Source organism: Algoriphagus aurantiacus, from assembly GCF_035156405.1.
GTDB lineage: Bacteria > Bacteroidota > Bacteroidia > Cytophagales > Cyclobacteriaceae > Algoriphagus > Algoriphagus aurantiacus.
In genome coordinates, this window is sequence record NZ_JAXRUT010000002.1 from 288,357 (window position 1) to 398,082 (window position 109,726).

101 protein-coding genes (1 of these 101 running past the window's edge) are annotated in these 109,726 nt (G+C 40.6%); 28 read left to right on the top strand and 73 right to left on the bottom strand.

The annotated features are described in order from the left end of the window. The 4 genes from SYJ56_RS03145 to SYJ56_RS03160 form a co-directional block, all read right to left on the bottom strand. Nucleotides 1-86 carry the 5' end (the start) of a HipA domain-containing protein gene (locus tag SYJ56_RS03145; protein WP_323832175.1) on the bottom strand. Its footprint begins 853 nt before the window's first position, so 86 of the gene's 939 nt are visible here — the first part of the coding sequence; its start codon is at nucleotides 84-86; the stop codon falls past the left edge of the window. Further along, a complete protein-coding gene (locus SYJ56_RS03150; protein ID WP_323832176.1) occupies nucleotides 76-411 on the bottom strand; it encodes a HipA N-terminal domain-containing protein in 336 nt (111 codons plus the stop codon). Before SYJ56_RS03150 ends, SYJ56_RS03145 begins: the two co-directional genes overlap by 11 nt. Further along, nucleotides 408-620 carry a helix-turn-helix domain-containing protein gene (locus tag SYJ56_RS03155; RefSeq protein WP_323832177.1) on the bottom strand — a complete coding sequence of 71 codons (213 nt, stop codon included), beginning with the start codon at nucleotides 618-620 and terminating at the stop codon, nucleotides 408-410. The genes SYJ56_RS03150 and SYJ56_RS03155 overlap by 4 nt, the downstream gene beginning before the upstream one ends. 706 nt (nucleotides 621-1,326) lie before the next feature. Then, complete coding sequence (locus SYJ56_RS03160; protein WP_323832178.1) at nucleotides 1,327-1,680, bottom strand: nuclear transport factor 2 family protein; 354 nt, start codon at nucleotides 1,678-1,680, stop codon at nucleotides 1,327-1,329. A 324-nt stretch (nucleotides 1,681-2,004) separates the two neighbouring features. Here SYJ56_RS03160 and SYJ56_RS03165 point away from each other — a divergent pair, with 324 nt between their 5' ends. Both SYJ56_RS03165 and SYJ56_RS03170 read left to right on the top strand, forming a co-directional pair. Continuing rightward, a complete protein-coding gene (locus SYJ56_RS03165) occupies nucleotides 2,005-2,580 on the top strand; it encodes a Crp/Fnr family transcriptional regulator (RefSeq protein ID WP_323832179.1) in 576 nt (191 codons plus the stop codon). 259 nt (nucleotides 2,581-2,839) lie between these two features. Further along, complete coding sequence (locus SYJ56_RS03170) at nucleotides 2,840-3,280, top strand: carboxymuconolactone decarboxylase family protein (protein ID WP_323832180.1); 441 nt, start codon at nucleotides 2,840-2,842, stop codon at nucleotides 3,278-3,280. A 269-nt stretch (nucleotides 3,281-3,549) separates the two neighbouring features. Here SYJ56_RS03170 and SYJ56_RS03175 read toward each other — a convergent pair whose 3' ends face one another. Continuing rightward, nucleotides 3,550-4,455, bottom strand: coding sequence for a YihY/virulence factor BrkB family protein (locus SYJ56_RS03175; RefSeq protein ID WP_323832181.1), 906 nt, complete (start codon nucleotides 4,453-4,455; stop codon nucleotides 3,550-3,552). 520 nt (nucleotides 4,456-4,975) lie between these two features. Then, nucleotides 4,976-7,363: an outer membrane beta-barrel family protein gene (locus SYJ56_RS03180; RefSeq protein ID WP_323832182.1), complete on the bottom strand. Its 2,388-nt coding sequence runs from the start codon at nucleotides 7,361-7,363 to the stop codon at nucleotides 4,976-4,978. A 199-nt stretch (nucleotides 7,364-7,562) separates the two neighbouring features. Here SYJ56_RS03180 and SYJ56_RS03185 point away from each other — a divergent pair, with 199 nt between their 5' ends. Both SYJ56_RS03185 and SYJ56_RS03190 read left to right on the top strand, forming a co-directional pair. Next, on the top strand, nucleotides 7,563-8,633 hold the full coding sequence (locus SYJ56_RS03185; protein WP_323832183.1) for a sensor histidine kinase: 1,071 nt from the start codon (nucleotides 7,563-7,565) through the stop codon (nucleotides 8,631-8,633). Then, nucleotides 8,630-9,331, top strand: coding sequence for a LytR/AlgR family response regulator transcription factor (locus SYJ56_RS03190; RefSeq protein ID WP_323832184.1), 702 nt, complete (start codon nucleotides 8,630-8,632; stop codon nucleotides 9,329-9,331). Before SYJ56_RS03185 ends, SYJ56_RS03190 begins: the two co-directional genes overlap by 4 nt. Before the next feature lie 363 nt (nucleotides 9,332-9,694). Here the strand turns inward: SYJ56_RS03190 and SYJ56_RS03195 are convergent, their stop codons facing one another. After that, nucleotides 9,695-9,952: a hypothetical protein gene (locus SYJ56_RS03195; protein WP_323832185.1), complete on the bottom strand. Its 258-nt coding sequence runs from the start codon at nucleotides 9,950-9,952 to the stop codon at nucleotides 9,695-9,697. A gap of 83 nt (nucleotides 9,953-10,035) precedes the next feature. Between SYJ56_RS03195 and SYJ56_RS03200 the strand changes: the two genes are divergently transcribed. The 4 genes from SYJ56_RS03200 (at nucleotide 10,036) to SYJ56_RS03215 (ending at nucleotide 16,300) form a co-directional block, all read left to right on the top strand. After that, the gene (locus SYJ56_RS03200) at nucleotides 10,036-10,281 is read left to right on the top strand and encodes a hypothetical protein (RefSeq protein ID WP_323832186.1); all 246 of its coding nucleotides are present in this window, start codon (nucleotides 10,036-10,038) and stop codon (nucleotides 10,279-10,281) included. 186 nt (nucleotides 10,282-10,467) lie between these two features. After that, nucleotides 10,468-10,809 (top strand): PadR family transcriptional regulator, encoded by a 342-nt coding sequence (locus SYJ56_RS03205; RefSeq protein WP_323832187.1) that lies wholly within the window; start codon nucleotides 10,468-10,470, stop codon nucleotides 10,807-10,809. Nucleotides 10,810-10,813: 4 nt separating this feature from the next. Beyond that, nucleotides 10,814-13,495: an ABC transporter permease gene (locus SYJ56_RS03210; RefSeq protein WP_323832188.1), complete on the top strand. Its 2,682-nt coding sequence runs from the start codon at nucleotides 10,814-10,816 to the stop codon at nucleotides 13,493-13,495. Nucleotides 13,496-13,996: 501 nt separating this feature from the next. Further along, on the top strand, nucleotides 13,997-16,300 hold the full coding sequence (locus SYJ56_RS03215) for a type IA DNA topoisomerase (RefSeq protein ID WP_323832189.1): 2,304 nt from the start codon (nucleotides 13,997-13,999) through the stop codon (nucleotides 16,298-16,300). 93 nt (nucleotides 16,301-16,393) lie between these two features. Here the strand turns inward: SYJ56_RS03215 and SYJ56_RS03220 are convergent, their stop codons facing one another. From SYJ56_RS03220 to SYJ56_RS03230, 3 genes are all read right to left on the bottom strand, one after another. Beyond that, nucleotides 16,394-17,347, bottom strand: coding sequence for an alpha/beta fold hydrolase (locus SYJ56_RS03220; protein ID WP_323832190.1), 954 nt, complete (start codon nucleotides 17,345-17,347; stop codon nucleotides 16,394-16,396). A gap of 969 nt (nucleotides 17,348-18,316) precedes the next feature. After that, nucleotides 18,317-18,622, bottom strand: a complete 306-nt coding sequence (locus SYJ56_RS03225; protein WP_323832191.1) for a hypothetical protein — start codon at nucleotides 18,620-18,622, stop codon at nucleotides 18,317-18,319. 259 nt (nucleotides 18,623-18,881) lie between these two features. Next, nucleotides 18,882-19,217, bottom strand: coding sequence for a hypothetical protein (locus SYJ56_RS03230; RefSeq protein ID WP_323832192.1), 336 nt, complete (start codon nucleotides 19,215-19,217; stop codon nucleotides 18,882-18,884). Between the two features lie 269 nt (nucleotides 19,218-19,486). Between SYJ56_RS03230 and SYJ56_RS03235 the strand changes: the two genes are divergently transcribed. Continuing rightward, a complete protein-coding gene (locus tag SYJ56_RS03235) occupies nucleotides 19,487-19,795 on the top strand; it encodes a hypothetical protein (protein WP_323832193.1) in 309 nt (102 codons plus the stop codon). 515 nt (nucleotides 19,796-20,310) lie between these two features. On the opposite strand, the gene SYJ56_RS03240 is transcribed toward SYJ56_RS03235, so the two are convergent. The 5 genes from SYJ56_RS03240 to SYJ56_RS03260 form a co-directional block, all read right to left on the bottom strand. After that, nucleotides 20,311-21,054 (bottom strand): CPBP family intramembrane glutamic endopeptidase, encoded by a 744-nt coding sequence (locus SYJ56_RS03240; protein ID WP_323832194.1) that lies wholly within the window; start codon nucleotides 21,052-21,054, stop codon nucleotides 20,311-20,313. A 767-nt stretch (nucleotides 21,055-21,821) separates the two neighbouring features. Continuing rightward, entirely contained in the window at nucleotides 21,822-22,952 is a 1,131-nt protein-coding gene (locus SYJ56_RS03245) for an alpha/beta hydrolase family protein (protein ID WP_323832195.1), read from the bottom strand. A 143-nt stretch (nucleotides 22,953-23,095) separates the two neighbouring features. Then, nucleotides 23,096-23,731 carry a hypothetical protein gene (locus SYJ56_RS03250; protein WP_323832196.1) on the bottom strand — a complete coding sequence of 212 codons (636 nt, stop codon included), beginning with the start codon at nucleotides 23,729-23,731 and terminating at the stop codon, nucleotides 23,096-23,098. After that, nucleotides 23,728-24,072: a PadR family transcriptional regulator gene (locus SYJ56_RS03255; protein WP_323832197.1), complete on the bottom strand. Its 345-nt coding sequence runs from the start codon at nucleotides 24,070-24,072 to the stop codon at nucleotides 23,728-23,730. The genes SYJ56_RS03250 and SYJ56_RS03255 overlap by 4 nt, the downstream gene beginning before the upstream one ends. A gap of 239 nt (nucleotides 24,073-24,311) precedes the next feature. After that, complete coding sequence (locus SYJ56_RS03260) at nucleotides 24,312-24,551, bottom strand: JAB domain-containing protein (protein ID WP_323832198.1); 240 nt, start codon at nucleotides 24,549-24,551, stop codon at nucleotides 24,312-24,314. Between the two features lie 702 nt (nucleotides 24,552-25,253). On the opposite strand from SYJ56_RS03260, the gene SYJ56_RS03265 reads away from it, so the two are divergent. Both SYJ56_RS03265 and SYJ56_RS03270 read left to right on the top strand, forming a co-directional pair. After that, on the top strand, nucleotides 25,254-25,844 hold the full coding sequence (locus SYJ56_RS03265) for a DUF6624 domain-containing protein (protein WP_323832199.1): 591 nt from the start codon (nucleotides 25,254-25,256) through the stop codon (nucleotides 25,842-25,844). Between the two features lie 339 nt (nucleotides 25,845-26,183). Then, entirely contained in the window at nucleotides 26,184-26,435 is a 252-nt protein-coding gene (locus SYJ56_RS03270) for a hypothetical protein (protein ID WP_323832200.1), read from the top strand. A gap of 238 nt (nucleotides 26,436-26,673) precedes the next feature. Here SYJ56_RS03270 and SYJ56_RS03275 read toward each other — a convergent pair whose 3' ends face one another. The 7 genes from SYJ56_RS03275 to SYJ56_RS03305 form a co-directional block, all read right to left on the bottom strand. Beyond that, nucleotides 26,674-27,531 (bottom strand): SUMF1/EgtB/PvdO family nonheme iron enzyme, encoded by an 858-nt coding sequence (locus SYJ56_RS03275; RefSeq protein WP_323832201.1) that lies wholly within the window; start codon nucleotides 27,529-27,531, stop codon nucleotides 26,674-26,676. A gap of 107 nt (nucleotides 27,532-27,638) precedes the next feature. Beyond that, nucleotides 27,639-28,211 (bottom strand): hypothetical protein, encoded by a 573-nt coding sequence (locus SYJ56_RS03280; RefSeq protein WP_323832202.1) that lies wholly within the window; start codon nucleotides 28,209-28,211, stop codon nucleotides 27,639-27,641. A gap of 139 nt (nucleotides 28,212-28,350) precedes the next feature. Next, the gene (locus SYJ56_RS03285; protein ID WP_323832203.1) at nucleotides 28,351-29,430 is read right to left on the bottom strand and encodes a ligand-binding sensor domain-containing protein; all 1,080 of its coding nucleotides are present in this window, start codon (nucleotides 29,428-29,430) and stop codon (nucleotides 28,351-28,353) included. A gap of 24 nt (nucleotides 29,431-29,454) precedes the next feature. Beyond that, nucleotides 29,455-31,233, bottom strand: a complete 1,779-nt coding sequence (locus SYJ56_RS03290; RefSeq protein WP_323832204.1) for a serine hydrolase — start codon at nucleotides 31,231-31,233, stop codon at nucleotides 29,455-29,457. Between the two features lie 182 nt (nucleotides 31,234-31,415). Beyond that, on the bottom strand, nucleotides 31,416-31,988 hold the full coding sequence (locus SYJ56_RS03295; protein ID WP_323832205.1) for a hypothetical protein: 573 nt from the start codon (nucleotides 31,986-31,988) through the stop codon (nucleotides 31,416-31,418). A 26-nt stretch (nucleotides 31,989-32,014) separates the two neighbouring features. After that, entirely contained in the window at nucleotides 32,015-32,983 is a 969-nt protein-coding gene (locus tag SYJ56_RS03300; RefSeq protein WP_323832206.1) for a ligand-binding sensor domain-containing protein, read from the bottom strand. Nucleotides 32,984-32,992: 9 nt separating this feature from the next. Next, complete coding sequence (locus SYJ56_RS03305) at nucleotides 32,993-34,066, bottom strand: ligand-binding sensor domain-containing protein (RefSeq protein ID WP_323832207.1); 1,074 nt, start codon at nucleotides 34,064-34,066, stop codon at nucleotides 32,993-32,995. A gap of 118 nt (nucleotides 34,067-34,184) precedes the next feature. Here SYJ56_RS03305 and SYJ56_RS03310 point away from each other — a divergent pair, with 118 nt between their 5' ends. Beyond that, complete coding sequence (locus SYJ56_RS03310; protein WP_323832208.1) at nucleotides 34,185-35,075, top strand: winged helix-turn-helix domain-containing protein; 891 nt, start codon at nucleotides 34,185-34,187, stop codon at nucleotides 35,073-35,075. A gap of 118 nt (nucleotides 35,076-35,193) precedes the next feature. Here SYJ56_RS03310 and SYJ56_RS03315 read toward each other — a convergent pair whose 3' ends face one another. From SYJ56_RS03315 to SYJ56_RS03330, 4 genes are all read right to left on the bottom strand, one after another. Next, entirely contained in the window at nucleotides 35,194-35,574 is a 381-nt protein-coding gene (locus SYJ56_RS03315; protein ID WP_323832209.1) for a Crp/Fnr family transcriptional regulator, read from the bottom strand. A 331-nt stretch (nucleotides 35,575-35,905) separates the two neighbouring features. After that, nucleotides 35,906-36,325 (bottom strand): hypothetical protein, encoded by a 420-nt coding sequence (locus SYJ56_RS03320; RefSeq protein ID WP_323832210.1) that lies wholly within the window; start codon nucleotides 36,323-36,325, stop codon nucleotides 35,906-35,908. Nucleotides 36,326-36,500: 175 nt separating this feature from the next. Further along, a complete protein-coding gene (locus SYJ56_RS03325) occupies nucleotides 36,501-37,487 on the bottom strand; it encodes an MBL fold metallo-hydrolase (protein ID WP_323832211.1) in 987 nt (328 codons plus the stop codon). Between the two features lie 710 nt (nucleotides 37,488-38,197). Continuing rightward, entirely contained in the window at nucleotides 38,198-39,463 is a 1,266-nt protein-coding gene (locus SYJ56_RS03330) for a hypothetical protein (RefSeq protein ID WP_323832212.1), read from the bottom strand. A gap of 130 nt (nucleotides 39,464-39,593) precedes the next feature. Here SYJ56_RS03330 and SYJ56_RS03335 point away from each other — a divergent pair, with 130 nt between their 5' ends. Continuing rightward, nucleotides 39,594-40,202, top strand: a complete 609-nt coding sequence (locus SYJ56_RS03335) for a 3-keto-alpha-glucoside-1,2-lyase-like domain-containing protein (protein ID WP_323832213.1) — start codon at nucleotides 39,594-39,596, stop codon at nucleotides 40,200-40,202. 292 nt (nucleotides 40,203-40,494) lie between these two features. Here SYJ56_RS03335 and SYJ56_RS03340 read toward each other — a convergent pair whose 3' ends face one another. The 14 genes from SYJ56_RS03340 to SYJ56_RS03405 all read right to left on the bottom strand — a co-directional run bounded on the left by SYJ56_RS03340 (nucleotide 40,495) and on the right by SYJ56_RS03405 (nucleotide 49,313). Next, nucleotides 40,495-40,656, bottom strand: a complete 162-nt coding sequence (locus SYJ56_RS03340; protein WP_323832214.1) for a hypothetical protein — start codon at nucleotides 40,654-40,656, stop codon at nucleotides 40,495-40,497. Nucleotides 40,657-40,775: 119 nt separating this feature from the next. Next, on the bottom strand, nucleotides 40,776-41,177 hold the full coding sequence (locus SYJ56_RS03345; RefSeq protein WP_323832215.1) for a hypothetical protein: 402 nt from the start codon (nucleotides 41,175-41,177) through the stop codon (nucleotides 40,776-40,778). A 635-nt stretch (nucleotides 41,178-41,812) separates the two neighbouring features. After that, nucleotides 41,813-42,352 carry a dihydrofolate reductase family protein gene (locus tag SYJ56_RS03350; protein ID WP_323832216.1) on the bottom strand — a complete coding sequence of 180 codons (540 nt, stop codon included), beginning with the start codon at nucleotides 42,350-42,352 and terminating at the stop codon, nucleotides 41,813-41,815. A gap of 170 nt (nucleotides 42,353-42,522) precedes the next feature. Then, on the bottom strand, nucleotides 42,523-42,978 hold the full coding sequence (locus SYJ56_RS03355) for a GNAT family N-acetyltransferase (protein ID WP_323832217.1): 456 nt from the start codon (nucleotides 42,976-42,978) through the stop codon (nucleotides 42,523-42,525). Nucleotides 42,979-43,047: 69 nt separating this feature from the next. Beyond that, nucleotides 43,048-43,476, bottom strand: coding sequence for an SRPBCC family protein (locus SYJ56_RS03360; RefSeq protein ID WP_323832218.1), 429 nt, complete (start codon nucleotides 43,474-43,476; stop codon nucleotides 43,048-43,050). Between the two features lie 341 nt (nucleotides 43,477-43,817). Next, a complete protein-coding gene (locus SYJ56_RS03365; protein ID WP_323832219.1) occupies nucleotides 43,818-44,258 on the bottom strand; it encodes a carboxymuconolactone decarboxylase family protein in 441 nt (146 codons plus the stop codon). After that, nucleotides 44,258-44,695 carry a DoxX family protein gene (locus SYJ56_RS03370; protein WP_323832220.1) on the bottom strand — a complete coding sequence of 146 codons (438 nt, stop codon included), beginning with the start codon at nucleotides 44,693-44,695 and terminating at the stop codon, nucleotides 44,258-44,260. Before SYJ56_RS03370 ends, SYJ56_RS03365 begins: the two co-directional genes overlap by 1 nt. 74 nt (nucleotides 44,696-44,769) lie before the next feature. Beyond that, nucleotides 44,770-45,336 (bottom strand): Crp/Fnr family transcriptional regulator, encoded by a 567-nt coding sequence (locus tag SYJ56_RS03375; RefSeq protein WP_323832221.1) that lies wholly within the window; start codon nucleotides 45,334-45,336, stop codon nucleotides 44,770-44,772. A 422-nt stretch (nucleotides 45,337-45,758) separates the two neighbouring features. Further along, a complete protein-coding gene (locus tag SYJ56_RS03380) occupies nucleotides 45,759-46,145 on the bottom strand; it encodes a VOC family protein (RefSeq protein ID WP_323832222.1) in 387 nt (128 codons plus the stop codon). Between the two features lie 221 nt (nucleotides 46,146-46,366). Further along, on the bottom strand, nucleotides 46,367-47,098 hold the full coding sequence (locus tag SYJ56_RS03385) for a CPBP family intramembrane glutamic endopeptidase (RefSeq protein ID WP_323832223.1): 732 nt from the start codon (nucleotides 47,096-47,098) through the stop codon (nucleotides 46,367-46,369). 157 nt (nucleotides 47,099-47,255) lie between these two features. Further along, nucleotides 47,256-47,915 (bottom strand): ClpP family protease, encoded by a 660-nt coding sequence (locus tag SYJ56_RS03390; RefSeq protein ID WP_323832224.1) that lies wholly within the window; start codon nucleotides 47,913-47,915, stop codon nucleotides 47,256-47,258. Between the two features lie 3 nt (nucleotides 47,916-47,918). Then, a complete protein-coding gene (locus SYJ56_RS03395) occupies nucleotides 47,919-48,185 on the bottom strand; it encodes a hypothetical protein (protein ID WP_323832225.1) in 267 nt (88 codons plus the stop codon). Beyond that, nucleotides 48,169-48,705, bottom strand: coding sequence for an RNA polymerase sigma factor (locus tag SYJ56_RS03400; RefSeq protein ID WP_323832226.1), 537 nt, complete (start codon nucleotides 48,703-48,705; stop codon nucleotides 48,169-48,171). The genes SYJ56_RS03395 and SYJ56_RS03400 overlap by 17 nt, the downstream gene beginning before the upstream one ends. A gap of 425 nt (nucleotides 48,706-49,130) precedes the next feature. Beyond that, the gene (locus SYJ56_RS03405) at nucleotides 49,131-49,313 is read right to left on the bottom strand and encodes a hypothetical protein (protein ID WP_323832227.1); all 183 of its coding nucleotides are present in this window, start codon (nucleotides 49,311-49,313) and stop codon (nucleotides 49,131-49,133) included. A 560-nt stretch (nucleotides 49,314-49,873) separates the two neighbouring features. On the opposite strand from SYJ56_RS03405, the gene SYJ56_RS03410 reads away from it, so the two are divergent. The 4 genes from SYJ56_RS03410 to SYJ56_RS03425 are packed head-to-tail and all read left to right on the top strand — an operon-like array spanning nucleotide 49,874 to nucleotide 55,926. Next, the gene (locus SYJ56_RS03410; RefSeq protein WP_323832228.1) at nucleotides 49,874-51,022 is read left to right on the top strand and encodes a DUF4856 domain-containing protein; all 1,149 of its coding nucleotides are present in this window, start codon (nucleotides 49,874-49,876) and stop codon (nucleotides 51,020-51,022) included. Then, nucleotides 51,012-52,139, top strand: coding sequence for an imelysin family protein (locus tag SYJ56_RS03415; RefSeq protein ID WP_323832229.1), 1,128 nt, complete (start codon nucleotides 51,012-51,014; stop codon nucleotides 52,137-52,139). Before SYJ56_RS03410 ends, SYJ56_RS03415 begins: the two co-directional genes overlap by 11 nt. 7 nt (nucleotides 52,140-52,146) lie before the next feature. After that, nucleotides 52,147-53,496 (top strand): HTTM domain-containing protein, encoded by a 1,350-nt coding sequence (locus tag SYJ56_RS03420; RefSeq protein ID WP_323832230.1) that lies wholly within the window; start codon nucleotides 52,147-52,149, stop codon nucleotides 53,494-53,496. Then, nucleotides 53,497-55,926: a TonB-dependent receptor gene (locus SYJ56_RS03425; protein WP_323832231.1), complete on the top strand. Its 2,430-nt coding sequence runs from the start codon at nucleotides 53,497-53,499 to the stop codon at nucleotides 55,924-55,926. Nucleotides 55,927-56,210: 284 nt separating this feature from the next. Here the strand turns inward: SYJ56_RS03425 and SYJ56_RS03430 are convergent, their stop codons facing one another. The 7 genes from SYJ56_RS03430 to SYJ56_RS03460 form a co-directional block, all read right to left on the bottom strand. Then, entirely contained in the window at nucleotides 56,211-56,375 is a 165-nt protein-coding gene (locus tag SYJ56_RS03430) for an ArsA-related P-loop ATPase (RefSeq protein WP_323832232.1), read from the bottom strand. A gap of 43 nt (nucleotides 56,376-56,418) precedes the next feature. Then, the gene (locus SYJ56_RS03435) at nucleotides 56,419-56,772 is read right to left on the bottom strand and encodes an NAD(P)/FAD-dependent oxidoreductase (protein WP_323832233.1); all 354 of its coding nucleotides are present in this window, start codon (nucleotides 56,770-56,772) and stop codon (nucleotides 56,419-56,421) included. A 308-nt stretch (nucleotides 56,773-57,080) separates the two neighbouring features. Further along, nucleotides 57,081-57,635 (bottom strand): hypothetical protein, encoded by a 555-nt coding sequence (locus SYJ56_RS03440; RefSeq protein ID WP_323832234.1) that lies wholly within the window; start codon nucleotides 57,633-57,635, stop codon nucleotides 57,081-57,083. 96 nt (nucleotides 57,636-57,731) lie between these two features. Then, nucleotides 57,732-58,175: a DUF1569 domain-containing protein gene (locus tag SYJ56_RS03445; protein ID WP_323832235.1), complete on the bottom strand. Its 444-nt coding sequence runs from the start codon at nucleotides 58,173-58,175 to the stop codon at nucleotides 57,732-57,734. 12 nt (nucleotides 58,176-58,187) lie between these two features. Then, the gene (locus SYJ56_RS03450; protein ID WP_323832236.1) at nucleotides 58,188-58,538 is read right to left on the bottom strand and encodes a YciI family protein; all 351 of its coding nucleotides are present in this window, start codon (nucleotides 58,536-58,538) and stop codon (nucleotides 58,188-58,190) included. Between the two features lie 89 nt (nucleotides 58,539-58,627). Beyond that, nucleotides 58,628-59,209: a Crp/Fnr family transcriptional regulator gene (locus SYJ56_RS03455; protein ID WP_323832237.1), complete on the bottom strand. Its 582-nt coding sequence runs from the start codon at nucleotides 59,207-59,209 to the stop codon at nucleotides 58,628-58,630. Nucleotides 59,210-59,588: 379 nt separating this feature from the next. After that, on the bottom strand, nucleotides 59,589-59,858 hold the full coding sequence (locus SYJ56_RS03460; protein WP_323832238.1) for a PI-PLC domain-containing protein: 270 nt from the start codon (nucleotides 59,856-59,858) through the stop codon (nucleotides 59,589-59,591). 313 nt (nucleotides 59,859-60,171) lie between these two features. Here SYJ56_RS03460 and SYJ56_RS03465 point away from each other — a divergent pair, with 313 nt between their 5' ends. After that, nucleotides 60,172-60,846, top strand: coding sequence for a phosphatase PAP2 family protein (locus SYJ56_RS03465; RefSeq protein WP_323832239.1), 675 nt, complete (start codon nucleotides 60,172-60,174; stop codon nucleotides 60,844-60,846). On the opposite strand, the gene SYJ56_RS03470 is transcribed toward SYJ56_RS03465, so the two are convergent. Then, nucleotides 60,847-62,400 (bottom strand): ArnT family glycosyltransferase, encoded by a 1,554-nt coding sequence (locus SYJ56_RS03470; protein WP_323832240.1) that lies wholly within the window; start codon nucleotides 62,398-62,400, stop codon nucleotides 60,847-60,849. A gap of 379 nt (nucleotides 62,401-62,779) precedes the next feature. On the opposite strand from SYJ56_RS03470, the gene SYJ56_RS03475 reads away from it, so the two are divergent. Further along, nucleotides 62,780-63,364 carry a helix-turn-helix domain-containing protein gene (locus tag SYJ56_RS03475; RefSeq protein ID WP_323832241.1) on the top strand — a complete coding sequence of 195 codons (585 nt, stop codon included), beginning with the start codon at nucleotides 62,780-62,782 and terminating at the stop codon, nucleotides 63,362-63,364. On the opposite strand, the gene SYJ56_RS03480 is transcribed toward SYJ56_RS03475, so the two are convergent. Continuing rightward, complete coding sequence (locus tag SYJ56_RS03480; RefSeq protein ID WP_323832242.1) at nucleotides 63,361-64,650, bottom strand: DUF5690 family protein; 1,290 nt, start codon at nucleotides 64,648-64,650, stop codon at nucleotides 63,361-63,363. The genes SYJ56_RS03475 and SYJ56_RS03480 overlap by 4 nt on opposite strands. A gap of 462 nt (nucleotides 64,651-65,112) precedes the next feature. Here SYJ56_RS03480 and SYJ56_RS03485 point away from each other — a divergent pair, with 462 nt between their 5' ends. The 4 genes from SYJ56_RS03485 to SYJ56_RS03500 all read left to right on the top strand — a co-directional run bounded on the left by SYJ56_RS03485 (nucleotide 65,113) and on the right by SYJ56_RS03500 (nucleotide 70,041). Beyond that, nucleotides 65,113-66,198, top strand: coding sequence for a zinc-binding dehydrogenase (locus tag SYJ56_RS03485; RefSeq protein WP_323832243.1), 1,086 nt, complete (start codon nucleotides 65,113-65,115; stop codon nucleotides 66,196-66,198). Nucleotides 66,199-66,224: 26 nt separating this feature from the next. After that, nucleotides 66,225-66,926: an HAD family hydrolase gene (locus tag SYJ56_RS03490; RefSeq protein ID WP_323832244.1), complete on the top strand. Its 702-nt coding sequence runs from the start codon at nucleotides 66,225-66,227 to the stop codon at nucleotides 66,924-66,926. 97 nt (nucleotides 66,927-67,023) lie between these two features. Then, nucleotides 67,024-68,157 carry a TIGR03364 family FAD-dependent oxidoreductase gene (locus SYJ56_RS03495; RefSeq protein ID WP_323832245.1) on the top strand — a complete coding sequence of 378 codons (1,134 nt, stop codon included), beginning with the start codon at nucleotides 67,024-67,026 and terminating at the stop codon, nucleotides 68,155-68,157. A 111-nt stretch (nucleotides 68,158-68,268) separates the two neighbouring features. Continuing rightward, nucleotides 68,269-70,041 (top strand): metallophosphoesterase family protein, encoded by a 1,773-nt coding sequence (locus SYJ56_RS03500; protein ID WP_323832246.1) that lies wholly within the window; start codon nucleotides 68,269-68,271, stop codon nucleotides 70,039-70,041. 39 nt (nucleotides 70,042-70,080) lie between these two features. On the opposite strand, the gene SYJ56_RS03505 is transcribed toward SYJ56_RS03500, so the two are convergent. Continuing rightward, nucleotides 70,081-70,659, bottom strand: coding sequence for a helix-turn-helix domain-containing protein (locus SYJ56_RS03505; RefSeq protein ID WP_323832247.1), 579 nt, complete (start codon nucleotides 70,657-70,659; stop codon nucleotides 70,081-70,083). Between the two features lie 443 nt (nucleotides 70,660-71,102). On the opposite strand from SYJ56_RS03505, the gene SYJ56_RS03510 reads away from it, so the two are divergent. Beyond that, nucleotides 71,103-71,681 (top strand): phosphonate degradation HD-domain oxygenase, encoded by a 579-nt coding sequence (locus SYJ56_RS03510; protein WP_323832248.1) that lies wholly within the window; start codon nucleotides 71,103-71,105, stop codon nucleotides 71,679-71,681. A gap of 43 nt (nucleotides 71,682-71,724) precedes the next feature. Here SYJ56_RS03510 and SYJ56_RS03515 read toward each other — a convergent pair whose 3' ends face one another. The 4 genes from SYJ56_RS03515 to SYJ56_RS03530 all read right to left on the bottom strand — a co-directional run bounded on the left by SYJ56_RS03515 (nucleotide 71,725) and on the right by SYJ56_RS03530 (nucleotide 79,552). Beyond that, entirely contained in the window at nucleotides 71,725-73,410 is a 1,686-nt protein-coding gene (locus tag SYJ56_RS03515) for a metallophosphoesterase family protein (RefSeq protein WP_323832249.1), read from the bottom strand. Beyond that, nucleotides 73,407-74,501: an alkaline phosphatase family protein gene (locus tag SYJ56_RS03520; protein ID WP_323832250.1), complete on the bottom strand. Its 1,095-nt coding sequence runs from the start codon at nucleotides 74,499-74,501 to the stop codon at nucleotides 73,407-73,409. The genes SYJ56_RS03515 and SYJ56_RS03520 overlap by 4 nt, the downstream gene beginning before the upstream one ends. A gap of 220 nt (nucleotides 74,502-74,721) precedes the next feature. Further along, on the bottom strand, nucleotides 74,722-76,272 hold the full coding sequence (locus SYJ56_RS03525) for a SusD/RagB family nutrient-binding outer membrane lipoprotein (protein ID WP_323832251.1): 1,551 nt from the start codon (nucleotides 76,270-76,272) through the stop codon (nucleotides 74,722-74,724). Nucleotides 76,273-76,336: 64 nt separating this feature from the next. After that, nucleotides 76,337-79,552 (bottom strand): SusC/RagA family TonB-linked outer membrane protein, encoded by a 3,216-nt coding sequence (locus SYJ56_RS03530; protein ID WP_323832252.1) that lies wholly within the window; start codon nucleotides 79,550-79,552, stop codon nucleotides 76,337-76,339. A gap of 845 nt (nucleotides 79,553-80,397) precedes the next feature. Between SYJ56_RS03530 and SYJ56_RS03535 the strand changes: the two genes are divergently transcribed. Together SYJ56_RS03535 and SYJ56_RS03540 are read left to right on the top strand one after the other, a co-directional pair. After that, a complete protein-coding gene (locus SYJ56_RS03535) occupies nucleotides 80,398-80,583 on the top strand; it encodes a hypothetical protein (protein WP_323832253.1) in 186 nt (61 codons plus the stop codon). A 579-nt stretch (nucleotides 80,584-81,162) separates the two neighbouring features. Beyond that, entirely contained in the window at nucleotides 81,163-83,688 is a 2,526-nt protein-coding gene (locus tag SYJ56_RS03540; RefSeq protein WP_323832254.1) for a Kelch repeat-containing protein, read from the top strand. A 19-nt stretch (nucleotides 83,689-83,707) separates the two neighbouring features. Here the strand turns inward: SYJ56_RS03540 and SYJ56_RS03545 are convergent, their stop codons facing one another. From SYJ56_RS03545 to SYJ56_RS03595, 11 genes are all read right to left on the bottom strand, one after another. Beyond that, nucleotides 83,708-85,912 carry a hypothetical protein gene (locus SYJ56_RS03545; protein WP_323832255.1) on the bottom strand — a complete coding sequence of 735 codons (2,205 nt, stop codon included), beginning with the start codon at nucleotides 85,910-85,912 and terminating at the stop codon, nucleotides 83,708-83,710. Between the two features lie 171 nt (nucleotides 85,913-86,083). Further along, nucleotides 86,084-86,896, bottom strand: a complete 813-nt coding sequence (locus SYJ56_RS03550) for a DUF3823 domain-containing protein (protein ID WP_323832256.1) — start codon at nucleotides 86,894-86,896, stop codon at nucleotides 86,084-86,086. 30 nt (nucleotides 86,897-86,926) lie between these two features. Next, nucleotides 86,927-88,984, bottom strand: a complete 2,058-nt coding sequence (locus SYJ56_RS03555; protein WP_323832257.1) for a RagB/SusD family nutrient uptake outer membrane protein — start codon at nucleotides 88,982-88,984, stop codon at nucleotides 86,927-86,929. 251 nt (nucleotides 88,985-89,235) lie between these two features. Then, nucleotides 89,236-92,466 carry a SusC/RagA family TonB-linked outer membrane protein gene (locus SYJ56_RS03560; protein ID WP_323832258.1) on the bottom strand — a complete coding sequence of 1,077 codons (3,231 nt, stop codon included), beginning with the start codon at nucleotides 92,464-92,466 and terminating at the stop codon, nucleotides 89,236-89,238. 99 nt (nucleotides 92,467-92,565) lie between these two features. Then, entirely contained in the window at nucleotides 92,566-94,011 is a 1,446-nt protein-coding gene (locus tag SYJ56_RS03565) for a glycoside hydrolase family 76 protein (protein ID WP_323832259.1), read from the bottom strand. Between the two features lie 16 nt (nucleotides 94,012-94,027). Further along, nucleotides 94,028-95,839 (bottom strand): carboxypeptidase-like regulatory domain-containing protein, encoded by a 1,812-nt coding sequence (locus tag SYJ56_RS03570; protein WP_323832260.1) that lies wholly within the window; start codon nucleotides 95,837-95,839, stop codon nucleotides 94,028-94,030. Nucleotides 95,840-96,369: 530 nt separating this feature from the next. Next, complete coding sequence (locus tag SYJ56_RS03575) at nucleotides 96,370-97,077, bottom strand: gluconate 2-dehydrogenase subunit 3 family protein (RefSeq protein WP_323832261.1); 708 nt, start codon at nucleotides 97,075-97,077, stop codon at nucleotides 96,370-96,372. Nucleotides 97,078-97,080: 3 nt separating this feature from the next. After that, entirely contained in the window at nucleotides 97,081-98,826 is a 1,746-nt protein-coding gene (locus tag SYJ56_RS03580; RefSeq protein WP_323832262.1) for a GMC family oxidoreductase, read from the bottom strand. A 453-nt stretch (nucleotides 98,827-99,279) separates the two neighbouring features. Beyond that, on the bottom strand, nucleotides 99,280-99,498 hold the full coding sequence (locus SYJ56_RS03585) for a pyridoxamine 5'-phosphate oxidase family protein (RefSeq protein WP_323832263.1): 219 nt from the start codon (nucleotides 99,496-99,498) through the stop codon (nucleotides 99,280-99,282). Nucleotides 99,499-100,134: 636 nt separating this feature from the next. Further along, complete coding sequence (locus tag SYJ56_RS03590; RefSeq protein WP_323832264.1) at nucleotides 100,135-101,835, bottom strand: serine hydrolase; 1,701 nt, start codon at nucleotides 101,833-101,835, stop codon at nucleotides 100,135-100,137. Nucleotides 101,836-102,011: 176 nt separating this feature from the next. Beyond that, nucleotides 102,012-102,362, bottom strand: a complete 351-nt coding sequence (locus SYJ56_RS03595) for a winged helix-turn-helix transcriptional regulator (RefSeq protein ID WP_323832265.1) — start codon at nucleotides 102,360-102,362, stop codon at nucleotides 102,012-102,014. A 100-nt stretch (nucleotides 102,363-102,462) separates the two neighbouring features. Here SYJ56_RS03595 and SYJ56_RS03600 point away from each other — a divergent pair, with 100 nt between their 5' ends. After that, complete coding sequence (locus SYJ56_RS03600) at nucleotides 102,463-102,834, top strand: DoxX family protein (protein WP_323832266.1); 372 nt, start codon at nucleotides 102,463-102,465, stop codon at nucleotides 102,832-102,834. A 42-nt stretch (nucleotides 102,835-102,876) separates the two neighbouring features. Here SYJ56_RS03600 and SYJ56_RS03605 read toward each other — a convergent pair whose 3' ends face one another. From SYJ56_RS03605 to SYJ56_RS03615, 3 genes are read right to left on the bottom strand one after another with little or no spacing between them, the layout of a single operon-like run. Next, nucleotides 102,877-103,122: an Ada metal-binding domain-containing protein gene (locus SYJ56_RS03605; protein WP_323832267.1), complete on the bottom strand. Its 246-nt coding sequence runs from the start codon at nucleotides 103,120-103,122 to the stop codon at nucleotides 102,877-102,879. 3 nt (nucleotides 103,123-103,125) lie between these two features. After that, nucleotides 103,126-103,830: a 2OG-Fe(II) oxygenase gene (locus SYJ56_RS03610; RefSeq protein ID WP_323832268.1), complete on the bottom strand. Its 705-nt coding sequence runs from the start codon at nucleotides 103,828-103,830 to the stop codon at nucleotides 103,126-103,128. Next, nucleotides 103,830-104,582 carry an SDR family oxidoreductase gene (locus SYJ56_RS03615; protein ID WP_323832269.1) on the bottom strand — a complete coding sequence of 251 codons (753 nt, stop codon included), beginning with the start codon at nucleotides 104,580-104,582 and terminating at the stop codon, nucleotides 103,830-103,832. Before SYJ56_RS03615 ends, SYJ56_RS03610 begins: the two co-directional genes overlap by 1 nt. Before the next feature lie 231 nt (nucleotides 104,583-104,813). Here SYJ56_RS03615 and SYJ56_RS03620 point away from each other — a divergent pair, with 231 nt between their 5' ends. Continuing rightward, complete coding sequence (locus SYJ56_RS03620) at nucleotides 104,814-105,065, top strand: hypothetical protein (protein WP_323832270.1); 252 nt, start codon at nucleotides 104,814-104,816, stop codon at nucleotides 105,063-105,065. A gap of 235 nt (nucleotides 105,066-105,300) precedes the next feature. Here the strand turns inward: SYJ56_RS03620 and SYJ56_RS03625 are convergent, their stop codons facing one another. The 5 genes from SYJ56_RS03625 to SYJ56_RS03645 all read right to left on the bottom strand — a co-directional run bounded on the left by SYJ56_RS03625 (nucleotide 105,301) and on the right by SYJ56_RS03645 (nucleotide 109,627). Then, complete coding sequence (locus tag SYJ56_RS03625; protein ID WP_323832271.1) at nucleotides 105,301-106,377, bottom strand: bifunctional transcriptional activator/DNA repair enzyme AdaA; 1,077 nt, start codon at nucleotides 106,375-106,377, stop codon at nucleotides 105,301-105,303. A gap of 1 nt (nucleotide 106,378) precedes the next feature. Then, nucleotides 106,379-107,134: an isocitrate lyase/PEP mutase family protein gene (locus tag SYJ56_RS03630; protein WP_323832272.1), complete on the bottom strand. Its 756-nt coding sequence runs from the start codon at nucleotides 107,132-107,134 to the stop codon at nucleotides 106,379-106,381. 273 nt (nucleotides 107,135-107,407) lie between these two features. Then, nucleotides 107,408-108,310 carry a helix-turn-helix domain-containing protein gene (locus tag SYJ56_RS03635; protein ID WP_323832273.1) on the bottom strand — a complete coding sequence of 301 codons (903 nt, stop codon included), beginning with the start codon at nucleotides 108,308-108,310 and terminating at the stop codon, nucleotides 107,408-107,410. Between the two features lie 542 nt (nucleotides 108,311-108,852). Next, a complete protein-coding gene (locus tag SYJ56_RS03640; protein ID WP_323832277.1) occupies nucleotides 108,853-109,227 on the bottom strand; it encodes a cupin domain-containing protein in 375 nt (124 codons plus the stop codon). 118 nt (nucleotides 109,228-109,345) lie between these two features. Then, nucleotides 109,346-109,627 (bottom strand): helix-turn-helix domain-containing protein, encoded by a 282-nt coding sequence (locus SYJ56_RS03645; protein ID WP_323832274.1) that lies wholly within the window; start codon nucleotides 109,625-109,627, stop codon nucleotides 109,346-109,348. Nucleotides 109,628-109,726 lie beyond the last annotated feature (99 nt).

Consider the following 109,726-nt stretch of genomic DNA (forward strand, 5'->3'; position numbering starts at 1 on the left):
GTCCCAAAGAATTTAAGGCTACACTTTTCGTGAAAGTCCTTCCCTTCTTCCACAGCACCATAGCAATACAAACACTTATGCTTCATTTGTTGCAACAACAGGTTCTACATGCACTGCTCCGATACAATTATGACAGCAGGCCAAAAGCAAGCCCATCCTGTCATTCGGATTCAGCTTCCAACTTTTACTTGCTATATCCAACAGCCAACCTTCAGGAATCAGACCCTCGAAAAATGGAAACAACCGTTTTTCGGTAAAAGGGGCTTTTCTCACCAGCATAGTAAAAGTGATAAAATCATGCGGGTGATTTTCCTGATAGTCGTCTGTGTACTGGAAGTGATATTCTCCCTCATCAGTTTCTACCAAAAAACCGGCAATTCTATTTTTATAGAAGATGGTCGCCTTTCTCATTGTCCATTCAGTTCTTTGTTGCTAACAGGAGCCAATTCATGGCCGAACATCCCTAAAACTATATTCACCTTTTCCAGATTCATATTCGTCTTACCCTGTTCAATCTTCCGAACAACCGTCAACGCAACCCCGCTCCGTTCGGCAAACTCGTCTTGGGTCATACCCAATTCTTTTCTTCTTTCTTTAACAAAAGTTGCCAATCTCTTCATTATATGCCTTTAGATATAAACACCTGATTCAATCAGAAAATATACGTATTTACATATAAAATAAATAATAAATCAACTATTATATTTAAAAACATATAGAAATAACTTTAAATTGGCTACAAGTATGCTCAAAAACACCCACTTCCCTCAATATGACTGAAGCTTCAGAAACTGCAAAGTTCTCTAACGTCATAATATCAGATTTTCAAGTATATCAATATCCCATATCCGTATCGTCCATGCGTTTTACCAAACTGACTTTCAGGCTGTCCAGAAATCAAGCTGAAATTGAAAATATAGGGATTTGGATAGGTATTTACTGATCTCTTTTAAAACTCTATTTAAAGCACCTACTGTACACCCTCTACTTTCTTCCTTTCCTCAGCGTAGTTAAATTGCTCATGGCACTGGGTGGGATTTGCCTACCCTACTCCCGTACAGCTGTCGGGACTGGCCCCCCGAATCGTTTCACTCCCGAATCGCTCCGCTCTCGGGATTAAGCTCTCGGGGCTAAAATCTTCCTCTGCAAGATTTATTAAAGTCTTGTCCTACCCTCGTAATTATCACCAGTTTGAAATTGGAATTCAACCTCACCACACTTAATTTAACAAGTTCTCATCAAGTTGGAAATTCCTGTGGAATTTCTAAAGTAGGCGAGAACAAGCAGTTAGTCATACACATTCTGGTGCGTTCGTACTTTTTCATTCTATTCAAGTTCAATATCCATTCGTCGAAATAAATCGTCTTGAATGGTTATTATGTGCTTTACCATTCCATCAAATATTAAATCGCCTTTCAGATCTTTTACTTTTTGTAAAACCGATACCTCAAATGTTCCATTTGGCCGTTCAATAAATCCGATGGGTTCAACATTTGGGTTTATTTCTGTCCATTGCCTTGTCCAATATTTTCTGACTTCTTCGTGTCCACTTACATATCCTCCTTCAAATGCTTTTGGCCATTCTACTTCCGAGTGAAATGTCGAAAGTGCGGAATCTATGTCCCGAGAGTTAAAAGCCGAATACGCCTTTTTAATTAATCCTTCAATTTGGCTGTTCATATTCATTTTATTTTTTTCTGAGGCTGTTTCCCGTATGATGCACCACTAATTTAGTTACTCCATTTTATGGCGTTTATATACGGATTTTGGGTGGCAAAGCGCCACAAACACCTATTTTATTTCGCGTTTATTTTTTTTTTCGTGCATTCAAGACTCATCTGTATGAGAGCGCGATTGTTTAGTACTATCATTAAGAAGGCCAAACTAATTATACTGAACTGGGCCAAATGATGGACATAACATAAAAAATAGAATACCGAGACAGTTATCTGCCTATTTTGGGATCTGTTGGTTGCTTTCTAAATTTCCTAAAAGCTTTTTCCCATGTCCCAAGTCCTTCTCGAGCATATCCGAAAATTTATTTCTTTAACACCAGTCCTTACCCTACAAATCCCGGGATACTTCGAGCGTTTGGAAGTTGGCAAAAAAGAAATTCTTCTACCCGCCAACCACCTCTGTGACCACTTGTTTTTTGTGGAAAGAGGTTGTATCCACGCTTTTTTCGTCGATCAACGCGGCGTTGAAAAATCCGTTCAATTTGCCCTGGAGAATTGGTGGATCAGCTATTACCAGGCTTTTTACAAAAAGAAGGTGACCGATGCAACGATCCAGGCTGTTGAAGATTCGGTAGTGTGGAGTATTTCACGGGAGAAATACACTGCCTTGCTGAGAGATCATCCGGAAATGGAGTCCTACTTTCGCCAGATGTATGAGATCGGCTATGGAGCCGTGATTACCCGGCTAAAATACCTTTTCAATTATTCCAAGGAGGAAATCTTCTACAACTTCAGTGAGCAGTTCCCCTACTTTGTGCAGCGTGTGCCGCAGTATATCCTCGCCACCTACCTGGGGCTGACACCTGAATATCTCAGTAAACTACGAGCGAAAAGACGATCTTAATCCAGTTCAAGTTTTTTCGGATTTGAGGCGAATACCTTTGGCCTATATTTCAACCCGCATTATGCATTAGCAATTCTACGCCACGGCGCACAAGTTATTACGGCCAGTAATTACTTCAAAATCAGTTACTATGTTGCTGTTTTCGACTTCAGCATAGCGGTGCTATGCCTCAGTCTCCAAACAGCCTGATTTTATTGCAATTACTGCCCTCATAACGAAAGCAAATGCAAAATCCGGGTTCAACAAAACCGATAAAAACATGGAAACCAGACTGCAAATCGACGAAGTAGAACCGAAAGGCTATCAATCACTTTTCGGAATGGAGAAGTATTTCCAGCAATCCGAACTTACTTCCACTCATAAGGAACTGATCAAAATCCGGGCTTCCCAGATCAACAAATGTGCATTCTGTATCGACATGCACACTAAAGATGCTTTGAAGCAGGGTGAAAAAATCCAACGGATTCTATTGCTGAATGCCTGGAGAGAAACTGACCTTTTCACTCCCGAGGAAAAAATACTTCTACAGATCACCGAGGAAGTCACGCTCATCAATGAAAAGGGACTAAGTGAAGAAAGCTACAACCAAGCGTTGAAGGCTTTTGGAGAAAACTACCTTGCCCAGGTGATCCTGGCAATAATCGCCATCAATGCATGGAATCGGCTGTCTGTCAGCACCAACAAGCCCATTCCCAACTAATCGCTCGGACCTTGGTTGAAAAGGCTGGATTCCCCTTTGCGGAATCTGGCCTTTTGCTTGCTGTGGCTGAGAAGGATTAGGGTTATTAGGCCTCAATATTAACCCGCAATATGCATTAGAAAATCTACTACGGCTTCAAACCGTCTCAAAATCAGTCGCTATGCTTTACTTTTCGCTCTCACCGTAGCGGTGCTACGACTCGATCTCCAAAGTAACTGATTTTCTTGCAGTTTGAACCCTCGCTACGAATCCTAATGCATAGTCCGGGTTTAACCATGGACCGACTCCCCCATAGCATGGTGTTCAATTTCGTAATTCAATTCAGCGCCTAAGAGAACTATAAAAGTGCTAATAAAAAGCCACAGCATAAGAAAAATAACTGCCGAAATGGACCCATAGATTTCACCTAAATTCCAGAAATTACGGATGTAAAATGAAAATGCCCAGGAAGCGAGAAGCCACAAGGAGGTGGCTAAAATGGCACCCGGAATGACCCACATAAACCCGGGCCGCCTTCTTTTTGGTCCAAAATTATAAATCAGACCAATACTCCCCACCAGAATAATACCCATGACTAGCCATCGCAACCAACTTATAAGGCTTTCGATGTTATCGGGTAAACCTATTTTCCCAATGAGTGCCGGGAATGCCACGATCAAGGCAGCACTTAGAATAATTAGTAGGATAGCTCCAAAAGTAAATAACAATGTAAGCCCATTGTTTTTTATGATCCCCCTTTTACTTTCGGTCTCATAGGCAATATTAATTCCCCTAAACAAAGATTTTGTCCCAAGATTGCCAATCCAAATGCCCAGCAGAATTCCAAAAAATGCACCCCAACCTAGCCGGTTCCCCTCGGGTTTGATAAAGTTATCCACCCGGTATTGGAGGATTTTATGGGTCTCCTCTGGCATCATCGAACTGATTTTGGATACCTGTTCCTCAATTTGCTGAGGATCCATTACAAACCCATAAATGGAAATGAGCGCCATAATCGCAGGAAAAATGGCTAAAAAACCGAAAAATCCCACTCCGGCCGAAATAATTACTACATTATTTTCGTCAGTACGTTCTTTTACTTTTATAAAAATGCTCTTCCATTCAGAGAATGATATTTTAGAAATGGATTGAACCGTTTTGTGCATAATTCTAGCTTCGGTGAAATCGTCACTCAAGATACAAAATGCTTTTTTCTGCTTTTAACTAATCCCAACTATCTTTATTGACAAAGGAATAAATACTTTTCCAAGTCAGTAAAAAAAGAATGGTAAAGTCCGTGCCTGCTAAGTATGATTATTTGCTTTATCTGACTCTTAGGTTTAGATTTTCCAGCCGTAGGATTATAGTTAGTTGTAATCTAACATATTCGCTAAAAAGCTAAAACTATTGATCAGAGAGGGCTTCCCCCATGTTTAGGACAGGTAAAACTCCGGAATATCTAACTCTCTAGCCATTGGCAGGCATCCCGCCATAGCTCCTGTTTGGTAGCCTAGCCTCAGTTACTAACAGTTCGTTAGTTATACATTCCAATCCTAACTAATCTACCTTATAACAAAGCTAATAGAACACCCTAGCAATTCCCATCCTGTTCCCTTGTGTCTCACTTATGCCTACGGAGCTGCAAGGGATCAAGGATCTCGGATTTAAGCCAGGAAGGATGGGATGCACGGAGCGATACTTTCAAATGAGCATTTTTCAAAACCTGCTGTTTTCCTCCTCTCCAGTCGATTTGCGCTGATAATTGGTCTTTTTCAACTTCCCAAAATTATAGGTCGCTATGAATCGAAAATATCGGGTATTGTTGATTCGATCGAACAGGACCAATGTATTTCCAAGGCGATAGTCCCCATCGGGTTTGTTGGTTTGGAAAATATCATTTGCGACCAATTGAAGTTTCAGGGATTTGTCAAAAAATTCCTTTTCCAGCCCCAAAGTAATTTCAGCCTGATTTTTTCTGAAATAGATACCGTCATAACGATTGCTCAGATACCAAGCTATCAACTGCACCTTTAGACCTGCGGGCAATGTGAATTTATTGTTGGTGTAAAAATAGGCTTGTGGTCTGGTTTCCTTAAAACCGAAAGATGAACGCGTATCTATTAGCTTGTTATAACTTACGGTCAATGTGTTCATGGATGCCCACCAATTGGTATTGATGGGCAAGGTCAGGCTGGCAAAAATGTCGTGTTGTTTATCGCTATTTAGTCCTTTAAGAATGTAACTTTTGGGGTCTTCGCCTTGAACGGCTCCTCCGGTAATGGGGTCTATCGTATAGTTGTAGCCCAATTTTAATGTATGCTGCCTAAAATTTGCCCCGATTTCCAAGGAATGGATTTTTTCGGGGACAATGTTCGGATTTCCCTGGATCGAGGTGAAGGCATCCTGATATACAATGTTAGGGTTTAGGGATTCATACCTCGGCCGTGCTATTCTGGAGGCATATGAGGCAAATAAAGACCTATTGTCGATCAAGATCACTCCTATGGAAGCATTCGGGAACAGATTAAAGTAGCTTTTTTGTATGGCTCCATCCAAATTGTCCGTTACCAAATTGTATTCGGTCAGTTCGCCCCGAAGCCCAAAACTGTAATTTACCTTATCCGATACACTTTTTTTATAGTTGGCATAAACCCCATAAATCTGTTCCTCGTATTCAAAGTCCCTTGATAGGTTTTCATCTAAGGTGAAATTGTCATTGTTGGAAGAAACCAAAAAAATGGAGTTGGACTTATTGCTGACGCTTCCGAGTTTGGTTCCCATTTCCAGTTGACTTTGTTTCGAAAAGGCTTTGATAAAGTCTAGCTGTGCACTAAAAATGGGAATTTCACGGGCTACCTGGTTCTTTAATTTTCGGTTCGTTTTTTGTCCGTTCCCAATGGACTCTTCATCAATGTTATCATCTATCCTTGTGCTGTAAAGCGAATATTGTCCTCCAATGTACAATGAGGAAAGGGTATCCATGACCTGAAAATAATTTAGGACAAGGGCATTTTGGGTGGTAAGGTCGTCCTTATAGACCACGCTTTCAAATTGTTCCAGTTCTCCATTGGCGTTTATATCGTTATGGCTGCTTTCCGTACCGCCAAGGTCATTGGTCAGCCCATTATATCCAAGGGAAAGATAACTGCCTTCCGTAAAATCATACTGAACCCCAACTCCGTAGTTGGCAAAATAGTTTTGCTTTCTTTCCCAATCGGTAGTAATCGCTGAATTGAAAAAATCCCCTTCCCCCGATCTACTGCGGGTAGTGTTCAAAAGAAAACGATAGGCCCCCAATTGCATCCCATAATTTCCCGTTACCGAAACACGTTGTTTTCTGTAATCCAGGCTAAGATTTGTACTGGTGTTGGTAGGAGAAAAGTCGGAAACACTCATATTTTGGCTTAAAAACCCCTTGATCCCCTCCATTGTGGATGTATAGGTAACAATATTGATGACCGCCCGCCCTTCGGCATCGTACTTTGCCGAAGGGTTCGATATGATCTCAATATTTTTGATTTCCGATGCTTGTACGTTGGCTAATTGTTCGTTCAAAATACGTTGGCCATTGAGATAGATTATGGCCGTACCCTTTCCGAAAATTGATATCACTTCATCTTCAACAAGCACGTTTGGGGACCGGGATAGGATTTCCTGGACGGAATTACTCGTGGCAAGTACCGTATTCTCCACATTTATTTGGACCGTTCCGTCACTTTTGTTTTCAAATAGAGGTAGGTTATACACCACTACCACTTCCTCAAGCTCATTACTTGTTTCCGTTACCACTATATCCCCCAAATCTATATCGGGGCTCCCGCTATAGGCAATGGCAATAAAGGTATCCTCGAATTCCAAGGAGGTAAGTTTCAGCAATACCTCCCTTTGGTCCAACCCCAACAATTCGAATTTCCCTTCAAAAAAACTGGTCCCCTTGATTATCGTCGAATCCTTAGGTGAGATGACGAGGGCATTTCCCAATAAAACCTCATTTTGTGAATTGATGACATTTCCTGAAACCGATGTTATTGTTTGTGCGGTCATTTCTGTCCCATAAATGCCAAAATAAAGGATAGCTGCAAATATTTTATTGATGTTGGTCATCCGTCTGTTTTTATCTCTTTCCAAAAATACAGGTGATAAGACCCGCTTTTTGGAATAGTAGACCAATGGGGAATTCCAGGATATGAATCGTGTTCTAGGGGTTTATCGACTATTTTGGCCGTTTCGTGGCCCGGTATCAAGGTTTCGCCGACAAGAGGGTTTGTGAAGCACTATAAATACTATTTTTATTGTCTGAAACATGGATGGACTACTTACATACTTTAACACCCCCGTTGTAAAACATGTATTGTTTTGGATCATGGTGTTCCTGTATTTTGTTTTATCGGTCAGTAATCTTGGCATGTATGCCGATTATCGCCATTTATTCGAATCGTTCGGCATTATTGTAATTGTCCAAGTCATTACGGCCTATGCCTGCATTTATGTGCTTATCCCCAATTTTTTGGATAAAAAGAAGATTGGACAATTTGTTTTCTGGATGGTACTGTTATTAATTTCGGTTTTCACCTTCTACCAGGTGGTTAAAACTTTTTATTTTGATGTGGTTTATTATGATGCGTATAATGAAATCCAAAAAAGATATGCCGCTGATCCTTTTTGGAAAAAATTGACCTCTTTCTCCGTTTTTTTGAGCAAGTGTATTTTATACCTTACGCCTACCGCGCTATTGTTGATGGCTCGTTTTTACAAGAATCAGCAGAAATATTTAAAGCTCAATGAACAAAAGAAAATAGCAGAACTTACCGCTTTGCGCAATCAGCTAAACCCCCATTTTTTATTCAATACCTTAAACAATCTTTACGCTTTGGCATTGGACAAATCGGAGAAGACTCCTGAAGTCATCGAACGGCTTGCCGATATTTTGGATTATATACTGTTCCGCTGTAAGGAAAATTACGTGCCGGTCCAAAGGGAAATAGCGCTTGTTGAAAATTATCTGTCGTTGGAAAGGATACGATACGGAAATCGCGTTTTAGTAAGTTTTAAGCACAATGTAGGTGCAGAGATTAAAATTGCCCCCCTTTTATTGTTGACTTTTGTTGAAAATGCCTTTAAACATGGGGTAAGTCAAGAATTGAAAACGGCCAAAATTGATATTTCGCTGACTTCGGATAAAACGGATGTCCTATTTTCAATAGATAATTCAAAGCCAAAAAACTGCATCGGGAAGAATACGGAAAATGAAGAACCTTTGGGACTTAAAAATGTAAAACACCAATTGGAATTATTATATCCGAATTCACACGAATTGAAAATCAAGGATGGGGAGGATCGTTATGAGGTGCTATTAAGACTAAAACAGAAATGAAGTACAGATGTGTAATTGTAGATGACGAAGGACTTGCCAGGGGCCTCATAAAAAATCACTTGGCGCAATTGGATGATTTTGAGTTGGTCGCCTCTTGTGGAAGTGCCATTGAAGCCAGTAAAATCCTTAAGGAAGAAAAAGTTGACCTCCTCTTTTTAGATATTGAAATGCCTGTTTTAAAGGGGACGGAGTTTTTCAAAAACCTAATGCATAAGCCTAAGGTAATTTTTACTACAGCACATCGCGATTTTGCTTTGGACGGCTTTGACCTGAACGCCGTCGACTATCTTTTAAAGCCCATTACTTTTGCCAGATTTTTCAAGGCCATAGAGAAGTTTTTAGAGCAAAACCAATCCTCCGTAAACCTATTGGAGAACATCGGGGAAGGCAAAACCGATTATGTCTTTGTCAGAAAAGATAGAAAACAGGTAAAAGTTTTTTTTGATGATATCCTGTATATCGAAAGTATCAAGGACTATATAAAAATCATAACCCATGATGATAACCTACTGATAAAGGAAAGTCTAAAATCGTTTGTGGAAGCTCTTGATGATAGATTCTTTAGGACCCACCGCTCTTATATTGTAAATCTTGATAAAATAACAGCTTATACAAAACAGGATATTGAGATCGGAAAACTGGAAATTCCAATTGGAGATAGCTATAAATCATCGGTGTCCAAAATTCTCGATAATTGAAATACCCCTCCTTTCTTACCCGATAAAGGCCACACGATGTTGTAGCCCCCATTCCACCATTATGTCCAGAACTTTCTTGAATGAGTATCCCGATTCTATTAGTTTGAAGGCTGAAGCTGGACATCATTTATCTCTGCTTTTCAATTTTGCTTGCACTAGTTACGTCCTTTGTTAATCCATATCCTACTCTTTTTTTGCCACTCCCCCGACACGCTTAACTATAGAACCACATTAAGCTGTAAACTTCTTTAGGCCGAGCACTTAAAAAGTATTCAACAATTTTCGGTAACAATCGGCGATCCCCTTTTGAGTGTAGTCTCATAGACAGTGGGGATCAAAAGAATAGAAAACTGCTAAGCTGCCTTACACAATCTTTCCAAAACTCGCTATATCATATCCCTTTAGAGCTGCATCCAACTTCTTCTTCTTGCTCTTATTGGCCTCCGTTTCTTCCAGAATCAGGATCAGCTTCAACAGCTTCATCCGTAGATCCTTATCCCGGAGATCCAATCCATTCTGACTCAGGGATTCTTCTATAAAAGCCTTGGCATTGTAGGGGTGTACCGTCTCTCCTCTGAAGGCAGCATCGGCAGGAGGTACTACTCCTCTTATTGATACCAATTTGTAATTGGTTCCTAACCTCCTCCCATCCTTCCCGAATCGCTTCGCTTCTCGGGACAGGCTCTCCTTTAAAGAGAAGGCGCATGTCAGCGGTAATTGATAGCTTTCAATTATTAAACCCTAAATATGCATTAGCGATTCTACGCCACGGCGGACAAGTTATTACAGCCATTAACTGCTTCAAAATCAGTCATTACATTGCTGTTTTCTTTCAATTAGCACCTTCACAACGAAACCTAATGGATAAAGCAAGAAAGTTCAAAACACCCCTACCTTCTCTACCAAGAGCCAGTTTTTCATGGGATATTCCAGACTATTGGTTGGTATAGGTCATTGCGCATCTAAAGAATCCCAATACGCTTGATTCGTCAGGTTTTATATTTGGGCGTAAACAGACAGTGATTGTACAAAACTGAACACATAAATCTTGATCTACAATCCCCAGACGCCCGCTAGAGCATAATTTGATGATGGCATGGATTTTAATACTACAAATAGGAATTAATTATAAGGCAATGAAGAAATTTCAGTTAGGGGAGTTTGAAGAAATAGTCATGCTTACAGTTGGAATATTATATAATGAGGCGTACGGTGTGGCAATCAAAAATGAAATAGAAAACCGGCTTGGAAGAAGTGTAAGTGTGGGAGCCTTGCAGACTGCACTACAGCGGCTGGAGAAAAAAGGTTTCCTGAAGTCATGGGAAGGAGCAGGAACCCAAGAAAGAGCAGGAAGACCTAAGCGTTTTTTTAACATAACCGCGTATGGTAAAAAAGCACTTGAATATGCCAAAACAACGAGGGAGGAACTATGGCAGGCTATCCCTACTGTAGCTTGGGATCTAAAAACATCACGCTGAGACCATGCAAAAAAATACCGGTTTACCTCCCAATTTCATCCTCCAAATCTTCCACGCCTTCTGCGATCCTAAGCTCCTCGGATCTATCGAAGGTGATCTGATAGAATTATACCATGACCGCATAAAAACCAGTGGAAAAAGGAAAGCAAACATCCACATGTTGCTAGATGTAGTATTGCTCTTCCGACCAGGTATCATCAGACCACTGGGCTTTTCTTCAAACCTAAACAATACCATCATGTTTCGTAACTATTTTAAAGTAGGTTTCCGCAATATCCTTAAATACCGGACATTTTCCTTTATCAATATTTTTGGACTTGCACTAGCCATGTCAGTGAGCATGCTTATCCTGACAATGCTGGCCGACCAAAGCAGATATGATCAATTTCATGAAAAAAAAGACCGTATATACCGCATTCTGTCTGATTATGAAGGATCAAAAAGCCCCTATGCTACATCACCTGAACCTCTTGCTAGAACTCTTAAAGACTACCCTTCTATCGAGGCTACCACTCAACTGATACCGGGTATAAGTGGTGATGCAACAAATGAAGAGAATACTCAAGAGATCAGGGGATACTTCGCAGAGCCTACATTCTTCTCAATATTCAGTTTTGAACTCGAATCAGGGAATTCCGCAACGGCTCTTTCTGCTCCTTATTCTATGGTCATCAGCAAGGAACTGGCCATTAAACTCTTTGGAGACCAAAATCCGGTGGGAAAAAATCTCCAATTTAAAGACAGAAAGCTACCTATTCCCCTCGGAGGAGATGACTCGGGAACACCTGCTGGTGACTGGGGTGATTTTATTATTACTGGTGTGATCGATGAATCAAGATACGACTCTCACCTAACATTTGACGTGCTTGCTTCAGGCAGCACCATTCCTTCCCTAATAACATCAGAGAAAATGGAAGACCGCCGGGAAAATTGGAAATGGTTTTACCAGACCTACACCTATGCGCTGCTCAGGGAAGATCAATCTCCTGATGATCTCTCTATCGCATTAAATGACATTGTCAGTAGTAAGGAAACCGAAATCAAATCAGAATATAACAGCGGCTTCAAGTTGGTTCCGCAAGCGCTTTCCGATGTCGCGCTAGGGTTATCCAGCAATGATACCAACAACCGATTGCCGCTTATAGGTTATTATTTTCTGGCCATTCTGGCATTGGTGATTTTGGCGTCTGCCTGTCTTAACTACACCAGCCTCTCTATTGCCAGAGCTTTGACACGGGCAAAAGAAATCGGGATAAGAAAAGTCACCGGAGCACTCAGAACAAATCTGATAGTACAGTTCCTCAGCGAATCTATTCTGACTGCCCTACTCTCACTTGTACTAGCAGTGGTCTTGCTGATGGCACTGATCCCTTCCTTCAAAGGACTGTGGGTAAACCAATATTTGAACTTTGAGCTTCCCTTTATGCCTTCCCTTTATTTAGGATTTATACTCCTTGCCATTATCATCGGGGTAATGGCAGGACTCTATCCAGCTTTCTTGCTCTCAGGCTATCATCCAATGAAAGCACTGAAAAGCCTGGCAGCAGTGGGGCCGGGTAAATTGGGACTTCGGAAAGTTTTAGGGATTTCCCAATTTGTAGTTTCACTGTTTTTTATCACCACATCCATCCTCATCTATAACCAATTCAAGCATTATTTGACATTCGACTACGGCTTTCAAACCGAAAGCATCGTTAACATCCCGCTTCAGGGAATGGACTATCAGAAGCTTAGCACTGAATTCGAGCGTATTCCCGGCATATCAACCATTTCTGCCTGTGACATTATCCCGGCCACTGGTACTAACAACAACAATGAAGTAAAAATAATGGGAAGCAATGAAGAATTTCAGGCTGTAGGTGTGCTGAATATTGACCGCAACTTCCCTGCAAATCTAGGGATAGCACTAATCGCAGGGAATGGTTTTGCCATCAGTGACCAAACCGCAGCTACTCAGATACTGGTCAATGAAGCCATGGTTAAGAATCTGGGATATGCAAATGCAGAGGCTATCGTCGGAGAAAAATTTGAAACCAAATGGGGTGAACAGGTATTGGAAATCGCCGGAGTAGTGAGAGACTTCCGATACAAACTCCTACTGAATGAAGATGCGATCTCCCCGCTCATGCTTCGTTACAACCCAACCCAGTTTCAATATGTTAATGTAAAAATGTCCTCTCCTGATCCGATGAAAACCCTTGGTGAAATGGAAAATCGTTGGAAAGAACTCGATCCAGTGCATCCTTTCCGCTATGAGTTTATGGATGAGGAACTGGAATCAACGCATCAGGGCATTTTTGATGTAGTTTCAATATTAGGATTTATTTCGTTTCTCGCCATTTTCATTGCTTGCCTTGGCTTGCTGGGCATGACAACCTATACCGCTGAGCGAAGAACAAAAGAAGTAGGCATCCGCAAGTTTCTGGGTGCGGGCAATTTCAATATAGCTTTGTTACTAAGTAAAGGATTTCTGCAGATGCTTGTAATAGCTATCCTTCTTGGCGCTCCTCTCAGTTACTTTATCAACAAGCTCTGGCTGGAAAATTTTCCAAATCGCGTAGAGTTTGGTGTCGGAACTGTGGTATTGGGGTCCTCTGTGCTTTTACTGTTTGGTATCCTTACCATAAGTTCCCAGACACTTCGTGTATCCAAAGCTAAAGTCATAGACACGTTAAAAATGGACTGAATGATTTATGAAAATAAGTAATTGTTTTCATGTGTTTATAATTGATTTTTAGAAGCCACCCAGATAAGTCGGGGCAGGCTATGGAATCTTGCATTGATGATAATCATCCTAGTGGGTGACTTTTTAGTCATGCCTGTCTCAGGCAGGCTCGATTTCTATATAAGTTTAGGAAGGAATAGTTCAGATCTAGGGAGAAGAGTAAAATCACCGGAAATCATCAAGTATTCGTAATCATATTCCCCTCTAACGTGGGTGTAGTCACATTGCTCGTGGTGACTGGGTGGGATTTACCTTCCCTGCTGTCCGGCACTAGGCTAAAATCTTGTTCAGCAAGATTTCTTGACACCTTGTCCTACCCTAATATTCTTATCAATTTTCAATTGGTTATTTCTAATTCTACCCGTCATGCTGCCAGGTTCACCCGGTTTACTTCATTTTTCTACAGCTTTACTACGCCAACAATCCGCTGAGCTTATTCTATTTTAACTATTTTTGCTTCAGATGATAGTTTGTATTGCCGAAAAACCAAGTGTCGCCCGAGAAATTGCCTCAGTTCTTGGAGCTACTAATAAGCATGATGGGTATTATGAAGGGAACGGATATAGTGTAACCTACACCTTCGGACACTTTTGTACCTTATTTGAGCCGAACGATTATGACCCCCATTGGAAGAGTTGGAGCCTCAGCCACCTTCCGATGCTTCCCGAAAAGTTCAAAACCAAAGTCGTTACTAATGCTGGGATCAAGAAACAATTTGACATTGTAAAAAAGCTATTTGAAACAGCCACTCTTGTGATCAACTGTGGTGATGCCGGCCAAGAGGGAGAGCTGATCCAACGATGGGTAATGGAACAAGCGGAGTATAAAGGGGAAGTCAAACGCTTATGGATTTCATCGTTGACAACAGAGGCCATCAAAGAAGGCTTCGAAAAACTGCAACCTTCTGCTAAGTACGATAATCTGTATTATGCCGGATATTCCAGGGCTATAGGCGATTGGTTGTTGGGAATAAATGCCACGCGCTTATATACGGTGAAACATGGTGGATACAAACAAGTACTGTCCATAGGTAGGGTCCAAACGCCTACACTGGCTATGATTGTGAATCGGTTTAAAGAAATTCAAAATTTTCAGCCACAACCTTTCTGGGAATTACAAACGGTCTATAGAGAGACAACATTTAACTGTGAAGAAGGGAAATTTTTAAAGAAAGAAGATGGAGAGGCTTTCGCCAAAACAGTAAAAGAACATGACTTTGAAGTTCTCTCCATTGAAAAGAAAAAAGGGAAGGAATACGCACCAAAGCTTTTTGACCTGACAGGATTACAGGTGTATTGCAATAACAAGTTTGGTCTTTCTGCCGATGAAACACTTAAAATAGCGCAGCAACTTTACGAACAAAAACTAATCACCTACCCAAGAGTAGACACCACTTTTTTACCGAACGACATTTACCCCAAAGCACCGGGAATACTAGAGAAGCTAACGAATTATCAATCGTTAATTCAACCGCTTTTGGGTAAAAAATTAAAAAAGTCTACCAAGGTTTTCAATGATAAAAAAGTAACCGACCACCATGCCATGATTCCTACAGGTGTTCAAGGCAGTTTGCACGGGAATCACCTAAAAGTATATGATATTATTACCAAGCGATTCATCGCAGTGTTTTATGATGATTGCGTGGTGGCCAATACCACAGTATTGGGAAAAGTGGACACAGTTCCGTTTAAAACAGCCGGAAAAGTAATTTTAGAAAAAGGCTGGAGGGTTGTTTTTGAAACTGCTGAGAGCAAAGATAAAAAGGAGAAAGATGAGCTCCCGCTCTTTAAAAAAGGAGAAAAAGGGCCGCATGAGCCTTCTTTCCTGGAGAAAGAAACCAAAGCACCTAAGCACTATACAGAAGCGACTTTGCTAAGAGGCATGGAAACTGCCGGTAAACAGGTGGACGATGAAGAGATGCGGGAGTTAATGAAAGAGAATGGCATTGGTCGTCCTTCTACCCGGGCAAATATTATTGAAACACTTTTCAGGCGACAATACATTGAACGGAATAAAAAGCAGATTTTGCCCACTGAAACAGGCGTTCAATTGATCGATATCATTAAGAATAACCTGCTGACCTCTGCAGAGCTGACAGGGCAGTGGGAAAAACAATTGAAAGAGATAGAAAAAGGGAATTTTCACGCGGGATCTTTTGTGAAAAACATGAAGCATATGGTGGAGCAATTGGTGGTCGAAGTTCTGATGGAGCAAAACCATGCTAAACTATCCCAACCCACGGAAGCCAAGGTTCCTGAAAAAGAAAAATCAACCACTGCCATCGTGGGATACGCTTGTCCAAAATGCAAGGCAGGGACGCTGCTAAAAGGAAAAGCTAGTTACGGATGCAGTGCCTATAAAAACGGATGTGACTTTTTACTTCCTTTTTCCTTCGAAGGAAAGAATATATCTGAGAATCAGTACTTACGTTTGCTCCAGAAAGGATCTACTGTCAACTTAAAAGGATTCAAAACCCAGGCAGGAGATAAGGAAGGTTTGCTACGCTTCAATGATAAATTTCAACTTGTTTTGGAAGAAAAGAAAACAGCCAACTCTTCGGCTTCTAAAAAAACTCCTCCGGTCATTTCCTGCCCATTGTGCAAAAAAGGAACAATAATGAGAGGTAAAACAGCCTATGGATGCAGTGCCTACAAAGAAGGATGTGACTTTAGATACACTTTTGATACCCTCCGGGAAAAAGCGAACAATAAACCATTAACCGTAGATCTGGTGACATCTTTATTGAAGGAGAGTGTGGGTGTTTAAGTTGTTGAATGAATAATATTGCGGGTTTGCCTTTATCTTCCCTTCTTGTTACTAACAAGTTAACGCATATGCCATCTGGGATTAGATGGCACGCTATTGTTCCAACCATTTTAAAATTGATTGGGTTGTTTCCTCCGGTTTTTCTTGCTGAATCCAATGCCCGCAATCCAGAGTGACAACATCCACATTAGGAACTAGATCTTTTAGATTTGCAGACTTTGGAATCATATCCTGTTCACCGTATATCATAAGGGTCGGATGATGAATGATCGGATTTGCCTCCGCCAGTAGGTGCCAGTTTCTATCAAGGTTTCTGTACCAATTTATACTTGCTGTAAACCCTGATGATTCGAAAGCAGCGATGAAAACAGCCAGTTCGTCCTCATCCATCAAAGGCTCCCCAAGTGGTTTTTCTGCCCGTGCAAGATTGATCATTAGCATTCCCGGTTCAGGCGGTGAGTGAGGTATGTTTTTGCGGAATATGTTACGCAGAAACCGGGATGCGTTTTCATTCATTATAGCATCCCCTACTCCAGGCTGTCTATTGAAGTGAACAAAATAGAAGTCTCCTCCACCTAGTTCTTCCATAAACTCGATCCATGGTTTTTCTCCACGCGCTTGATAAGGCAAAGCCAGGTTGATCACTTTATTTACCCGCTCAGGATACAATAGTGCAAGACTCCAAACGACATTTGCACCCCAGTCGTGACCTACAAAGGTGGCATCCTCGTATCCGTAATGGTCGAGCAGCGCAATCAGGTCACCGGTTAAGTGCTCAATATCATACTCAGTTACTTCGGTCGGACGGGATGAATTACCATAGCCTCGCTGATTGGGGACAATGACATGGTATCCCGCAGCCGAAAGAGCCGGTATCTGATAACGCCAAGAAAACGCATGCTCCGGAAAACCGTGACAGAGAACGATAGGTTTCCCTGAATTTTTTAGACCTGCTTCAAATACTTCCAGTTCCACACCATTCACTGAAATCATAGTGGGGGCTGGGAATTGGATTGGATTAAACCTTTTGCCGGTTACGTTTGTCATTTTTTTACCGTTTAAAATTTGATATGATGCAAACTTAAATCCGGTCAGTGACAGCCCTATGTCAGTAGTAAAAAGGAACTAATTGTATTTGTAAAAATACTTTTGCAAAGTCATAGTATGAGGTTCAACTATGTTTAACTGCTGTCAGCAGTCTGTTGCTAGTCTTTCATTATCCATTACCTTGATGCTTTTTGTGTTATAGCTGTTTCCGCAAGATTCATTAGTCGTTTAACAAATTTGTGCCCCCTCTGGGCGTAGTCAAATCGCTCGTAGAACTGGGTGAAGTTTAACGCCCCCCCGAATCGTTTCACTCCCGAATCGTTCCGCTCTCGGGATTAAAACTCTCGGGGCTAAAATCGTCCTCTGGAAGATTTCTTGACGCCTAGTGCTACCCTGATATTCTTGACAATTTGCAATTGGCTTCCTACCTCATCCCTCCCCTGAATCGCTTCTTTTCTCCTTTATATATGGTCGGCATTCGGTCTACATTCTTCGACAAGCCAGAAATGAAAAGTAGAAGTAAAGTCGATGCAAAGTCGACGCAGAGTCGAAGGTCACCTCCCTCTGGATATGGTCAAATTGTAAAGTGATTGGGGGATGTACCTACGCTTCAATTTGGCGCAATGCCTAACCAATTCCCTATTCATTGTCTGATCTGCCATGCATCTCAGAAGCACCGCAGCAAAGTATAGGTAAACCTTATAGAACTCCCTATTAGCGCCCTACTTGCTCCCATGAACCTCCCTTATTCCCACGGAGAATCAAGGGAGCAGCAAGGGAGAATCAAGGGTGGATCAAGGGAGGAACTCAAAGGAATCTTTTATAGACTTAACTAAAAGGATCAACACTGATATGTACCTGAAAATGTTGCCCCCTTGTTTTGACATTATGTTTCTGCTTACTGGAATGAATCAAAATCTTCCCCCGCAGAAGCTTTACCAAGACCAATCAGAATTACTGCAAGAATCGTTACCTATTAAAATCATCTGCAAACACCACCTTTCCTGCTGGATCAGAGAGCCGCACAAAATCTATGGATCCGCTCCCATCAAAAATATAGGTCAACCCAACAATATCCCCAAAATCCTGTTTGAAAACCTCTGTATAAACCTGCTCCCCATTGATCTTTATTTCAGCTTTTTTATCCCTCACTTCAATTCCTATTTCCTGGTAGTTATACACCTGCTGTCCCAGTTTAGAAAGGTCATTATCGCTTCCTCTTTTACTGATTTCCCCTAGCTTATAACCCGCATAATTTTCACAGCCCTTTTCCACCAGTGTCACTGTAAAAATATGCTCTTCTGTTACTATCAGAACAGTTAGCCATGGCCATTCCCAAAAGAGAATTCCCTCTAGGTGTAGTCAGATTGTTCGTGTGGACTGTTTAGCAAATCCTATGTTATTTTATATCCTTACAGGCAGAAAAGCTGATATACATAAAGTTAAAAAATAATACCCCAAAACCCTATAATGTAATGGCTTTGCATTCAAGGAAATCAGTCACAACTCTCCCATTACAAAATTTGTGAAAATATTAATCAGGATCGGTTTTCGGGAATTCGTCCTCTTTAATAGGGGGAAGTCCATCACTTTTTTCCGGAAAATAAGGATCTTCTATTTCTTTGAGAGGTTCTTGCACAGGCACTTCTTCTTCATCAGGCAAATACTCTTCTTCTTCCGGTATATCCCTGTTGAGATTTATTTCATCTCCATCCTGAAGGGGGATTTCGTCAGAAGGAAATGCCGGCCCATCTTCATCAGGGAGGGCTGAGTTCAGAAATTGCTTAGAATAAGAGGTTACACTACCTGTATAGCCGGATATAAAATGAACGAATTGTCCAAGATATTGTATTTCAGAAATTGAGGTCATGGTTTCTATATGTTGGTTGATTGATAGTCCAATACAATACCTGTGCAAATAACGCCAAGATCCCCTTATACATTTTTATCCAATTTTTTGGGGTCTAGTTTGGATACACTTCAGGGAAATTGTGCCATAGAGGGAATTTGGCACCACATTCCGGGATGATTAAGCATAATCGCAGATCCTGAAACTCAGTTACAGATGGTAGAGGAAAAAATAGATTGTCTTTCTAGGCAATCATGGTTAGTTTTAATAATCAATAAGTAGCTACAATTATGAAACTCATTTTTCCCACAGACCCTGTAATCAACGCGGAGATTCCAAGTGATTACCCTATCCCTCCCATTGGAGAAGAATTTTATATCCGGTTCGAAACTTTTATTACAGATCAGGAGGATTGGAAAAAAATAAAAGACCTATTGGAAAAAGAAGCACTGACTGTAGAGAAGGTAGAAGACAATAAAATCTATCTTTACCAAGGCCAAAAAATCGACTTACAAGGCACCATCGAAAGCGGTGAATACATGCCCTCCATTGTTCAATATTGGGAAAAGCATCCGGAGACGAAACCTGATCGGATTTGAATTTTTAAAGACATTTGGTCTTACTCTTTGAAGTTCCTTTTGGTCAATCAAATAGCCCCCTCTAGGTGTAGTCAAATCGCTCGTTGTGACTGGGTGGGATTTGTAATTCCACCCACCCCTATTATTTAAACCAATCAGTAATTGGCTGTACTACCTCACCACGTGGAGAGAGCCATTGGCTCTGCTATCATTTCACTATTAAATGATTTCCGGATTTAAGCCCAGAAGGATGTTATAAAAGTTGGTGTAGTCTACCTCCTCCCCGATATCGCGTTGCTCATCGGGACAGGCCCTCTTCCCGATCCACTCTCTTCGGGACGAGTCATTCTGAAGAGAGTGGGTGTTCGGTTCTGCTACTATTAACATTTAGGTATAAAAACGTGGTTTCCCTTTTCCCAACAGGCTCAACCCAGCAGCTTTACTGTTGACTGTAACTTCACAGTAAAAGATACACTTGCAACGAAAACTTAATTATTATTTGGCAGACTTTAAATTAACCACTTTGGGGTATCCACTTACAAAAGATAAAATATGCAATAAATCATACCAAGATTAAATGCTGAATGGCAAATTACAGCTCCTAATAAAGATCCTGAGTGTTTTCTAAAAGCAAAAAACAACAAACTCACTAAAAACATGCTTGTCACCCAAATTATAGTCGGAACTAGGAAAAAATCCCACTTAGCATTGATAAAGACCAATCCAAAATGTGATATATGAGTTAGTGCAAACGCAGAACCGTCAACTAATGATGCTCTTTTATCTCCGATTGATTTTGCAAAACTTGAATGTACAATACCTCTAAAAAACAACTCTTCGCCGATTGGGCTGAAAGTCATCCCGGTAACTGCCATTATACTAAATAATATTTTTTTGTCATTTGAGCTTATGGTATCTGGGATTTTATAAGATTTTCCTATGTATTCATACCAATTTTCATACGAACTTCCATACAAGATTTGCCCTAGATAGTATAGTAATACACTTGCTATTAATCCATAAATAAACGCAAATAGCAGTTTGCTGATTTTTTTAGGTCTTGTTATTCCTATTTGTCTACGACCATATTTGTTCAAGAAAATGAATGGTGCAATCGCAGACACGATCATTATCAGCCCAATAGAACCATAATTCCCAGAGGTATTTGCATTTAGTACTAATATAAAACGGGGGATACAAACTATAAGAATTAGAACAAGTCCAAATTTCCAATCAAAACTAAAAATCCTCTTCCAAAAAGGTCTAAGTTCGCTTTCCATAAGCCTTTAAATACTGATTGACTGTCTTAAGTTTTGAGTCTGCAAAAGTTGGCACCAAATACCGGTAATAAGAATAGGGGAAATAGGCTCTGATATATTTGGTCTTTCAAATTCATGTACATTGGAATCTGGGTTTAAGTTCAGAAGAATGCTATAAAAGTTGGTGTAGTTTACCTCATCCCCCCTTCTTCCCTATATCGTGTTGCTCATCGGGACAGGCTCTTTAGGAGAAGGGAGTCGGCTCTGCTCCGGATGGGGTAAAGGGTAAAGGATAAGAAATTGACTGGTCGTTCCCGAATTGCTTCGCTTCTCGGGATCTGCGATTTCAATAACTAAAAGGCTTATGTAATAAAAGGAATAAAATGACACCATCCCAGCGCGCAGGCCGGCTACTTCGCTAAAATGATTCGCCGCGGCGAATCATTTTTTAACACTCGTCCCTCCTACCCTACAGTCTGGCCTCTCCTTAAAAATGTCCCCCGGACATTTTCTTAACAGTCGATCCTAGGGTATTTTTTGGCTGAAAGCCAGAAAGTTATCCACAATCTAGGATGATGAGGGAATTGTTGGGGTCCGGGTGACGGAATGAGGCGGGATTGCTCTCTTTAAGCTAAGACAAAAGCTTCCAGAGTATGCTGAGAAAACCTGAGATTCAATGTTGCCGCCTATATTCTGGGATATGGCGGTGTGAGACCTGTGCGCCGTGGTGTAGGCGCACCTCGTCAACTTAACGGTTGGCGAGGCCGTCTACTCGATTAGCCAACGTATTATCTTACCTGTTTCAAAATCCAATCAGAAATTTCTTTTAAGGCGTCTGGCGAAAATGTCTCCTCAATTCTTGCATATTCGGCAGGGGATCCAGTTTCACAGTTCTGGAAAAGATGATTAAGATTCGGCAACTCCTTTACAGTCACGCTTGAATTGCCACCCTTTTTTAGAGCGTTAATGATCCCAGATAAATTCTCTTTCGGCGTTACCACCAAATCCTTTTCTCCATTTAAGGCCAAAACAGGACAAGTGACCTTTTCTAGTATTAATGCAGGATCGTATTTCAGGAAATTTCTAAACCATTCCGATGACCACTTATCTGATTGAGTTGATACAACCTCTTCTCTTGACATTTCCGATGGCATTAGGTCAGCTGGAGAATTATCGTAGGACTGTTCGATAAGTCTAGCTAAGTCAGTCTTCAATGTACGACCATCTGTAGACATGGATATCATTCGATATGCCTCCTCATGTACAGGTAGTATATATTCTTTTATTTCAGATTCTGATAGACCATCTGCTCTAGCAATTAATTCTTGCTGCATCAGAAGTACTTTCATTATTTCAATTCCAGGACCAGCGAGCAAAACAATGAAACTCACATCTTTAGAATTAGATGCGACCATAGGTGCGACCATCCCTCCTTCACTATGTCCAATTAGACCGATTTTATCTTTGTCTATCTCTTTCCTTGTTTTTAGAAACTCAATAGCACTGGCAACGTCAGATGCAAAATCTGCAGTCGTTGCTGTTTTGAAGTTACCCGTGGATTTTCCAACACCCCTATCGTCATACCTTAGAACGGCTATTCCATGTTTTGTTAAATGGTCAGAAATGATCAGAAAAGGTTTATGTCCTGAAATTTCTTCATCTCTGTTTTGGGCACCGCTTCCGGAAATTAAAATGACGGCCGGATAATTTCCTGCCGCCGAGGGTAATGTCAGTGTTCCGGCTAAGGTGACGTGGGAATGATTGTTTTTAAAAGTAATTTCTTCTGTGTAGTATGGATATGGCTTTGATGGTTCCTGAGGTCTATCTATGGAAGCTTTGTAGGTGAAAAATACAATTAGTACAAGTACAGGTACACCTAAAGAAATCCCAATAATGACTGCTATTCTTTTCGTTTTCATACTGCGGTTTATATGTTGTCTAACGGAGAAGGCTAAGAGCAGGTGGGTATTAAAACAGATTCACTTTGCGTCACAACCAAAGTTTAGCACTTTCCGCCCACTTGCTCTTAGCCAATGTTGACAGCTGTACATTTTTATTTAAATTAAATCTGCTCTATTGATTTTCGGTACATTCGAAAAAACAGGAAAGGCAGAAATCCGAATGCAATTATTAATGTTCCTATAACAACTAATAAAGAACCGTATTGCATTCCGCTTGTCCTTAATATGATACCTAAACCAGTTACAATTGCACCACAGAAGCCTAAAATGATTTTAAATTTTTCAGATAAAGCTTTACCCAAGGTCATTTTATATCTATTAAAGGTCATTTTATATCTATTAATAGCTAGCATTGGCAAAAAGAGCAGTAAAAAGCAAATCATTCCAAAAGTTAACATGTCTACTCCACCTTTCCAGTTTAAATACTTAAATAACCACCCAAGGGTCATGATCATAGAGGCTAAAAGACCAATTAAATACATAATCTTTTTCATAGTAATTATCTTTTTAGAGTTTAACAAATAAATAGTTTCCTTTTGAATTTCATCAAATCCATTGGGGCATATGTGATTCAAGGCTTTTACATAAGCAGATTCAAATGAACTCCCTTTACTTAGTTCGTTCTCTATAAAGCAGCAAAAATGATCAAGCAAGTCATCTCTAAGTTCTAAAATGGAAATTTTACTTTTTTCAATTTCCCCTTTTATAAAAGAAACCTCTTTGTCCTCTAAAATCATAGAAAAGAAGCTTTTTGATGAGGAAATACAATGTGCTGAATTGTATTAAGAAACTCACTGAGCTCATCATATAAAGCGACCTTTCTTTCCTGTCCCTGTTTTGTTATAGAATAATATTTTCGAATCCGTTTTCCCACATTCACTGTCTCAACTTCCACAAGACCATCACTCAGAAGCTTATGCAAGGCAGGATAAAGGGAACCCTCTTTAATTAGTATTTTATTGTCTGATAGTTCCTTTACTTTCTGAGTTAGCTCATAGCCATACATTTTCCCATTTTCATCAAGTAATTTAAGTAGGATAGTTGTAAGAGTTCCTTTTATTAGTTCTGTTGAATTCATAATGCCAATATACACAGAATTATGATACATCAAATCTCTATGTATTAAATCATAAAAAAAATCTCAGGATATTGCTGTCAATATCCGTGTAAATCTAAATCGCCCCACCAGTTTCGTGTATTTCCGTTTTGTGTGGAGTGGGTCTTCCGGCTGTTTCTGGTTTTAAATTAAGCAATTCGGTGATTTTTTGTCATCCTGAATCTTTCGGCCTTGAAATCAGGTAGAACAAAAAAGGAAGCCTAAAGCTCCCCTTCATCTGCAAAGGAAAAATATCCTTCAGAACTCAGAATAACATGATCCACAATTGGTAAATCCATAGCACGACCGATTTCTACCAATCTACGAGTCAGTCTTCTATCCTGTTCGGAAGGTTGAAGATTTCCACTCGGATGGTTATGACTTAAGATTAAGGATGATGCATTCGCTTTCAATCCGGCTGCGAAAACCACTTTAGGATCTACTACAGCACAGTGGGACAAAAAAAATTCTGTTAACTAACCAGGAAACAACGCGATTTCTTCATATGCCCCCACATTTTCATAAAAAATACCCTATACAGGGTATGTTTTCCTATCATTTTATTCTTTTTCTTGCAAATATCTATTAGTTATTGAGAACGACCAACAAACTTCATAACCTTTATTCCATATGGAGGAGAGCCGATCGCCTTCTCCTAAAGGAGGAGGTTGGGATGAGATTGACTAGCTAACTTTTAGCTCCGATCCAGGGTTAAACCCGAAAGCCATTAAACACCTTTTAATACTGAAACCAAATGAGAACACAAAACGAATCACTTTTAAGAAAAGCATCCTAAGAAAGATTAATGAGGTAAAAAAGTGAAGAGAATCAACTACCACTTAAGGGAATTTAGATAGTGAGCAATTACTGTTGGATAAAGTTTAATAATAAGCTGGAAATCACGATAGGGATAGATATAATGAAAGTAGATATATTAAAAATATACACAACTAGTTGTGTAGCGTGACTTGTTATGTGTAATCAAAATAAAAACATAAAATTAATAATAATGACAGATGAGAATAATCAAGAGTTGAAATTTACCCAAAATATTACTTCAAAATGTCAGAATTTCATAGTATAAACCTAAAAATCACTTAGACTTATCTGTACAGACTAGAATAGATGAAGCATTTTTTGATCATAATCAACTTAAAAATATAATGAAAAAGAAAAATTTATTTCTGAGCATATGCACAGTTTTTGCTTTAATTATATCAATATTCCTTTATATGAATAAAGATAATTTTGCCTATGTAGGATCAGTAGACATTATTGAAGTTGATTGTAGTAAAAAACATCAAATCTTAAACGAAGTGTATGAAAGTGACCAAATGATTAGAAAGTCAAAAGACCTAATCAAATACGCTAAAGAAGATCATAGGAATCAAGAATTAGTAATTAGCATTATTGAAAAGTGTGGAATGCCAACATTAAATGAAGTGTCTCAAAAGCATATGACTGCAATATGGCTAGCTTTGCAACATACTACTGAGAAATATAGGAAAAAGTACTTTCCGCAGATAGAAAAAGCAGTAAAAAATGGTGACTTATCTAAAGAACAATATGCAGTGATGAAAGATAGGATTTTAATGGATGAGGGCAAACCACAAATATATGGTTCACAATTAATAAACGGAAAATTGTATAAATTAGAAAATCCTGAAACTGTAAACGAAAGAAGAAAGGAAATGGGAATGGAAACAATAGAGGATTATTTAAGAAATTACAACATTCAGTTTAATCCGAATTAAGAATACCACACGTAATAGTGTGTATAATGAATGGCTAGCAATCGAAAACTTACAAAAACCCTATCGAATTTTCCATTTGTTATGTATTTGCTAAACTATGGTGCATAAAAATCCCACTAAATTATAAGCATGACCGTTAAAGCTTATTGTGCTGATTTGCAATAAAAGTAAAACGACAGCCGACATGAGTGGAAGTATATTGCTAACGTGATTGGTGATTTTATCGGCTACAATGATGATAAAATTAAGTGACAGCGTTTAGCTTTTTTAATTCGAGATGTAAAAAGCTGATGAAACCATATTTTAGTTGGAAACTTTCAAAATGTGCTAAGAAGCTAAATGACCCTAGCAAGGGCAAAAAAACCTCGGAACCAAACAGCGAGGAATCGGAATGCTTATCAATTCCGAACCAGAAATCCAGCAAAAGAAAAAGTATCAAGCAAAGAATTCGATACCGAAGATGTGAAGATCTATTCCCTCAGGATTCCTACCGCCATGTTTGATAAGCTTAAGCATGAAATCGGCAGAGAGACTAAAGCGTCAATGAGGGATATGATCTTGACTGCGATTTCGAAGCATTATGGGATTTAACGTTTAGGTATTTATACTGGTGTGGTATTGGCAGCACTCCTGCTTAAAAAATATAGATACCGTGATATTCGTCTGCCCAATTTATAACGTCCTGCCACACTTGCAAAAATACCCATGTTAGTAGTGTTATTTGTCTGACTCTAATCCGCAAATTATGTATCCAACAGACGCGTTTGACACTTCCCGGCCTCTTTAAGTAAAACCTCATTTTTATTTTAGCTCAAAGATATTCGGTATACTAAAGGGAAGAAGCGAGCCGGAACCCCATAGCGCCGTAGCCAAGCTGGTTGGGGATGCGATGGGCTACGCGGCTTACAGCGGGTTCGCTGGCCCAGTTACCGCCGCGGATAACACGATGAGGTCCTGTTGCAGGGCCTTTCGGATCATTTCCTGGACTTTTACCATAATAGTTTTCATCATACCAATCGTTGCACCATTCAAATACATTTCCCGACATATCATATAATCCCAATTCATTGGCCTCTTTTTGTCCAACCGGATGAGCATTTGATCCGCTGTTGGCAGAAGTCCAGGCTACCGCATTGATATCATTACTACCTGCATATTCAAAATTCTTGCTCTCTGTACCACCTCTTGCAGCATACTCCCATTCTGCTTCTGTGGGCAAGCGATAGTTTTTACCAGATAGGGTATTCAATTTTTTTATAAATGTCTGTACGTCATCCCAGCCTACAGCTGTTACCGGGCAATCCATACAGTCCTCACGACCAGCAGGATTGCTGCCCATAACCTTTTGCCATTGTGCTAGTGTAGTTTCGTACTTAGCTATTTTAAAACTTGCTAGAGTAACATTATGTATCGGCTTTTCATTAGTATTCTCCTTGCCACCCATAGCAAACATGCCGCCTTGCACCGTTACCATATCGGGCTCATAGATATTTCCAGTTGCACTGGTCGTTGTGACAGAATCAGAATTAACCGCGGATGCGTTTCCTGATTTATTCGAGTTGCTTTGCCACCACCAGATAACTATTCCCCCTATAAGCAAAACTGCTATTAAAATGTATTTTAGTGTTGAATTTTTTGCCGGCGCTTCCAGAACGTCTGGGTTACAAATGTTTTCTCTATTTTTCATATCCTATCAAAATTGATTCAGCGAATCTTCGCTTTGGTTCGTGAAGACACGCATTGTGTCGAAAAAGCCCGAACTGCGTCGGGCTTGCGCAAATACGTAGTTGAATACTAATTGGCTTTGTCGAAGACAGTCGTCCAGGAACGCGCGCTTTCGTACAATTTTGATTTAGCTTTAGTCTGAACTGAAATAGACTTGCCTTCATTGCTTAATTTCCAAACCTCTGTTAGGTAAACAAGCATTTGTTCTCGAGAATTTACTTTATAAGGTGTGGCAATCATCAGGTGTACAATTGAGTTAACAGTCATAGTTTGTCCATCAGCTGACCACTTTACGGTAAATTTCTTCCCTCTTTCGGTGCCATGATTAATTTGGCTTTCTTTTCCATCAAAGGTTAGTGTTTCCTTGCCTACAACTGGTGCTGTACCAGGAAACGAGCTTGATATCTCTATATTAAGAGCATTTTCCTGCTGTGATATTTTCATAAAATTAGCCAGCATACGATCACCAGAATCGAAGCTGCAAACAATATTTCCGCCCATACTTATTGACTCTTTGGATTTCCATTCACCAGAAAAGTTAGCGCGATGAGTGTCATTTTTTTCTTGGGCCTGTACAGCAAAATAAATTAATCCTGTTAACAGGATAATCAGGTAGGACAAAACGTTTCTTTTACTTTTCATATGATTAAACTTGTTTTTAAGTGGCCATATGGAATCTCGCAAAGTAAATAAACATACCTCTGTGTGTCGTTTTCGACATGCTCAATTTCATTTGTTTATTTCTTTGTGATTATCCGCAATCAAGCCAGTAGAGGAGATGTTATTTCTGCCCGACTGCACTTTTAAAGTCCGTGATGGCCTTTCCATCATAACGATACACACCACCTCCAGAGCCGAACCAAATATTTCCATCATCATCTTCTAAAATCCCCAAAAGCATTGCTGGTTGTGACTGTGACATTATTTCGGTTACAGTGGGCTTTTCATTGTACAAGGACTTTGCATCATAACGTGAAAGTGCCCAGACGTTCCCATAGAGTTTGACTTCACCGGTAGTCCAGATATTTCCTTTTTTATCTTGGATTATTGCATAGGCCCCTCTCTGCGATACGTGTGTAAAAGTGTTGCCGTCATAACGCCAAAGACCGTCAGGGGCACCGAACCAAATGTTGCCTTTTTTATCTTCGATGATTGACCAAACGTTGTTAAACGCCTTGCCATCTTTGTTTTTTAAAACGGTAAATGTTTTCCCCTGTCCGACTTCTCCATTCAGGCGGGCATCATAAACAAACATATCTTCGCCGTGTGCACCAAACCAAAGCTTGCCGGTTTTGTCTTCAAGGAGTAAGCGAATATTGTTACTGGGAAATCCATCTTTTGTGGTAAAGCTCCGAAAAGATTTCCCATCGTAACGGCTTGCTCCGAACCAAATATTACCGGCTCTGTCTTCATAAATATCAAGCGCTGAACTAATGCCAGTCCCATCCTTTGCTTTAAAATGCTTAAAGCCGTTCTGTTCGGCAGGCTGGAAGTAAACACCCGAATCTTGGGAAGCCAACCAAAGGTTTCCTTTTCTATCTTCCAACACATCCCAGAAGGTCGGCCACTCTATTGTACTTGTCATATTGGTAAAACCTGCCTGTCCGGTAGGCAGGGATGCTCCATCGTATCGATAAATACCTAAATAAGAAGCAATTAAAATGTCCCCGTTTTTTGCTTGCCTTACATTCCGAACCATACTCATAGGTACCTTCGAAGCGGCCGCCTCTTTAAGTTGAGACTCGGATAATCCTGATCTATGGCTCCTGTTATTTTGTTTTGGTACGCTTGTTTGCTTTTGTCCACAGGAGGTGTGACAAATAAGCATCAAGACCAACGTGTAAATCTGTGCGTATTTCATGAGCGTATTTTACTATCTACTGCCTTAATTGATTCGCTTGCCTGACATCTCTTGCCCATTCTGGAAAAGAATTAGCTTGTCCGTGCTGCTATGCTCATTTTTCACGAATAAGATTCTATCATCTACTGCTTTCATGAAAAATTTGTTTTCTGATTCTGCGTATAGTTCATGGCGAGGTTGACCTGTGGCTTGTGCATAAAATCGGGCACCTTCCTTCGTTATTGAGATCACGAAAGAGGGTCTCAACTCGTACTTGCCAACATAGGTATCCAATATTTTTTCCTCAACAGTTGCCTCCTTAGGATCGGCAACTTTCTCACCCATTTCATTTAATTTTCTGATGGCGTTCATACTATAAGGGTCCAGTTCAAGAGATTTTTTATAATCCATGATGGCCTGTGCCTTTTCACCATTTAACATGTATGCTTCTCCCCTGCTATCCCACACGTTGGCCGATTGAGGATACTCCAATACATTGAGGTTGAATACTGCAATAGATTCTTTGATTTTACCTATACTGATAAGCCCATATCCCAGTTGATTGATCTCCCCCTCGTCGAGATAATAAGCAGGTTGCTTCCTGATCTTCTCATACTGTATCAGCGCTTCTGCCAGGGAAGCAGTCACAAGCGTTTTACCTAGAACATAGGCAACTGATATTTTAGGCAGCTCAAAAGATTGGTTGTACAATATCTTCAGGATATTATTTTGCATAGCACCTAAATCAGTGCCACCAGTATTATTGAGCAATACCACCAGCTGTTTGTTCGTTGGAATCCGGATCAACGATGTATTGAAACCATTAATGCCACCCTGGTGTGACATCACCTGAACGGAATCTTTTAATTGACCAATCTTCATTTTGTAGACCCCCCAACCATAGGCATAACCGTTTTTATAAGGCGTAAATAGGAGAGCTTTCGAAGGGGCAGATAGAAGCTGATCGGTATACAAGGCTTGATCCCAAAGGGCTAAATCTTCAACAGTTGAATACAGAGAACCGGCAGCATAAGGAATAGACATATCAAGATAGGGAGCATTCTCATACACTAAATTCCATTGTTGGTAGCCGGAGGCCCGCTTGGGTAAGACTTTGTAAAACACATCATAGCCAGTATTATGCATCTGTAGAGGTGTAAAAATATTCTCCTGCAAAACTCTTTCATAGGGTTTACCGGTTACTTTCTCGATAATGAACCCGAGCAGGAAATAACCTGAATTACTGTAAGTAAAAGCTGAACCTGGCTCAAATTCAAGAGGAAGGTCTGAAAACTGTTTAATGAAGTCGGCGGGACTGTATCGGTTGCGGCCAATTTTTTCATTAAAGCCGGGAAAGTTGGTATAATTGGGAATGCCAGCGGTATGGGTGAGCAAATGGTGAATGGTAATTTTGTCCCCGGTCGCTTTGGGGTAGTCGGTCAGGTAGTCGGTAACTTTACCCTCCAGCTTGAGTTTGCCTTGTTCTACCTGCTGCATGGTCAGCATAGCGGTAAACTGCTTGGTGAGCGAACCCAGGCGAAACTTTGTATCAGTCGTATTGGGAATGTTCCATTCCATATTTGCCAGACCGTAACCTTTCTTAAAGATCACCTTTCCGTTCTCTGTAGCCAGCACAGAGCCGTTGAACTTGCCATTATCAACATACCTGCGCATGAGATCGTCGATTTGTTTGGCTTTTTCCTGTGCAAATGCCATTGGGATCAGCGCAAACAGCACAAAAACAGTTATATAATAACGAGTTAGTGAATACTTTTTTTTCAGCATCATAATCGGGCTAAGTAAAACGTTTCTTTTATTTTCCATCTGTTTATAATTGGTCTTTCTAAGGTCGCTCCGAATAGTCGGGGCAGGCTCGATTTTATATCTTCGCCTTGGTTCGTGTCTCCACGAACCAATAAACATAGTCTTCGAAAGTTTCGGTGCGTGAAGACACGCACCGAGGCGTAGGAACTGAGTTGGGCTTGTACAAAAAAAGTCTTTGCATACTAATTGACTTTATCAAATACGGTCGTCCAGGAACGCTCACTTTCTTCAGAATTTTCTTTTGCTTTGGCCTGAACAATAATAGACTTGCCATCATTGCTCAACTTCCAAACCTCTATTATGGAAACAAGCATTTGTTCCCGGAGATTTACCTTATAAGGAGTGTGGACCATCAGGTGTACAAGTGAGTTAACAGTCATAGTTTGTCCATCAGCTGACCACTTTACAGTAAACGTCTTCCCTCTTTCCGGGCCATGATTAATTTGGCTTTCTTTACCGTCGAAGGCCAGTTTCTCCAGGCTTGTAGCCAGGGCTGCGTCAGGAGACGGGTTTGGTACTTCTATGGTTAGAAAATCTGCCTGCTCTGCTATTTTCATTGTTTTAGAGCGCATACGATCACCGTCGTCATATGTGCAAACAATATTTCCGCCCATACTTATCGACTCTTTGGATTTCCATTCACCAGAAAAGTTAGCGCGATGAGTGTCAGTTTTTTGTTGGGCCTGTACGGCAAAATAAATTACTCCTGTTAACAGGATAATCAGGCAGGACAAAACGTTTCTTTTATTTTTCATATCATATCTAATTGATTTAGCAAAGATTACTTTGACATCGTGAGGGTCTTTCCATCAAAACTATAACGGTCAGATCCAATCCAAATACTTCCATCGTCAGCCCCTAATATCCCAAAAGGCAGATTTCTACGTCCTTCATATTTTGTCTTTATTACTGTTACATGTGGCTTTTTATCAGACAATGACTGTTCATCATAACGGTAAATGGGGCCACCTATACTAGTCAGAACGTTTCCCTTTTTATCTTTGATTATAACACCAGCACCCATCTGATCAATTTGGGTAAAGGCACTGCCATCATAGCGCCAAAGACCATCGGTGCCGAACCAGATATTGTCTTTTTTGTCTTTGATTATAGCCCATACGTTCCTGAAAGTTTTGCCGTCTTTATCGGTAAGAGTCGTTAATGTTTTTCCATCATAAATGGTGATATCACCCCGTGTGCCAAACCAAATTTTCCCCGTTTTGTCTTGAACGATAGCATGAACATCATTATTGGTCAATCCATCCGAGGTTGTAAAATTTTGAAACGATTTTCCATCATAACGGCTCACTCCACCCCCAGTGCCAAGCCAAATAATGCCATCTTTATCTTCATAAATAGGCATAACCGAATTATGTGCAAGCCCATCCTGGGTTGTGAAATTTTGAAAGGATTTCCCATCGTAATAATAAGCACCTGAGCCATAGGTGCCGAACCAAAAATTCCCTTTTCTATCTTCTAAAATAGAAAAAATGGGGTCTGGGATCAGTTTACCTGTGATATTAGTAAACGATTTTCCATCGTATCGATAAACACCATCACTTGCTGCAAACCAAATGTTCCCATTTCTATCTTGCTTGATATCCCAAACGTTAGTAGTGATTGAGTCTTTGATTTCGGACTTGATAGCTATAGGGTTAATATTTTCTTTTGGTTCCTTCGTTTGGTTTTGTCCACATGAGGTGTGAAAAACAAACATCAAGAATAAAGTATAGACGCGTGTGTACTTCATAATTATTATTTATTGACTGTCTTTATTTTTAAAGTCCATGATGGTCTTTCCATCATACCGATACACCCCGCCTCCAGATCCAAACCAAATACTTCCATCGTTAGCTTCCAATATTCCCAAAAAGTCCATATTTCCCCCTGACATGATTTCGGTTACAGTAGGCTTTTTATTGTACAAGGACTTTGCATCATAACGGGAAAGAGACCAGGCCTGCCCAATTTGAGGAGGCTCATCTGCACCGGTGGTCCAGATGTTTCCTTTTTTATCTTCGATTATAGCGTAAGCACCCTTCTGAGATACTTTAGTAAAGGTGCCAGAGCCTGTCCTGAGCGCATCCGAAGGTTCATAACGCCAAAGACCATCAACGTCACCGAACCAAATGCTTCCTTTTCTATCTTCGATTATCGACTGGACGTTGTTAAAGGCTTTACCGGCTTTATTTCTGAAAACAGTAAATGTTTTTCCATCATAAAAACAGGGCTCCCCTCTTGTACCAAACCATAATTTCCCAGTTTTGTCTTCCATGATAGTAGTAAGATCATTACTGGAAAGTCCTTCTTTCGTTGTAAAATTTCGAAAAGAATTCCCATCGTAACGGCTTGCCCCACCTCCCGCCGTGGCGAACCAAATATTACCGGCTTTATCTTCATAAATTTTCATAACCGTATTATTGGCGAGTCCCTCCCTGGTTGTAAAATGTTGGAAGGTTTTGCCATTGTAATTATAAACTCCGGAATCAGTGGAAGCGAACCAAAGGTTTCCGCGTCGATCTTCCAGTACGTCCCAGAATCTGTGCGAACCTATTTTACTATTTGTGAGATTAGTAAACGATTTTCCATCGTAGCGAAAAACACCACTCCAAGATGCAGCAATCAAAATGTCTCCGTTCCTGGCTTGTTTTACATTCCGAACCATACTATTAGGCACCTTGGAGGTAGCCGCTTCTTGTTGAGACTTAGAGTATGGTTCTTCTCTACTGGACTTGATATTATCTTGTGGTACGTTTTTTTGGTTTTGTTCTTTACAGGAGGTGTGCAAAACAAGAATCCAGAGCAAAGTATAGACGGGAAAGTATTTTATCATTTTGTCGTTTTTATTACCTTACAATTATCTGATCCAGCGAATCTACTTTGATATCTTCCGTCCGAAGAATCCTGATTGTAAAGAAGAATGTAAACTTTGTAAATAAAATTTTGACACAATGGATCTCAGGCAAAACCTCCTCTCCGAAAAACGCAACTACCTGTTTGGTTCGGTCATGCTTATCTTTATCTCTTTGATCTGCGTGGGTTTCAGCATGCTGGGCAGTGATGACTTTGATCTTGCCAGGCAGGAAGTTCTACTACGGAAAATCGGGCATGAATTACTCTTGCAGTCAGGCGACAGTACATCACGGGTGCTTCCGGTAAAAAAGATCGCCGAAAATGAATATCAGATCAGTTTTGAGAATGAGCTTAGTTTTCAACCCGACACCCTCGTAAATACTATCCAAAGTTTGTTAGCCGAAGGTCCCTTTGCACGTGATTATGTTGTGAACGTAGTGAACCCTGCCAATGCCAGTGTAGTGTTTGGATATGCTATTTCAAAAAACAAGAAGGATGATATTATAGCCTGCAGAGGAAGAAGGCAACCTATAGGATGCTATATGGTCAACATTAAATTTAAACCATCGGGTATCATTACAGCAAAGAATGAATATTTTTTGGGTGGTCTGTTATTTTTAGGACTTGTTGGATTCATTTTTTTGAGATATGTCCAGCCGCGGAAGACCTCACCCGATAGTCGGAATAAGGATTTGCTCACTTTGGGCCCCATGTCATTCGATGCAGAGACCCGCAAGCTTATGATAAATGGAAAGACCATCGACCTGACCAGAACTGAAACCCGTGTATTGCACATTTTTGCTTTGTCTCCAAACGAGGCTATAGAGCGGAGCCGGCTACAAAAAGAGATATGGGAAGACGAGGGTGTTATAGTGGGACGCAGTCTTGATATGTTCATATCAAAACTCAGAAAAAAACTGGAGTTTGATCCGAACATAAACATTGTTGTTATACGAGGCAAAGGATATAAACTTGAAATCAGCTCTTAAGGAGATCTTCCCTCTCCAAACTGATGTTGTTAGAATTCAATTTGGATTTTGTAAAACTTTATAGTAACTGTAAATTTACACAGAAGGGTTGTTTTTTACAGTCTGACTAACGAACTTTTTAAGGGCCAGGTCGTCTTATTTGAGACCGTCCCGATAAATATCGGGATGCTTCTTTATCTGTTGAAAAAACTAAAAGTTGGCAGTCTGTAACTGCTTGCACATACTCGGAAGATGGAATTTGATAAGTAAAACTATTTAGGTCAACAGCAAAATTATTCTCATCTAGAAAATAACGTGTAATTTCTTCACCCTTATTATTGTAATAGCAAACTCTTAAAATGCCATCTTCAACAAATGCTACTTGTCTGGCAATTTTTCCTGCTTCGGAAAAATAACCTTCCTTTTTTAGTTCAATTTCTTTCGCCTTGCTTTTTATCAGGTCAATTTGTTGTTGGTTCAGTTGACCAAATTGAAGCAAATAATTTATCAGATTTCCCATCGTCACAAGTTAGCAAGTGTCATTTTGTTAGAGGTTGTCAAATGGCAAATAAGTTGAGCTTTATCTGTTCGTCAGCCTGAAAAGTCTTTATATGAATTTCATTCCCAGGATCCAGCATGGGATACAAATACTCATAAATTGATTTTTTCCATTTGTCCGGTAGCGTCCTTTTGCCTATCACTCATTTGTAAAGTGACTTCCCACTTATTCCCAGACCATCCTCGATCACGGAAATCCGGATAAGATGCTTATGCATCACCAAAAACTGTCTGGTCAGTGAATCTGCGATCATATAGTTCTGCTTTGGAGATTGAATCTATCCCCAAAGTTATCACTTGCCTGCTGAATAGGTAAGACGTCCGATTATCCTTTCGGTTTCGAGTAAACTAATTGAATCACCCGAAGTATAGCTGAACCGGCTACAGGGAAAACATATAAAGGAAACTATTTCCCCGGTCTCTAATCTGGCAGTAACCTGATACGTTTTTTCTATTTGGAAAGTACTTGGTGAAAACATGCTGGGTACACCTGTAAATGCTGACTTTCTGCCCCCATTTAATTTCTTACTTGAAGTACCGACCACCGCACCCTCCACTGTAGTAGAAGTACTAAGCATTTCATTCATCAGTATTACAATAAGGAAAAAAACACAAGCCCTTACAAATATCCTCCACAACTGGTCTACGCTTGCTGTTAACTCTACATCAGCTTCTCTAAACCACCCATCATCATATTCATTTAAACACCTCACAATCAACTGTTTATGGATACATAAATATAAGATAGTTTTTAAATTCAGGAAAACCTTGTTGTCATGCACTGGAGGTGCTTTCCACTCGTTCGCTTCGCAATTGCCTATAAGTACAAATTAGGTAAAATCTGTGATCATAAAGCTTTTCAAATCAATCCTAAAGTATCCCTATACATCAAAAAGCTATTCTTTGACCAATGTTCATCCATAGTAATTGTTCTAAAGAATCTGCATGATGTTCTTTTAAAATTTGTTCTGGATAGAAGATGGGTTCATCGCTGAGATCAAAAGTGCCATAATGCATGGGAATCCATTGTTTTGCCTTTAGATCCTTAAATGCTTTAATCGCATCTGAAGGACCGGTATGTGCAGAACGCATAAACCATTGCGGTTCAAACGCGCCGATTCCTATCATGGCAATGTTTATTTCATACTCATTTCCTATATCTGTAAAATGCTGTCCATAGCCACTGTCACTTGCAAAATATATTGTTTTGTTGGTGGCTTTGTCTTGTATCATAAATGAGCCCCAAAGATGAATATTGGTATCGGTAAGCCACCTCCTCGACCAATGCTGAGATGGTAAATAGTCAATAGATAGCGGATCGGCTGTGTTGTATTGTTGATACCAACCTGCTTCCTGAATTTGGTTTTTCACACCCCATCTTTTCAGGATTTTTCCAATTTCTAAACCTGTAAGTATTACAGCATCGGGATTGAGTTTTACGAGTTGCTTTATACTGTTTTTGTCTAGGTGGTCACGGTGGTTGTGCGAAAGCAAAAGATAATCTACATTGTTTAATTCCGACAAGTTAAATGGGACTTTCGTGTAGCGCTTTAATAACTTGTTTGATGCTACTACAGGGTCAATTAACAGTCTTATGCCATTGACATCCACTATAAATGAAGCATGGCCTAACGGAATAATAGCATTACTTCTTTTATGTGTAATATTTTCAATTTTCTGAAAAGAGAGTGATGATTGTTGGGCTTTTTTGAGTTTGGCCAGTGGCTTGTCACTTCGAATCCAACGCAAAACTTCACCAAACCTTTTTATGTCATCACCATATAAATTTGTATATAAGCCATTACTATTTAATCTGTTGCCTCCCCATTCAGATTTCACGAATTTTAATTCGCTGTTATATTTTTTTAATTCCATAGGATAGTTCTGCTTGTAAAAGATTGATTTTCTTTCTTTCTGGCAATTCTATTACCAATTGATTTTGAAGTTAGTACCATTTTTTTTCGTTTTTGTAAATAATGTGCACAACCATTTGTTGTTATGACGCAACGATCAGTTGCTGTTTGACAACTTTTCATTGTTTTAGGCTCATTCTATAAGTCGTTGTCTCAATTTTTCAGGTTCTCCCTCCCTTACCGAGCAGAATTACTGGACATTTGAATGTATCCTAACTCTTCATTAAAAGTAAATTTGAAAATGGCTGGAATAATAGGCTGTTTATTAGGCACAGCTCAGCTACTGTCAGTACGATAGTTATCCGTTCTATCTCCCATTCATATCCTATCCATCTACGATGTCTGATCGGACATGCATTGTAAAAGCATCGGAGGAGCACCGCAGCAAAGTATAGGTAAACCTTATAGAACTCCCTATTAGCGCCCTACTTGCTCCCATGAACCTCCCTTATTCCCACGGAGAATCAAGGGAACTGCAAGGGAGTATTAAGGGAGGATCAAGGGAGGAACTCAAAGGAATCTTTTATAGACTTAGCAAGAAGGATCAACGCTGATATGTACTTGGAAATGTTGCCTCCTTGTTTTGGCAATATGTTTCTGCTTGCCTGCATGAATCAAAATCTTCCCCCTCAGAAGCTTTACCATGACCAATCAGAATTACTGCAGGAATCGTTACCTATTAAAATCATCTGCAAACACCACCTTTCCTGCTGGATCAGAGAGCCGCACAAAATCTATGGATCCGCTCCCATCAAAAACATAGGTCAACCCAACAATTTCCCCAAAATCCTGTTTGAAAACCTCTGTATAAACCCGCTCCCCATTGATCTTTATTTCAGCTTTTTTATCCCTCACTTCAATTCCTATTTCCTGGTAGTTATACACCTGCTGTCCCAGTTTAGAAAGGTCATTATCGCTTCCTCTTTTACTGATTTCCCCTAGCTTATAACCCGCATAATTTTCACAGCCCTTTTCCACCAGTGTCACTGTAAAAATATGCTCTTCTGTTACTATCAGAACAGTTAGCCATGGGCAATTACTAGTTATCAATTGATCCGTTTTCACCCGGGTATGTAAGCTGAAATTATCAGAGGACAGGTTAAATACCTGGCTGTTACTCACACGGGTCTGAAACACTTTACGGGTATCTATATTTTTCGATTTCAGCAACTCCTCAGTCAAATGCAATTTACCATCAGAAATGATTTCATGCTCTCCAAAATCCACAAAGCGATCGTCCGATTCGTTGTAATAGGCGTGCGCTTCCCATCCGTCACTTAAAATATGGACAGGCACCTTGGCAATGATACTGTCGTTGGCATATAATTTCGCCCTATGAAATCCTGATTCATAATAAATACTGGTATATACCTTTTTATCCGGGTCTATCCGCTGTCTTCTCCAACCATTCCAGGATTGTTGGATGAAAAAACTGTCAGCCTTCACCTGGCTGACATCATAGGTAAAGATAAATGTATTGGGCACTCCTATGGATAAGGTTTTGTCCGCCTTGAAAAGCATTGGACCTTCTATTCTTACTCCTTGAGACCTATGAAAAGCAATGATGGTTAACAGGCCTACTATTCCCAGCGCCAGTGTCCCAAACTTCATAGAGGCAGTCCATCTTTTGCCTGATGGGACTACTGGTGATGGAACAGGGTCTAGCTTTTTATTACGAAGTTTAAAATCCTGCCAATCTGAGTAGTCTAGCGCATTTGCCAATGCATTGAGTGTGGCTAGCTGAGGACCTTTTTTAAACTGGTTCTTCCAAAGTCGCTTTAAGGTAGAGAGACTTATATAGACTCCCACATTTTCCTCAATATAGGTTGATAGCAACTCAAGATCCTTTTCACCATAGCCATGGCCATTCCCAAAAGAGAATTTCTTTTCCAGTTTACTTTTGCAAAGTTCGATGTATTCGTTTTCTGAGTATTGCATGAAGCAATAAATTTAATAAAGATGAGGGCAAACACATTGATTACTTCAGAATGACCGAACTTTGACCGAATTCTGAATCGCCTCCAGACCCCAAAAGGCCTAGGTTTGTATGAAACTAAAATCTACACCTATGCGCAACATCTTGCTATTATCCCTATTTCTACTTGTATTCAACAGCCATGCACAGAATTCTCCGAAAGACTGGACTGTTCATAACCGGGAGGTAACTTTTTCAGAAGAAGTCATTCACTTGAACGCCCAAGAGAACGATGGGATACTGTGGTTAACAACATCGGATTTTCAAAATGGAACTATTGAAATAGACATCAAAGGCCGTGATCTTCTAGGGCAAAGCTTTGTGGGTTTAGCCTTTCATGGGCAAAGTAACGAACAGTACGATGCGGTATATTTCAGACCATTCAACTTCCAAAGCCCAGAGCGAAACAGCCACTCAGTTCAGTATATTTCCATGCCAGGGTACGATTGGGCAACTCTGAGGGAATCCGAGCCTGGAAAATACGAGAACACCATCACACCAGTTGTTGATCCAACTAGCTGGTTCCATGTCAGGCTGGAAATCCAATATCCCAAAATAAACGCATTCATTAACGGTGCAAAGGAAGCTTCACTGTCCATCGAGCAGATCAGTTCCCGGTCCTCAGGTCAAGTGGGACTATGGGTAGGGAACGGTTCAGAAGGCTGGTTCAAGAATATTAAACTATCTGAAAGTGGGGATTAAGATTTTATAGAATTGTGATCAGTGGACGGTGGGCGCACAGAAGATAGATTGTCAAAGTGTCTTGAATGATTCCATCAGTCCGGGAGTTAAGCCCCTTTTAAGGTGGACGTAGTCAGGTCATCATGGTGTCTGGGTGGAATTTTTCTGCTCTACTATCTTGCCCATGGCTAAAGCAATCCACTGGATTGTTATTGACACCTCGTCCTACATTTCATCCTTACCAATTTGTAATTGGCTTTTCTACCTCACCCCAGCCCTCTTCCCGATACGCTGCGCTATCGGGACAGGCACTTTAGGAGAGGGAGCATGGCTCTGATTTTCCCCACATTTCCCTGGCGGCTTCGGCCTTTTTGGCTTCATCCAGAATGTAAATGCTAAATGAATCCAACCCCCAAAGGGCAGTGAACAAGCCAATGGCCAAAAGCAACCACAATTCCAGTTTGAGGGTTATCATTTACTCCCGAAAGTAAATTCCTCTGACATAGAATAGGCTAAGCGAATGTTATTCTTCTGTTAGATAAAAAAAAATCGAAACGTTGTGTTTCGATTTCCATAGAATTATTCCTCTCAGAATTACTTCTTCTTCGATTTCTTCTTTTTTTGAGCAGATTTTTTCTTAGCCTTCTTTTCTTTCAGCTTCTTTTGGGCTTTTTCTTTTTTGGCTTTCTCCTTTTTCTTTTTAGCTGCTTTTTTCTTGGCTTTCTTATCCTTCTCCTTTTTTCTATCTTTTTCTTTTTTCTCTTTTTTCTTGATTTTGTCACGCAGTTTCTTTGATTCCTTGAGATCCTTATCCTTTGGATTTTCAGCACCCTTAACTGATTTATCCACAGTTAGACCTTTCCCAACAGCACCATCCATATCATTATTTAATTTTGTAGTAGGGCTACCAGAACTAACTTTTGCAGGAGAAGATACTGCATCAGATTCTTTAGTCTTTCCCTGATCATTAGCGTCAGATTTCTTGTTTTCTTCCATTTCAAATACTTGATTTAAATTACTTTACTATTAATTAAATATTAAGCAAAAGTACAAATATGGGCCCGGTTGTTAATATTAAGTTTTCATCTTACTCAAAAACTTAACATTGGAAATACTTAGTCTTTCTGCCCATGACCTTAGTTTTTAATTGTTTCAGGATTGAGGTAGAATAAACTCAGAAAACTCCTCAATAATATCCTCTCCCGACCGTCTGGTAAACCTCAGGTTGAACATAATATGAGAAAGTGAGGTGGATTTGTGTTTTTTTTGGTGGGTAAGGGACTTCACCCCATTGGAACAACAATCTGTTCGGACTTCAGTCAGAGTTCTAAGCACACACAGCACTTTAGCTCGGTATTGTTTATTTAAAAGGTGTAGCTGAATGCTTCTCATTTCATTGTTCCCCGCATTGGTGGGGCAAGAAGTGCTGCACACCCAATAAAAGCTTAGTTGTTGGATGAAGTTCTCAAATAAAGAACTATTTATCGTTTTTAAATCAAAGTGGTCAAAGTATAAACGTAGTGCTGAATTAAAAGCTCTTTATTTTCGGTTTTCAGATTTTAAACAATTCAGTTAGTTCAAATTTGGCACTTTAGCCCGAAATTAGTTTATAAAATTGTTATGGTTATTGCTTATTTTATATACTCGTATGTTAGAAGTAGAAGGTCATTATCAAACCTTTCCGAGTCTATTAATTTCCAATTAGCTGTAATCTGAGTTTTCCCAAATAACGGGGTTCCTCCTCCAAGAGTAATTGGATTTAATTTTATTTTTAACTTGTCGATTAGCCCATTTTCTAGTAACCAGCCAGCAAATTGTCCACCACCACATAAGTAAATGTCTGTTGGCGAAGTCCTTTTTATCTGTATAATTTCATCTGTATTGATAGGTTTTAATTCAACTTGGTCACTTTTATTATCAAATTTTAACTTATTGGAAAAAATATAATGTTTCATATGCGGGTATGTGGGTGATGGCTGTCCCGGAACAACACCAAACTTATAGCCAAATTCATACGTACTCCTACCCATGATTACGGTTTGAAATGATTTTAAATCTTCCAGATATTTTTCAACTCCATTACCTTGATAAAGGAATCTACTAACATCATCATTTGGCCCTGATATATATCCGTCAATGGAACTTGCTACATAATAAATAATCTTTTTCATAATTACTCTTTTAATGAATTATTAGGTTTATTGTTCTTTAGACACAAAGTTTTGCATATATAGTTTTGGCGGTTATCTATCAAATATCCTTCATTCAAGAATATTTTGGTTCGAAGACCAAATCCCGAACATAAGAAAATCTAGCCATTTGTGCTGAAGGCGACTGGCATTTAGTAAAAGTGCAACTTCATTCCTTCGTGTGTTGCTTTAAATCCCAAGTCCTCGTAAAATTTAATTGCTTCTGATCTTTTTTTATCTGTTGTCAGTTGCAGCAAATGTGCATTCCGTTCTTTCGCTCTATTGATTGCCCATTCAAACATTTTTTTTCCAATACCAAGTCCTCTTTTATCTTTTCTAATCCTCACAGCTTCTATTTGTGCTCTTATTCCCCCCTGATAGGTCAGATACTGAATAAAAGACAATTGCAGCGTTCCTATTATTTCAGAATCCTCGTTTTCAACAACAATTAATTCTTGATTTTGGTCAGCATTTATATTGTCAAAAGCATTAAGATATTCAGTTGGTAATGGTGTTTGAAAATTTTCTCTAGTTTTTCCAAGTTCATCATCCGCAATCATTTCCACAATTAGCGAAGCATCGTTTCTTGTTGCTTTTCTAAATTTCATTTTTAGTTTAGTTTCATCCGCCTGCTTGCCTTTGGCGAATGTTAGCGGTTCTCTGTTTATTGTCTGATTTCAAAATCCCCTTTCCTGATAGGGTAATCCTTTTTGATTTTCACAGTATGCCTTCAACCTATAAAGAAACATTGCCCAGTTATAACTACACCATCGATAAAAGTCTGTTCGCTCTTTCCAATCAAAGTGTTTAAGAATTACTGTTGTGCTATTATCCTTTTCAATGAGTTCAAAAGATACTCCCGTTCCTATCCATTCTTTATCAGATGCCAAACATTTCCAAACAATCTTGCTGTTTTCCTTCAGTTCAATTATTTTAAATTTAGTGATATACCCTTCATCAAAATCAAACTCATTGACAAAACCAATTTCAGGTTTTACTTTTAGTTTTTTTGTCCACACTTGTCCTAAACCTTCTTCTGAAGTTAATGCTTTGTAAACTGTTGAAATAGGTGCTTTAAGGTAATTGATTTGTTCTATACTGTCCATTTTTCATCTGTTTATAATTTGATTTTTTAATGGTCATCCTGTCCCGATAAATATCGTGAGCTATCGGGAGGAAACTAGCATTACGGATAATCATCCCTCTCTCGAAGCAAGTTCGGGACAAGTTGTGTGACGCTTTCATCATGCTCGATTTCATCTATTTGATATACTTTTCTTAAAAGTTATTCTTTATACAGTTGTTTGCCGCACCGTGAAAGTAAAAGCCTAGTACGGGTATCGGAGCGTTTCACTGTCCGCCTACTGCAAAGTTTGATAAAAGTTAAAATACTAAATCTAGCGATTCAATCCACATTACGCTTATACATTGTAGTGGTGTTGATTTGTTATTCTTCGTGAGACATATGTGTGGATATTGCAATGCGATTCCAAATGTTAACTGTTCCAATTTGCATTATTATTTGAGCAATTTCGTTGTCGGTGAAAAATTTACATCCGGCATCAAAACTTTCCTCCCTCAATCCGTGGTCAGATATTAAAGTTACCTCATCTGTGATTGCCAGAAGAGTTTTTTCCTTTTCAGTAAACAGTGGAGATTCCCACCATGCACTCAGGGCAAATATTCTTTTCTGATGTTCTCCATCCTTTAAGGCCTCACAGGCATGCGTTTCTATACAATATGCACAACCATTTATTTGAGATGCTCTTATGTTTATCAAATTCCTCAAAGTCTTATCTAAGCCTGTTGAATTAAGATATTTCTCCAGGCCAAATATGGCTTTATAAGCATTTGGCTCTAAATCTTTAATACTGATTCTTTGTTTCATTATTTTTGTTTTTTTAAATAGTTATCCAAACTATACGCATATTGATTCACCGTACCTAGTAAGAAACATGCACTGGCTCCTATCCAAACTGAATAAGCAAAGGTGGATTTAATACCGAATGCCAGTGTCATGGTTACTGCAAAAAGAACCAGTAAAATACCTGATGCGAAGCTTATAAATTTCGTCTTATAGCCTATCAATAGTAAAAGGGCAAAAAGAATCTCCAAGGCAGTCGCTATAATAGCCAATAATCCTCCAACTTCTGGAGGTACAAAAAAATTGAGTTTGTTGGAATAAACTAGAAAATGTTCCCAGTTTCCCCATGAGGCATTCGCACTTCCAGGCTCGCCCCAAAAACCCAAACGGTCTGCTACCGCTGATAGAAAAGCAGTAGCCACTGCTATACGTACAAATAATTGAATATTCTTTTGGTTCATCCTCTTGAAGTTTATATGGACAAAATTAAATGATCCACAAGTAACTAGAGGTTAAACCAGTTTAAGAAATGAGGTTACCTTTTTTTTCTTAACTCACTTAGATATTCAGGGGTAAACCCCAAATAAGAAGCTAGCATATATTGTGGAACTCTTTGAACAAATTCCGGGAAATGAGATGAAAAATGATGGTACAATTCTTCTCTTGACAAGTCATAAAGAAATTTGATGCGAAACTGTGCTGCCGCATAAGCTCTTTGGGTGACCAATCTGAAATATCTCTCCAGTTTAGGTACATCTTCAAGTAATAGCTCAAAGGAAGACGTATCAAATTCCATTATTTCGCTGTCCTCAATTGCTTGGATATAGAAAGAAGAAGATTTTTGAGTAGATAAACTCATATAATCCGAAATCCACCAATTTTCAATGGCAAATTGAGTGATTTGCTCTTTAGCATTTTCTTTGATGAAATACATTCGTAAACAGCCTTGACTTACAAAATAATTGGATTGGCAAGTACTGCCTTCCTGCAACAAGAATTCTTTTTTTTTAAGTGAGATTACCAGGATGTCTTCATTGATTCGTTTTATTTCGGAATCTGTCAGAGAAACATAATTTTGGATATGTCGAACTAAGTTTGTCATTTTTTTTTTAAATCGTATGCTTAAATGCACCACCACGCCTGTCTTTCTACGGTAGTTTGCTTTTGAAGCTGCGTCCTGTCCCCAAATTTGAAACATTGTACGAAGATATCGCTCCGTTTCCGAATCGCTTACACCCGGAATAAAAACCCCGGGGCAGGCATTAAAGATCTAAGTGTGCTGGACTATTACTCTAAATCAAAGCCTGAGATTCAATGAACCGAGACTGAGCGTAAAAAAATGATCCCTTAGGATCATTTTAGCGAAAGGCCGGGATGCAGGGAAGATATGAGACCTCCCGAAAGCTTTAGGGATCGGTGGTGAGAGAGGCGCATCGTGGGCTTATGGCTCATGGCCGTCTACTCGACTGCACCTCTAGTCGGGTTTCAGCTGTTCTAATATTAAAACTCTTCGCTTCCATTCATTTAGCGCTTGAATTCTTTATCTGAGATTGCTTCTCCGAAAGTAATCCTGTGACCATCAATTGTCCGAATTGCAAATTCACGTTGTCTCCAAGGTTTGTTTTCGATGTCGCCAAGAAATTCTACTTTCCTTGTTTTATACTCACTGTATAAATCATCAATGTATTCGACCTCAAAATATCCAAAATATGAGTGGTTGCCGATTTCGTTCGCTGATTTTTCGTCTGGACATTCTCCCAACATTATTTTTATATTGTCACGAACCAAGAAATGCCACCCACCTTCATCCCATAGTGTTTTAAAACCTAGTTCACCTTTATAGTAGTCCGAGGATGCGCGCAAATTCTTGACTGCTAATACATACCTATTTCCTGTCATTGTTGATTTCATTACGCTTAAATTAATAGTTTAAATCTATTCTCATAATACAGTCCAGGTCAATTACTGCCAACGGGATTCAGTTTGGAGACGGCGGGCATTCGGAGGTGTACCCTTCAAGCTTACTCCTAACTTCTTAAAGATACTGATTTTCATATTTTCTTGGTACTGCCCACTGTACCCAAGGTGATGTCGGGGCAGGGTGCTTTAATATATTTCGTTCTTGTTCCCGTTCAGCCCTCATTACGCCTATACAATGTGGCAGTAGTTTTTACTTTTTCACCTGTTAATTCGGTGTTCTCTTTTGTAACCCAATACTTAACTATTAATAACACAATTATAGGGACACCCCAAAGCCCAATTAATGAAAACCAATCACTTATTATATTCCCACCTTCTGAAATTAGTAATCCATTCCGTAACGGGCCTTTTGAAAAAATGGTGTTAAAAGTAAAATTCCAACCTAGGTGGAGGCCTAGGGGTAGAAAAATAGATTTTGTTTTTGAAAATGCTAATGCCCAGGCACAACCCATCAATCCAGTACCAATAAATACAAAAAACATTGGAATAATATTTCCAAATATTCCAAATGAAAACCAATGGTAAATTCCAAATGCTACTGCAGAAATTATAATTCCTTTTCTTGCTCCAATTCTTTCTATCAGAATAAATAGCAGTGCACCTCTAAAAAGTAATTCTTCTGTCAACACAGATTTAAAGTCCCACCAGAACATGCTTAAAATTAAGTCCGTGCCAGCCTTTTCATTCAAATGCAAACTTGATGATCTCAAAAGCATTTCTAAAAATTCTACACCAATGCAAAGTATTGCGGTAATTAAAAATCCGATTGCCAATTGCTTTAGTCTTTTTGAAATTGGTAAAAATCCTAGTGATAGGATATTTTTCCTCTCAATCAGATAAAGTAGTATCCACGAAATTATCAATTCTACTAAAATTCCTATCATCCTTTTTTTTGTTTTTCAAATTACCTCCAAAAATTATATATACGCATCTTCAGTTAGAATTGCGTCTATATCCATTATATCTAAGATTCAATATTTTAAAGTAATTTATGGATCAATACCTAACCCGACAACACCAGATCCTGATCTCCCCTCAGTTTTAGGATGCATCCTCATAAAATTTCACCCCAAAAGGCATGTCTTTAAGCTGTATGATATCCGAAGTGGTTCCTAGCACTTCATCCACCAGACCGTATTCCTTAGCTTCCGGAGCGCTCATGTAACGGTCTCTTAGAAAGAGTTCCTCGATTTCCTGCCAACTATGGCCTGTATGGTTGCCGATGATGTGGAACAGCTGTACCTGCAACCGCTCCTGTTCTCTGGTAGCTATCCGTACATCTTCAGTATAGCCTTTGGAACCTCCGCTGGTGGGATGCATATGCACGGTCGCATGGGACAATGCCTGGCGATTGCCTTTCTTACCACAAGAAAGTAATGCCGTTGCCATGCTGCCGGTAAAACCCACCGCCACTGTATTGACTGGAGCGGAGATCATCTGCATGGTATCGTAGACCGCCATGCCTGCATATACACTGCCTCCAGGGCTCTGGATGTACATGCTAATGGGCTTTTTGGAATCCTGACTATTGAGGAAAAGCAATTGTGCCACCAATAGATTGGCCAGTTGGTCATTGATGGCGCTGCCCAGAAAGATTATGCGTTCCTTTAGCAGCAAGCTGTAAATATCATAGGATCTTCCATTGTATTCGTTTTGGTCAATGACCATGGGAATGAGCTGGGATGTATTGGCTGCAATCATTTTTTAACGCTTAAAGAGATTCAAAATTTGTTGTTTAAAATCATTATGACGGGGAATAAAAAAAAGGTGATGCCTGATTTCCCTTATTTCTTCCCGTAGTTTCTCCCTGCCGTATTCACGAATAAGCAGGTAAGCCTTTTCCTGTTGCTTCATCTTTTCCGATAAGTCTGGATCCAATTGCAATTTTGCTGACATCAGCAAGACATCTCCCTGAGAGTCACCCTGGATATAGGCTTCAAGCTCTTTGATTTCTTTAAGAGAAGTCCTCATAGGTCAATGATTTTCTTTTTACCTGATCTCTTACTTTTTCCAGACATTTGTATTTCTGAACCGTAGCAGAACGTGTTGTGCGGTACCCAAACTTTACGGCAAGTTCATCCATGGAAAGCTGGTCGTAATAAAATGACTTCAGCAAATCCATACATTTTTGACCTGCGGATTTTAGAAATACCCACACTTGACTTTTTTCCTGATCGGCGGACATTTCAAATTCCACCACTTCCTCCAATTCCTCCGTACTGCTCTTCTCCATCTTATAGAAAGGATCACGAAATCGCCTATACCATAGATGTCTTGCTATCCCGAACAAATAGCCTCCATCCCGACGCACTTCTAAGCCAGTCACCAGCTGCTCATAATAAATGATCAGACTGTCCTGAAAAATATCCTGGGCATCCTCAAGGGAGCCGCCCCTACGGCTTACAAAGCTTGCCAAATCCGGAAAAGATTCCCGATACATCTGCAGGAAAAACCTCCCTCTGCCGCTTTTTGACTTCAAGTTCTCTTTCATTTTCGATTGTCCGTGTCGAGTCAAGTTTACGACTAGCCCTGCCCGACATTAAATGTTTTCAATAAGATGTGTCTTATTTTAAACTTATATCACCCATGGATGAATAACAATTTGCTTCCATAGGACACACAACGGGTTCAGTGGAATGTACGAAGGTATAATTAGCGAAAGAATCCATACCTGAAGGGCAGTCTTACCCGTAATCTATCTTAAGACGAAATTCCAATTTAAACAGTCTGTCCCAGTTATTTTTATAATGCTTTTACAACTTGGGTTTCTGAAGATTCCCACCAATTTCGAGCACTGGTAGTTATGGGAGATGGGAGTAAAGCACAAAGAAATAATCGATAAAAGTTTAAAAAAATGTCCCTATGTAGTCTTTCTTTGATTCAACCCAAAATGTATTAGCCTATTCATTCCGGTTGCTAATGAACAATCTGGAATACAAGCATCAATGCTCCTTTCCCAAAGAATTGTCTTCGGGATTGATTTAGTATACTCCTAATTCCAGAATACACATTATCTGATTTTACCTGGTCTTTGTCACTATAGCTCAGCTTAATCTCAGCTACTTCAAACAAATCAATTTTTCCTTCTAAAACATCCATAATTTTATGTGTTTATAGTTGCTTTTTATTGGCCACATAGAATCTCGCTTGGAGGATAAGCATCTCTTGTGTGTCGCTTGAATTATGCTCGATTTCTTTTCGTTTTGGTGAACAATGAATTAGGACACTCATTCAGGTCTTGGAAGAGATAAGACCATGAGGAAAAGAAATAAATAGTGAGTTGAAGGCGAATGGCTCTATGCCGGAAGCTCATGGGCGTATCGGTCCCAAGGACTAACTTTGGATGAATTCATGGGCAAAAAATATCAGGACTTAGCATGTCTCCCTAAAGAATCATCTACTTAAATACTTCAGCAAAATGCAAACTGTCTTGCTATACAGTAAAAGTACAGAAAGCCGTTTAATATCTGAGTAGTCACGATTATTTTGAAGTTTGGCCGGACATCACTTCCTATGCTTCTAATCAATTGTTGATTTGAAAGAGCTTCACTTATCACCAATTCTTATTTGAAATTAATCTAATTAATGTTTGACTCAAATAATCCGGCTATTATATTTGCGTCTACTTATAATCAATCTAAATAAAAGCCGGTTAAAATATGAGAGTCAACTATTTACCACTGATTGCCTTAGCAGGAATCTTTTTTTCATGCGTAGAAGACGATTCGGTCGAACTACCTAATTTAAATACCCCGGACACCTATACTTTCGAGAGAGACGGCATATCTACGGTGTCCTACCAAGGTCAAACAGACCGGCTCAATATGCTTTCAGAAATGAAATCCTACTTGACTAAAGGTGACAATGGTACGGCGATCTCTGCACAAACCTTGTTGGACATGTATGCCAATGCCAATGAGCCTTTTGAGAGTGGGGACCTTAATGCTGCCACCAGCAAGCAATTGGAAAACAAGACCAACCCTGCCGATGTAGATTTTTTTAAGGGTATCATGGTGGATGCAGCCGATGTAAGTGCAGAGGTAGCCACCAACGGTACTGTAGCTACTGAAGGAGTAGCTGGTAAAATCGAGAGAGGAACCTCCGGCAAATTCATCAATATCAACGAAAAGGGCTGGGAATTTACCCAATTTATTGAAAAGGGTTTAATGGGCTCTGTTTTCTATCATCAAATCTTCAATGCCTATCTCTCAGATTCCAAAATCGGTGAAGATGTTGATAATGAAAATCTCGTCGAAGGAAAAAATTACACTACCCTCGAACATCACTGGGATGAAGCATTTGGATATTGGGGTGTGCCAGTGGATTTCCCAAAAGGTACTCCAGCACTTCCAGATAGCTACAAAAGATTTTGGGCAAATTACACTAACGGAAGAGATGCAATGCTCAATGTCAATCAGCCGTTGATGGATGCTTATATCTTGGGTAGAACAGCCATTGTATCCAACAATCATACGGTTAAAAATGAACAAATAGTAACTATCATTGACCTGCATGAACTTGTATCAGCCGCTACAGCAGTCCATTATATTAATGGTTCCATGAATGCACTGAGCACTGGAGACTCCGGAAATTTCTTTCATTCCCTTTCCGAGGGCTATGCCTTTGTAGCCGCTTTAAAGCACAGTCCGCGCAAAAAAATAACCCAAGCAACTATTGATGATATCTTGAAGGTGGACTTTGGTGTGGACGGAGACTTTTGGACCGTGACAATGGCAGGGCTTCAAAATGCCAAAGATAAATTGACATCAGCATATCCCGAACTTAAAGAAATAGAAGATGTACTTTAAAAAGGCACATTTCTTATTTTCTATTTTGATGGTAACAGGCATTATTTGCCTGTTACCATCTTGTGTTGAGGAGCCATCGGATAAGAAGATAACTGTGGACCGTCAACCTCTCCTTGTGAGTTTGACTGACCGTGTAATTCTCCCAGGTTATGAAAAATTACATCAACAAGTCACTGGTTTGCAACAAACCGTAGCAGCGTTCACGGAGAACCCCAATCCAATAACCCTAGAAGCAACAAGATCCTCATTTTCCGTCACATATCATTCCTGGCAATCCGTAGCTTTCTTTGAGTTCGGGCCTGCTTTTGAACAAACGTTACGCGCTGAAATGAACACTTTTCCCACAGATAATTTTTCAATAGAAAATAACGTGGAATCTGGGGAATTTAGCCTGACAGGTTTCAGTACTCTAAACAGAAGAGGGCTTCCCGCAATGGACTATTTCCTGTATGGCATTGGCGAAAATGACGAGGCAACTCTAGAGAAATATACATCTGATATTTATGCCCAAAACAGAAAAGATTATCTCTTGGCCATCACAGATATCATGGTAGCCAAAGTAGATGAAGTCTATCAGGGTTGGCTTTCTTCTGGCAACAACTATAGAGCCGAATTCATAAGTAAAGATGGTACAGATGTGGGATCCTCCATAGGACAAATGGTGAATAGCCTCTCTCAATACCTGGAGCAGTTTACCCGCGATGCCAGAATAGGTATTCCTTTGGGAAAAAGATCACAAGGCACCATCATTGCCCGCAATGTAGAAGCTTATTATAGTGGTCTTTCTGTTTCATTGGCTGTTAAAAATGTGGCTGGCATCCGAAACTTCTATTTGGGAACAGACGGTCAATCGAATGGCATTGGTTTCTATCACTTTCTTCAGGATCTAAAGGCCGGCAATGATGGTATGTTGGCAGAGCGCATACTGGATCAATTAGATTTGGCACTCTCCCAAACAGAAGCAATGCCTTCCCCCCTTTCCGAAGCAATGGATCAAAATTCCTCACTGGTGGATGCCGCTCATACGGAATTACAAAAGTTGGTGATCATCATAAAAACCGAAATGCCTTCTGCCCTAGGTGTACTGATTACGTACCAGGACAATGACGGTGATTAAATTTACTGTGAAAACTGATCTGTCTAAAATAATAAACCAGCCCAAATCCATCGCGCCCTTAGTTCACTTTAGGGTGCTTTTTGGGTTTATTATGCTGATCAGCATCCTGCGATTTGTTTGGAATGGTTGGATTGAGACACAATACCTGCAACCTCAGTTTCACTTTACTTATTACGGTTTTGGTTGGGTGAAGCCATTGGATGCAATTGGCATGTATCTGTTGTTTGGCTTGATGTCCCTTTCCGCTGTAGGAATAATGATCGGCCTTTTTTATCGATTGTCTTCCTTGCTGTTTTTCCTTTCTTTCACTTATGTAGAACTTATTGATGTAACCAATTACCTCAACCACTATTATTTTGTCAGTCTAATGGCTTTGTTATTGGTTTTCATTCCGGCCAATCGAGACTTTTCTCTGGATGTATGGACCAATCCCACCAAACAGGTGGCTACAATTCCCAATGGGTTTATACTCATCATTCAGCTTGTTTTGGGCTTAGTTTATTTCTACGCAGGCATTGCCAAACTGAATCCGGATTGGCTGTTGGAGGCGCTTCCTTTGCGAATTTGGCTACCTCCCCATACAAGCCTACCCCTAATTGGTGGAATGATGGACGAACTATGGGTAGCCTATGCTTTCAGCTGGTTTGGGGCAATTTATGACCTAAGCATTCCTTTTTTGCTCTTTTACCGAAAAACAAGGCTATTTGCCTTTATTGCCGTGGTAGTTTTCCATATTTCTACCTGGCTGCTCTTTCCCATTGGCATGTTCCCATTTATCATGATTCTGTCCACCACCATCTTTTTTACGGCTCAGTTCCATAATCAAATATTATCCCAACTCAAAAGGATATTCTCCAATGCCTTCAGTACCATCCCTCACAAAAGGAACCACTACCATCCAGTTTACTTAAAAGGAATATGGGTTTTTTTTACCCTTTTTATGTTTATCCAGCTCCTGCTTCCTTGGAGGTTTGCATTGTACCCGGGCAATTTGTTTTGGACTGAGCAAGGGTATCGCTTTTCATGGAGAGTAATGTTAATGGAAAAAGCCGGGTATGCCATTTTCCATGTAAAAGACCAACAAACTGGGAAGGAATGGGAAGAATATGCACGGGATTACCTTACTCCTATGCAGGAAAAACAAATGTCCACCCAACCGGATATGATCCTCCAATTTGTTCATTATCTGGAGGAACAAATGGGAGAAATCGGATTTTCTGAAGTAGAAATAAGGGCAGAAGTCTATGTGACCTTAAATGGAAGCCCAAATAAATTATTGCTAGACCCTAATATTGATCTTTCCTTAGAAGACGAAAGTTTTCGTCCAAAGTCTTGGGTATTACCTTATTTGAAATAGATGAAAATACATTTAACACTTCTTCTCCTTTTCAGTCTCCTTACTTTCTGGGCACAAGCGCAGGTTCAGTTGCACGGGGTGGTAAAATCAGCCGAGGGGCCTATTCCCGGAGCCCAAGTCTATCTGGAAGGCACTTCCCTCCAAACCGTGACACAAATGGATGGGAAATACCGGTTAGATTCTGTTCCGAATGGAAACTACACCTTGGTAGTCTTCTCCATCGGCAAAAAAACCCTCTCCCAAAAGATTCGTCTTTTGGCCAATCATAAAACCCATCAAGTCAACTTCCAAATGGAAGAAATAACCGGAGATCTGGAGCTTATCACAATCAATGGTCAAAAAGGAGCTTCCGACGGAGTCCGCAGGCTTAATGCGGTTGAAGGAACGGCTATCTATGAAGCAAAAAAAAATGAGGTCATAGTACTGGGAAATATCACGGCCAATCTTGCTACCAACAATAGCCGGCAGGTTTATGCCAAAGTGCCCGGCCTCAATGTTTATGAAAGTGATGGAGCTGGCCTGCAGTTAGGTATTGGAGCCAGAGGGCTAGACCCTAATAGAACTTCTCACTTCAACGTTCGACAAAATGGATATGACATCAGTGCGGATGCCTTGGGATATCCGGAAAGTTATTATACTCCTGCAACAGAAGCCATAGAACGTATAGAGGTTGTGCGAGGTGCAGCTTCTCTTCAATATGGAACACAGTTCGGTGGGCTGGTAAACTTTGTCATGAAGGAAGGTCCAAAAGACAAAAAGGTGGAAGTAACCCTGAGAAATTCGATAGGTTCTTACGGCTTTTTAAACACCTTCACTAGTGTCGGAGGAACGAATGATAAATGGAATTACTATACATTTTTCCAATATAAAAAAGGAAATGGATGGAGGAAAAATAGTCATTTTGACTCTAAAATGGCCTATGCTTCCCTCGCTTTTTCGCCCAGTGAGCGGTTTAAGCTCTCTTTCCAATTCACCTTCATGGATTATCTGGCGCAGCAGCCTGGAGGGCTTACGGATGCTCTTTTTGAACAAGATCCCAGACAATCTATCCGAAACCGCAATTGGTTCCAGGTCAACTGGAACTTACTGGGCAATCATATTGACTATAAAATCTCAGACAAGCTTAAGCTGAACATCCGTAACTTTGCCTTGATCGGCAGCAGAGATGCATTAGGTAACCTCGGCAGAATAGACCGTGCCGATGATATGCAGGAAAGGAACTTATTTGTAGACGACTTTAAAAATTTCGGCTCAGAAGCCAGGTTGTTATATAATTTCCAACTACTTGGCCAATCTCATGCCTTTCTCATCGGAACCAGGTATTATCAAGGAATGACTGACAGAAAACAAGGATTGGGCTCTGATAATAGTGATGCGGATTTTAGGTTTCTTCACCCAGACAAGCTGGAAGATGGGGATTTTAATTTTCCAGGAAGAAATATTTCAGTCTTTGCCGAAAATATCTTTAACCTAAACGATAAATTCAGTGTCACTCCAGGAGTACGATTGGAGAATATCCATACCGCTGCAAACGGTTATTATAGTAATACCGTATTAACACTAGATTCGGAAACAGGCTTTGCCAAGGATTCTACTTACCGGGTTCAGGAAGAAAGAGAGAGTGATCGTACATTTGCTTTTGCCGGGCTGGGATTAAGCTATAAAATGACTCCTTCTATTGAGCTTTATGCGAACTTTTCCCAGAATTACCGCTCCATAAACTTCAATGATATTAGGGTCAGCAACCCTAATCTGGTTGTGGATGAGAACATTCAGGATGAACGAGGTTATAATTTTGATCTGGGAATCCGTGGAAAAAATGACTTATTGTTCAACTACGATGTCAGCCTTTTCTATCTGCGATATGATGATCGTATAGGAGCAGTTTTGAAAACAGACCCTGAAAACTTTAGAATTTATCGTTTCAGAACCAATATCGCAGATGCTCGAAGCATGGGGGTAGAAGCATTTGGGGAAGTGGATATTTTCAGGATAATAGAGCTTAATGAAAAGTATAAATTAAATGTTTTTACCAATCTATCTGTTATTCATGCCCGCTATCTTAAATCAGATGAAAATACCATAGAAGGCAATAAAGTTGAATTGGCGCCACCCCTAAGTATTCGTTCAGGAATTTCACTGGGAATTGATCGCTTTAAAATGACTTACCAATATTCTTATGTTCAAGAGCATTTTACAGATGCTTCCAACGCCCTAAAAACCGCCTCTGCCGTAGAAGGAATCATCCCTACTTATCAAGTGATGGATTTGTCCCTCAGTTACGATTATAAAAATGTCAAATTGGAAAGCAGTGTCAATAACCTGTCTAACAAGTCTTATTTTACCCGAAGAGCTACCGGCTATCCAGGACCAGGCATTATCCCTGCAGAAGGAAGGACATTCTTCCTCACTCTTCAATTGAGGTTTTAAATTTTAAGAGAAAAAGTAAATCATCCTGAATTAGACTTTCCAGTGTGGCTTTTTCAAAAAAAAGTTTGGGCTCCTGTATTCCTCAAACTGAACTTTTGGTTATAGTAAAAAGAATGATCAATATCTATCAATTTCCTATGATAGGAACCAATAGTTTTCAGAATAAACATTCATGATTTAGCACTTCACAAACGGAGATCAAAGAGAGGATCCACCACTGTTCCCCCAGTCTTTTCATAAAAGTCAAGCTCACCACAGATTATAATACTATCTGACTATGCGTTTTAAACAGAAAAAAAGACGTCTTTCAAATTAGATGCAGGATCTGTGCTTACAAGAAGTACAACATTTCCAGCATCTGCCATTTTAATAGCCGTTGCACAAGCAAGAGGAGTTTTTCCTACTCCACTTTTGCCGGTAAAGAATAAATAGGTTGATAAGTTTGTCATTTAAAGTGCCTGTTTAGTCTTTCCTAAACCATTGTATGTCACCTTAAACTTCACTCACTGCAAGACCCCAGTGTGGAATTTTACCGCCGAGTGTATAGTACATTTGTTTGAATCCCATTTTCAACGCATAGAGGGTAAAACCTAATTCAAAATGACTTTCCTGGCAACCCAAACGTTCATCAGTTCGCATGTGAAAACTTTTGATGCCGCCCAAATCTCCCATACATAAGAGTTCGAACTCCATTGGTTTTACATCATGTTTAATAATTCCTAAATCTTTCCCTAATGTCTCAGCTAGAACTTTGGCTTCCATATGTCCTAAAGAACCTATCTTAGGCACTGTAATGGACGCGCAATCACCCACCGCAAAAATATTTTTATAATCAGGATTGCGCATATATAGGTCTGTAATGACAAAGCCCTAATCATCAGTAATTGATCTTTTCTGCAATAAACGGTATTCCAAATATCCTGACTGAATAGTTGTTTTTATGGTATTAATAACTTCAATTTCAGCAATGGCACGGCTTTTTAAACTGAACGCATGTGGGCTCCCGTAGCTTTGGACCAATTAATTACAAGCTTTATTGTCGCAGTAAGTTAAATGAAAGAGATGCACCTTCGTTGATTGAATTGTTAATACCTCGTTCCTTTCAGATCATTTCTAGACCTAAAGCACATGTACTCTTTTTCGATGATAGCACCCTAATTCTGTGTCCGTTTTATTGCTAAAATGTGTGACAGAAACACAACAGGCACAATATAGGAAGGTAAATAAATGTACGGAAACCCCAGAACGGCAATGTTGGGTTGGTCAAATGCAAACTGCTGGATGGGCAACGGAGACGAAAGTACCGCTATGAAAACAATGATCCCTAAAAAACCCAACCCAAAAACATTCCACCAAATCATAAAAGGCTTAGGCATGTTTCTTTTCGTAACAAGCAAATAGCTAAGCAAAAGCACGGCAAATACACCTATTACAATATCAAAATTATACCCTTTAAAAGTCATCAAGATCGGCACTTTATTTTGTAAGTATAATTGGTATAAAACCACTTCTACTGGCACCCGGAGCATATGTATAGCTATTAAAAAATTGATTCTGATTTTATTTTTACTGATAAATCTATAAAAACAGATGAATAAGCAAATGGTGGCGATAATAACAAAGACAAACCGTGGTGGTTTGGCAAATGTATCTTCAAAATATCCGCTATACGACAGTACACCAAGAATCAACATCCATACTATACTCATAACTAAAACCCTCTTGTCCCTACCTGTTCCTACGTAGAATAGGATTAGCGACAAAAGGGTGATGATAATAAAAGAGAATGTCAGCATGGTCAAAGGTCAACAGCCAAATTGCCTTAAATGGTGGTCAGTATGCTTATACACGTAGTTTCCGATTTGTTCCTTAGTCATTTTTCCAAAAAATGGATGAATGAATCGGTTGTTTGAAAAGGGAGTGTATGTCTGCAGTAATTCTATCCATTTTTCTCTTTCCATTTCAAAATTACCTGGACCCGTAATCTTCATTTCTGGATGGGTGGGCTGATTTTTCTTCATGGGATTCCCATTATTCAAAATGCTCTTTAATGCCATTCTGCCAAACAATTTTCCTATAAACAGACGCTTATATGTTTTCTTCCCCTGAAACATTTCCTCACTCAAGGTACAATGTTTTAACATTTGATAGCTCGTCATTTTGCCCCATTTGGATGGGCTGTCAGTTTGCAGTGTGTTGATTCTAGTTATCAATTCCACAACTGTTTTTTTATCAAATACTGTTTTCACTTTGGCTTGGATTTAAGATTCAAACGGTATAATATTCCTCACTTCAACTGAGCCTTCAATTGCCAATACAGGACAGCCTTTGGCTATTTCAGTTGCCTCTTTTAGCGTAGTCGCTTTTACTACCATATAGCCACTTATGGTTTCGTGGCCAGAAATGCTGACAGCAGTACTTACATTCATACCCTTGTTAATCAAATTACCCTCATAGCCCAATCGGTTTGTGCTTACGAGTTTTGCCTGTGCTGCAATGCCGCCATTAAAAATGCTCCATTGTTGTTGCATTGAATTAGGCTGCTCTGCTGCGAGTTTGTGGTTGAATGGCTGCATACGAAACAGCAACATAAAGTCTTTTAGGTTTTCCATTTTATTTAGCGTGTTTTAGTGAACAATTACTAAGGCAAACCTATTGATCTAAAAAATCACAAAACTTGTCATAAGGCAAGAAAGAAAACTTAACCGACTGAAATCTCTTTTCGTAATCGACTCAACGAAGTATCAGTAACGCCTAAATAAGTTGCGATATGTTTGAGTGAAATATTTTGTACGATATGTGGTTTTTCCTTTACAAGTCGTATGTATCTTTCCTTGGCTTGGTCGGCAATCATCGATACGCTATGTTTTTTTAAGGAGAAGTAGCTGTGCACCAATCTTGACCTGCCCTGCTCCCTGAAATTGTGTATGCTGTGAAAAAGCTCTTGAAAAGTATCAAAATCCAACTGCCAGCAAACACAATCTGTTAAAGCCTGAATGTTTTCCCGAGTAGGATTTCTAAGAAAAAAGGAAGTCCAATCAATTACGATATCACCGCTGGCGTAAAAATTTGTAGTGATGTCATTCCCTTCTGTATCTACCACATAAGAACGTACAAAACCACTTTCTATAAACCAATACTGGTTTTCTGTTTTTCCCTCCTCCAATAAATAGTCTCCCTTGGGGAAAGTTATTTTCTTGAATTTGGGAATGATTGTGCTCAACTCTTCTGTTGAAAAGTCTTTTGTTTTGAAAATGCTGGTCAAAAAGTGCTGTTCTGTCATTTTTTAATTGGTTTAGAGGGTTTTGGTAGACTTACCTCCAATCAGGGAAGTTCCTCTTCCTCATCCATCGGGACAGTGTGTATAGATTTAAAAATAACCTGAGATTTTCATACCACCATATACAATCAGGCTTTTAATTTTACCAGACTGGATATTACTGAAGTTTGGGCCAAATTCAACAGCTTAAATCCCCCATTGTGCATCGCAAATAGTGAAATAAATATTAATTGTTCATCTCTTCATCACTCCCCTCTTGGAATCTCCACCTTCTCTGCACCTATTCTTCTCCGCTTAGGCCGTGAAGGAATTGATGGAGTTGAGGGCGATGAAGGAGTTAAAAAAATTCTATCGTAATCGAGGTGACGATCCTTCATTCCATTTAAGTTCCTGTAAATAATAAGTAGGCAGTGGGCATTTTGGCTTTGATTTTTTCAAGGATTTCCCAGTCTGAATCAAAGAAAATTACTTCAGACAGCATATCCATTTCTTTTACTACTGCCATCACTTCATCAATTTTGTCGGTTTTTAAATCCAGATCAACCATGATTTTACCTTTCGAAACTGCCAGTGCTTGTTTCAAAGTAGGTAGGGCGATTCGGTGGAGGACAAAGATTTCCGTGATGAGAAATGGAAGTCCAAGAAGCTTCATTTGAAATGGAACAATATTGTTTCCTTACCTTCTGAAGGCTAAAAAACTTTTTATGGTGCCTAGTATTTTAAATCACCAAAAGGCAAAGAATTCTATGTCACAAGCCGAATGTTCAGAGCAGACAAGGACGGATTGGTACCGTAGAAAACAGTAATTTAAATCTCTTTGCATCCTAGACATCGCACCTAAGGAAATTACCTATCTACTGATCATAAACGGAAATTACAATTCCTATTCAGGAAAAAATTCTTTAAACAACTCATAACAATGAAATAACCGATTCTCTAGCTTCTATTCTTAGCTTTTGGAAGCTATGAAAAAGAAAAAAACCAAGGCAAAAGAGTATATCAGGGGATATGTGATCTTATTAATAGTTGCCAGTCTTTTTTTTCCTCTTTATGAGAAAGGAAAATTTGAACTATTTGTTAACATGGCCCATACCCCATTTTTTGATCGGTTATTTGCGGGAATTACTGAATTAGGCAATGGGGCAATTTTGGCCATTCCCATAGTATTATTGCTCTTTATCAAGTATAGCTATGCGATATTCCTTGCCTGGTCCACGCTTATACATATGGTTTTTGTGACAATAGGTAAAAGACTTTTATTCCCGGGAATGCCAAGACCGATAGAATTCCTTTCAGGTATAGACGTATATACCGTTCCTGGTGTATCTATAAATCATTGGAACACTTTCCCCTCAGGACATACGGCTACAATCTTCATGTTGACCTGCTCACTCGCCATGCTATTTCCAAAGAAAAAATTGCTGCAACTGTCACTCTTGGGAATTGCTATTCTGATTGGATTCAGTAGGATTTATCTGATGCAGCATTTCCTGCCTGATGTCGTGGCAGGATCTATTCTGGGTGTTGCTTCTGCGTATAGTGGCAGGTGGCTAACGCTAAAGTTCTTTTCAAAAAAGAAATTCAGAAAAAGTCTTTATCCGAAACGAAAAAGGGCACTTGGTCAGCCCATCACTTCCTAGTTAATCTACGCGTAGAAAAATGGTAACCGTATTTTCAAAGAGATCATCACCTTGAAAAACCTGCGTTGTCTCAATTCCAAGAGCTTGAAAAGCAGGTAGGCTTTTTTGGTTTGTTAATATCAGATCCCCAGGTTTCAACTGATTGATGTGGCTTTCTACTGCCGGGAATCTTCTGTTCATATTAAAAACAAATGCCGGGTTAAAATTTTGGAAGTGAAAAACCCGATATTTTCCCTCCCATAAAACTTCAGACTTCACTACCGGATTTATCTGATCAATAGTAGGGAACGCCTGGATAAGAAGAACTGCCGAAAATGCAATGAACCCCAAATTCCCCATAATCCAAGACAGTTCCCATTTTTTAATAAGGGCTAGAATGAATGCCACAATGCCAACAAAAGCAGGAACTAAAAACCAACCTGAAATGGCTTCTACTTCCTTTATTTCCACCAGATGTTGAGCCCAGAATAATCCCAAAGGCAATAATATGATCAAAAGTGAGGCTAAATAGGAAGGCCATGCAAATCGCCTGGATTCCCTGGCAGCAAAGTACCAGCCTACTATAATAGCCAGAAATGGATATACCGGCGCTGTATAGTTTGGCAACTTGGTACCTGAAACCATAAAAAAAAGTATGGTGATTAGTGAAAAAATGATGGCAAGAGAAATCACCACAGGAAGTTTTCTTTTCAATATCGCATCCTTAAATGCAGAGAATAAGACAATGGAAGCAGGTAAAAGCCCTGCAAAAACAAAAAGGAGTGTTAAATAAAAACCACCGCCATGCCCTTCCATGGGAGCAGAAAACCGATTTAAATTGTGCTGAAAAACAAACTCTTTAATCCAGACTCCATCAGTTTTCCAGGCAATAAGAACATACCATGGCAAGGTTACTGCAATAAACAAAAGCCAGGCTTTAAAGTCTAAAATTGCGTTGAAATGCACTTTGAATGGCTTTCTATCTAGAATCATAAAAATAAGAATCGTCATCCCTACCAGTACAATGGCCACAGGGCCTTTGCTTAAAGCAGCCAATCCTAAAAACAAGGCTGATGCCCTCAAATAGTTTTTTGTCAGAAACGCTGAGGAGACAAATCTTTCATAACATAGGATAGCTAAAAAAACGAACAGGATCAAAAATGGGTCAGGAACAGCTAAATGAAACTGTACAATCCAATGAATGGAAGAAAGCAAAGCCAATCCAGCAAAAAAACCTGCTTTCCTGCCAAAGGATTTTACAGAAAAAATATAGACGATTAAAAAACATGTCCAACCTGAAAGTGCCGGAAAAAATCTGGCGGCAAATGGATTGATTCCAAAAAGCTTATAACCCAGCATGAAAAAATAATAATGAAGCGGAGGCTTATCGAAGCGGGGCATTCCATTGAAAGTCGGAAGAATCCATTCCTGATGGAGCTGCATTTCCATAGCTGCTGCAGCGTTTTTAGCTTCATCTAAAATATAAATGCTAAAACTCCCTATTCCCATTAAGTGTACGAAAAGTCCAAATACTAGAAAGGCAAATGGAAACCACTTGTGGTCGTATAATTTCATACCTACAAATAAACAGTAGGAATTTGATTGATATTCAACCTAATTATTACCCTAATGTTAGTTTACTTCTGCTGTCAATATAGAATATCAGGAAGTGACTGAACTGCGGTATCCTTCCGTTATTATGATTCTTCATGGGAAATACAGGAGCCTAATGCGGCGTGTTTTATATATCCTCTCAATCGTGTCACAGAGTCTATATACTTATCAGCTTACGATTTGGAATCCGGATCAAACGAAGTTTCCCTGAGAAAATCAGGAGAAACCACCAAGCCTGATGTAGCCCTTATTTTATGAAAATAAGCTGACACCGAAGGCATCTAGATGCACACATTTTCATATCAGGAAATTATATTAGCTTCATATCAAATTGCAAAACATGAGCAACTCAGATTATTTGACTGTGCAGATTGGCAACAAACTCAAGGCAATTCGTAAGGAAAACGGTTGGAAACTAGGAGACCTAGCAGCAAAATCAGGCATGAGCATGGCCATGATTTCCAAAATTGAGAATGGACGGATTATCCCTACGCTGCCTTCCCTGATTCAACTCATTCAGGCTTTTAATCTGAATATCTCCGAATTTTTCAGTGATCTTAAATCAGACAATGAGTTCAAAGGCTATATATTCCGAAAAAAGAAGGAGTACACAGCTGTCATCAAAGAAGAGGAATCCGCAGGCTTCGAATACCAGATGATCCTGAACTATCCGATAGAAAAATCATCGATGGAAATCTCTCTGCTGACCCTTGAAAGCAATGCGAAAAGAGCCCGAGTCTCTACCTCAGGATTCGAATACCTATTTCTTCTCAAAGGAAACATAAAGTATGAGCTTGGGTCGGAGACACTTTTGCTAGAAGAAGGCGACTCGCTGTTTTTTGATGGCAATATTCCCCATGTACCCAGAAATGAAACCAATACCGATGCTGTGATGCTCGTCCTTTATTTCATCACGATGAATTAAGTATTTAATGCAAATTCATGCTGCTTTTTTGACTTTCCCTGAAGTAATATTAATGTAATAATACAAACAGCAGTCATGATGATGCCGCCCACTTGATTGAGGTCTCCCAGGAAATTCACCCAAGTCACCTGCGAATCACTGAATTCTTTGAACAACATCACGCCCACACTCCCACTGTAACCCAATGCGTCAGCGGTGTAGAAAAGAAAACCCACATTCCCACTAAAGCGCAGCATCGCGATAAATCGCTCAAAGATCAGACAATGAAACAGAATGTACGGTAGATAAAGCCCCACTCCATTGATTATCATCCACCAGATCGGCGACATAACTCCCTTTTCAAACACATAAGTCAGCACTACGATTCCGATGCAGCATGCGATGCTCAGGTAAATCCCATAATCGAATGCCTTGCGGTTGTTCCGTATCAACACTCCAAAAGCTGCAATAAGCAAAACCAACACCGCTACCGGAATCTCAGTCAGGGTGATCAGTTCAGGACTACCTTGCATGCCCAGCTCAGCCCAAAACTCTACCATAAAATTGTCACGGAAATCACGCACAATAGTCAAGAGTACATACACCACTACCAGACCGCCAAAGACCAGCCCATGCTTTTTCAAAAAATCCATTCGTTGACGGGCATTCATCGGTAGGCGCTCAGATCGAAGCATCAAATCTTCCGCCGAGCGCTGTTGGGAACTGCTGAGCATTCGTACTGACACCAAAAAAAGAGGGAAGAAAAGCAAACCCGTGAGAAACGGCATAATGAATTCACCCGCACCAAAGTCCTGCATCAACCACAACCCTACTGACTTCACAAATCCCGTGGAGAAAATAAACGTAGCACTCAAAGCCGCAGCCAAAAGCTCCGTATTTTTCCTTCCTTCCAGATAGGAAAAAACCAACCCAAACACCATTCCTAATGGAAATCCATTCAAAAACAGGGCAAGCGGCTTTAGGTTCATCGGCAAAACAGCAAAAGCCAAAAGCATGAGTAAGCCGAATCCGACCAAAGCGATTAAGGAAGTTGCCCGCCTATTGGAGGTCATTTCGGAAACCAGTTTGATGCCTACAAACTTCGAAAACATATAGCCAAGCACCTGACTGATCACCAGCACAGTCTTGAGATCCATCCCATAAAACTCGATGTCTAGATATTGCCCCGCAAGAAATGCCTTGCGCACGGCATACATCCCCGTATAGCAAAGAAATGCCCCAGTCATCAGCATACTTGTTGATTTTTCAGGAATATATTCCCTGGATACTGCGAGCATATTTTTCATATCATGAAATTTTCAAAATCAAACCCAGGGACTATCCAGCTAGTCAAAAAATCAAGTCAAGAATACTCCTCTGGATAATTTTAATAAAAACACAAACTTCAAAACCCTACTATCCAGCTATCTAAACACACAATTCACAACCTAGATTAGCCTTTATCCCAAAGGTATTGGCATCAAATCTAAATTCTAAAACCTCCATGTTAAGTGATTATTAACTTTTGTGTCAATAAATTAATTTTCCAATTAGGAAATTTTTTGAGTTTATTTGTAGGCGTCTCAAGAGTTGATTTTGGACCACGCCGGATCAACAAACAGTATTTCAGTAGATGAAATCAAGCATGATGCAAGCGACACACACTGGGATGATTATTGGCCACCTGCCTGTCGGCAGACAGGTGCAAGACAGGCTATCCCGACCTTCAGTGCGGGACAAGTTGTGATCTTTGATAAAAAAATAAACACATGCAAAAAGAAGCCTTAGCGATGGTCTTTCAAGAAATAGAGAAGCCATTTCTTCCTCTTCCCATAGATTTTCCCATCCTAAACCAGGATGAAGTGCTCGTTGAGATTACCTACACGACTATTTGCACAAGTGATCTCCACTCCTACTATGGCCGCAGAAGCAGTCCCTCACCGAGCGTTCTCGGCCATGAAATGATCGGTCGGATTGTTAATCTACCCGAAAATGAAATGTTTGATTTTCACGGAGCACAACTTATGAAAGGCGACCTGGTCACGTGGTCAGTCTTTGCCTACGACCACACAGGTAACATGGCTACCAAAGGAATTCCCCAAAAATCCCCTTCACTTTTCAAGTATGGCCATGAGCAGATGCAGCAAAACGATGTACTTAGCGGTGGATTTGCGACACACTGCCATTTGCGAAAAGGCACGGATATTTTCAGAATTCCAAAAAGCGTCTCACCTAAAGCTGCAGCTCCACTAAACTGTACACATGCGACGATCGCAGGTGCCATTCGATTGGCAGGAAGCCTAAAGGATAAAAACGTGCTGATCATCGGAGCAGGAATGCTCGGAATCTCAGCAAGCACCATGGCAAAGTTTGCCGGTGCCAAGGTGGTGCTTGCCATGGATGTAAACCAGCAGCGTATCCAAAACATCTTGCACTTCGGAGCAGATGTAAGCATCAATGCAAGTCTTTCCCTAGAGGAAATCCAGAAAGAAATCCTCCCAATCGGCGGTGTTGATGTGCTACTGGAAACTTCTGGCTCGGCAGAAGCCATGGAAAGAGGACTCGATCTTCTCAATGTCGGAGGTACTGCCATCTGGGTAGGAGCTGTCTATTCCCAGCGAAACATATCCATCAATGCAGAATCTATTGTGAGAAGAATATTGACCATCAAAGGGCTACATAATTACGCACCGGAAGACCTATCCTACGCAATTAAATTTCTGGAAGCCTCCCATTCCACTTACCCTTTTGGGTCACTTGTGGGAGCCGAATTTCCATTGAATGAGATGGAGAAAGCCTTTGCAGCCGCCAAGGAATCCGGCTCCTACCGGGTGGGAATCACACCAAACTACTGAAAATCCATTTCTATTATCGACTACAAATGAGCGAAAAACACTACATCAAACTTATCGTTTTTGACATGGCAGGAACTACTGTCAATGAAAACAATGTGGTCTACCAAACTCTCAAACTGGCTATCAATAAGCTTGGTCATGATTTCATGCTCAACGATGTGCTGTTGAATGGCGGAGGCAAAGAAAAGCTACAGGCTATCCGTGACATCATGAAACCTGCTTATAACTCTTCTGAAGCGCTCGAAAAAGATGCACAGCTTGCATTTTCTGACTTTCTCATCTTGCTAAAGGAAGCCTATGAAAACTTAACAGTGTCTACTTTTGAGGGCACGCCAGCTCTCTTTGAATATCTCCGTAAAAACGGTGTAAAAGTGGCTTTGAACACAGGTTACAATTCAAAAACAGCACTTTCGCTTTTGGGCAAATTAAACTGGAGCGAAGGACTGATTTATGATGCTTTGATAACCGCAGACGATGTGGATAAAAGCAGACCTGCTCCTGATATGATTTTGCTGGCCATGCAAAAATGTGGGATATCCAACCCAAAAGAAGTGGCTAAAGTAGGTGACTCGATGGTAGATATAGAGGAAGGAAAAGCAGCCAACTGCGGATTGACATTTGGCGTGACTACCGGTGCCCAGACAGCAGACCAACTCAATGCAGCTGATCCGGATTTCATCATCGATTCACTTCTGGAATTGAAAGATATAATTGCAATAAAGGATTAATTATCAAGGGCCGGGGCGGCATATCACACAGCTCTAATCTCTTCATATCCGGAAAACCACCAACCACACTTTAAGAATTCTTCTAACATTGTAATTCATGAATCATCAACATGCTATCGTAATCGGCGCAGGTATCGTCGGGCTGTCCGTGACTAGAGCACTTCATGCTCAGGGCTGGAAAGTAACTGTTATTGAGCGTTATCCCCAGGCTCAAGGAGCATCAGTAAGAAATTTCGGAATGATTTGGCCAATCGGTCAAGCGCAGGGCCCAAGCTTTAACCGGGCAATTCGCACCCGTGAAATCTGGCTAGAAATGGCTCAAAAAGCCGGATTTGGGGCTGAGCAAACAGGCGCATTACATTTAGCATACACTGATCTTGAGCTTCAGGTGGTCTCAGAATACGTATCTGCCATGAACGACAAGAATTCGGCACAGCAACTTTCACCGGAAGAAACACTTGCAAAAAGTCCAGCAACCGTTGAAAAAGGATTAAAGGGCGCACTTTGGACTACAGAAGAGATGATAGTCGATCCACGGGAGGCCATCGCCAAAACGGCTAATTATCTCGAAAGCCTCCAAGGCGTAGACTTCGTCTGGAACAGAGCCATCTCGCGCATCGAAGGAAACACGGTTTACAGCGGTCAGAAATCCTGGTCAGCTGACAAAATATATGTCTGCAGTGGTGCTGATTTTGAGACCTTATACCCGGAATTGTTTGAGTCCATTCCGATCACCAAGTGTAAGCTACAGATGATGCGCCTGGTACAGCAGCCGCAGAATTGGCGTATCGGTCCACCGCTATGCGCAGGGCTAAGCTTCATACATTACAAAGGTTTTCAAGTTGCAGCTTCCTTGCCGAAGCTTAAGGAAACTTATACCGGGAAGTACCAAGAACTGCTTGATCTGGGCATTCACGTTATGGTTTCCCAAAATGGCAAGGGAGAACTGACTATTGGTGACAGCCATGAGTATGGGCTTAATTTTACACCCTTTGACTCCAAACACATCAACCAGCTAATCCTGGAAGTGCTACGGACTTTTGCACAATTTAAGGACTGGGAAATCGACAGCTCCTGGCATGGGATTTATCCTAAAATGACCAATGGTGCGACGGAATTTGTCCATCAAGTCGATGACACCGTCACCATTGTCAACGGAATGGGAGGCGCAGGAATGACACTCTCCTTTGGACTCGGTGAAGAGGTGGTAGCGTCCAGCCTAAACCAGTAGGGAGTTCCTCTACTGGCTTAGGCGCAATCATTTGACAATTTATTAACACGATAATAAAACTCCTGGGATGCAATTTATTTAGAATTGCTAAACAGAATCCACCTGCGCTCCATGAAGTTCTTCTTGCTATTTATCTGTCATCTACTTCTATTTGCTTCACAGCATGCACAAGCCCAAACTGCTGACCAACCTATTCTCGACAGGTGGTTTTGGCCAAACAAAGGACTTCCCAGAAATGCGGCAAGCCCACTTTTTCAGGATAGCCTGAGTTTAAGGCCTTATCAAATCCACCAAACCAGCTACTACCCAAATCAGCAGATAAATGAACCGGTAAGTGCGCAATACCAATTGGCAGACTCCACCGGCACCGAGTCATTGGATTCATTTTCGATGGAGTTTTGGCTGCTGGATCACGTAAACCATCCTGTTGGATTTGAAATTTTCATTGGTGAAACAAGTGTTTTCGCACTCTGGAATGGCAGTTATTATTTTTCGAAGGCAACTAAAAAGCAACTGCCATGGGATCAGTATTGGGCACATGTAGTACTTACCTATTCCGATGGACTGCTTGAAATCCGGGAAAACGGCGTCCTGATTTCATCACAAAAAAAACTCCTTACCGAGAGAACTATTGTACTCCATAGCTATCTGAAGCATGAGCCATACATGGAACTTGACGACTGGATCAAGCATCTCGTAATTCATAAAAATGCACTTAACGAAACTCAAATCCAACGAAATTTCGTAGCACATCAGGCCATAAAAAAAACCGGAAAGCGATTTCCTGACAGGTTTCACTTCATGGCAGAGCCTTATCTTTTTGCCCCAGCCCCATCCTCCATTCAACTTACTTTTGAGACCGACAGGTCTGCCAAAGCCGAGATCTGGTATGGTACCGAACTGCCCTTGCAACACAGTATTTCTATCCCGGCCGGCAAGGAATCGATCATCACTGCAACGCTACCGGATTTAATTCCCGCACAAGCCTACTTCTATCAGGTACTCGCAGAAGACAGTATTGGGAACACCCAGGATTCTGGTGTATTGACATTCAGAACTTCTCACGAAACTGAAGATCCGGTATTCTTTGGGATTGTATCAGATACTGAAGCCAGACCTTGGATTAACGAGCAAATAGGTCTTAAACTTTGGGATGAGCGACCTGATTTCGTCATTCACATGGGCGATGTGACCGACGGCGGCAAGGAGAATGACCAATGGCAATGGACACAGGAATATTTTCCCGGCAGCGCAGCCCTCACATCCCGCATCCCTATGGCACCTGTAGCCGGCAATGGAGAGGGAGATCTTTTTTGGTACAATCAATACCATCCACAGGCCTCACCGGGTGGATACTATAAATTCAGCTATGGCATAGGTGAATTCTTTATGATGAACAGCAATGATATGGACGGATTGCAACCTGGAGGTCAGCAATACGAATGGCTAAAATCAGCGCTGGAAACCAGTAACTGCAAGTGGAAGTTTGTTTCGATGCATCATGCCCCTTACTCCGCTGATGAGGATGACTATGGCAATACATGGACAGGTAATAGCACCCATGGAGACAGGACGCTTCAGCCGCTTATTAAACTGATGGAAGATAATGGGGTGCAAGTGATGTTCTTTGGACACTTACATACCTATATGAGAACATTTCCCATGAAAGAGGATAAAATCAACCTCAAGGAAGGCATTCACTTCATCCAGGTAGGAGGAATGGGTGGCAACTTAGAAGACTTTGCTCCAACTAGAATTCCATTTGTAGCGAAAACGTATCGAGGGTTCCACTACCTCACAGTGGCACTCACAACCACCAGTTTTGAGCTGAGAATGTACAATACCGAGGGCGCTATGTTGGATCAGCTGCTCCTCTCAAACTAATGCAAAATAACCTACCAGAAAACTGAGCTTAAAGTCTTCCTATACTTTATCTTCAAAGAAATAGACAACCAACATATGCACGGGAATATCACCTACGTTCACCGGATTATGCTCAAGCCTTCCGTCAAATAACATAGAATCTCCCGACTCCAGATCAATTTCCTGATCTCTGAATACATACCTTACTGAGCCCGAGATAATGAATTTGTACTCAAAGGCATCAGTCTGAACAAAATCCCGTGTGGATCCGGGCTGAATCTCCAGAAGCACAATATCAATGGTGCTCTGTTTGACCTTTTTGGTGAAAATCCGAAAATACTCATAGCCGCTCGCTGCTTCCTTTTCAAATCGCTCATAAGCCGACTTACGCTGGATCAATATTGGAGATTCTCGGGTATGCAGGTCCAGCTCTGTAAAAAACGAATCCAAATCAACTTCCAGCGCTTTGATGATCTGAATCAAAACCAGCAAAGATGGAATAGTCCGACTGTTTTCGATCTGTGAAATCAGGCCCTTGGTGACCCCCGCATGATCGGCAACGTCCTGAAGGGTCATACCTTTCTCCTTGCGAATACTTTTGATTTTATTGCTGATCTGTACGATCACTTCATGCTCCATGTCCTGTTATTTTGGGAGTGCTAACCTATCTATTTATTCAGGAGTATAAAAGTAGGTAAAGCGAGATTTAGTTAATTAAATTATGCTTTTTGCAATTACGGGCACCTTATTGCTCAACGTTTAATAAAAAAAATTATAGCTAAATCGACAAACAATAAGGGGAGCTTCATGCAATACACTCACCCCCCCGAAATAATAAACCAACTAAATAAATGTTTAGTAAAATTAAACATCAAAATAAATTGAAAATATAAAATGAGATTATATATATGTTATTTCTTGGTACACTATTGTTTACATAATAGCCAAAAATGGATTATTATGACTTAGATGAATTTTAAGGTATTGCTGACCACTCCATTAACAAATCACAAAACCTTAACATTATTTTTTTTAGAAGCTTGATATCAATACTTTATTTAGTATATATAAACCTATTTGTTATGAACAGCAAAAGATCTAAGCTCAGCAGCACCAAAAGAATTGACATGGTATTTGATCTCTACAGAAAATTTGGACAGGAAGACTACATTGGAGAGCCAGTATCGCAGATTGAGCACATGAGCCAATCTGCCCAAATCGCCGAAAAAGAAGGACATGACACCGAGGTGATCTTAGCCGCATTCTTCCATGACATCGGGCACTTGTGTGTCAACCAGGGAGACTTTGAGACCATGGATGGCTATGGAATACTGAGCCACGAGAAAATAGGGGCTGACTTTTTAAGAGACCTTGGGTTTCCTGAGCGAATAGCCAAATTAGTTGAAAACCACGTACAGGCCAAGCGCTACCTGACCTACAGAGATCCAGCATATTTCGAAAAACTGTCCGAAGCTAGCCGAAAAACACTTGAGTTTCAAGGTGGCAAAATGAATGAAGAAGAAGCTACTGCCTTCGAGACAGACCCACTCTTTGAGTTGTCACTTAAGATGCGCACATGGGACGAAATGGCAAAAGAAGAACATGTACCCCTCCCCGGTTTGGAAACCTATATACAGATGGCCAAACAAATAATCAGTTAATGTAACCTCCCATATCACTATGGTTACAGCTCATTATCATCTGCTATCTTTGGACATTATAATCATCCAACAAGTCCCCGTCTAGTCCAAATACCTGAAGATTGAGGTTTTCTGAATCCAATTCAAGAATCCCGAAATGGTGTTTTTTAATCAAACGGTCCATTTGAGGAAACACAGAATCTTTGCCGACCGGCTCTAGTCCTCCCCCTGCCCCACCGACAATCAGAAATTCTACCTTATGACCAGAAAAACTCAACTGTAATCTCTCATAATCATGTGTATGACCTGCAATTACAACATTCACCAAGCCAAGTTGTAAATAAGGCTCCAGTAGTTCCCTAATACGTTGCTCACCCGTGTACCCTGGCCAACCCTGAGAGTAGGGAGGCTGATGTAAAACAACAATTTTCCAACTGGCAGACTTCCACTCCACACTTTTCATCGTAGCATCAAGCCATTTTCCTTGTTCGGAATTGGAATTGATTCCAACCGGAAAAGTCCTATTTGGATCCAATGAAAGAATAGCCGCGGCACCGATTCGCATCATGCCATAAGACAAATCTTCCGGCCTCTGAACATATTTTTGAAGTAGCTTTGGCTCAAGATCCTCATAATAACCGTCGTAATCATGATTCCCCGGCACGAGCAATTGTGGCGTACTCATCAAGCTTAGCTTTTGTAACAGCCTAGGAAAAGCATAAAGATCAGAGCCATTATTAACTAAGTCTCCAGCTCCGATACTCACATCAGGCTGATGCGTTTTGAGCATTTTTGAAATCTGATGAAACGTGTCCCATCCTCCCTGCGAATCTGCCCAAATGGCAAGCTTGACTTTGTTATTGACTTTGGGCTTCGAAAACGAGTAGGTTCCAAGCTGAGATTTATCCTGTGAAAGCTGAAACTGAACCGAATCTCTTTCACCCAGATCAAGTGTGAAAACTCCGTCTTCTGACTTTAGCATTTGCTCGCTTCCATCTTCCAAAATCAGGGTAGCATAACCACCTCGCTCACTTACCCAGCGGACGAAATATTCCCCATCAGCACTTGCGATCACTACTGGATCAGTCATCAATATTGGATAAGAATCCATTCTGATTTTTCTTTCGCTAGCGCTCATTTCCTTCACCTCACTTCTAAGCGCCTCATCATCCAGTAAGTCAATCTTTCGGACTAGGAGAAATGAATCAAATTCCCTCAAGCTTGCTGCTTGCCAATCCTCCAAATCATTTTCACTGATCCAAGAAACTTTTTGAAGACCTCCAGCCATGGCATTATTCACACAGCGGATAGTGAGTTGACCCGCTTTAACATTTCCCACAGGAAATAAATCTCCGCCTGATTCACGTATGACCAATGCTCCATCCAGCCAAACCTGTGCACCATCATCAGCTTTTACCTGAAGGTAGCCAGCATCTAAATCAACAGTATTGGTATACCAAAGCGAATGATTTGGTAAATCTATTCTATGGGGCAATTCCAATTTACTACCTACACCAAAATCAGGTAAGTCTCGCGATATTCCCGCAATAGAATCAGAACCCAAATACACCCAGCCTTCACTCAACTCCTTTAAGTTCACACTGGAAAACTCATTTTGAAAAAGTGGGGATATGGCTTCTTCATTCGAAAAAAACACTCCTCCAAATGTCGGAGAGGTATTTTGAACAGATTCAGATGAGCAGGCTAGTAGGAAAAGCAGCCCAACAGACAGAAAGTTTATTTGACTCATTCCACCATCTCCTTGATCACTTTACCAGCTTTGGCATCTGGATATTCCATCCCAAGTAATTGGAAGATTGTGCGTGCGATCATGGCAGAATGCCACTGACCTTGGGACTTCATTTCACCACTAGCTGGTGTATCAGGCCCTATAGCCGCCATCCAGATTTCTCCTCCTTCAGGCACAGCCGAACCATGACTTCTCCAAGAGGTTTTACTGATGCCACGACCGTGATCTGTGGTAATGATCATTGTTGTCTTGTCTTTGTACTGAGGGTCTGATTGCACGAAGTCCCAGATCTCCTTGATGTATGCATCCGTCTGCTTGGCTGACCAGATGTATTGATCGTAGTGATTTTCATGTGCCCAGTCGTCAGTCTCTCCATAGGAAATATACAGTACTCTTGGTTTTTTATTTTTCAAAGCTGCCATCGCATAGTTTTGTGTAAACACATCCAACCTCACCCCTCCCCATGGGCCACGGATTTCGGATTGCATCTTGTTCGTTAAAATCTCTTCAGGTGAAAGATCATCTCCCTCCGCAATGTCAAACCCAGCATTTACAGGCACTCCACTCCGTTCCTCATTTACGATATATGGGAATACATCCCAAGAACCAAATGCCATCACCTTATCCTTGAACTCTGCCTTCTGGTTCAGATACTCCAGCAAAGTAACATTGGGATTGTTGATTTTATCATTACTTGTGATTCGCTCATCATCAGCAAATCCACTCAGCACCTCATTGTATCCTGGATAGGAAAACCACATTTTATTACTGTTATCAACTTTATTTCCATAGGCACGATTTCCATAGATTTGACCTTCTTCGGCAATGGTATTCCACAGAAATGGTAATAGCATCTCTCGTCTCACAAGTGGGTCCACATTCCAAAAATCTTCCAATAAAGAACCTGGCTCTTTGATCATTCCTGTATCATCAACCAACAAAGAGTCTGCTCCCTTGAATATTTCCTGCCATCTCAGCCCATCCAGCGTGATCAGGATTATATTTTCAGTCTTATTCTCCTGCCCTTTTACGGTCGCAGTCTGGAACAGTAAAAAAGCGAAAGCCGCGTAAACAATTGATTTTTTGAACATGATTTTTAGAAGGTTATGAGTTAACCTGATCTTGCATTAGAGTTTCTATTATCAACCCAAAAACATAATCCAGGTTTAAAAAAGTCACCCTTCATTTTTCAATGAGGGTGACATTTGATTTAAGTTATACATTTTTTGACTGAGACTCTTAATCTGCTAACTGTGGCTTTTTCTTCAAAAGAGAAGTATGCAAATTCGGGATTTCCTGCCTCTTATCTAATTAATCCATATCCCACCACACCCGTGTGGTGATTGCATCTGGACCTTGACGTGCTATAGCACTTTCGTAGTTCGCCTTATTGAGTGATTGCACAGAACTAGGATACATGAAGCGTACCGGAACTGTATTGATGTAAGCTGCCGGACCAGGAGTGATTTTAGGATAGTCTGTTCTTCTCCAGTCATACCAGCCTTCCATTCCAGAGAAATACAGGGCAAGCCATTTTTGAGTACCGATTTTGGAAAGCTTTTCTTCTGTAGACCCAGTATAAGCTACTTCTGACTGCGCAAAATACGCATCTCCCACCACCAATTTATCTGCTATCTGAGGAAGGCCAATGATTTCATAGCGGCTTTTGTAGTAAGCAAAAGAAGACTCAATACCATTTTTATAATACGCTTCAGCTGTTCCGGTAGAAATATAGCCTCTTTCTCTAGCCTCCGACAGTACAAACTGAAGTTCGGAATAACTCATCAATATCGCCTGAGCACCGATTGGATTTGCCAGCGGGGTACATGCAGAACAAGACCATAGATATCCCACACGAGACATGAAATTAGAACCGCCCTTAGCAGGATCTCCGGACGGGGAATAAGCCAAAGCCTCCTCATCCGCCAAGCCATTTGGCACACCCTGGTAGTCGTCTTTTGTTCCGATCACTCCTGCACCGGAATCATTTGTAGGCTGTGCATAGGCATACAACCTTGGATCTTCCAGATCTTTCAAAACGTTTTCCATTCTTTCACTCAACCTATACTCATCAAATGAACCGGAACGGGTAGTATACAACCCATGCTGGTTTGGCACATCCTGAAGATATTGCAATGCCGCCTGATCATCATTGGAAGTGAAGACCGGAAACTGGGTAGGATTAGAAACAATCGCCTGCATTCCTGCCCCTGGATTCATACGATCAGATAGTCTCATCAGGATTCGCAGCCTAAGCGAGTTTGCATATTTCTTCCATCTCATCACATCTCCTTCGAAAAGAATATCCCCTTCTACACTTTCTGTTGTAGATCCCAATAAGGTATTAGCCTGTTCCAACTCTGCAAGAATCCCATTATAGATCTCTTCCTGAGTATCAAAAATCGGGTAATTCACTTCTGACTTAGCTTTTGTAGCCTCCAAATAAGGCAAATCTCCATAGGCATCCGTCATAAATGAATAAAGACTGGCTCTTAAAACCAGGGCAATCCCGACGTAATTACTTTGCCCGGCTTCAGTAGAGATATCGATCACATTGTTCAAATCACGCATGGAATTGTAGAACGTGCTGTATGGGTTTCCTTCGGGTCCCCAGTTATACCTGTCTTCATTGGTAAACTGAATCTTGGCAGTCTGCTGCATGACTACATTCCCATAACCCCAAGCCTTGCCAGAGATTTCATTTGTAGTATTCCGGATGATGGTCGGTAAAAGCAAACTTGAAGAAACCGTCTCAGGACTGTTTGGATTCATATTTACTTCTTCAAAATCCTTGTCGCAGCTGCTCAGAGAAAGCAATGCTGCCAACCCGATTCCTGCTATATATTTTGTATTGAAATTCATAATGTTCTGTTTTTGAGAGTTTTTTAGATTCAAAGACTTAGAATAGTCTATCAACTGGTGATACTTAAAACTTCACGTTAAGATTGAAACCAATGCTTCTCGAAGATGGAAAAGCCATATCCTCCACACCAGGGATTAACGTACCGCCACCCATTGCCATAGTCTCAGGATCGAAGTGAGGATTCTCTGTCCAAAGCGCCAAGTTCCTGCCCACTAAGGATATTTTCACATCTTCAAATGGCAGTCTGCCTAGAATAGATTTCGGAATAGTATAACCTAGTGTCACTTCTCTAAGCTTCAAGAAAGTAGCATCGTACTTCGCTGCTTCCACGTTATCTCTTTCGTAGTATCTGTTGTGCCAGTTTCTGGAGGTAGTCTCAAAAGTATTTGGACTGTAAGAACCGTCAGCATTTGCTACCACACCTTCACTGATGATACCGTTACCTTCTCCTTCCAGATCATAGCCAGTTTCACGGCCGTAAAGAGTTTCGGCGAGCTGACCTGAAGTACTGCCGATAGTCTTGGTTCTTGACACGACTATTCCACCATATCTGAAATCAAACAAGAAACCTAGATTGATTCCTTTGTAGCTGAGATTGTTCTGCAAACCAAGCATCCAATCAGGATTATAATTCCCCTGAAGTTTCAATTCCGGATCCAAAAGCGGCGTTCCTGTAGAATTATGGATGATCTGACCGAAATACTCAGAATTTACATCTTCTACTCTGGCAAATCCTCTTCCGTATATGTTACCCATTCTCTCACCTACTCTCGCTTGGATATTTGCTCCATTTCTGCCTGTAAGCGTATACGTATCAAGACCTTCAGTCAGCTCCAAAACTTTACCTCTGTTTCGTGTGAAGTTTGCCATCAGGTTCCAGTTAAATCCAGAGCTTTTACGGACTGGATTTGCGCTCATCACGATTTCGATCCCTTTGTTTTGAATCTCACCGGCATTGATTATTCTGGAGGCATATCCTGTAGCTATATCCAGTTCAATTGGAATGATCTGGTTTCTGGTTCTGTTGTCAAAGTAGGTGAAGTCAAGCCCCAGTCTTCCATCAAAAAACCGCACATCAAGACCAGTTTCAAATGCACCTGTTCTTTCAGGCTTTAATTCTGAGTTAGAAAGTCTGTTTGATTCAGATTTTGACTGAATAGATCCCCATGCAGTCTGTGAGCTATACACATTGGAAAGGCTGTATGGATCGGTATCATTTCCAACCTCTGCATAGGCCAATCTAGCTTTCAGGAAAGAAATAAATCTCGGCATGGTCACCATATCTGAGATCACCGCTCCAAAAGTGGCTGAAGGATAGAAATAGCTGTTATTATCGGCAGGCAACGTACTAGACCAGTCATTTCTGCCTGTGATGTCAAGGAAAAGAATGTTTTTAAAACCAATCTGGCCAAAGCCATACAAAGAGTTAATGCGCTTCTCCGAATTGTACTGAGTCACCTGAAGGTTTACAGCTGTATTGGTGAAGTTGTAAATATTCGGAATCAATAACTGAGGAGCTACCGTCTGCAGGTATCTGTTTTCCTGACGCATTTGATTCCCACCTACTGCAATGCTATAAGTAAATACTTCTCTGGTAGATTCAGAATAAGTCAGCAAGAAATCTGAATTTGTTTCCGAGAAATACAGGTTATCCTCTCTGTAGTTCCCTTTCGGAAATCGCTGCGTACTAAATGCTCTTTTTCGATCTCTCAACTCATTATATGTATCCAGACCTGTTCTCAGCATTAAGTTCAGCTTGTCAGTAAACTTGTAGTTCACAGAGATATTACCATAGATTCTATCCTTAGCCTGTCCGTTAGTATTTTCATACACATTGAAATAGGGGTTATCGTGATAGTTGTAGTTATAATTATACTGCTGCTCACCTTCTCTTCCAGCCATCCAGTAATCCCTCAGATTTGCAGTATTGACCTGACGACCATACCAAATCCATAAGTACATCAGGTTTTCGGTACCGTAACTGATATTTGGTCTGTTTCCACTGTCAGATCTCTGAAAGTTTACCGTAGAATTTATAGTCAGTTTATCCGTAAGGTTAAGACCTCCATTCATAGAAATGGTATTTCGCTTTAGATCTGTATTCGGTACAATTCCTTTTTGATCCAAGTTGGTCCAGGAAAGGCGGATATTTGCATTCTCATTTGCGGCAGATAGTGCCACATTATTTGAAAGCGTTACTCCCGTCTGGAAGAAGTCATTGATGTTATCCGGACTCGACACCCACGGAGTAGGCGTAATAGTACTTCCTGCCGGAGCAGTTAGATCACCACCTCTGAAGCCATTTACATCTCTTGGGGAATCAAATTGAGGAATCATTAAGCCTGCATCCAGTCTTGGTCCCCAGCTTTCATCCACCCCATCAGCGATACCTGAACCCGCTCCGTTTACAAATTCAAACTGACCGTTATTACCCTGACCGTATGTATCCTGCCACTCCGGAAGTTTAAGCGGATTTTCAAAAGTTGTGTTGGAATTAATGGAGATTCCCAATCCTTTCTTGCCTTTACCTGATTTGGTAGTGATCAAAATAGCACCATTTGCAGCTCTAGAACCGTAAAGTGCAGCAGCGGCTGGACCTTTAAGCACAGTCATGGACTCAATATCATCAGGATTGATTTCCCCAGCGGAATTCCCATAATCCACTTCCTGATTGGAAGACCCTGAAGAACCTACAATGTTGTTGGAGATAGGGACACCATTTACCACGAATAGCGGCTGGTTTCCATTGATATTCAAAGAGGACTCTCCACGGATAGTAACCCGGCTGGATCCCCCGATTCCTGAAGAACCGTTGGTTACCTGAACACCTGCTACCCTTCCGCTGAGGGAGTTAATTACGTTAGTCTCACGGGCTTCTGTGAATTTATCTCCATCAATCGCTTGCACAGAGTAACCCAAGGCTTTGGTCTCCCGCTTCACACCAAGTGCCGTTACTACGACTTCATTAAGTGCAAGACCTTCTGAGAGCGTCACATTAATAGTAGATAAACTCCCTACTTCCTGCTCAATAGACTCAAATCCAACGAAGGAAAAAACCAAAGTCTCTCCTTCGCTTGCTTGAATAAAATAATTTCCGTCGATATCGGTTACTGTTCCACGATTAGTACCTTTTACCAGAACTGTTGCTCCGGGTAAAGGGTCATTGTTTGCGTCAATTACTTTTCCTTCGATCCTGGTTTGTTGGGCGAAAGAAAAATTGATGATAAACAGCAGGCTAGCCGTTATCACACATTGCCAAATGCTTTTTTTAGCAGTCATTTTAAAGTAGAGGTTTTGAATAAGTATTATTTTAGTTTAAAATTTTACTAAAACTATACTTTCACTATTGATTGGCTATTAAATAAGCTTTACCAAAAAATGAATTAATCCTATGTTATCTTGATCAAAACACATTCTATCTCCCCAATAATGCAGAAATAAGATATTATTAAGACTTAACATTACCATCAATATTTCCTTTTTATTATCAAAATTTTAATTAAAAAAGTATATAAATATTAAACTTTTAAAACTTAATCGTAAAGTCCCCGTTTAAGAAGAATATGATTTTTCCATATAGACCAGACCATTTTCATGGGAAAAATCAAACTTAATATAGGCTTCCTCTGCAGCACATTTGGCAAATGATCAACCCCTCAACTAGGCATCGCTATTAAAACATAAATAGATAGTCTTTTAACCCGGACTATGTAGCGAGGGTCCAAACTGCAAGAAAATCAGTCACTTTGGAGATCGAGTCGTAGCACCGCTACGGTGAGAGCGAAAAGTGAAGCATAGCGGCTGATTTTGAGGCGGTTTGAAGCCGTAGTAGATTTTCTAATGCATTATGCGGGTTTAACTGGTGCAAATCGAAAAAAGCAGGTTCTTGTCAACTATTGATCTTTCAAATTGAATTTTAGTCAGATAGAAATTTTATTCCTGTCATTTGTTCTGACTTCTTCCATAGTTGATTGACACTTATTTATTCAGATTAAATCAAGAATTTCGTCGATTCCATCAAGTGGACTTTGAATATTTTAATGGAAATTGAAAGTACGTGGGTGTGGATACTAGTTTCCTTACTTTTTCACAACTGTAAAAAACTAATTTCACATCTACTACCAATGAACCTCCCTGAGGAAGTTCGGGAACTCTGGAAGTTTGAAGCCACGCTTTCCAAAGAACTTCCTGCAGAAACGCTCACACTTCATCAGATCGGATTGAGCGAGATTGAATCCCTTTATAGGGTTTCTTTGTCAGGTAATTTGAAGGCAGCCCCATTTCTTGTCAAGGCTGCTTCCAGGGAATAACACCCTGATCCAGTTTCTCAATGATAAGGTCAGTGAATTTTTCATAGATGTCTGTAGATCCTCTATAGTTCTGAAAGACGCTTTCTCCACTTCTCTTTGTTGATATTTTTGCTTCAGTCTTCAAAGCTTTTGTGTTTTAGTTTGACAAATAGGTATGAAGCTGCACCAGCCTGAGTCCATCACTTAGTGCAAGAGGAAACGGAATAAACAAGCAAAGGCAAGAGCGTGGGCTTTATGCCGTAGTCTCTTGCCTCGTGTGATGGGATCAGGCTAAATTGGCGGAAGAAGGAATGGAAAATAAAATTTAATGTATGTGCTTTTTATATATTATTTCTGAGCTGTTCTCTAATTATGTAATGATGGGGTTGAGGGAAAATATCTTGCACTTAATATATTGGTAACTTTCAATCATGTGATCTTTGAGAAGAACTTAGTAGTTTGGTGTTTGATTCCTTCTTAAATGTGTGAGATATGAAAGAATCGCCTAATATTGCAATGAAACCAGGTTGACAAATCTGATAATTCTATAATCCCATATATCATTAACCCCTCAGGGAGTTTGCTTTATAATTATCGCTAATGCCTGTATTAACTAAAACCTACTTCTCTATTTCTTTAATTCTTGGATTTATTATTCTGCAGAACTCATTATCAGGAGGTCTGAAATTCAATGGAAGTGAGCATGCAATCAACCAGCGCACCTCGTACGACGTTTTTGGAGACCATGAAGTAGCATTTCTAGATCATTTTTCAATTGAATTTAATCTTTCTCTCAGCCCGGTCACAGAGATTGGATACATTCTCAGAATCAAGAATAGAGAAAATGACCGGATCTTCAATCTATTTTATGATGGACAGGGAGACCATCTAATCTTCAAATTCAACGAAGAAGGCAAAAGCAATCTCATAGTCGCAAATTTGGATAGGGACGAATTATTTAATAGACAATGGTTTGACGTGAAAATCTCTTTTGACCTATCCGGAGACTCCATTACTCTTTCGATCAACGACAAAACTTTCTCTACTGAAAATTTAACCCTTGACGAAAACTACGGTCCAGTGGTTCTATTCGGGAAAAGTGATCATATCATCGATGTTCCCTCTTTTGCCATTAAAAATCTTTCCGTGTCTGGCAAAGACACTTTTAGGTTTCCATTGCTTGAAAACGAAGGAAATATCGTGCATGATAGTAATGGCACTCCTTATGGCCAAGTAGACAATCCTGACTGGCTTAAAAACTATGCCTACCATTGGAAACACGAAACTTCATTTAAATCCAAGGCCATTGCCGGGGCAAATTTCAATCCCAAAAGAAAAGAAATATACTACTATAATGAAGATTCCGTCTGGACCTACAACGTCCGGTCCGGGCAGAAACAAATACGGTTATTCGAAGAGAAAAATCCTGTAGAATTGATTTTAGGCACTAATTTCATTGACACCCTAAAGAATAAATTGTATACCTATGAAGTTTATTACGAGACACCCTATAATGGAGCTACGGTAGCTAGTCTTAATCTTGATACCTATCAATGGAGCGAAGAAAGTTATGGGCAACTCCCAACCCAGCTTCACCATCACGGATCGTATATAGATCCCACGAATTCGACATACAACATTTTCGGAGGATTTGGGAATATGAAGTATAGTAAAGGCTTCTTTTCCTTCGATTTGAATCAAAAAACTTGGAATAAAAAAGAGAAATTTACCGGAGATGTGATTTCTCCCCGATACTTCTCCTCTGTCGGCTATCAGGCTGAAAACAATAGCTTATACATCCTAGGGGGAATGGGAAATGAGTCTGGGGAACAATCTGTCGGAAGGAAATATTATTACGATCTTTATCAAGTTGAACTGAGTGCAAATAAGGTCACCAAACTTTGGGAAATCCCCTGGGAAAATGACAATGTAGTTCCGGTAAGAGGAATGGTATTGGTAAATGATTCCAGTTTATACACCCTTTGCTATCCTGAGCATTTCTCTGAATCATCCCTAAGGCTCTACCGTTTTTCACTTAAAGATGGCAGCTATGAAATACTGGGCGATTCTATTCCGATCCGTTCGGATAAGATTACCACAAATGCCAATCTCTATTTTGACAAAGGGCTTAACAAGCTATATGCCCTAGTGCAAGAATTTGAGGATGATATCTCCTCTGACTTGAAAGTTTATTCCTTGGCATTTCCCGCCATCACCAAGGGAGAATTGTCAAATTTCCCGGAAAATAAAAGCAGCAATACTTTCCTAATAACACTTCTAGCGGGTGCAGGGTTGGTAGGACTGGGCTTATTTCTATATAAAAAGCTAAAATCCAAATCACCAGTAATAGATAGTAGTCCGACAGAAGCTGAAGTATTTACCCGTATTCCAAAAATTGAACATAAAACCAGACCGAATTCAGTCCAGTTATTTGGCAATTTTACCGTACGGGACAGCAAAAACAGGGACATCACATATATGTTCAGCACCCAACTGAAACAGGTTTTTTGTCTTATTCTCCAATACAGTATTTCTGAAGATGGCATCTCCTCACAACATCTGAGTCATCTATTGTGGCCGGATAGACCTGCCGACAAAGTCAAAAACTCGCGAGGAGTAACTATCAATAACCTGCGCAAAACGCTAAGTGAGTTGGAAGGAATAGAGCTAGTTCATGAAAAAGGACACTATAAATTCATTCTCCATGAAGCAGCTTATTGTGACTATGTTCGATGCCTGCAGATATTAACCTCCCATGAATTGGCGCAAAACAGAGATGAGTTTGCCCATATTGTATCACAAGGCAAATTCCTGTACCTTTCTGATGATCCGCTTTTTGATTCATTCAAAGAAGAAGCCGAAACAAAGCTAGAGCCTGTATTGATATTGGAAATTGAAAAAAGCTTCGCAGCCGAATCCTATCAGACCACTATTTCACTTGCCCAAACGCTTTTCAACATCGATCCTTTACACGAAACAGCTCTTGCTTACCAAATCAAAGCCATGCAGAAACTTAAAATGAATGAAGAGTCAACCATCGCATTTAGGACTTTTGCTATCGAATATAGGAGAGTTACCGGCAAGGAATTTCAGTGCACGTATGCTAGCTTAAGTATTGATAGATAGAATCTAACAACTCTTCAGATCACCAACTGAGTTTTATTTGAACCCCTTCAGGATAATTTTCAAAACTTAGAAAATAGGTTTTACTTGATTCATCCCAGGAAGTTTCTGCTGGTAAAGCGTTACCCTCTGGATCGGTGATTACAACCTTTTCAGCTTTTTCAGGAAGAAGTATTCTCATCACATTGGTCGTATTCTTTGGACTTTTGGCTACCAATGAATACTCATTCTTGGTGAATTCCTCATCATAAATTCTCGCCGCTGTCGCCAAGACCTGCGGTACTTGAGGATCTACGACGCTTCCTATATTGTATAGAAATGCCTGCTCTCCAGGATTCACTTTTTTCTCATCCATCACCGGAATCTCAGGATCAAATAAATCGATAAACTTCCCCCTCGCTGTATACGGGAATTGGTCTTCGTTTTCATTTACTACGGAGATAATCTCGTAAGGCCCTCTGGTCAATGAGAAGTGATTTTTGAACAGCAGCTCTTCGGACTTCGAATTCGAATCGTACATCTTTTTGATCGTATTGATAAAAGCCAGATCATTGCCTTTCTCCAAAACGAACTCTTTGGGATCATTACGCATAATAACCACTCTCCCTTCGCCGTAAGTATATTCCCCTGCCTGAAACGGTGCTTTCAAGCCTAGTTTTTCAAACAAATGTTCAGATGGTGCTTTGAAGTCATTTCCGTCCCTATTCCACCATTCCTGAACGGTCTGAAACGGGTCTTCGTCTCTTCCACAATAGACCAGTGTCCCGCCCTTTTTAACCCAGTCGGATATGTGCGCATGTGCTTCCTTTTCCATAGGCTTCATATTGGAATAAGACATAATAAGGATCTTTACATCCTCCCACGTCTTTGGAACAGATACATTTTCAATATGGACTGTTTTCACAGGAACTCCTCTCTTGAGCAAGGGCAAAGCCTGCCCGTAGAAATTTGATAATTGTGGATCATCGTATCCCTGATGTGTTGGAAAGCGCTGAAACATGAGAGAATTGGACATTAGAATCCCTATGCCTTGTGATCCACTAACCCTATTTTCAGACATGGGCATATCATTCAGTGTATTCACCATCACCTGCATCTGTGTGGAATAAAACCGGGGAATCTGTTCCTTCTCATCACTGTCGGCACTGGTTCTGTAGAGTCCTTCGTAAATCCGATCTGGCCAAGGCATTACCTCATAGTCTGCAACCATGGGATAAAGCAGTTGAGCTGCGAAAGTCGCTTGATAGTTCTTCTTATAATCGGCCCAATCACGGGGCCAGTCTTCTATCGGATCAGTCAGAAAAAACATTTTCCTACCCGTGGGTGCTGTCATGGATTCCATGGAGCCATACTCCAGAAAGGCTGTTTCGAATACCCGTTCTTTTTCCTGCCCGTTGAAAAAATTAGGTTCTCGGGACGTCCCAGTCCATACTTGGGCAATGTATCCGTCCACACTAGGCAGGGAGGCCAAACTTGCCTCAGGACTTACGATCATCCATTGGGAGTAATTCACCAAAGAATGTGTAGGTACATAGCAACGGACGTCCATGCCCTTGCTCTTTCCGTATTCCTTGGCATAAGAAAAACATTCTTCTACTGCACGGTAATACAGATGATATTTCAGCTTGTTGGCTAAGTAGGTATTTTCTGCTGATTCATGCTGGGGTCTCCAGTCAAACCCATAATATTCTTTCCACTCTCTTTTGAATGCCTCACTATAGCCAGCCCTAGCCCAGAACTCTGGCTCTTCAAGGTAGATTGCATCAATTCCTGCATCAATCACGCGCTTGATCACCTTTTCCTTCATGTATTTTATGAAATTCATGGAGGGTACGATATAAGGAACCATTCTTCCGTGCCAAAGTGTATCTCCTTTTTGGGTCACCTGCCCTTCATCCAGATGCCATTTCCCATCCCATTCGCCAGTGAAATAGTCCTGGTATTCACCCCAGGCAATTCCACTCATGAAATGGGTGGTATAACCCTTATCTCTCCAAGTCTGGACCCGCTGTTCAAAGCTCATATCAGCCTTGCCATGATGATCCTTTACACTGTACACGATTGCAACATCTGCCCTGACATCTGTCACAGGTTTCCATGGATTGGAGGTCTGGAAGGCAGTTTTTTCTTTCGATCCAGTTTCTTGAGCATCCTCTTTTTGAGGAAGCTGGGCACAAGCCTGAAAGAAAATAATAGGAATCAGATATACTAAGGTAGTTTTTCGCATACTGTAAAAATTCTTAGAAAATTAGGTGAAACCCAAATCAATGTTCAGACATCCCCATGAGTATGCGGCATCGTAAACAAATCATGTAATAATAGAAGAGGCGGCACCTGCCAAAATGTATAAGGCTTGAAAAGCCACCTCAGGAGAGAGATGGCTTTCAAGCTTAAGTAATCAATAAACTAATACTTGACGGGGTTCATTGTAATTCCAGCGTCTGGTACCACTTCCTCTCGGTGTATCGAAGTTGATCCTGGCAGCTGCTCTCACAAACACCATTCTTCCCTCTGGGATGGTCCCGTTGGATTCAATGGTGATGGTTTCTCCCAAGAGTGAGTTGAATGAAGTACCGGAAAATTCCATCTGGCTGGACCAGCGCTCATCTCTGGCACGGTATCCCACCGTCGAAGAATAGCTGACAAATAATTGGATATCAGTTACGTTCTGAAAACTACTGCTGTATCCACCCATTGGTTCGATTTTAGAGCGGAACTCTTCCTCTGACACACCACGAGTCACCCGTACTTGTGCCCTTACTTTCCCGTTGACAACTTCAGGCTCCTTGACCCACTCTACTCTTAAGAATGGCTGCACTTCAAATCTGACATTAGAAACCCCTACGATGTCCATCGTCTGCGTTTCATCCGCGAGCGGCACGCCTCGGTCATCCTCCCGTATCAGCGGAATAAATGGCCCGTCAATACGAATATTATAAGTTCCAGAAAACAGTTTGGTATTCTGGAATGTCCCATCAGGCATGCAAAAGAAGTCCGGGTTAGGCGTAGCATTATCACCCCAGCTCAGTTCAGTCAACCTGACACGAATGCCTTCACTTCCCTGGTCGGTGAGTAAGGGTTCTCCGGTTTCTCTATCCACCACTTCGCCTTGTAGCGTTTCATCCGGCAGATCGTAATTATCCAGTTCAAACATTCCGCAGGAGCTGAGTGCCAGCAATGCGAATAGTACTAGGTTTGTTATATTCTTCATGTTCTGATATTCTAGGTTATTGATAAAGGCCTATCGGTTTGGTTGTTGATCGATCACCGGACTCTTCGATACTTCCCCTCCTGGGACGGCGAAATAGTAGTCGATAATGTTGTATTCGAAGGTCTTCAGACTTACCCATTGAAAACGGGCATCAAAGAAGTACTTGCCACTTTCGGTAGATAAGAATGGGTAGAGTCCTCTGAAGCGATAGCGGGAGTTCATACTGAAATCTTCTTTGTCCCTGGTCTCACCCCAGAATCCATCTCTTTCTTCGTAATGCTGAACTCTCCATCTGCGCAGATCCCACTTTGTCTTATGTTCCAGTGCGAGTTCTTTTCTACGCTCTTTACGAACGATATTACGTCCTTCAATATCTGAAGTCAGCATACCGGTAAGCAAAGTTGCACCTGCACGTTCCCGGATTTCATTGATCCCTGTAGTCGCAACTTGAAGCATATCCGAACCGTCAGGTGAAGCTTGCCCAGCCAAAGCCAATTCTACCGCAGCTTCAGCAGCATTGAGCAAAACATCCGCATATCTCATTAGGATAAAATGCTGGGATGATCTGCCCTCACCCGCTTCGAAAGAAGGATCAGGATTCAACCACTTTCGCCCATAAAAACCAGTTAATGTACTTTCTCCATTATTAAAGAAAGGCCCATTTGCTCCCGCTGCGGTGATCTGCTCACCCCGAAAAGGAACCAATTCTTGGCTACCGCCTTCTCTAGCACTGAGGAAGAGGTTTTTAGCAGCCTGGGTATAAGCAGGAAGTTGCTGATAGCGTGTTTCAGCTGTGGCATAGGAATAATCGTTGAACAAAGGATTGATAGGCTCTGATCCGGTATAAACTCCGGCTCTTATTTCAATTTCCTGGTTTTTAAATATATCCCCAGGGAAAATGACATAAGCACGGAGACGCGGCTCAGCATCCTCAAAGAAATCCATAGGCGTATCATACATCAAATACTCACCTTCTGTATTGGTAGATCCTGTCGTTACTTTTATAGTACCATCTGGATATCTAGCAAAACCTTCGAACAATTCAAGGAAATCAAGCGTCGGACAAGTCCCTGCTGACAACGGTGCTTTGAAAATAAAGGGAGCACTGTAAGCATCATACCCATGGGTGGCTACCGGAAAATCATACTGTTTCACATAAATATTCTCGGGACTGGTCACATCACTGAACATATCCACCATATTTTGATATTGTGCTTCAGGATCATTCGCAGCCCATCTTCTTCTGTAAAGCTCATACTGACCACTCGTAATGACTTCATTTGCAGCCGAATATGCTTCCTTGAAATACCTAACGGAGGCTTCCTGAGCAGTAGCCTCGGAAAACCCGATGACACGTACTCCTGTCTTAAGCCCTGTACCGGTAAGTCTGCCTGGCACAGTTTCATTGTATTTAGCAACACTACCTGCATAGAGCATTGCCTCTGATTTGAAAGAAAGTGCAACGTATTTGTTGGAATACCCGGGCTTAGGGCTGTTGAGTTGAAGTAGCTCTATAGCCTGATTGTAGTCTGCCAAGACTTGATCCCAAGTCTCCTCTTCTGTGGAACGTGGAATTTCAAGTTCATCTTCATCTGAGGGATAGCGCAGTACGCTAGTCACCAAAGGCACTCCACCAAAGCGTCTAGCCATCGCTGAGAATACAAAAGCACGGACAAAATACGCTTCTCCCAGGTAATGATTATAAGTCACCTCAGGAAATGCATCTGCATATTCCGGTAACTTCTCCAGCAGATAATTTGCTTCACGAAGCAAGCCGAAGGCTCTCCCCCAGTAGGGAGTTCGCTCTCCTGTAAAAGCCGAACTGATCCCATCACGGTTCACAGCCTCTCCGGTGCCCTCAATCCCGAGCGATCCCAACCAGGAATTGTATTCCACTCCCCATTGAGCCATGTACTTAAAATCCTCAAAGGGCATTTTACTGTACATCCCCGCGATATATACATCCATTCCGGATTCGCTGGTCAAGAGTGTCTCGTCTCCAATCACATTGGGAGGAGGCACATCCAAATCCGTACAGCTGGAAATGTATAACAAGCTGATTAGCAAAAGTATGATTCTTATTTTCATGTGTTTATTGTTTATTTTTCAAATGTCACATGGAATCTCGCATACATGATAACCATCTCACTGTGAGTCGTTATTTGTTATGTTCGATTTCATTATTTGTTTCAATTTAATTTTCCAAAGTCTCGACTAGCTTCCATTAAAACGATGCTGTTACACCCACTGTATAGGTTTTGGTAAGTGGATACATACGTCCCAATTCGTCTCCAGGGTGCTCCGGATCTACAAACTTCNAAAGTCTCGACTAGCTTCCATTAAAACGATGCTGTTACACCCACTGTATAGGTTTTGGTAAGTGGATACATACGTCCCAATTCGTCTCCAGGGTGCTCCGGATCTACAAACTTCACACCCGTGAAAGTCAACAGGTTATAGGCATTGGCAAAAAACCGGATATTGGTAGAAGGTTTATTAAAAGGCTTGAAGGTATATCCTACTTCAATACTTTTGAGACGCAAATAATCGGTACTTACACGGTTAAAATCAGAATTTCCAAATGGGTAATTACCCGTGTAACCATAGTAGCCCCCCACCCACTCTGTTTCCGGATCATACGGATCTGCGATAGGATCTACAGGATGCCACCGGTCCTGATACTGTTCCAAAGCCCCACCTCCATTGCTACCCCAGATAGAGTAAAGAGGTTCTTGATACTGCATGGAACCCAGAGCGGAGCCTTGAAACAACAGGCTCATATCAAAATTCTTATAGTTGGCATCCAAGGCCATACTGAAATTCAACCAAGGTGTCTGATCATAAGCAAATGGATGTTCATCCAGTCCATTTATCTCTCCGTCTCCATTCCAATCCTGGTACTTATAGTCTCCAGGTAAAATATCCCTGTCTTTGTAAATATCATAAGACCAGATATCCTCCCAGTCGGTATACCGTCCTGCAGACTCATATCCAAACTGTACCCCCTGATAGCGGTTAGTCAGATTGTCATTTCTCCACTGGTCATAGGAATTACCATAAGGCCCTTTTTCAGCAGCAATCAAATGTTCTCTTCGGGTGATGGTTGCAATTCCTTTCAACCCATAGGACAGCTGCCCGATGGTGTTACGATGTGAAAGTTCAAGATCTATCCCGAATTGGCGGTCACTATTCGTATTCTCTCTCGGAGCCCCTGTACCTACTACTGATGGAACGTCACCGGAGCGCGTAGAAAAGAGCCCTTCTCTTCGGCGGTCAAAATAATCTACAGAGAAACCAAACTTGCCTCTCCATGCTTCGAAATCCAAGCCCACATTAAAAGTCTTGGCGGTCCACCATGTGATATTCTCATTGGGAACGACCACGGAAGCACCATACACAAACTCACCATTGAAGATATACCCCGGCGCGTATTGGTTGTAATATCCCTGTTGTGCGTTTCCACTGGTAGCTGGATAGATGTAGCCTGGGTACCAGTCATATGCCAATGATCCATCATCAGCAGTCATACCATAACTCGCCCTGAATTTGAGCTGATCTACAAAGGAAAGTGCGGAAATGGATTTGAAAAAAGACTCCTCAGATAGACGCCACCCTACCGAAGCTGAAGGAAACCATCCCCAGCGGTTTGTTTTGACAAATTTCGATGATCCATCATATCTGAATTGCACCTCTGCGATGTACCGGTCACTGTATGCATAATTCAACCTACCAAACATGGCGGAATTGGCTATCTCATACAAATCGCCAGAACCACCCTGCATTCCTCCCTGCTGGTTTTCGTTCATACCACCCGCGAGATATTCCATGGCAAATGCCAGATCCCGTTGTGCATAGAAATTATCTCCCTTACGATTTTGGGTTTCAAATCCTAAGAGACCTGATACATCGTGTTTAACCGCAAACGTGCGCTTGTAGTTAAGCAGGAACTGTCCTAGAAACTGCTGCTTACTATAAAGCTCCCGTCTGATCTGATTTGGGGAACTGTTATTATAGAGCTTTGACAAATAGGAATCCGTTACAGGGTCATACATGTATTGGTAATATTCCCTGCGGTAAATATCATTATCATCACCTCTGTAATCATAACTGATCAGTCCTTTTGCAGAGAATCCTTCCAAGACTTGTGTAAGGGTTCCGAAATCATAATCCAGCGAAGCGGAGGACTGAAAGTATTTTTGCTTGTACTTTCTATAGCCGGAAACATCAGCGCTCATCATTGCCACCGTGTTTTGTTCCAGATCCAAACCTTCGTAGTTGAGCATGGTATTTTCAGGATCAGCATATGCAGGAAACAACACTCCTTGTCTCCAATAATTTCGGATAATCTCCACCGCACTGGAGTAAGGGGAATTTCGCTGATCAGCCACTCCACTTAGATTAAGGTTAAACTTCAATCCCTTGGCTATCTCTGTCGTGATATTCGATCTCAGGTTGACTTTGCTATAATTCATGTCACCCGACTTGAAAAATCCCTCCTGAAACAAATATCCCCCAGCAATGTAGTATTGCGTTTTTTCGGTACCTCCTGTAATGCTGATATCATGCTGGCTTTGAGGAGAATATTCATTGATCAATAATGAGTTCCAATCCGTGGTGCGACGACGCCCTGTTTGGAAAGCTTCAAAATCATCATCCTGATAGATCAGATTTCCCCCATTGATATTATTCATGGCCATCTCGTTGTAGAGCGTCATGGTCTGATAGGGATCTGAAAGCTCAGGAAATCCTGACGGACTCTGTAGTGTATAAGATCCATTGTAGGTGACGGTCGCTTTGCCACTATCACTACCCCTCTTCGTCGTAATCAACACCACACCATTTGCGGCACGTGCTCCATAAATGGCGGCCGAAGCATCTTTTAATACTGATAATTCTTCAATATCAGTTGGATTCAGACGCTGAAAATCCGCCATGGTGCGTTGAATACCATCAATTACAATCAAGGGTGAACCTAAGCCCCGAATGTCCAAACTGGCATTGAAAGTACCCGGCTCAGCACTTTTCTGCCATACCCGAACTCCTGCCACTCTGCCTGTGAGCATGTTTTGTGGATTTTCGTTTTTGGTCCGCAACATTTCGTCCCCTTTGATATTTGACACCGAACCTGTCAGTGATACTTTTTCCTGCATTCCATATCCCACGACGACAACCTCCCCTAATTGCTGTGTATCCGGCTCCATTGCCACCTCTATCACCGATTGAGCGCCAACTTCTATTTCCTGTGTCACATACCCAATAAAGGAAAATGTGAGGACAGCATTTTCATCAGGAACTGTCAGGGTGTACTTTCCATCAATATCCGAAGTAGTTCCTACCAAGGTTCCCTTTAGCAATACATTGACTCCGGGCATCGGGGTACCATCTTCGGAGAATGTAACCGTACCTGTGACGGTTCTATCTTTGTCCTGTTTAACAAGCTTCTCAATTGAATACTTGTCTGTAGCTAAATCTGAAGCAAGAACAGGAGTGAAAACAAAGCATTGTAAACCCACTCCCATTAGGGAAGTCTTGATCAATGCTCTGCAAAAATGCTTATATATCTTTTGCATATGTTTTAGGCTATTTTGATTTATCATCGCCTCCTTGAGGCAGTTACAACTATTAAAAATTCTGGCATTCCCAAATTATGGGAAGCCAAGAAACCGAAATCATTTTGCAAGCTCATACCTTGATAACACGGCATATTCCGCTGCAAACGCGAAGTTGAACATTCCCTCAGTCCTGTTGTTATTAGGTGTGAGGCTCCAGCCTACCAATAAGTTGGTTGGAAGAAATCCTTCATAAAGGAAGTTCTCGTAACCATAATCAAGGTTTTTCTGAAAAGTATCGATGTAATCAGAAGCTGTTCCGTAAGCAGGTTGCACATCGACATAGCCACGCATCAGCACGCCATTAAACCAGTTATTGAAACCGCTGATATCGTATGAGTATAGATCAGGTTGATTCTGTCCCAGTTTTGCGAAATAATTAAAGCTTTCGTCAGATAATTCCTGCGCATCCTGAAGGTAGGCACCATCACCTGTGGCTCTATATAGATCCGCCGCACCTGAAAGCATAGTGCCTGAGTTGTAGGAAATCGCCGGCCCTACACGGTCCTGACAGTTAATTCCTCTACGGTATACCGTTCCGTCAATGGTTTCGGTCTGAACATTTCCAGGGGAACATCCGCCTCTCATGTCATCGTAAACCCCATCCGAGCGCAGCAAGTTATCTTTCTGCCAGTCGTATACTTTCTTGGCAAAATCAGCGTAATAATCACTTTTCTTAACTGACATAATCTCTCTGGATTCCTTGTCCTCTTCATTAATATACCGGTAAGTGATCTCGTCATTTTTATCCTTGTATATCTCATGCAGCCATACCAGTGGACTCACCATCGGTCCGTTACTACAGGCATGCTTGGTCACGTAGCCGGGACCCCATGGAATACCACCACGCTCAGTTCCATCAGGATTTCGGGTACTATCCCATCCATCCAAAACATAGGCAGTCAGGTATTCGGCTTTTTCCAGATAGGAATTTTCACCGGTGATCTTATAGGATTCAAGCAATTCCCGGACAAGCCACATCTGGTCATCGTATACATTTTCAATTCCTTCTACTTTAGCTGTCCCCTTGGCAGTACCACGGTTTACACCATATACTGACCATTCTTTCGTCTGGGTATAGGATACCAACTCAAATGTCCCTTCGTAATAGTCCGCATTGTCGTATAACTGTCCCAGAAGTTCAGCATACCGATCAAAGTGTTCGTCGTGAATCGCGGCACTTCCATTATCCTTCTGTACCTGCAATCCATGAAGGATTGCATTCACAGCTTCAATGGCAGCGGAGTACATCCATACACTCCCGATCTCATCTGATCGAACTCCTGTGTACGGATTGTAATACCTGGCCATAGCCATTCCCGATCCGGTAAAATGGGCAGCTACGGCCTTATCTGTAAGTTCCATCGCCCGTGTAAGGTTCTGTTCTGAAAGGCTCGCCTCCACAGGAGGGGTCACCGGGTCGGTGTCAGGTGGATTTTCGGTGCAAGCCGAGAATAGCAGCAGACAAAGACTCCAAATTGTGATCGTCATTCTATAGTGTATCATGTTAAGGTTTATTGCATTAATTCAAATCAATTCCGTGGATTACCAATTTATTCTCTCCCGAATTGGCTTCCACATTGTACACCCCTAGGGAAAGAGTTACATTTCTTCCGTTGAACTGGGCAAGGTCGTACACAAATGATGCGTACCCTTCAGGATTGCCAGCGCCACCATCTCCATGCTTAAATTTCCAGCATCCATCTTCTGCGGCGCTTGCTTCGTCTGCAGTATTGGACTGGGGATCCAGATGAGTGACTGTTCCATCATCTTCTATGGCAGTGAGCTTGAAGTAGGTGAAATTGTCGCCGAAATTGCGTGTACTCAGAGTAAACTGGTTGCTGCCGGCCCCGATTGAAAATTTAGAGTACATATAGGCCTCCGGTACTTTTGAATCCACCTCTGGTGTGTTTCGGGTTTTAATCAGATACCCCTCAGACGGGAACACCTCAGGATCTTTTTTCAGTGGAACAAAAAACCATTCTGCCGCCACATGGTCCACTTCACGCCAAGCCCGGTAAGCATCCACATAGTTGTCACGGTTGCCACTGACCGGGTTAATCCCAGTAAAGGAGCTTTTGGTGTGCGGCATAGTGGAACGGACAGTTTCCTGAGTAAGCTTCCAGCCGTCGACAACTTCAGTCCCCGGTAGCCAATCCCAATTTTCTACTTTTCGATCAGCAAAGCGGATGGCACGAAGCACCAATTGCTTCCAATAATCTCCTGTGGACTGTCGATAGATACCTACAGCTACTATAACCTCCTTTCCCACATATTCACTTAAGTCAAATTCTATGTCCCCGTAGCTTCCAGAAGCATAAGTCCTATTCTCACCGATCTTCACGGCAGTAGGCTGAGCCTCCGACATATCTACTACCTGCACCCCGAAGTAGGCTGGGTTAGCTTCATCCGTATTGTGCGTACTGATTCTCAAAGACAAAATCTTGTTGTCCTCAGTGATCAGCTTGCTGCCATATACATAGGAATCAAAGACATTGAGATCGGCAGGGTTGCTGCGGTCATCCTCACTATTTCGGATCTGCAGTGTAGTCCCTTCATTCTGTTCCTGCCATGCACCTCGGAAATCAAGCGCCGACATATAGTTACACGCCCAGTCCCACCGTGGATAGGCATCAGCATTCCGCCCTCCTCGATATTCATTGTAATACCATTTTTCGGACGTCAAAAGGTCTGCAAATGTCAATCCCCGCAGGATTTCGCTGCTTCCCATGATAATGTCCAGAGTTGCGACACCATCCACAAAATCAGACTCGCTAACAGTCTTGGTAACCGTCTCATAATTGGCTTTGGTGAACGTGACAGTGTAATCATCCACGATCAAGTTTTCCAATGTGAAATTCCCGTCGCTTCCGGTGGTCACCGTACCGGCCACACCCACACTAACCGTCACTCCTTCCAGTGGAGCATCACCATTCTTCCCGTCCTTGACCACTCCGTTTATTTTTGCGGAAGCAAAGACTAAGGAGACATCTGCGGTTGCTATGTTTTCAGCATTGAATTTATCTGGATTTATGGTCAGACTGACTGCAAGCCAACCTTCTTTGGAAAATTTCACTGCACGTGTTTTCAACGTGACATTTTCAAAAATATATTCCCCATCACTTCCAGTCGTGATAGAAACTTCTTCTTCTCCTATTCCTGCCAGTGCTACACTTACATCAGAAATTGGCTTGCCTTCGCTATCAGTAACTGTGCCTGTAATAGTTCCCCTCCGCTCGGCGATGGGTTCATCTTCATTGACACAGGAGATCGTGGATACGAAAAACGTACCCAACAAGGCGAAATAAATTATCGCACGTAATTTTTTACTCATCTGTTAGGATTTTATGGGTTAAATTGAATAATCAATCAGTCAGAAACGCGTGTCACTTCAGCAATTGATACGGATGAAAATAGAAGTGATACGGTTAATTAATTGGTTAAATCAGGGTTAATACCCGCCAAAAATTTGTTAATCCGACAGATAAATGCTTAAAATTTGTCTTTTGGTATATTATACCCAATAGAACACCATTTGAAGTAGGAGAATGATAATCATCTTGGAAACAAAGCCATCTTCCATTCACTTATCATTTTAACCCATCCATTAAAAATCGCTATAAACTTTTCTGGCGGAGATAAAAGGCCAGTAAAAAACAAAGTATCTCATCCAAAAATCTTTACAGGAAAGTGTAAAGCAGGTTAATGAATTACCTACTGAATAGATTCACTCTCAGTATTTTACTGTATGTGATTTTATTGATCAAACTCTTATGCATTTTGTTAAAAGCGTTGATTGGAAGGATAGAAACAAAAAAAGCCCCCCAAATACATTTGGAGAGCATTTCTAACGTAAAACCCAATCTATTTAGTAATATTCCCATCATCATCCCATTCTGCAACTAAGCCTCGATCCTCGGGTCTTAGATAAATAGGGATGTATTTTTCTTCCAGCTTAAATCCGTGTTTTTGCATGACTTCCTGTGGTACCCCGTCCCAGACATTGGGTTGGTTACCTACGTATCCTATATACTTCCATCCTGCCTGGGTAGAGAAATACCCTGAGCAAACTAGGTTTCGCAACATGTTAAACCACTTTACCGCCCCTTCATATTCAGGCGTTGCCTTATCTGGCCAGGCAACTAGCTCGACTATTTCAATGACCTGATCATTGGAAAGCTCATTGAAAGGTTTGCCAAATTTTTCATTTGATTCGAAATCCAACCACATTAAGCCACCTCTCATAGGAGTCTGGTTTCCTGGCTGGTCATTCATCATAAAGTCAATAAAATCCGTCACTTCTAGTTCAGTTGCGGATGGGGATTCGCTATCTGCCGGACAGATGATATCGGCCAGGACATCTATTTTCTTTCGTTCCTCATCGGTGAAAAACTTATCGGAAAGCAATTCCGCATCTCTGAGTTTCTCTTCCTCAGTTCTAAAGCCTGGTGTGCCTCCACTGATGATGGGGTCATGGACAAGTTTTGTTTGTTCTGATTCGCATCCTGTCATTAACATACCTGCACCCAGTGAGCCGGTAAAGAGTAATTTTAGATTTTCTCTTCTGTTCATGGCTTAAATGTTTTTTTGTTTCAATTGGTCCACGATATATTCTGAGGTTCTCCAAGAAAGCGCCAAAATGGTCCAGGTTGGGTTTTTGTCCGCCTGAGACACAAAAGAACCTGCATCGACCACAAAGAGGTTTTTACAGTCATGGGCCTGACAGTTAGAGTTTACTACTGATCCTTTTGCACTATTCCCCATACGGGTGGTGCCTACTTCGTGAATGATCCTTCCCGGTGCATGAAGTCCATAATTGGACTCAGGCCCTGGTTTGGAGCCCAAAAGTATCGCGCCAGCGTTCGTGAGGATCTCCTCAAAAGTTTCGTGCATGTGCTGGGCCTGCTTCAGTTCCTGATCTGTCCAGTTGTAATTGAACCGAAGTACCGGGATCCCATATTTATCAACAGTTCCGTTTGGATCGATTTCACAGTAGTTTTCGTATCGTGGAACACTTTCCCCCCTGCCTGACATTCCTAAAGTGGATCCATAAATTCTACGAACATCTTTCTTCAGTCCTTCGCCATATCCGCCGTTCGGACTAGGATTACCAAATTCATCCTTCAGGTATTTTCTCATGGTATCCATACCTCCACCGGCACCATAAGATGGCTGCCCCATACCTCCCCAGTATTCTATGTGATAGCCTCTTGCAAAATCCAATTTTTTATTGTCCAGCCACCATGGTGTGTACATGTGCATGCCTCCTACTCCGTCCTCATTGTAGCGCTCTCTTTCGAAAAGATCTGGCAAAATCCCCATACGGTCAGCACCAGTGGAGTCATGCAGATATCTTCCCAATGCTCCAGAGTCTCCCCCTATTCCATTGGGATGGGTTTTCGACTTCGAGTTCATCATAATACGGGCAGATTCACAAGCGGAGGCTCCCAGCACTACGACATTGGATTTAAGTTTATACTCCTTCATGTCAATTTTACTCACAAAGGAAACTCCTGTGGCCCTTCCACTGTCATCTGTAGTCACCTTTCTTACCATGGAGTTAGTGAACAGATCCACTTTTCCTTTCTTCATTGCCGGATGTAACAGACAGGTACCTGCTGAGAAATCAGCATAGACTTGGCAAGCTCTGTTGCATTGCGCACAGAAGAAGCAGGTGCCCCGTTCATTATTTATCGGGCGGGTTAGCATAGAAAGTCTGCCCGGAATCATCGGCATCCCAGCCTTATCAGCTCCTTTTTTTAGGAACATTTCGTGTAGCCTAGGCTTGGGTGGTGGAAGAAAAAAGCCGTCTGGTTCATTGTAAATCCCTTCTTTGGAACCGAATACACCGATAAGCTTATCAACTTTATCGTAATATGGCTTGAGTTCATCGTATCCTATAGGCCAGTCATCACCCAGACCATCTATACTTGCTCTCTTAAAATCATTCGGACCAAACCGAAGTGAGATTCTGCCCCAGTGGTTGGTACGGCCACCGACCATTCTTGACCGGAACCAGTCAAATTTCGTCCCGTCTTTGTGCGTGTACGGCTCACCCTCTATATCCCAGCCACCGATGGCCTGATCAAAGTCACCGAATGGTCTGATTCTAGTTCCTGCTCCTCTCCGAGGAGACTCCCAGGGTGGTCTTAGCTGTGTGCGATCTTCATCCTTTGCAGGGTCGAAGTCACCTCCAGCTTCCACTACTGCCACAGAAAGTCCTGCCTCGGAAAGGATTTTAGAAGCCATGCCCCCTCCGGCCCCGGAACCTACTATGATCGCATCATAGGTATCTCCTGATGATTTTATCTGAAAACTCATATACTGTTTATTTTATAACTAATTATTTAAATTATTAACGTAAACATTTCTTTATTACTAATCAAAAGGGAAAATAAGCAGTTGCTCAAATTTCATTATGAACCTATATTCCAATCAAAATGGATAAATTAAAACAAGAAATACTTAACCCACTTCTGTTTCCAAAAAACATCAACAAGTCCATGCATCAAGACATCCTGAGTTTTAACAAGTCATATTTCAACATGGCAATTAAACACCTATTATAAATCACTACTTTAAAGAATTTCCCACAATCACTTTTTGATGGGATATTAAAAGGGACCAAAAAGAATGGATACCACTCTTATCTTCTATCGATTTTGAAAATATGAAAAGGCGATTCCTGCCTTTACCTCACATTCAAAAAGAAAAATAAAGGGTATTAGGTTAATTTTTTGGTTAATTCTGGGTTAATCCCACGAAAAAAATTAACTAATCCGGCAATTTCCACCAAGTAATGATCATCATTTCACTGAAAAGTAAATGTGCAGCAGTTTCATTTCCACTACCTGTCAGGTTGAGCCGTACAACAGTATTCGCATTGATTACCCGAAAAGAGTCACTGCTGCCTTTGGGAGATACATAGACTCTTCCTTCCGCAGCGGCAGTGCCCACAAAAAATATCTTTTGATTTTCTATAAATTCTTTCAAACCCAATGTGATAGATCCCAGTTGCTAGCCCATTATGAGTTCTGATAAAGTATGAAAGTCATTAATATTTCTTAAGGCATTGTATTTAACAGGTTGGGGGGGTGCATTCAGGTCGGAATCCAGAAAATCGTTGATCATGGGTATCAACCAATCAGTCCGTTGCAACATACCGATATGGGTGGTACTTGGTAAAATGGCCAGCCTGGATTCAGCCAATCCATGAATATCCCTAATTAATAGACTCCAAAGCCTGGTCACTTTCGCTTTGAGTCAAGAAACTCTGGAAACAACTTGCAAAATGGTTTTCCTTAAACAGGAAGATGGTCACTTCTTCATTCTTAGGATTAAGACAAAAAAGTCGTAACACGCCATTTAAAATGAAATAGATGTTCTTCTCCACATCACAAATCTTAGTAACCAGATTCTTTGATGCAATATTTTACCCTGAAGCAACTTCTGATTTTATTCCATTCAGTCTCGGTAAATGAGGTAATGCTTCCTAGAATTGCTTTGAAATGATCTTCCATTCTATTTCTTTTTTATTCAAACTTAAAGGCAAATGCTTTTTCGCTCTTAGAGGCCTTCATGTATATGCACACCCATATTCACAATGAATAAATTAAAATTCAAAAATTATTAATTAACCTTACGTGCTTCATGATCTCCCCCTTGATGTAATGTTAGGCTTACCACTTTTCCGTACTTATTCTTATTAAAAGTTAATTGAGCATCCACGATTTTACTATAAAATCTGGATTCAGTCGCAGCAAATAACTGACTTTTTCTTTGTCCACTGGGATGAATAAAAAGATGATCTCCTTCTCTTTTAATATCTAAAATAAAATCAGGATTCAATTCATATTTTCCTATGAAAATATCTAGTTGCTCTCCTTTTAATTCGACTTGGGGTAGAATTTCAGTAGAATCAACTCCCAAAGACTCTAAAACATTTATTCCATTTTGGTTATTAGGGTTCATTTTCACTGACTTAATATAATTTTCAATGGCAGCTGTCGTGTCTACATTAGCTAATAAGGCTTCAGCATAACTATCATAGGCATTGCCTGAATTTGGTCTATTTTCAACATTCAGTTTGAAAAGTTTTAATGCAACATCGATGTCTCCAATTTGCAGATAGGAATAACCCAAAGTATTAATCCCCAATTCATCATACTCAACTAGGTTTTGATGAAAGTGTTCTTTACCAACCTCTATTGCTTTATCAATTCCTTCACTTTTTATCAGACTGGATAGCTTGTTAGAAATACGAACCTTGGGGAGCTCAAAGTCTTCATTAGCCAAAATATTATCTATACCTAAGTTAATCTCATCCATTGAGAAGTTATCACCATTATTTGTCAATAGAACAAATGCATCGCCCCTATCCAAGTATCGTCTAAAATAGGTTCTAAAACCAGCCAACCCCCCTGAATGATCAACCCAATTCTTTGCTTGATTAACACCCCATCCAAAGCCATAGTATGATTTTTCTCCTGAAGAAAGTACAGTTGGCTGATATGCTTCATTCAGTGTTTCAGGCGACACAAGTTCACTTTTACTCAAAGCCTGATCCCATATAAACAAGTCATCTATGTTGGAGTAAATCCCACCAGCACCTGTGGTGAATATTTCATAATCATCCAGCTCTCCGCTAACATTATACCCTATTGCCCTATTTTTCACCATTGGTTCTGAAACATCATAGACCAAAGTATTATGCATTTTTAATGGAATAAAAATGTTCCTTTCCATAAAATCATGAAAGGATTCTCCAGTAACCTTTTCAATAATCATTGAAAGTAACATGTAACCACCATTACTGTAAGAGAATTGACTACCAGGTTCAAAATTTAATCTATTTTGATTGATCAGGATATCGTATACATCGTTGTTGTTTAGCCCTACTTTGTATGCGCCAAGTCCAAAATGGTCAGGAATTCCGGAAGTATGGGTCATCATATGTCTGATGGTTACTGAATCTGCATATTCAGGAAAATCGGGGAAGTAATCTGAAAGTTTGTTATCGTAAGAAAGCTTGCCTCTTTCTTTTAGGATCATCACAGCCATCGTGGTAAACTGTTTTGATACAGAAGCCAAATAGAATGAAGATTCAGGTATAAGGGATTCCTTTTTATCAAAATCAGCATATCCGAAAGATTTCCGAAATATGACTTTATTATACTTAGAGACCAGGACAGTTCCATTAAACAACCCATTTTTATAGCTGTAATTCATCAATGAATCAATATTGCTGACAATCGTAGATGTACTATTTTCAGAATTTTTACAACCAACAATAATAATAGCTAGAAGTAGGTAATGAAGTAGCTTTTTCATAGAACAAAAATCTATTTTATTAAAGTAACCAATTTATACCTAATGAAAATACTCAAGGCCTAAGCTAGAAGATCCTTTTTTCTTTTTGTTAATTCTTTCTTTGTTTTTACTCATTTTGATGAGCTAAAGTCATTATAATCAGAATGTCTGATACCAGAAATTTAGAGTAAGACAGCCTATTTAATTAAATTATTCTCTCCCCAGCTATCCATCAAATCTAATATTTGTTGAAGTGATAGCCCAAGTTCAGTCAACTCGTATTCAACCTTTGGAGGTACTTGCTTATGGACAATCCTATTAACGAGTCCGTCATTCTCGAGTTCTTTGAGTTTGGAAATCAGCATCCGTTCTGAAATTCCAACCAATCTATTTCTTAATTCGCTGTATCGTAATTTTTTCTCATTCAACAGGTAAGAAAGTATACTTATTTTCCATCGGCCACCGATCTTAGACAGGGTGAATGCAATGCCACAGTTGTCTTTCCAGTACTTTTCATTAATACTATTAGTTGAATTATCTTTTCTCATATTCATACTTACTTTTTTGTTAGTACCACACTATTTTGTTTGTTCTTTCATTAATGCAAGTTAAGTAAGATACTTGCATAGAAATTTAAACACAAAAAAAATGGAGAAGATTAAAACTATTATTCATTGGTCTAGCTATGCCTACTATTTATATGTATTTGGTTACGCTTCACTATTCAAAGTTTTTCAAAAGAACTCAATGATGCAGAGTATGCAATCTTTGGGATTTAATAAGGTCTGGACGATTTTTATTGGGGTAGGCGAGTTAATTGGTGTAATGCTTCTGCTGGCTGGAATTCTTAATCCCCGCTTAAAAAATGTCGGAATATTAGTACTATTCCCATTTGCGGTCGGTGCATTTACCGCGCATATGGCTCATCAAGAATATAATCATTTCTATAATTCTTTGATTATGTGCGTACTTGCTGTTATCCTACTAGCGACCGATAAAAATTTCAAGATAGCACTGTAAGCAAAAGTGCTACCTGTCTTAGTTACATTATCAAATTGACGATCACATAAGTTCATGTTTCCAATTTTGATATTGCATTTTCAAACAATGTCCGCAAGGACGATACCCGAGTTGTAAAGCCTCCTTTTCCGAAAAAAAGAATACTCTGTTTTCTCTTTTCAATCTTTTTCCAGAAGAACATCCCAGAGTTCCATAAATTTTAAGTTTCCTGTTTCCTCCAAAACTAATTAATCGGCGTTGGATTTTGTAATGCAAATCCTTGTCAGCTATATCTCTATGCTCAATCATTTTTCAACTTTTTGCATCATGAAAAATAACACCAAGCGTGTATCGCTCACCATGATGAACCTGACTTACTCCGTGCTTCATATTAACCCGATAATATCCCCTTGCACCTTTAACAGGCCGGAAGTTGGTCGTAAAGATAAGCATGTCCCCTTTTCTGGGTTTGAGTACAACCGCTTTAGACTGCGCTCTCGGGATTTGCTCTGTCAATACGAATTCCCCACCTGAATAATCTGAATCAGGTTCACTTAAAAACAGCACTGTCTGAATCGGAAAATAAATGTCCCCATACAAATCCTGATGAAGAGTATTGAAACCTCCTTTACCATATTTCAAAATCAAAACAGTGGCTTTTTGCTGCTCATTTTCATGGCATTGCTGCACAAGTTCAGCATGTTGTAAAGGAAATTTTCGGTCTATATTCAAGACATTAAACCATGCATTGGCAATAGGAGCAAGCTGTGGGTATATTTCTGTCCTGATTTGCTGGATCAAGTCGGGAAGCGGATAGTTGAAATATTTGTATTCTCCCAGACCAAAACGGTACCGTTCCATGACCACTTTTTTTCGATAGACATTTGGGTTGTCATAATTCGCCTTCAGTTCCTCACAATCCAGGTCAGTTAAAAACTTTGGAATAATAGAAAATCCCTTTTCATTCATTTCACCCGTAATCAAATTCCAATCTGTGTCTTTCAAGTGATTTTCCATTATCTGATTTTTGAAAATCCCGCATCCACTGTTAATTCAGTTCCGTGAATGTAAGAGGCTTCAGGAGATGCCAAAAAAAGAACTGCATGGGCTATTTCAGCTGGTTCACCAAAGCGTTTGAACGGTATTGTCGGGATAATGCTTTGAATGGCATCTTCAATTTGGTCCGGGTTTAAGCCGGTATTATTAAAGCCATTGGTTTTAATGTAACCTGGGCTGATTCCATTGACACGTATCCCCTTTCTTGTACATTCTGCCGCAAAGGTTTTGACAAATGATTGCACTGCGGATTTGGCAGCTGTATAAACAGAGAAATTTTCCATTCCCATCTCAGTAACTACAGAAGTATTGAGGATAATAGCACTACCATCCCGCATAAGGGGTAAGGATTGTTGTACGGTGAAAAAAGTACCTTTGACCAATATATTAAAAAGTTCGTCAAATTGGCTCTCGTCTACATCATTGATGGATGCAAACTTACCATACCCTGCATTGACAAATAGCAAATCCAGGCTGGTTGTATGTTTTTTCACCTCTTCTGGTAAACCGAGTATGTCCTGCATGTCTCCCGCATTGGAAACAAACCCTAAGGCCCTTTTTCCTAAGCTTTCCAAGGCTTGGTTTACTGTAGCCTCACTTCGACCGGTAATAATTGCGGTGCCGCCTTCGGAGATGAATTGTTGGGCTGTGGCGTAGCCTATTCCATTTGTTCCGCCCGTAATGAGGGCGAATTTGTCAGTAAATCTTTGCATTGAATTTTGTATTAATCCTGACACAAAGATTATGAAGTATAAAAAGCCGGGAAACCCGAAACTTGCTAACCTAAGATACTTTCTCCATCTTTTTTAAAAAAATGGATCGATGAAGTTTTAACATACAACTGGGCATAGGGGAGGAAAAGCGGGTACAAAGTTGGTGGAAAAAAAGTTGCCATTGTCCTTTCTGCAGGAATCGACCAAGAAAGTGCTTTCGGACCCTATGCAATGGAACAGATCATTCATCCGCTCAAATTGACCTTTGATTACCTGAAAGCAAACTACCTGGGCTATTTCCCTATCTACGGAGTCCCATCAAATGCCATTCAAAGTACTAACGGGACTTTTACACTGGACAGAACGGTGGAAGACGACACTTTGGCCTATGTGGAAGAACGTGCCGCTGATTATTTATCATTTTTGGAAGATCTACAGAAATACGCATTTAAGCCTTCCATTGCCCAGCTTCCTGAAAAATAGTCGCAAGCATGCTATTCACATCGGTAGACCTTTATTACCAGAAATGTAGGTAGATGCAGGACAAAGTATTAATCAGCCAAAAAGACTATGGTATCGAATTCGCTTTACCTGACTCTTATTTGTTCTTTTTGGGGCAGGGAGGTTCACCACTGAATCTATCCACTCTATTACCTCCACATTCAATCAAGCCTAAAAAGCCGCATGATCTTCCATGCGGCTTTTGGGGGTCATGTTTTCATTTATGCAGATCACATACTTGCGTTGAAATTCTTTTTTCATGCTCAATCAACCATTTCTTTCGCTCAATCCCTCCCCCATATCCAGTCAATTTTCCGTCTTTGCCGATTACTCTATGACAAGGAATAATTATTGACACCCTATTCCTACCATTCGCTGAAGCTACTGCCCTTACTGCTTTTGGGTGATTCATCTTTCTCGCCTGATGAAGATAAGTGGTGGTTGATCCGTAATTTATTTCCTGCAAACAGTCCCAAACTTTATTCTGAAAATCGGTTCCGGGCGTATGGAGTTTCACATTAAACTGTTGAATTCTTCCTTCAAAATACGCTATTATTTCTTCTATACCTTGTTTAATATGTTCGTTTTCTCCTGTTAAAATAGTGGCATTCAACAGTCGCTGAAGATCCTTGAATTCAGTTTCTAACATTCGTCGATCCACAAATTCCAACAAACAAATCCCTGTCTCGGTCGCGCACATGAACATAGGACCCAGAGGAGTAGTCAGCCGGCTAATCCAAATGATATTTCGATCCAGACTTTTCTGTGGGGAGTCACCCACCAACTTCTTGAACGTATAATTAAATCCACTCAATGATTCGTATCCACTGTCAAAAGCTGCATGGGTGGCGTTTTTACCAATTTTCAATTCCTGATAGGCATTATTTATCCTGAACATCCTCTGATAGGATTGAAATGTCATACCATAATTTGCATTAAACCACCTTCGTACTATTTCAGGGCTGATTTGATGTTGACGAAGAATGTAATCCTTGATTTTTTCTTTCGGGTTTTGATGGACCAGGAACATTGCTTTTTCCACCTGCTCCGGAGCCTGATTTGCATTTAAGGTGGGTTTGCAGACTTTGCAGGGCCTATACCCATTTCCCAGTGCATCTTTGATCGAGGTATAAAACTCCACATTTTCCTTTTTCGGTTTCCTTGCCCGACAGGTAGAAATGCAAAAAACTGAAGTTGTTCTAACACATACAAAGAAAACGCCCACGTAACCTGAATTTCGCTCCAACAATGCCTGGTAATAGTTTTCGATTTTTTCAGGATCAGTAATCAACATATCAAAAAATGGATTTAAAGGATTGAAGGTCTATTATTTCTTGAAGGCTCTCACTAAATGATTTGTACATATGGTCAAACAAAAAATTGCCCATACTTATTCTCTTCACTCCTAAACCGGTTAATATTTCAAAATTTGGGAGACTTGGCATACACATCACATTGATGGGCAATTTCGTAGAATTCACCAATGCACTAATATCTGATTCTTTTTCTACCCCAGGAATAAAGATGCCATCCGCCCCTGCCATTTCATAGTCATGAATCCGTTCAACAGACTCATCCAACGCATTTGGATTGCCTATCAAAAAGGCATCAGTCCTGATATTCAGAAACGGGTTACGGTTTGATTGATCTAGGATATTTTTGGTTTCTTCCAAGATATTTGAAAACACTTTTCCGTTCAACATATCTCTTTCGCCGTTAACCACACTATCCTCAAGGTTAAACCCGACAACTCCCAGGTCTGTTAATCTGATTATATGATCTGCGATCTCCTCAGGCTTGCGACTATAACCGGACTCCAAGTCGACAGACAAGGGCAAGTGGGTATTTTGAACAATTCTTTTGATTAAGAATTCAATTTCTTGATATGTGATTTCTTCTCCGTCGCTATAGCCTAACATGGATGCCATGGCTGAGCTTGAAGTTCCCAGCGCTTTGAAACTTAATTTCTCTGCTTCTTTAGCACTTCGGGCATCCCATACATTTCCTATGAGCAAAGGTTTATTCTGTTGGTGTAGTTCTTTGAATTTCATAAGTGATTCGTTTCCACAAATAAACTTTGGTATGATTTATTCAGCAACCGAAAACTGGACGTGTATTTTTTTGACAAACTAGAATGGGGTATTTCAATGAAGTTTTAACAATTCTGCATCCGAAAGCCCCCATTCTCTAATATTTCGCCCATCGTTCTATACTATATCTTTTCACTTCAAAATTAGCTCCTTTAAGAACATGGGCCGTTTTAAAGGATTTTCTCAAGCCCTGCACGGATAAAAATCACGATATGACATGCTTGCTTTCCTCCTTTAATCGGCTAATAACGTGACTCCAGACAAATCCACTTTCGCGTTTTGCAAAAAGGCATACGTGATTCTATCAGCCTTGCATTCAATCAGCCGGACGAGGTTCAGTTTATTGTTGTTTTTAAAGAAGGTATTGATCAAAACAGCCTTTTGAAAAGTCACCTTTTTAAATCCACAGCTTTCGAAGGTGCAGTCTTCCAAAACACCTTCAAATACAAGATTTTCAAATGATGTGGCTTTAAATAACGACTCTTTCCAACGGCAATTGATCAGTGTATTTTTTACCAGTGAACTTGACTTCACTGTTAACCCGGTACAATCTGCATCGGTAAAGTCACAGCCAGTCAAATGGCTGGTTGAGATTTGAGTGTTCTTGAAAGAGGCGGCATAAAATTTATTATTAGTCAGATAGGAACCCTGAATTTGGCAATTACTGAGGTTCCCGTCTGAAAAGTCGCAGCTGTCCACATAATTGCTCTTTAGAAGAAGTTCTGACATGTCTGAACCAATAAACTGACAGCGGCGGATGTTAGATGAACTAAACTTCTCATGCAGGTTTTTTAAACCGGAAAAATCCGTATCCATCCAATTTCCTTCCGACATATCCCAAACAGGTTTTTTCTTCAGCTTTTCGGTTGAAATCTCAGTTGACCGTAAATCCTGTGATTTATCAGATGTCCACTCAGAATTTAAGGAGTTGAAATTTTCTGAAAAATAGTTTAAATCCACGCCCAACGTTACCGCAAGTCGGTTGAAAGTAGAAATATCCGGCATGGATTCACCCCGCTCCCACTTTCCCACTGCCTGGGGACTCATGAACAATTGTGCTGCAAGCTGCGCTTGGGAAATATTGATTTTCTTCCTAGCCCCGGCGATTTTATCACCAATCTTTTTAGAATCTAACATAGATACAGGTTTTGATTAATAGATGGCCAAAGATATTTTAGCCCGGCTTCGGCAACAAAAATCAGCAGTTACTTATAGTTGGAAAACACCCTACTTTTGGTTGTAATCAACAACTCCGGGTTGTTTATTAGTGAAAAGAGTTTTCCTGGAACATATTCTCCCAATGATTAACGGAAAAATACCATGATTTTCCAGGTCTTTACTCCCTCAGATAGGTATCCAGAACATATCCGCTGGTGTATATATAGGGAGACCTTTCAGGCAGTCAGTCACCAATTAACAGGATTACAGCTATTTTAAAAGTTAAGGATTTCATTTTAATAGATTAATGGAGTGCATCCTTTAGGTCAAAACTCTGAAGAATAAACAGACGTGTTCCAATCCCAATAAAGATAGAAAACCACGTTTTAGTCATTCATTTTTTAGTGTGTAACGGAGTGAGTATGGCACACTTCCCAAAAGGCATAAGCTTTATTCTCCATGACTGATTTTATAAACAGTTTTTGGCTTGGCGCTATTCGATTTCATCTCTAGTTACGCCTTCACAGTATTTTGACTTCTTTTGGAACCATTAAAAAAAGTGTGCAGCCTTGGTTAGATATAACGGCATGTTTATAGTTTGCCAGAGTATATAAATAGTCTCCTTGTTTGAAAGGCGTTCCTTCAATTTCACATCCTCCCTCCAGAACCAGTAATTCTTCACCTTCCTGATGATTGTGATAAGGATACTTCGAACCGGCCTCGAACTTTAGAAGAAAAGTTAGCGGTCTTTTACCTTCTTCATCAAATCTAAGTGGCATCCAACTAATCCCTGTACAATCTACTCCTTCCTCTACTAAGGGTGACCATTCTGTGGATGATGTCTGAACAATGTAATCATGAATATCCGTGCTAATGTCATTAAATATTAAGTTTATAAATCAGTTCTCATTGAATCCCCCTATGCAATGCTGCAAGACGGTAAAATATCCTATGCAAAACTCCATAGGATTTCAACCATTCAAAATAGAGGAATCCGGAAAAAGCATGTAAGATTTAGCGTTTTTGCTCTCTAAAGACTTTTGGGGATACTCCGATGTGTTTTTTGAAGAAGTTTGAAAAGTAAAAAGGATCTTTAAATCCGAGTCGAAAGGCAATCTCTTTAACACTTAAATTTTCATAAATCAGGAGTCTCTTAGCTTCTGAAGCGATCAATCCGTAAACGACCATCTGTGCAGTTTTGCCAGTGTGGGTTTTGGCCTGGTCATTTAATTTTTGCTCGGTGGTTTTCAGCTTCTCCGCATACTGCGCCAATGTACAGGTAGAAGTAAAAAACACACCTTCTTAGAAGGTGGCTTTGAATAGCCCCTGTAAGGAGCGTTTGGCATTGAACTAGAAATCAAAACCCTGTTGTTGGTCTTCTTCCTTTCGTTCTTC

Excerpts from the sequence above, each read along its gene's own strand:
- SYJ56_RS03315 (WP_323832209.1), bottom strand. The coding sequence starts at position 35,574 with ATGGGAAATCTGATAAATTATTTGCTTCAATTTGGTCAACTGAACCAA.
- SYJ56_RS03425 (WP_323832231.1), top strand. The coding sequence starts at position 53,497 with ATGAAAATACATTTAACACTTCTTCTCCTTTTCAGTCTCCTTACTTTC.
- SYJ56_RS03245 (WP_323832195.1), bottom strand. The coding sequence starts at position 22,952 with ATGAAAACGAAAAGAATAGCAGTCATTATTGGGATTTCTTTAGGTGTA.
- SYJ56_RS03495 (WP_323832245.1), top strand. The coding sequence starts at position 67,024 with ATGAATCATCAACATGCTATCGTAATCGGCGCAGGTATCGTCGGGCTG.
- SYJ56_RS03575 (WP_323832261.1), bottom strand. The coding sequence starts at position 97,077 with ATGAACAGAAGAGAAAATCTAAAATTACTCTTTACCGGCTCACTGGGT.
- SYJ56_RS03570 (WP_323832260.1), bottom strand. The coding sequence starts at position 95,839 with ATGAGTAAAAAATTACGTGCGATAATTTATTTCGCCTTGTTGGGTACG.
- SYJ56_RS03165 (WP_323832179.1), top strand. The coding sequence starts at position 2,005 with ATGTCCCAAGTCCTTCTCGAGCATATCCGAAAATTTATTTCTTTAACA.
- SYJ56_RS03160 (WP_323832178.1), bottom strand. The coding sequence starts at position 1,680 with ATGAACAGCCAAATTGAAGGATTAATTAAAAAGGCGTATTCGGCTTTT.
- SYJ56_RS03355 (WP_323832217.1), bottom strand. The coding sequence starts at position 42,978 with ATGAAATTTAGAAAAGCAACAAGAAACGATGCTTCGCTAATTGTGGAA.
- SYJ56_RS03430 (WP_323832232.1), bottom strand. The coding sequence starts at position 56,375 with ATGACAAACTTATCAACCTATTTATTCTTTACCGGCAAAAGTGGAGTA.
- SYJ56_RS03360 (WP_323832218.1), bottom strand. The coding sequence starts at position 43,476 with ATGGACAGTATAGAACAAATCAATTACCTTAAAGCACCTATTTCAACA.
- SYJ56_RS03305 (WP_323832207.1), bottom strand. The coding sequence starts at position 34,066 with ATGATAAAATACTTTCCCGTCTATACTTTGCTCTGGATTCTTGTTTTG.
- SYJ56_RS03155 (WP_323832177.1), bottom strand. The coding sequence starts at position 620 with ATGAAGAGATTGGCAACTTTTGTTAAAGAAAGAAGAAAAGAATTGGGT.
- SYJ56_RS03345 (WP_323832215.1), bottom strand. The coding sequence starts at position 41,177 with ATGGAAGAAAACAAGAAATCTGACGCTAATGATCAGGGAAAGACTAAA.
- SYJ56_RS03385 (WP_323832223.1), bottom strand. The coding sequence starts at position 47,098 with ATGATAGGAATTTTAGTAGAATTGATAATTTCGTGGATACTACTTTAT.
- SYJ56_RS03400 (WP_323832226.1), bottom strand. The coding sequence starts at position 48,705 with ATGAAAGAGAACTTGAAGTCAAAAAGCGGCAGAGGGAGGTTTTTCCTG.
- SYJ56_RS03545 (WP_323832255.1), bottom strand. The coding sequence starts at position 85,912 with ATGCGAAAAACTACCTTAGTATATCTGATTCCTATTATTTTCTTTCAG.
- SYJ56_RS03530 (WP_323832252.1), bottom strand. The coding sequence starts at position 79,552 with ATGACTGCTAAAAAAAGCATTTGGCAATGTGTGATAACGGCTAGCCTG.
- SYJ56_RS03350 (WP_323832216.1), bottom strand. The coding sequence starts at position 42,352 with ATGAAAAAGATTATTTATTATGTAGCAAGTTCCATTGACGGATATATA.
- SYJ56_RS03370 (WP_323832220.1), bottom strand. The coding sequence starts at position 44,695 with ATGAACCAAAAGAATATTCAATTATTTGTACGTATAGCAGTGGCTACT.
- SYJ56_RS03265 (WP_323832199.1), top strand. The coding sequence starts at position 25,254 with ATGAAAAAGAAAAATTTATTTCTGAGCATATGCACAGTTTTTGCTTTA.
- SYJ56_RS03620 (WP_323832270.1), top strand. The coding sequence starts at position 104,814 with ATGGAACAGATCATTCATCCGCTCAAATTGACCTTTGATTACCTGAAA.
- SYJ56_RS03205 (WP_323832187.1), top strand. The coding sequence starts at position 10,468 with ATGAAGAAATTTCAGTTAGGGGAGTTTGAAGAAATAGTCATGCTTACA.
- SYJ56_RS03220 (WP_323832190.1), bottom strand. The coding sequence starts at position 17,347 with ATGACAAACGTAACCGGCAAAAGGTTTAATCCAATCCAATTCCCAGCC.
- SYJ56_RS03200 (WP_323832186.1), top strand. The coding sequence starts at position 10,036 with ATGTCAGCGGTAATTGATAGCTTTCAATTATTAAACCCTAAATATGCA.
- SYJ56_RS03405 (WP_323832227.1), bottom strand. The coding sequence starts at position 49,313 with ATGGATGTTTTAGAAGGAAAAATTGATTTGTTTGAAGTAGCTGAGATT.
- SYJ56_RS03230 (WP_323832192.1), bottom strand. The coding sequence starts at position 19,217 with ATGACCTCAATTTCTGAAATACAATATCTTGGACAATTCGTTCATTTT.
- SYJ56_RS03335 (WP_323832213.1), top strand. The coding sequence starts at position 39,594 with ATGCGCAACATCTTGCTATTATCCCTATTTCTACTTGTATTCAACAGC.
- SYJ56_RS03365 (WP_323832219.1), bottom strand. The coding sequence starts at position 44,258 with ATGAAACAAAGAATCAGTATTAAAGATTTAGAGCCAAATGCTTATAAA.
- SYJ56_RS03630 (WP_323832272.1), bottom strand. The coding sequence starts at position 107,134 with ATGAAATTCAAAGAACTACACCAACAGAATAAACCTTTGCTCATAGGA.
- SYJ56_RS03410 (WP_323832228.1), top strand. The coding sequence starts at position 49,874 with ATGAGAGTCAACTATTTACCACTGATTGCCTTAGCAGGAATCTTTTTT.
- SYJ56_RS03525 (WP_323832251.1), bottom strand. The coding sequence starts at position 76,272 with ATGAATTTCAATACAAAATATATAGCAGGAATCGGGTTGGCAGCATTG.
- SYJ56_RS03460 (WP_323832238.1), bottom strand. The coding sequence starts at position 59,858 with ATGAAGCTTCTTGGACTTCCATTTCTCATCACGGAAATCTTTGTCCTC.
- SYJ56_RS03285 (WP_323832203.1), bottom strand. The coding sequence starts at position 29,430 with ATGAAATACGCACAGATTTACACGTTGGTCTTGATGCTTATTTGTCAC.
- SYJ56_RS03375 (WP_323832221.1), bottom strand. The coding sequence starts at position 45,336 with ATGACAAACTTAGTTCGACATATCCAAAATTATGTTTCTCTGACAGAT.
- SYJ56_RS03215 (WP_323832189.1), top strand. The coding sequence starts at position 13,997 with ATGATAGTTTGTATTGCCGAAAAACCAAGTGTCGCCCGAGAAATTGCC.
- SYJ56_RS03240 (WP_323832194.1), bottom strand. The coding sequence starts at position 21,054 with ATGGAAAGCGAACTTAGACCTTTTTGGAAGAGGATTTTTAGTTTTGAT.
- SYJ56_RS03380 (WP_323832222.1), bottom strand. The coding sequence starts at position 46,145 with ATGAAATCAACAATGACAGGAAATAGGTATGTATTAGCAGTCAAGAAT.
- SYJ56_RS03505 (WP_323832247.1), bottom strand. The coding sequence starts at position 70,659 with ATGGAGCATGAAGTGATCGTACAGATCAGCAATAAAATCAAAAGTATT.
- SYJ56_RS03235 (WP_323832193.1), top strand. The coding sequence starts at position 19,487 with ATGAAACTCATTTTTCCCACAGACCCTGTAATCAACGCGGAGATTCCA.
- SYJ56_RS03565 (WP_323832259.1), bottom strand. The coding sequence starts at position 94,011 with ATGATACACTATAGAATGACGATCACAATTTGGAGTCTTTGTCTGCTG.
- SYJ56_RS03290 (WP_323832204.1), bottom strand. The coding sequence starts at position 31,233 with ATGGAAAATAAAAGAAACGTTTTACTTAGCCCGATTATGATGCTGAAA.
- SYJ56_RS03190 (WP_323832184.1), top strand. The coding sequence starts at position 8,630 with ATGAAGTACAGATGTGTAATTGTAGATGACGAAGGACTTGCCAGGGGC.
- SYJ56_RS03330 (WP_323832212.1), bottom strand. The coding sequence starts at position 39,463 with ATGCAATACTCAGAAAACGAATACATCGAACTTTGCAAAAGTAAACTG.
- SYJ56_RS03255 (WP_323832197.1), bottom strand. The coding sequence starts at position 24,072 with ATGAATTCAACAGAACTAATAAAAGGAACTCTTACAACTATCCTACTT.
- SYJ56_RS03185 (WP_323832183.1), top strand. The coding sequence starts at position 7,563 with ATGGATGGACTACTTACATACTTTAACACCCCCGTTGTAAAACATGTA.
- SYJ56_RS03280 (WP_323832202.1), bottom strand. The coding sequence starts at position 28,211 with ATGAAAAGTAAAAGAAACGTTTTGTCCTACCTGATTATCCTGTTAACA.
- SYJ56_RS03455 (WP_323832237.1), bottom strand. The coding sequence starts at position 59,209 with ATGACAGAACAGCACTTTTTGACCAGCATTTTCAAAACAAAAGACTTT.
- SYJ56_RS03555 (WP_323832257.1), bottom strand. The coding sequence starts at position 88,984 with ATGAAAATAAGAATCATACTTTTGCTAATCAGCTTGTTATACATTTCC.
- SYJ56_RS03295 (WP_323832205.1), bottom strand. The coding sequence starts at position 31,988 with ATGAAAAATAAAAGAAACGTTTTGTCCTGCCTGATTATCCTGTTAACA.
- SYJ56_RS03475 (WP_323832241.1), top strand. The coding sequence starts at position 62,780 with ATGAGCAACTCAGATTATTTGACTGTGCAGATTGGCAACAAACTCAAG.
- SYJ56_RS03450 (WP_323832236.1), bottom strand. The coding sequence starts at position 58,538 with ATGGAAAACCTAAAAGACTTTATGTTGCTGTTTCGTATGCAGCCATTC.
- SYJ56_RS03435 (WP_323832233.1), bottom strand. The coding sequence starts at position 56,772 with ATGCGCAATCCTGATTATAAAAATATTTTTGCGGTGGGTGATTGCGCG.
- SYJ56_RS03520 (WP_323832250.1), bottom strand. The coding sequence starts at position 74,501 with ATGTTCAAAAAATCAATTGTTTACGCGGCTTTCGCTTTTTTACTGTTC.
- SYJ56_RS03470 (WP_323832240.1), bottom strand. The coding sequence starts at position 62,400 with ATGAAATTATACGACCACAAGTGGTTTCCATTTGCCTTTCTAGTATTT.
- SYJ56_RS03250 (WP_323832196.1), bottom strand. The coding sequence starts at position 23,731 with ATGATTTTAGAGGACAAAGAGGTTTCTTTTATAAAAGGGGAAATTGAA.
- SYJ56_RS03440 (WP_323832234.1), bottom strand. The coding sequence starts at position 57,635 with ATGAGTATAGTATGGATGTTGATTCTTGGTGTACTGTCGTATAGCGGA.
- SYJ56_RS03635 (WP_323832273.1), bottom strand. The coding sequence starts at position 108,310 with ATGTTAGATTCTAAAAAGATTGGTGATAAAATCGCCGGGGCTAGGAAG.
- SYJ56_RS03515 (WP_323832249.1), bottom strand. The coding sequence starts at position 73,410 with ATGAGTCAAATAAACTTTCTGTCTGTTGGGCTGCTTTTCCTACTAGCC.
- SYJ56_RS03390 (WP_323832224.1), bottom strand. The coding sequence starts at position 47,915 with ATGATTGCAGCCAATACATCCCAGCTCATTCCCATGGTCATTGACCAA.
- SYJ56_RS03490 (WP_323832244.1), top strand. The coding sequence starts at position 66,225 with ATGAGCGAAAAACACTACATCAAACTTATCGTTTTTGACATGGCAGGA.
- SYJ56_RS03275 (WP_323832201.1), bottom strand. The coding sequence starts at position 27,531 with ATGAAAAATAGAGAAAACATTTGTAACCCAGACGTTCTGGAAGCGCCG.
- SYJ56_RS03300 (WP_323832206.1), bottom strand. The coding sequence starts at position 32,983 with ATGAAGTACACACGCGTCTATACTTTATTCTTGATGTTTGTTTTTCAC.
- SYJ56_RS03510 (WP_323832248.1), top strand. The coding sequence starts at position 71,103 with ATGAACAGCAAAAGATCTAAGCTCAGCAGCACCAAAAGAATTGACATG.
- SYJ56_RS03150 (WP_323832176.1), bottom strand. The coding sequence starts at position 411 with ATGAGAAAGGCGACCATCTTCTATAAAAATAGAATTGCCGGTTTTTTG.
- SYJ56_RS03625 (WP_323832271.1), bottom strand. The coding sequence starts at position 106,377 with ATGTTGATTACTGATCCTGAAAAAATCGAAAACTATTACCAGGCATTG.
- SYJ56_RS03180 (WP_323832182.1), bottom strand. The coding sequence starts at position 7,363 with ATGACCAACATCAATAAAATATTTGCAGCTATCCTTTATTTTGGCATT.
- SYJ56_RS03480 (WP_323832242.1), bottom strand. The coding sequence starts at position 64,650 with ATGAAAAATATGCTCGCAGTATCCAGGGAATATATTCCTGAAAAATCA.
- SYJ56_RS03610 (WP_323832268.1), bottom strand. The coding sequence starts at position 103,830 with ATGGAAAATCACTTGAAAGACACAGATTGGAATTTGATTACGGGTGAA.
- SYJ56_RS03485 (WP_323832243.1), top strand. The coding sequence starts at position 65,113 with ATGCAAAAAGAAGCCTTAGCGATGGTCTTTCAAGAAATAGAGAAGCCA.
- SYJ56_RS03615 (WP_323832269.1), bottom strand. The coding sequence starts at position 104,582 with ATGCAAAGATTTACTGACAAATTCGCCCTCATTACGGGCGGAACAAAT.
- SYJ56_RS03310 (WP_323832208.1), top strand. The coding sequence starts at position 34,185 with ATGGATCTCAGGCAAAACCTCCTCTCCGAAAAACGCAACTACCTGTTT.
- SYJ56_RS03465 (WP_323832239.1), top strand. The coding sequence starts at position 60,172 with ATGAAAAAGAAAAAAACCAAGGCAAAAGAGTATATCAGGGGATATGTG.
- SYJ56_RS03605 (WP_323832267.1), bottom strand. The coding sequence starts at position 103,122 with ATGATTGAGCATAGAGATATAGCTGACAAGGATTTGCATTACAAAATC.
- SYJ56_RS03500 (WP_323832246.1), top strand. The coding sequence starts at position 68,269 with ATGAAGTTCTTCTTGCTATTTATCTGTCATCTACTTCTATTTGCTTCA.
- SYJ56_RS03325 (WP_323832211.1), bottom strand. The coding sequence starts at position 37,487 with ATGGAATTAAAAAAATATAACAGCGAATTAAAATTCGTGAAATCTGAA.
- SYJ56_RS03600 (WP_323832266.1), top strand. The coding sequence starts at position 102,463 with ATGGAGAAGATTAAAACTATTATTCATTGGTCTAGCTATGCCTACTAT.
- SYJ56_RS03340 (WP_323832214.1), bottom strand. The coding sequence starts at position 40,656 with ATGATAACCCTCAAACTGGAATTGTGGTTGCTTTTGGCCATTGGCTTG.
- SYJ56_RS03595 (WP_323832265.1), bottom strand. The coding sequence starts at position 102,362 with ATGAGAAAAGATAATTCAACTAATAGTATTAATGAAAAGTACTGGAAA.
- SYJ56_RS03270 (WP_323832200.1), top strand. The coding sequence starts at position 26,184 with ATGACCCTAGCAAGGGCAAAAAAACCTCGGAACCAAACAGCGAGGAAT.
- SYJ56_RS03415 (WP_323832229.1), top strand. The coding sequence starts at position 51,012 with ATGTACTTTAAAAAGGCACATTTCTTATTTTCTATTTTGATGGTAACA.
- SYJ56_RS03170 (WP_323832180.1), top strand. The coding sequence starts at position 2,840 with ATGGAAACCAGACTGCAAATCGACGAAGTAGAACCGAAAGGCTATCAA.
- SYJ56_RS03535 (WP_323832253.1), top strand. The coding sequence starts at position 80,398 with ATGAACCTCCCTGAGGAAGTTCGGGAACTCTGGAAGTTTGAAGCCACG.
- SYJ56_RS03210 (WP_323832188.1), top strand. The coding sequence starts at position 10,814 with ATGCAAAAAAATACCGGTTTACCTCCCAATTTCATCCTCCAAATCTTC.
- SYJ56_RS03540 (WP_323832254.1), top strand. The coding sequence starts at position 81,163 with ATGCCTGTATTAACTAAAACCTACTTCTCTATTTCTTTAATTCTTGGA.
- SYJ56_RS03560 (WP_323832258.1), bottom strand. The coding sequence starts at position 92,466 with ATGCAAAAGATATATAAGCATTTTTGCAGAGCATTGATCAAGACTTCC.
- SYJ56_RS03395 (WP_323832225.1), bottom strand. The coding sequence starts at position 48,185 with ATGAGGACTTCTCTTAAAGAAATCAAAGAGCTTGAAGCCTATATCCAG.
- SYJ56_RS03590 (WP_323832264.1), bottom strand. The coding sequence starts at position 101,835 with ATGAAAAAGCTACTTCATTACCTACTTCTAGCTATTATTATTGTTGGT.
- SYJ56_RS03580 (WP_323832262.1), bottom strand. The coding sequence starts at position 98,826 with ATGAGTTTTCAGATAAAATCATCAGGAGATACCTATGATGCGATCATA.
- SYJ56_RS03550 (WP_323832256.1), bottom strand. The coding sequence starts at position 86,896 with ATGAAGAATATAACAAACCTAGTACTATTCGCATTGCTGGCACTCAGC.